The following is a 115,343-nucleotide window of genomic DNA, read 5'->3' as shown; positions in this document are numbered from 1 at the left end:
CGCCGACCCCGTGGAACTGTTATGCGCGACCGCGATCACGCTGCGCGCGTTGAAGTCCGGTGGTCGCGGTCAGTGGGGCCTGGTCGACCCGGTAGCCGATCAGGCCAGACGCGCCCAGCTGCGGCTCGCGGCCTCGGTGCCCGGCGCGTGGGGGAGCGGGCAGATCCAGGTGTGCTACCGGCCGATCATCGCCTTGGCCGACAACCGGACCGTCGCCATCCAGGCGTCGCTGCGGTGGCGGCATCCCGAAGTGGGCCTGCTCGACCACCGCGCGTGTCTGCGGGCCATCGCCGACACCGGGTTCGGCCCGCGGATCGGCCGCTGGCTGCTCGAAGAGGGCGCCCAGCAGGTCGCCGGTCACGACGCGGTACGGCTGTACCTGGAGCTGACCAAGGAAGAGGCGGTCGACCCCGATCTCGTCGCCTCGGTCCGCGGCGCGCTCGACGAGGCCGGGTTGGCGCCGTCGCGTCTGGATCTCGGGTTCCCGGTGCCTGCCCTGCACGCGCCGGACCGGCCCGCTGAGGACAACCTCGAAGTACTCGCGGGCCTCGGCGTGGGCATCATCCTCTACGGCTATGGCGCCGCGAGCCGCGATCTGACCTATTTGGACTCTATGCCGCTGCGCGCGGTGCGACTGGTCGGATCGGTGGCGACCTGGGTGTCGGAGAACGCCAAGTCCGGCCTGCCCGGGGTGCTGGCCGCCCGAGGGCTGGTGCCGCTCGTGCGCTCGTCCGGTCTGTCGATGATCGTCGGCGGGCTTAAGACGGCTCGGGAGGCGGCCTGGTGGGCCGAGGTCGGGGTGGACCTCGGCGAAGGCCCGCTGTTCGGTGAACCAACGACGCTGGACGAGATCACCCGCAGGTGACCCCGTCCAGCGTCGAAATGGTCTAGTTGATCAGGTACTCGATCGCTCGATCCATCACCTCGTTCAGCGAGACTCGGGCGAACGCGTCTAGTTGATCAGGTACTCGATGGCGCGGTCCATCACCTCGTTCCGCACGGCGGCGCCGCTGATGCCCTCGAAGCCGAATCCGAAGTAGAGGGTGTCGGCGGTGGCCACGACGGCGCCCTCGGGGAAGCCCGCGGCGGTGGCTCGGATGAAGTTGTTCGGGTTGGGGGCGCTGCCCGCGGCCGGGCCGGTCGCCGCCCAGCCGTCCAGGCCGGTCTCGAAGGAGGTCGTTCCCTCGCCGGTCGTCATGACGATGTCGTCGATGAAGGCGCCGAGGCCCTGGATCGACCAGTCACTGGCGTAGGCGATCGAGATCTCCACCGACTGACCCGCGTAGGCGGCCAGGTCGACATTCCACTGCTGCCAGCCGTGCGAACTGCCGGAGGACGAGTTCCACACGCCGCCCGCGCCGGTCGGCGAACAGGTGCCGTCCGGGTTGAGGGTCTGGTAGCGGTCGAGGTGCGGGTGCAGGTCGCGCCACCCGGCCAGGCAGCTCTCGCCCGGGTCCGCGGTGGTGTGGCCGTTGAGGTCGGGCAGCGTGGTCCAGTTGTCGCCGCCCGCCGTTCGGGCCTCGACGAACAGGTGGTCCCACGCGGGTTCGGTGTCGTACGACGTCCAGAACGAGAGTTGGGCGCCGCCCGCCGGGACGGCCAGGGTTCGGGTCAGCCGCTTGTAGGAGATGTCACCGATCTGGGAATAGACGTAGAAGTCGCCGGTGTGCGGGGCGAACGGACCGCCGGGGCGGTCCCAGCCCGCGGCCACGGTGCTCGCGAACTGCGGGTACTGGCCGACCGGGAGCAGGCCACTGGTGGTCAGGAACGACGCGGTGTGGTTCTGGTTCTGCGCGCTGTCGGCGCCGTTGAGGCTCAACGCGAGCCCGGTGTACGGGTCGGAGACGCCCTTGACGTCGAACGGATCGCCGGTGTCCGGATCGGTTCCGGCGTCCTCGTTGATCGTCGACGCGCCGAACCAGTACTCGATGACGTCGTTGATGTTGTCGCCCGCGCCGCTGAGCGGGCGGCAGCGGGCCTGGATCGCCGGGTCGGCGCGGCACTGGGCGTTCTCGAACGGGTCGTAGAGCATGGTGCCGTGGCCGGTGGCGTACTGGTGCCCGGCGAACTTGCCGGTGTAGAGCACCTTCCCGCCCTCGTTGAGGTAGTCGCGGATCTCGAACAGCTCGGTCTGGGCCAGGCTCGACGCGTTGCCCGGGCCCCATCCGAGTTCTCGGGTGATGACGTCGTTGCCGGTGTACCAGACGACGGCGTCGTAGTGGCTGAGCACGCCGAGCGCGTCCGGCGCGACGCGGCCGTTGGCGTCGACGTCGTACACGTCGTGGCTGATCCCCGAAGCGGTCAGCGCGTCGGTGTAGTACGACAGGAACTGCGGGCTCGTCACCCCGGGCATGGGCGGGGACGCGCCGGTGTAGTCCTCGGCCGCGAGCACGAGCACGCGGTCGCCGGTCTCGGCGACGGCCTGGTACTCGAACGACGGGCTGGTCGCGCCGCCGCCCTCGAACCACACCTTCACCTTGTCACCCGGACTCGTCCCGGTGACCTCGCCGCTGACCACGTGGTAGTAGTTCGCGTTGCCGACGCCGTAGCGCTCGCCGCCGGTCCACTCGGTCGTCGGCGCGCTGTGCGTGACGCCGTCGATCTCCCACTTCGCCGTGACGGCGCCGAGGGACTTCTTCGCCAGGACCCGCACCTGCTGCGGGTCGCCATAGGAGACGTCGAAGGTAAAGTCCATCATGGACAGTGGGCCGTTCTCCGGGTCGATGTCGGCCTGGTCGAGGTAGAACGGCGCGGCGGTGATGCCGACCGCGGACTTCGGGTTGGCCGGGTCGGGCGCCGAGCGGGCCAGCGACAGCGCGAACGGCAGTGTCCGCTGGAACTGGGCCTCCACGAGTGCCGGGTCGTCGGGGAACACGAAGCCGCAACCCTCGCAGCCCTCGCTGAGTTCCGGGGTGAACGCGACGGTTCCGGCGCTGGTGTCGGCGTAGTCGGTGGTCTCGCCGTTGGTCACGTACAGCTCGTCGGAGCTGATGCCGGGGTCGAACCCGGCGATCGCGGGGTTGGCGTCGGTGCCCGCCAGCGCCACGTAGATCGGGTTGTCCGCCTCGGGGGTGCCGGTCTGCCAGCCCTGCGGGTAGAGGATCCACTCGCCCGCCGAGTGCCAGTTGGACTGGAACTTCGGCTTGATCCGGTCCAGCAGCCCGGCCATGGCCCGGGTCTCGGGCTCGGAGGCCGCGTTCGCCCCGCGGTAGGTCTCACTGGACGTGGCCGACGACGACCCTTCGGCGTCGTAGTTCCAGTGCTCGTTGAAGTTGCGGTTCGGGTCGACGCCGTCACCGACGGTCGTCACGCCGTTGTTGTCGTTGTCCCTGAGGTTCTTGCGCCACAGCCGCTCGGCGTCGAACGAGTACTGGTAGCCGTCGGGGTTGGCCACCAGGATGAACCAGAGCTCGGTGTCCTTGAGCAGCCGCTTGATCTCGGGATCGTTGGCCTTGAATCGGTCGACGTAGTGGTTGAGCAGCCTGCGGTTGACCTCGGTGCTGATCCACTCCCGCGCGTGCTGTGTGGACGAATACAGCACCGCGGGCCGACTCCCGTCGGCGATTCCCGGCGCACCTTGGGTGACCTTGACCGCGATGATCTCGCGGCCCTGCCCGGTGTGCCCCAGCACTTCCAGCTTGACCAGGTTCCTATTGGCCCGCGCCAGCGCGTAGATCTGGTCGCGGATCCCGCCGGGCTCGTCGTAGGACCGCCACACGGTGAACCCGTTCGCCGCCTGCTCGGCGGCCAACTGCCGGGTGGACTTGCCGTCCTTGGTGCGCTTCACCTTGACGTCGAGCCCCCGCCCGACCAGCCGGTCACGCTCGCTGTCGGCCAGCACGACCTCGACTTCGACCTGGTCGCCCACTGTCCGCGCGGCCACCACGTCGAGGCCATCCCTGGCTAGCTCGCCCGCCGTCTCGGGGGACGTCAGGACGTTGTAGACCTCCAGCGATTCCGACGTGGGAGCGGCTTGGGCGGGCGGCATCACCACACCGGAGAACACCAGGGCGAGAGTGGACAGGATGACCGCGGTCCGCTTCATGGCGTCACCTTTCGACCGTGCGTGCTTAGCGCAAGTCCACGGCGGAGGCTACGCCCGCAGGCGGCCAGGTTTATGGGCCTTTGGACCCCATCTGGGTGCGGATTGAGTCACCGATTGACCAACACTGACGACATCACGTTTGCGCCATCTGGCGTATTTGCGACATCAGAGTGCGTCGTCAGAATGTGTCGCGTCGCGGGCGCGGGTGTGCTCGCTCTGGGGTTTGGAGAATCATGGGGGCTTCTTCGCGCGCGTCCTCGCGCGAGCGGATGCTGGTCGTCGTCCTCGCTGTCGCGTTGAGCGTCACCGGCTTGCCCGTGTTCGCGTCCTCGGCTGCGGCGCAGCGTGGGCTTCCGGCCGGCGCGAGCACCGACCGGCCGAGCCAGGTGGCGGGCCACGGCGCGGGCCGCGGCCACGAGGTCACCGGCGGCGAGCCGCAGACCAGCGAACCCGCGCCCAACACCCGCCCGGAGGTGGTCGGGGCGCGGGTTCCGGCCGCCGACCCCGCCATTCCCGGGGCCGATGTGCGCGCGACGGTCAGCGAGGTGCCGAAGCGGTTCGGCGGGTTCGACCCGAACCGCTCCACTGAGGACACCGCCAAGCGCACCACGACCACCACCGAGTTCGCCAACCCCGACGGGACCCGCACGCGCCGGGTGTACGCCGGTGAGCGGTACAAGAAGGGCGCCGACGGCAAGCTCGCGCCGATCGACACCGCCCTCGTGCGGGGCGCCGACGGTCGGGCCCGGCCCAAGCACGGGTCCAAAGTCGACATCGCGGGCCGGGGTTCGGACGCCGCCCTGGTGGCGATGGACCTGGCGTCGGGCCGGGTCGAACTCGGCCTGGAGCAGTCCGCCGACGTGGCCGTCGACGCGGGTGGGCACGGGCAGGGCAAGGCGAAGTTCCGCGGCATCCGGCCCGGCGCCGACCTGGAGTTCACCACGGCAGGCTGGGGCGTCAAGGAGGACATCGTCCTGCACTCGGCGAACGCGCCGACGGTGTGGGACTTCACGCTGAAGCTGACCGGCGGACTGCGCGCCGAGGTGGACCCGAAGACCGGCGCGGTGCGGTTCGTGTCGCCGAAAGGCGTGGTCGAGGGGCTGATCCCGCCCGGGTTCATGACCGACTCGGCGATCGACCCGCGCTCTGGCGAGGGTGCCCGGTCCAACGGCGTGCGGTACAGCGTGACCAAGGAGCAGGGCCGCACCCGGCTGCGGGTGGAGATCGACGCGGCGTGGCTGGCCGACAAGGCGCGCGTGTTCCCGGTCTATGTCGACCCGACCCTGCGCGACAACGTCGACGCCGACGACACGTATGTCATGTCGAACGCCACCCCGGGCGTGAGCGCGTGGGAGACCGAGCTGAAGGCGGGCACCTGGGACGGCGGCGGCCACGTCGCGGCGTCCTACCTGCACTTCAACGAGGCATTCAACAGTCTGCGCAACCACCAGATCCTCGGCGCCTCGCTGAACGTGCACGAGATCTACTCGTATTGCTGCCCGCCCAGCGCGCGCGACCTGTACGTGTTCCGAGTGACCCAGCCGTGGGGCACCGAGGTCGACCGCTGGCCGGGCCCGGCGTTCGACTGGTCGTCCGTCGGCGTGATCAACGCCTCCTACGGCACCACGGCGGCCTGGCTGACCATCCCGCTGCTCACCGAGCCCATGACCCGCTGGGTGCACGGCGTGGAAGCGTTCCACGGCTTCCGCCTCGGCGCGTCGTACTCCGACTCCTACGGCTGGAAGCGATTCTCCTCGGCGCAGTCGCCGCAGGCGGGCAACGTGCCTTTCCTCGACATCAGCTACTCGGTGGAGGGCGCGTCCTACGCGCTGGCGACCGGCGGGTTCACCACGCAGGTGACCGGGACGACCGACGGCGTGCTGCCGGTCAACGCCACCAACTGGGGCGTGAGCACCTGGCCGACCGCGAGCAGCGGCGCGAGCACCTACGTGCTGCGGCAGTCGATCTACAACGGCGCGGGCGAGGAGATGATCTCCAAGCTCGGTTCGTCCGGCCTGGTGAACTACAGCCAGTTCAACGTGCCGTCGGCGACCGGCCCGCACCAGACGGTCAAGATCGATGTGAAGGTGCCGATGCTGCCGCCGGGCACCTACCGGACGGTGCTGGGCATGGCGCAGTCGGGGGCGCTGTGCTCCAGTGGGTGCGCGTACGCCCCGTTCGGGGATGTGCCGCGGTTCGAGGCGACGTTCACCGTGCCGAACACACCGCCGACGATCACCGCACACCACCCGGCGAACAACGCCACCGTCGACTCGCTGCGCCCGACGCTGTGGGCGGCCTACAGCGACCCGGACAACTGGCCGAACACGGGGAAGAAGTACTGGTTCGAGGCGTGCGGCGGGCCGTCGAACGCGCCGGTGCGCTGCGCGAACTCCGGTTGGCAGGACCAGCCCAACTGGACTGTCGCGAATGGACCATTCCGGTGGAGCGACGGCGGCCACTGGTACGTCAAGCTCTCGGACAACAACAGCGAGAGCGACAAACTCGGCCCCTTCCACCTTACCCCGGTGGTGCCGCAGCCGCAGATCACCTCGCGACTGGTGGGCACCGCCGACGGCGGCGACCTGGCCGGGGTGAACCCACAGGCGGGCAACTTCGGCGCCGGGGTGCTCGACGCGCAGGTGTCGGTGCCTGGCCCGCCGCTGTCGGTGCGCCGCACCTACAACTCGCAGGACCCGCGCGTCACCGGCGCCTTCGGCGCGGGCTGGACGACCTCGCTCGACCAGCGCCTGGTCGACGACGGTGACGGCTCGGGCAACGTGGTAGCCACCCTGGCCACGGGGCTGCAGTTGCGGTTCGGCCGCAACGCCGACGGCACCTTCGCCCCTCCGCCCGGGGTGAACCTGACCCTGGTGCGCACCGCGACCGACTCGACCGTGCGCGACGCGACCGGCACCCGCCGGGTGTTCGACACCGTGGGCAGGCTCACCAAGGTCGTCGACGCCTCGGGAAACACCCAGTCGCTGGTCTACGACGGCACCTCGACCCAGGTGTCGACGATCAAGGATGACATCACCGGCCGGGCGCTGCGCCTGACCTGGGCAGGCGGGCACGTCACCGCGATCGCGGCCGACCCGCCCGCCGTCGGGGCCGCCGCGCCGACCTGGGCCTACACCTACGCCGGGGACCGGCTGACCAGCGCGTGTCTGCCGCACGACCCGAACGGGTGCACCGCCTACGACTACACCGAGTCCGCGCACTACCGCTCGGCGGTGTTGGACGACAACCCGGCCGCCTACTGGACGCTGGGTGAGGCGAGCGGCTCCACGGCCAACAACCAGGCCGCCCGCACCACCGGCGAGGGCAACGGCACTTACCAGAACGTCGCCCAGGGGCAGCCGGGCGCGATCGGCGGGTCGACCGACTTCGGCGCCACGTTCGACGCCGCCAGTGGCTCGACCGTCTCCGCGCCGTCCGAGCTGCTCAGCAAGTCCATGGCCTTCGGCGTGGAGATGTGGTTCAAGGCCGAGCCCGGCAAGGCGGGCGTGCTCGCCACCGAGCAGAACACCGACATGGGCACGCCGCCGACGATGTACACGCCGCTGCTCTACGTCGCCAACGGCGGCAAGCTGCGCGGTAACCTCTGGACGACCACCGGCAGCGCGCAGATGGTGTCCGCGGGCCGGGTCGATGACGGCCAGTGGCACCACGTGGTGTTGTCGGCGGCCGTGGACACCCACACCCTGTGGCTCGACGGGCAGCAGATCGGCCAGATCACCGGGCGTCCCGTGCACCACGACTTCATGCCGAAGGTGTTGGTGGGCAACGGTTGGACGAACGTGTGGCCCGACGCGCCCGCCGGGTACTTCCCGTTCACCGGGTCGATCGACGAGGTCGCGTTCTACCAGCACGCCCTCGGCGCCAACGCGGTGCGGGCCCACCACCGGCTGCGTGCGCCGACCCACCGGCTGAGCAAGGTCACCGAGCCCGGTGGCTTCGTGGCCACCCAGGTCGGCTACGACGGGCAGGGCGGGCGCGTGACCTCGCTGACCGACCGCGCGAGCGCGACCTGGAATCTTGACCTGCCGGTCGTCGGCGACAAGGTCCGCTCGGTCACGCTGCGGTCGAGCGTGCGCAGCGACATCACCTATACCTACGACACCGAGAACGGCAACCGGATCAAGGAGCGCCGCGACGCGCTCGGCTCGACCAAGTGGGAGTACAACGCCAACGGATTCGTCCACAAGACGATCGATCCGCTGGGCTGGACGACCTACACCGACACCGACGCGCGCGGCAACATCATCCGCACCGCGCGGTGGCTGGGCCGGTGGAGCTACCGCGGCTACGCCTACTACCTCAACGCCGCCGACCCGCTCGACCCGCGCAACGACACCCTGCTCTGGCAGACCAACGGCCAGGGCTGGGGGCATGAGGAAGCGCACAAGACCAGCTACGAGGTCGACGCCGCGGGCCGTGTGGTGAAGGTGACCTACCCGAAGCCCTCGGGCGTGACGACCAGCCCGGTCGAGACGCACGCCTACGCCAACGGCACCGAGACATCGGTCGACGGCGGCAAGGTCCCGGCGGGCAAGCTGCTGCGCCACACCGACACCCGCGGCGGGATCACCCAGTACTACTACTGGAAGACCGGCGACTTTGGCAGCGTGGTCGACCCGGTCAACCTGCGCCACGAGCACGGCTACGACGCGCTCGGCCGGGTCACCCAGCGGACCGCGTCGATGAAGGTCGACGGCGCGTGGGTCTACACGGGAACGACAAGCTACGAGTACAACGCGCTCTCCCAGGTCACCAAGACCACCGAGCCGTCGGTCACCAACACCGTCACCGGCGTGGCCCACCAGCGCGTGTCGACGGTCAAGTACGACGCCGCGGCCAGGCGCGCCGAGGAGACGGTGTCCGACGCCGTCGGCGGCGACGCGCCCCGCACCACCAAGTACGGCTATGACCCGGCGGGCCGCCTCACCTCGGTCACCGGGCCGGACAACACCGTCACCCGCCAGGAATGGGACGCCGCGGGCGACCGCGTCAAGACCATCGACGCGGGCGGCCGTGTCCTCGAACACCGCTACGACGACCGCCACCTGCTGACCGAGACCACCGCCGTGGGTGCCGGGGTCGACCCGCTCGACGCCGCCAGCACCAGGCTGGTCGTGGAATCGCGCGCCTACGACGTGCTCGGCCGCGTCGCCTCGGTCGTGGACGCCCAGGGCCGCGAGCGGAAACTGACCTACCACGGCAACGGGCCGCTCAACCGCGAGATCCTGGTCAAGCGGAACGCCCAGGGCGTGGCCACGGAGGAAACCCTCGCGTGGCGCAACTACGACCACGCGGGCAACGTCGCGGACTTCTGGAGCCGGTTCGCCAGCTCGCACACCTTCGTCTACGACGACGCCAACCTGCTGCAGGCCGAGGTCGACGACAGCGGCTTCCTGCGCCGGGGCGCGACCTACGTGCGGGACGCGGCGGGCAACGTGATCTCCGAACGCAAGCACACCGGCATCGCGTTCCAGAGCCTGAGCGCGCACGCGAACTCGATGGATCCGGGCCAGCCTGACACCTCACAGATCGATGGGGTGGGCGCGCGGTTCGCCGACAACGACAAGTCCTGGACCTACCGGTTCCAGCTCCCGACGCCGTCCAACTCGCTCAGCGGCGCCACTCGGTCGTACACATCGATGAAGGTCGCGCTGCGGCTGTCGAACCAGTACCTGGTCGAGGGCAGCGCCGATGGGGTGACCTGGACCGAGTTGGCCCGCGAGACCAGGCCGATCACCGACACCTCCAACCTGGCCGAGCACGTGTTCGACCTGGCCCCGTTCATGGCGAACAAGCTGCCCCGAGTCCGGGTGCGGGACGCCAAGCCCGCCGACGGCTGGGGCGGCCGGGTGTCGTCGGTGCGCCTGGAGGCCGCCGAGGCCGCGGCCCCGACCAACTCCACCCGCTACGAATACGACGCGGCGAACCGCCAGACGGCCATCGTCGTCGAGAACCCGGGCGCCACACCGGCCGAGCTGCGTTCGGTGATCACCCGGGACCCGCGCGGCAAGATCGTCGCAGGCACCGATCCGGCGGGCGCCACCACCGACTACACCTACGACGCCGTCGGCAGGATGGTCAGCACCACGCAACCCGCCGTCGACACCTGGGTGGCCGGTGTGCGCACGCCGGGGACCCGGGCCGCGAACACGGTCGGCTACAACGCCTACGGCGACGTGACCGAACAGCGCGATCCGCTGGGCTCGGTCACCCGGACCCAGGTCGACGCCCTTGGCCGCCCGACCTCGGTGACCTCACCGGACTACACCCAGCCGGGCGGCGCGACGCTGACCGCGACCGCGACGACCCGCTATGACGAGCGGGGGCTGCCGGTCGAGGCGATCGACCCGCGCGGCGGGGTGTCGACGGTGGCCTACGACTACTTCGGCAGGCCCACCAGCCGCACCCAGCCCGACCCGGACGGCACCGGTCCCGCGCAGGCCCCAGTGTCCACTTTGGCCTATGACAGGGTCGGCCAGGTGCTGCGCGTCACCGACGCGACCGGCGCCGTCGTCGAGTCGACCTACGACGCGTTGGGCAACCCGCTCACCAACACCCGCGCCGAGCGCGTGGACGGCCAGACCGTCTACTTCACCACCAACCACGAGCGCAACAGCAAGGGCTGGCTGACCAAGACCACCACACCCACGGGCGTGCAGACCAGGTTCGGCTACAACCAGGTCGGCGAGCTCAGCGACGTGACCGGCCCGGACGGCGTGGTGACGTGGATGCAGTACGACCACGCGGGCAGGCTGCTCGACCGGATGGTCGGCGACCGCCAGGGCATCAGCCTGCGCTACGACGCGGCGGGCCGCCTGGTCAAGGAGACCGACCACACCGCGACCGGCTGGGCCGGGTTCTCCGCGCCGCTGCGCACCCGCACCTACGGCTACGACGCCGCGAGCAGGCGCACCGAGACCCTCAGCGCCGAGGGCAGGCGCACGCAGTGGGGCTACGACGCCGCGGGCCGCACCACCGCCATCACCCAGTTCGCCACGGCGAACGACCCGGTGACGGTGCAGCTCGGCTATGACGCGGCGGGGCACCGCACGCGCATGGTCGACGGCAACGGCAAAGCGACCGACTACACCTACACCCGGTGGGGTGCGCTCGAATCGATCATCGAGCCCGCCACCGCCGCGCACACCGCGGCCTCGAACCGGACCTGGACCACGACCTACGACGTCGCGGGCCGCCCGGTCAAGGACGCGCTGCCCGGCGGGGTCACCGTCGAGCGCGCCTTCGACGGACTTGGCAGACTCACCGGCGAGACCGGCGCGGGCACTGTCGCCGCGACCGCGCCGAAATCGCTGTCGTACGACGCCGCGGGCCGGATCACCCGGTTCTCGGGGCCGGGCGGGGACACCACCGTCACCTGGAACGACCGCGGCCTGCTCACCGGCACCTCGGGCGGGTCGGGCACGGCGTCGTTCGCCTACGACGGCGACGGGAGGATGGTCAACCGGACCGACAAGACGGGCACCACGACCTTCGGCTATGACACGGCGGGTCGGCTCGCGAGCACGGCCGACCCGCTGACCGGCCGCACCCTGTCCTACGGCTATGACTCGCTCAGCCGGATCACCTCGGTCGGCTACGGCGCCGGGGCGGCCACCCGCGGCTTCGAGTACGACGACCTGAGCCGCGTCACCGGGGAGAAGCTGGCCAAGCCGGACGGCACGGTTACCACGTCGACCGCCTATGCCTACGACCGCGACGACCTGATGACCGGCAAGACCGTCGCGGGCCTGACCGGAGCCGGTGGCAACACCTACGCCTACGACGGCCTCGGCAGGCTCGCATCGTGGCTCGGCCCGGACGGCGACCAGCGGACCTACGGCTGGGACAAGGCGTCCAACCGCACCACGGTGACCTCGGCGAGCGGGACCGTGACGTCGACCTTCGACGCGCGCAACCGGCTGCTGTCGACCTCGGGGCCGTCGGTGCCGACGGTCACCAACACCTACAAGGCCCGCGGCGTGCTGGCCTCGACCGAGACCCCCGCGGGCCTGGCCGAGTACCAGTTCGACGCGTTCGAGCGGCTGACCAGCGCCACCAAGGGCGGCGCGTCGGCGGCCTACGCCTACGACGCGCTTGACCGCCTGGTAACCCGAAACGGCGCCGCGTTCAGCTACGCAGGCCTCGCCAACGACCCGGTGGCCATGCCTTCGGGCGGCGGGGAGTCGCTGATCTCCCGCGACGCAGGGGGAGCCCCCGTGTCCGACCGGACCTCCGGCGGTACGACCCGATCCGTGCTGACCGAGGCGGGCCACGGCGACGTCACCGGCGCGTTCGACCCGGCCACCGGGCTGCCGGTCGCCTCGACGGCGTTCACCCCGTTCGGTGACCCGGCCTCGGTGTCGGGGGAGCGGCCCGCGCTGGGCTACCAGGCCGGGTACACCGACCCGCTGACCGGGCACGTCAACGCGCACGCGCGCTGGTACGACCCGAGCCAGTCGGTGTTCGTCTCGCGGGACACCTGGACGCTCGAACCCAGTCCGGTGGCGCAGGCGAACCGCTACACCTACGGCAACGGCAGCCCGATGAGCCACAGTGACCCCTCGGGTCATCTCGTCTGGTTCGTCCCCGTCATCCTTGTCGTCATCGGCACTGGTGCCGCGGTGGGGACCGGGGCGGTCATCGCCAACCAGATGAAGCCGTCGCAGTCGACGGTCTATGTCCCGTGGTGCACCTACGCGGGCGGGTGTGGCAACAACCGCACGCAGGCCGACAACGACTTCCGACAGAGTGAACGGAACTCGCTCACTCCACCGACTCCCAACCCTGGCACGAAGCCGACCGGAACCAAACCGAACGGAACCAAACCCGGCGGCACCAAGGGCGGCAACAACGGCAGTGGCAAGCCCAGCGGGACCCCAGGCAAGGCCGCCCCGCCGCCGCCGCCTCCGCCTCCGCCGGTCGCGGTGGTGAACAACAACAAGCAGACGCCACGTCCGTCCACGACGCAGACGCTGCCCAACACCAACCGGCCCAACCCGTCGGCGCCGCCGACCGGCACGCCCGTGGTCGTCACCGGCCTTGCCGGGCAACCGGTGGTGGGCTACCTGGTCACCGACGCCAACGGCAGCGAGGCCGCGGACTGCGGTGCGCGGTGCCAGATCGCCAATGGCATCTTCAGCCTTGGCGAATACGCGTTCAACGCGGGCGCGGACGTCGTCGGGGTCGGGGTCAACGCGCTGGAGTGCACCGTCGGCCTGCTGGAGAACAGCCAGCCGTGCAAGGACAACATCAACAGCGTCGTCGGCACGGTTGACTACGCGCTGAGCGACCCACTCGGATACGGCGGCAGCGTCCTCGACGGGGCGACCAAGGACGTTCGCGACAAGTGGAACAGCGGCAACTACGGCGGCGCCGTCGGCGCGTCGCTGGGCATGTTGGGCGATCTGCTGCTCGGCAGCCACGGCGCGGGCAACGCGCGGCACCTCGACGCGCCGAGTTGCAAGCCGGGCAAGAGCTTCATCCCGGGCACCGGGGTCCTCATGGCCGACGGCACCACCAAGCGCATCGAGGACATTCGGCCCGGCGACAAGGTGGCCGCCGCCGACCCGGAGACCGGTGAACGCGGCGCCCGGGAGGTCACCGCGACCCGGGTCGACAGCGACCTGAAGCGGCTCGTGCGGATCACCGTCGACGGCGGCGCGGTCGTCACCGCAACCGACGGCCACCCGTTCTGGTCACCCGGCCGGAGCGAGTGGGTCCGCGCCGACGAGTTGCGTCCGGGCGACGACCTGTTGACGTCGGATGGGCGCCAGGTGCTGGTCTTCGGCACCCAGTTGAGGTACCAGAACGCCACGGTGCACAACTTCACCGTCGCCGACCTGCACACCTACCACGTGCTCGCGGGCGACACCCCGGTCCTCGTGCACAACTCCGGGTGCGAGGAACTCGACGGCCAACGAGAATACGATGTGTTCGACCCGGACACCGGCAACAAGATCACCGACATCGATCACTTCGACGGCGGTGTCCTTTGGGAGGAGAAGAGCGCGTTCTACGCCGACGATTCCTGGATGGTGAAGCAGGTCGACGTGAAGCTCGCCAACTACCTCAAGGCCCGCGAGCACGTGCCCGGATACGAGAACGCGCCCATCGGGTTCCGGTTCACCAGCTCGCAGATGGACCCGAGGTTCCGTTCGGCGCTGGAGGCACACTTCGACGCGCTGCGGACGGCCTACCCGGATCTGGACCTCAGATTGGAGTTCACCGGGTGAGTTACACGTTCGAGGTGGGGCGGGAGACCGTGTGGGATCCCGCCCTGCGGATCGGGCAGCTGTACCTGTCCCTCGCCGACGCGGCGGGGGAGCGGTTCGGGGTGCCCTCCGGGCTGACCCCGCGGGCGGACGGCACCTGCGCGGTGGACGTGCCGGTGTTCCGGCGGTTCGTCGAGGCGATGATCGAGGTGCACGCGTCGACCCGGCATCCTGTGATGCACGGTCTGTTCCGGGGCGTGTTGCTCGCCTCTCTGGTCATGCTGGAGCGCGCTGACGGGGAGCTCGTCGCCAAGTCGGAGCAGGAACAGGCGCTGCTGGTCGAGGCACGTGAGTTCGGGCGCTCGATGTAGCCATGGAAGAGACGACGGTGAGGGCTCGCGCGATGGTCAAGGCTGGTCGTCCGCTGTCTGAGATCATCGCCGACTTGCGAAGCGACGAGACCTTCAACCTCACCCCGTTCAATTTCATTCACCTGATGGTCAAGGGAGTGGGCATGAGCCTCGCCGACGCGCGGGCGCTCCTGGACGACTTCGCCCCTGAGCTTGAGCCGTTGATCCCGGTGGAGGAGACGGAACGGCACGCCGAAACGATCTTCGCGCGTTACCGGTAGACGTCGCGGCCGGGGTTGACCGGCCTCAGGCAGGTCTCGCCTGGTGCGTCGCATTTGGACCCGACCAAGCTCACAGCTGGACGGTCATCGACCCGTATCTGCTCAGTGCGATTCGGTTCGGTTCGCCGGTCTTGGCGATCAGGCTGGAGACGTGCTTCTCGACCGTGCGCGGGGACAGGTGCAGTTGGTCGGCGATCTCGCGGTTGCCGAGTCGTTCGACCAGGAGGCGTAGGACTTCGAACTCGCGGACCGTGACGCCTGCCGTGCGTAGCGCCGGGGGGACCTCGTCGGTGCCCTCGCGGCGTTGGCCGACGATCGCGCCGCCCTTGCGCAATAGGGCGCGGCAGGTGCCCGCGACGACGGGGAGGTCGGTGCGGTGGAAGTGCTCCTCGGCCACGCGTAGCCAGTCCAGTGGGGTGCCCCAACCCATTTCCAGGGCGGCGGGGGCGATCAGGCGTAGGCCGAGGTGGCGGGCCATCGCGTACGGGGCGCCCATGGACATCGCCTTTGCCGCCGCCTCGGTGGCCTCGTCGGCATGACCCGACCGTCCCAAAAGGACAGATCGGGCGTACTCGGCGAACATCCGGTCCCAGCGGAGCCTGCTGGCCGGAGCCGCGGTGACGATCTCGAACTCCGCTGGGTCGAGGTCGCCGGAGATGGCTCGTAGCAACAGGTCCAGGCCGTAGCGGCCGGCGAAGTGGAACGTCGTGGGGTTCTGCTTCTCGGCGTGCAGCGCCGCCGCGCATTCCGCGCGGGCGCGGGCGTGGTCTTCCTCCATCAACGCGCAGAAAGCGCCCGCGAGGCCGTGGATGCGGGGGGCGTGCTGGGCGTTGTCACCGCCCCAGCGCCGCAGTTCTGCCAGCGCGGTGTCCATGTCGGCGCGGCGGCCGCGGTGGCCGCCGAGCACGGCGCGGTGCAGGAGCATGTACTGGGTGGTCTCCACCAGCTTGAGCCGGGTCGTCGCATCGAGCACCTGGGCGGTCAGCCGGTCGGCCTCGGCGAAGTCGCCGCGCAGGATCAGCTGCATGGCGATGTTGACCTCGGCCTGGTAGCGGGCGGTCACCGCGCCGATCCGTGAGGCCTGGTCGCGGGCCAGCTCCAGCCGGTCGATGGCCCCGTCGCGCAGCGCGTCGTCGTGGCCGAGGCGGACCAGGGCGTGCACCTCCCAGATCGGCAGGTTGTGGTCGACGGCGATGGCCCGGCTGCGTTCCAGCAGCGCGGTCGCCTCCGTCGGGTCGTGTCTGCGGGTGAGGGCGCCGAGCAGCTGCCATGCCTGGCACGCGACCGCGGGAAGATCTGTGGACTCGGCCACGAGCGCGGCCCGGCGGGCCATCTCCTCGGCTTTGCCGAGCTGGTCGGGACCCGGCACGTCGAGTTCCAAGTGTGCGGCCACGACATCGATCGGCGCGGTGTCCACCGGCGCGGCGTCGGGGCCCAGCAGCGAGCGCGCGGCGGCGACCAGGCGCAGGCCCGCGTCGCAGCGGCCCGCGTGCACCGCCACCCAGGCCAGGCGGGTGTGCAGCCGCGCGCGGCGGCGCGGGTCGAGGCCCTCGACCTCTTCGAACATGTCGACCATCGCCAGCGCGCGGTCGACCCCGCCCACCTCGGCCAGCGCGTAGAGCTGGGTCTCCATCGCGTCGGCGCGGTCGCCGGTGTCGGGGGCGAGCAGCTCACACGCCTTGGCCAGCAGCGCGACCGCCGACTGGGCCGCGCCCTGGCTCAGCGCCCGCTTGCCAGCCACCGTCCACAGCCTGCCCGCCTCCAACGGCCTGCCCGCGTCCAGCTTCAGCGCGGCGGAGAACTGGCACCACTCGCCAGGCAGCCCCGGATAGACCGCCTCGACCGCGTCGGCGACCCGCCCGGCCAGCTGCGCCCGCTCCCGCGGCGACAGCAAGGTCAGCAGCGCGTCGACGATCAGGGCGTGCTGGAAGGCGTACCAGTCGGGGACCTGGTCGTCCGGCGCGACCAGATGCGCGGCCTGGTCGCCGTGCAGGTGGCTCAGCAGGTCGCGATAGGTCAGCCTGGTCACCGCCTGCAGCACCGCCAGCGGGAAGCGGCGGCCGAGGATCGCGCTGGTCAGCAGCACCTCGCGGGCGGCGGGCTCCAGTGCCTCGACCCTGGCCGCGACGGTGCGCAGCAGCGTGGTGGGCGGGTTGGGGCGTTGTGACTCGGTGACCTGCCAGCCGCCCGCGCCGCGCACCAGCAGTCCGTTGTCGATCATCCCGTTGAGCATCTCCTCGACGCGGAACGGGTTGCCGCCGCTGCCCGCCCACAGCAGGCCCTCGACCGAGTCGGGCACCTCGTCGGCGGCCACGCCCAGCCGGGAGCCCGCCATCCGCCGCAGGTCCGCGCGGTCCAGGCGGCCCAGTTCCAGCATCGTGGCCGTGCCGCGGGCGTTGGCCGCCCTGGCCAGGCTGAGCGCTTGGCCCTGGTCGGCGCGGATGGTGCCCAGCAGCAGCGTCCGCTGGTCGGCCAGGTTGTCGATGAGGTAGTCGACGACGGCCAGTGTCTCCAGGTCCGCGTCCTGCAGGTCGTCGAGGATCATCAGGCAGCCGCGGCCGCCGGAGGCCAGCGCGGTCAGCCGCAGCACGGCCTCGGCCAGGATGACCAGCGAACCGGTCTCCCGGTCGGCGGTCGCTGGGCCGAGGTCGGGGATGAGTCCCGCAAGGATCGGGCGGTACGGGCCGAGGGCGTCGAAGTCGATGGTGTCGCCCGCCCGCAGCAGCGAGAGCAGCGCCTCGGTCAGCGACCGGTACGGCACCATCGGGCCCAGCGCGCTGCCGCGGCCGCGCAGCAGCCGCATATCCGTGCCGAACCCGAGATCGGCCGCCGCCGCGGCCAGCCGGGTCTTGCCGATGCCGCTCTCGCCGACGAGGAACAAAGCGCCGCCGCGGCCGTCACGGGCCGCGGTGAGAGCGCTCTCGATCGCCTGGAGTTCATCGTCGCGACCCACGATGCGAGACGACCGATTCACCACGAGCGGTGACAGTAGCCAAGACACGTTTGCCGGTCTAGCCACCAAACGGCAGGCTGGATGGGGCGTGATGGACCCGGATTACCGCCGAATCCATCACGCATCCGGTCTAGGGGGAGTCCCCTAGGCTGAGCCAATCGAGTGACCGACTACTTAGGGTCCTCGGGGCAGCACGTGGTGCTCGTCGGCCAGATGCCCGACAGCGTCGCCGGGTCGTCGAACGCTCCCGCCAGCGCTCCCGCCGCCGACGCGCCCGCGGTGATCACCAGACCCGCCAGTGCCGCCGCCCGCACGCCGAAGGTCACCGCGGGCAACAGCCGAAGGTAGGCCGCCCGAGCCTCCTCGCCGAGGTTGCGATCGCTGTCACCCATGTGTTCTCTCCCTTTGATCAACTGACACTTCTTCCTTGTCAACCGCGGACTGGAGCAGCAGGACCGAGGGAACCCGGTCCGCGAAGCCCAGCCGCAGCAGGCCGTATCCGATCCCGGAGACGCCGCTGAGCAGGCCGGGCGTGCTCACCCCGCCCGGCGTTCCGCTCAGCGGGCCGTACCGGGCGAGCGCGTCGAGCAAGATGGCGGTGCGGGAGCGCAGGACGGGCACGGGACAGTGGCCCGCGGCGACCAGCACGGTCAGCGCCTCGGCGATGCCGAACTCGCCGTGGCACAGGCTAAGGTCCCGCACCACCGGCCGTCCGGCGCCTGCCACCAGCGGGACCGCGGCGTCGGGCAGACCAATGGGGCCTGCTCGAAGGCCGCCTGACCCGGTCCGGTGTCCATGCTGATCTCGGTGCCGCGCGGCGTCGGTTCGATCAAGGAGCCGGTCGCCCGCGAGCGCGCCGACGGCGATCCCGGCCGCACCGGAGCACCAGCCCAGCCGCCACGCCTTGTCGCCGGGTTCCGCCGCCACCCGCGCCGCCGCCCGTGCGGCCGCGACGAACCGGGAGGTCGTGGGGTCGGTGATGTTGGCCCCGTCGGCGGCGGCAGTGCGCTTGGTCTCGACATACCGCGACAGCGCCCACGCCATTCCCGCCGCGCCGTCGGCGAAGCCGGGCGCCAGGGTGTCCTCGGCCTGCTCGACGTGGCTCGCGACGATCTCCGCGGCGGCGTCAGCGGCCCGGCCCGCGCGCCCGCAGCCGAGTTCGGCGTCGGCGGCGAGAAGCGCCGCCAGGCAGCCCGCGGTGCCGGTGTCCCAGCCGTGGGGGCCGGTGGGCGCGACCGTCAGCGCGGTCAGGTCCACCGCCTGCTCCGCCCACCGGCGGACCTCGGCATCGTCGAGCAGGTTCGACAGACGGGCCAGGGCGTAGGCGATGCCGCCGAGACCGTGTTGGCCGCCGCCACCGATGGCATGCACGAGCTGGGGGGCGCTCATGATCGTGGCGAACAGGTGGGGGACGGCGCCGATCGCGTCCCTGGCGGCCTCGCGGTAGCGGGTGATGCCGCTGGTGTCGGCCAGCTGCGCCAGGAACAGCGCCACGCCCAGATAGCCGTTGGCCAGTCCCGCGCCCATCGGCAGGACGAGCCACTGGCGGTCGTCAACGAGTTCGAGGTTGAGCCAGTTCACCCGGCCGCGGCCCGCGTGGCTCGCGGCCACGAGTTGGTCGCCGAGGCCGCAGGCGGCCACGAGCAGCCGCTCGGGATCGGCCGCGGTGCCCAGCAAAGGGCCTGCGACCGGGGCCTGGCTGTGGTGTTCGAGCACCGGACGGCGGGTGGCCAGGGTCGCCGAGACGATCCAGGCCTGGTCTCGGCGGTCGGCCTCGGCCATGACGGCGATCTTGTCCAGCGCGCAGTCCAGACCTGGGCGATCAATCTGTCCGGCCAGCGCGGTGCCGTCCGCGCTCACGACGATGGTCGAGTCCGGACGCGCGGCGAAGATCGGGACGTCACCCGCCCACAGGTCCGCGCGTTCGCGGGCGGCCACGTCCGGCCGGTCGGCGAGCGTGTCGAGCATCCGGTCCCGGTCGCGCGCGTCGCGCAGCATCGCGGGGTCGGTCGACGCGGTGAGCAGCGCGGCGTAGCCGCGGGTCGGCCGGATCACCACCCGGATCTCCAGGTCGGCGCACGCGCGCAGCAGGCCGGTGTACTCGTCGCGGTGGCGCAGGACGGCGTCGTAGGCGGTGCGGAAACCCGCGAGCAGCGCGGCTTCGTGGTCGACCGGGTCGAGTTCGCGGCCCGCGTACCGGGGGCGGTTGGACCCGCCGGTGAACTCGGGCGGGCGGCGCACCGGGCGCATCCGGTCGGTGCCCGGGTCCGCCCAGCCGACCGACGTGCCCGACCACACCGCGCCGCGGTCGCCGCCGAGGCCCGAGATGTCCACCGCGCCGTGCTCGCCGATCGCGATCACCGGCAGCAGCGCGGTCCGGTACACCGAGTCGGAAAGGGTGGCCGCCGCCGGGTCGTCGGTGCCGACCGGCGCGGGCAGCCGCGGGTGCAGCAGGGTTTCGACGTCCACCAGAACCGGCTGGTCGCCGCACGCGATCACGTTCTCGTAGTGCATGTCCGAGGCGTGCAGCAGGTGCAGCAGCATCAGCAGGGCGCCTTGCCTGCGGTAGAAGCGCTCGGCGGCGGCGATGTCGGCCAGCGGCTCGGCGGCGATGTGCTCGATCCAGCCGTGATCCGCCCCCGCCACGACCGCCGCCGCACGCAGGTCCAGGTCGGGCACGTGCCGGTTCATCCGCGCGATGAACGTGCCCAGCGCGACGTGGGTGCCCACGTCGCGGGGTCGGTAGACCACCTCGCGGCCGTCGGCGAAGACCAGCGCCGCGACCGCGCGGCCGCGGCGGTGCGGGTCGCCGAGCCGGGGGCGCAGGCCGGTGACCGGGCCGGGATCGACCCCGCCGAGCAGGTCCCGCACGATCCGGGCCCGGTCCTGGGCGAAGTGGCCGAGCAGCTCGGCGCACGCGTCGGCCGAGGTGGCGCACGCCTGCGCGAGCACTCGGGCGAGCACGGGGAACTCGGTGAACAGCGCCGCCCGGCCCGCGGGAGTGTCGATCTGCCTTACGAAGTCGGCGAACCGCTGGCCGCCGTCGGCCCCGGTGAGCAGGCCCTTCTCGGCGTGGCGGTTCAGCGTCGCGACCAGGGCCCGGCTCGCCAGGTTGACGAGATGGCTGTCGAGCCAGTCGACGTAGGACTGCCCGACCGCGTCGAGATCGACGTCCGGCGTGGCTCGGGCTGTGGCTCGGGCACACGCGGCGGTGACCAGCGGGCGGAACGGGAGCGCGAAGGCCGACTTCCACTGCTCGGGCACAGGTTGGCCGCCGCCCGCCTGGCACACGGCGCGTTCGACCGAGTCCACCCAGTCGGGGCGGGGTTCCGCGCGCTCGCCGCGGGCGAGCGCGGGCAGCCACCAGTTCGGGTCAAGGAGGTCGGCCGACCCCGGCGCGCACGGTCCGGCCGCCTGTCTGATCACAGGTGGGACCCTGGCACGGATGGGTCGTGGGGTGATAGGTAGAAGTTACCTATTTTCTGCTCTGGCGCTCTGACCTGGGGCGATCAGGGAGTGGTCTCCCATTCGGCGCCGCTGTCGGTCTCGGCGGGGTCGTCGAAGTCCTCGAACTCGTCGAGCTGCTGCTTGGTGAGTTCCGGCAGCAGCTCGCCGGTCGGCGCGGTCACCTCGACGGCCCGCTCGGACAGCGCGGCCACGGTCTGCAGGTCGAAGATGTCCCGCACGGTCAGCGCCAGCCCGGCCTCGTGCGCGCGGGCGACGACCTGGAGCGCGAGGACGCTGTCGCCACCCGCGTCGAAGAAGCCCTCGTGCGGATCGACCTGATCGCGGCCCAACGTCGCGGCGACGATGTCGGCCAGCCTGCGCTCCCGCTCCGCCCGCACCGTCTCGTCCGCGGAGATCCCTGCCGTGGCCATCGCCACCCCTTTCACTCGCGCACAACAGTGGCAGTGGTCTCTGACCGCGCGCTGACGAGTATCTGATCTTCGGGCGTCAGCGATATGCAGGCGAATTGTCAGAGCGACCTGGCAAAGTTGTCCTTGCAAGCGGGCCGGAGGTTCCCGGAAGGGGACGGAAAAGCCCAGGGAGAGGTGCCCGGAGTGGTTTATCGGGGCCGGTTTCGGCCGGCGGGTTAACGCCTACGCAGGTTCAAATCCTGCCCTCTCCGCGCAGGACAACTGATTGCTCGACCCAGGAGAGGTGCCCGGAGCGGTTTATCGGGGCCGGTTTCGATCGGCGGGTTAACGCCTACGCAGGTTCAAATCCTGCCCTCTCCGCGTGACAACTGAATAGCTCGGTCTAGGAGAGGTGCCCGGAGTGGCTTATCGGGGCCGGTTTCGATCGGCGGGTTAACGCCTACGCAGGTTCAAATCCTGCCCTCTCCGCTTCGCGACTGTTGTGAACGGACGGGATTCGATGACTGAGACAGACCAAGTGAAATCCGCCCTTCTGCGCTTTCCCGGCGTCGCACGCGCGCGTGTCGACCGATCCGAAACGGGTCGGCTGATCGCGCGCGTCTTGCCGTGGGGCAGGCCCTCCGGCAACGCCGAGACCGGCGCGCTGAGCGAGTTGGCCGAGATCTCCCCGACCGAGACGCGCTTCCTGCACGACGAGATCTTCGTCGCCGAGTCCTACCTGCAGGGCGGCGTCGTCCTGCGGGAGGACGCGATCGTGTTCGACGTCGGGGCCAACATCGGCATGTTCACCCTCTTCGTCGCCGCGCGCTGCCCGTCGGCGAAGGTGTTCGCCTTCGAGCCGGTCCCCGAGGTGTTCGAGCGGCTGCGGACCAATGTCGAGGGACGCGGCATCCCGGCGCGGCTCTTCGAGATCGGACTGTCCGAACAGGACGAGCGGATCCGCTTCAACTTCTACCCCGAGATCTCGATCATGTCGTGCCGCGCGGACTACGCCGCGTTCGACAACGAGCGCCATCTCATCCAGACCTATGTCGACCACGAGCGGGCCGCGGGCCCCCAGGGTCGCGAGACCCACCTCGACGCGGTCGAGGCGATCCTCGCCAAGGACTTCGAGTACGACGAGCGCAAGTGCGTGCTGCGCCGGACCTCCGCGGTGATCGACGAGGTCGCCGTGCCGGTGATCGACCTGCTCAAGATCGACGTCCAGCGGGCCGAACTCGACGTCCTGCGCGGCATCGACGCCGCCCACTGGCCGCTGGTCCAGCAGGTGACCATGGAGGTCCACGACGAGCCGGGCCTGCCCACCGCGGGCCGGGTCGACACCGTGCGCGGGATCCTGGCCGAGCTGGGCTTCGACGTCCAGGTGACCGAGCCGAAGATGCTCGCGGGCAACGGCCGGTTCTCCGTGCAGGCCATCCGCCCCGGCTACGCCGACGACCCGCGCCCGGTCGTCGCCGCGGTGGGCAACGGTCGCCCGCTCGACGGCGCCGAGCTGCGGACCTGGCTGGCCGAACGGCTGCCAGCGGACCTGGTGCCCGACGAGGTCGAGGTCGTCTCCACGCTGGTCTGAGCCACAAAGCGAAACACCCCCTGCCGCGCGCGGCAGGGGGTGTTTCAGTTGGTACTCAGTGGCGGGCGTCGTCGCTGACCTTGGCCAGGAAGCGCGCGACCTCGGCGTAGGACTGCCACACCGAGACCTCGACGTAGGGGATGTCGTTGCGCTGGCAGTACTCCATGACCAGCGGGCGCACCCGACGCAGGTTCACCCGCGGCATGCTGGGGAACAAGTGGTGCTCGACCTGGTAGTTCAGGCCGCCGTAGACGAAGTCGGTGAAGCGGCTCGACCGGATGTTGCGGGAGGTCAGGACCTGCCGGTGCAGCCAGTCCAGCTCGACGTCGTCGCGGTAGACCACCATTCCCTTGTGGTTGGGCGCGAACACCATCCCGAGATACACGCCGAACACCGCCTTGTTGACCAGGATGAACACCACCGCCGTCACCGGCGACAGCACCGTGAACACGGCGGTGAGGTAGAGCGCGGCGTGCAGGAAGATCAGGCCCAGCTCCAGGCGGACCTGGCGCAGGATGCCCGCCTTGGCCGCGCGGAACCCCGACATGTGCAGCCGCCACGCCTCGTGTCCAAGTAGGACGAAGAACATCACCGACTGGAACCGGATGATGAACCGGCCGAACGCGGTGGTGGACTTGGCGGGCAGCTCGTCGACATCGAAGATCACCGGGCGGCGGATCGTGTCCGGGTCCTTGTCGAGGTTGTTCGGGTTGTTGTGGTGGCGGTTGTGGTGGTTCACCCACCACCCGTAGGACACCCCGAGCAGCACGTTCATGTGCAGCATGCCGAGGAACTCCGACCGCCGCTTCGACGTGGTCACCTGCTTGTGCCCGACGTCGTGGGCCATGAATCCGGTCTGCACCAGCGCGATCGCCAGGGCCACGGCGGTGAGCAGCTGCCACCACGAGTCGCCGATCAGGAAGAACGCCACCTCGCAGCCCGCCAGCAGCGCGAAGGTGGCGATCGACTTGGCCACGTAGTAGCCGGGCCGAGGGGCGGTCAGGCCCGCCTGTTTCGCCAGCCGCGACAGCTCATCGAAGCTGCCGGTAGGGGAGAGGGTCAGGGAACCCGGTTGGGCGGGCATGAGGTCTCCTCGAAGGTGTGGGTCAGGCGCCGGCCAGGACAAGAACCGCGTTCTGGCCGCCGAAACCGAAGGAATTGCTGATCGCGACCCGCATCGGCAGCGTGCGGGGAGCGCCCGCGACCACGTCGACGTCCACGCCGGGGTCGATGTCGACCAGGTTGGCGGTGGGCGGCACCACGCCGTGCTGCAAGGCCAGCGCGGTGAAGCACGCCTCGATCGCCCCGGCCGCGCCGAGGGTGTGGCCGGTGACGCCCTTGGTCGAGGTGACCACGGGGCGGGCGCCGAGCACCTTGCGCAGCGTGGCCGCCTCGGTCACGTCGCCGACCGGGGTGGACGTGGCGTGGGCGTTGACGTGGTCGACCTCGTCGGGCAGCACACCCGCGTCGGCCAGGGCCGCCCCGATGGCCAGCGTCGCGCCGACGCCGTCGGGGTGCGGGCTGGTGGCGTGGAACGCGTCGGCCGACGCGCCGTAGCCGAGCAGCCGGGCGCGGACGCGGGCGCCGCGGGCAACCGCGTCGGCGGCCCGCTCCAAGACCAGCACGCCCGCGCCCTCGGCGATGACGAACCCGTCCCGCGCGGTGTCGAACGGCCGCGACGCACGCGCCGGGTCCTCGTTGCGGGACAAGGCTTTCATCTTGGCGAAGGACGACACGATCGTCGGCGTCGAGCTCGACTCGGCGCCGCCGGTGATCACCACGTCGCAGGCCCCGGACCGCAGCAGGCCCATCGCGGTGCCGATGGCGGTTGCCCCCGACGCGCACGCGGTCGCGGTGGCGAAGTTGGGGCCACGCGCGCCGTGGTCGATGGCGATGTACCCGGCGGCCATGTTGACCCCGAGCATCGGGATCAGCATCGACGAGACCTCGACCGGCCCGCGCTCGCGCAGGTTGGTGTGCTCCCGCTCGAACGTGCCGATCCCGCCGATGGCGGTGCCCAGCACCACCCCGACCCTGGCCCCGTCCCACGTGCGCGGGTCGAGGCCGGAGTCGGCGATGGCCTGCCGCGCGGCGGCCATGGCCAGCTGCTCATAGCGGTCCAGCCGCCAGGCCAAACGCTTGCCCACCTGCTCGTCCGGGTCGAACCCCGGCACTCGGCAGCCGAAGTCCACCGGCAGCCCGGCCAGGCCGGGGTCGGCCGCCGCGGCGGGTTCCGCGCGCAGCAGCCTGGCCCAGTTCTCCTCGATCCCGATGCCCGCCGGGGTCAGCAGGCCGATCCCGGTGACGGCGATGTCGGCCGCCATCAGACGAGGGCTTTCTTCCGCTCGATCAGGGTGACGACGTCGGCCATGGTGAAGTCCTTGCTGATCTCCTCCTCGTCGATGGCCACGCCGAACTCCTTCTCGGCCATCAGCGCGAACTCGACCAACGCCAGCGAGTCGACATCGAGTTCGGCGAGGGTGACCTCGGCGCCGACCTCCTCGGCGCCGACGCCGAAGCTGGCCACGAGCAGCGTCCTGACCTGGTCGAGGGTGACGTCCATGATGATCTCCTTCTGTCCACAGTGGAATAGCGAGGGGTTCAGACCGCGGTGATGGCGGGCCAGCGCAGGGCGGTGGAGCCCCAGGCGAGCCCGCCGCCGAACGAGGTGAGCAGGACCCGGTCGCCCGGCCGGATCCGGGGGGCGGCGTCGGACATGGCCAGCGGGATCGACGCGGCGGCGGTGTTGCCGACCCGGTCGATGTTGCTGACCAGGCGTTCGGCGGGCACGTCGAGCGCGGCGCCGAGCGCGTCGATGATGCGCTGGTTGGCCTGGTGGCCGATGACCCAGTCGACGTCCTCGGTGCGCCAGCCCGCCTCGGCGAGCACAGCGCGCGCGGAGGACGACATGCGTTGCACGGCGTGCTTGAAGGTCGCTTTGCCCTGCATGGTGAAGAAGAGGTCGCGCGGGTCGTCGGCCAGGCGCTGCCGGGACCCGCCCGCCGGGATCATGACCAGGTCGGCATGGTCGCCGTCGCTGCCGAGGTCGAACGGCCCCAACGCGCCCGGTTCGTCTGGCTCGCCCGCGCGCAGCACGACCGCGCCCGCCCCGTCACCGAAGATCATCGCGGTGCCGCGGTCGGTCGGATCGAGGATCGTGGAGAACGCGTCGGCGCCGATCACCAGCACGTCACCGGCCACGCCCGCGCTGATCAGGCCTGCGCCCGCGGCGAGCGCGTAGACGAATCCGGCGCACACCGCGCCGATGTCGAAAGCGGCCACGCACGGCAGGCCCAGCCGCGCGGCGACCTCCGGCGCCGACGCCGGACACGGCCGGTCCGGGGTCGTCGTGGCGAGCACGACGGCGCCCACCTCGGTCAGGCCCGCCGACTTCAGTGCCCGCGCGCCCGCCTCCGTGGCCAGGCCGACCGTCGACATCCCCTGGTCGATCCAGTGCCGCCCGGAGATGCCGGTCCTGGTCTGGATCCACTCGGCGCTGGTGCCCAGCCGCGGCGCGATCTCGGCGTTGCCGACCACCCTGGGCGGCAGCCAGCCGCCGAGACCCGCCAAAACCGCGGCGGCGCCATGATTGCCTGCCCTCATGACACTGACCCTGACCAGTCGCGCCAAGCCCGCGGCCCGATGCCCGCGGCAGGCTGAGCCTCAACGGCCAGGTGCATGCCGCCGCCCCAGTCGCCGCTGATTCGCCCGAGCGACGGGAAGCGGGCTACGTGGCCGTCCGGCCCGACGCCTGCCGCGTTCACCCCCGCGCCGCACATCTCGCGGCCCCTTGTCGGCAAGCCGCTCGCGGTCACCTCGCGGCCTCTTCCAGGCCCATGTCGGTGAGGCGCTTGCGCTTCATGTCCGTCGACCAGCGGTCGGCGGTCTCCAGCCGCTCTTCCGGCGTGGTGTCGATCAAGCGCCTGCCCGGCCAGATCTCGTAGTCGCCCACGACGGCGGCGTGCTCACGCAGCCCCTCCTGGAACAGCTTCTCCCGCCGCAGCACCATCTCGTGGGTCGGCAGCTCGCTCCACAGCTTCATGCCGCGCTGGATCAGCTCCAGCACCCTGGCCCGGTCGCCGGGATGGTCGATGAGGTGCTGCTTGGCGATGGCCGCGCCGACGGTCAGGTGCCGGATCTCGTCGATGCCCGCGCCCTTGTCGATGTCGGCGGCGGCCGGGTCCAGCGGGCGCCACTTGCGCTCGCTCAGCTCGGCGGCGGGCGCCAGCGCCCCTTCGAGGATGATCGTCATCATCACGACGCCGCCGATGAAGTCGCGGTCGTCGCGCATGATCTCCAGCGCCATCTGCTCCAGCGGTTCCAGCACCGAGTCCAAATAGGACCCGGCGAACGCGGGGATGGCCTCGGCGAGGCGGTCGGCCGGGGTGCCCAGAGCGACCAGGTGGTTGCGGAACACCATCGCGTGCCTGCACTCGTCGAACACCTGGGTCGTGTAGAACTCCATCGTGTCGGTGTCCGGCGCGATGGGGATCAGGTACGCCAAGCCGCGCGTCGCCTTCTCCTCGGCCACCGAGCGGAAGGCGTACTCCTGGGTGATCGCCGCGTACAGCGGGCCCGACTTCATGTGCTCCGGCACGACCAGGTCCGGGTCGTGGCCGTCGGGCCTGCCGCGCAGCGTGCCCTCGGGAACGGCGTTGAGCCAGTACCGCAGGTTGCAGTCCTGGGCGGTCATCTCCAGGTCCATCGCGCCGTCGATCAGGCTCGGCGCGGTGTCCCAATCGGCCTCTCGCGGGACCTGGATCGGGATCTGGGTCGGGATGTGCGCGGTCATGTGTCCTCGCTCTCGATGGCTCCCCGGTGCAGCGCGCCGGCGAAATACAGCAGCGGTGTGCGGCCCGGCCCGTCGCCGAGCCCGGCCACGGTGGCCACCACCAGTTCGTGGTCACCCGCGGCGATGACCTCGTGCGGCCTGCAGTGCAGCCAGCACACGGTGTCCGACAGCCGGGGCACGCCCGCCTCGCCCGCGGTCCAGCCGACACCGTCGAACTGGTCGGCGCCGCGAGCGCGGCTGGCGAAGCGGCGGGCCACCGATTCCTGGTCGCTGGCCAGCACGTTGACAGTGAACGCGCCATGGTCACGGATCAGGCCGAGCACCCAGCTGCCGCGGCGCAGGCAGATGGACACCAGCGCCGGTTCTCTTGACAGGAAACAGAAAGTGCTCACGGTGGCGCCGCGGGCGGTCGCACCCGCGCCCGCGGTCACCACCGAGACGCCGGTGGGGAACCGCTGCGCCACGGTCCACACGGCCTCGGCAACGGAACTGGTCACCCCGTCAGCACCTGTTCCGCCACGGCCGACGGCGCGGGCGCGCTCGCGCTGGCCGGGGACTCCACCTTCTCCCGCAGCTGCGCGAACGCGGGGTGCACGACCGGCTCGAAGGTCACCGAGAACGGCTTGAGGAAGTTGCCGAACAGCGCCCGGTCGCCGCACAGGTGGATCGGCAGCGCGAGCAGCGCCCACTCCGGCCCGAAGGCCAGCGACCACACCAGGGCGACCGCGGCCTGGGTGACCAGGCTGTGCATCGTGTTGTAGAGGACGTAGTAGACCTTGGAGATCTGCTTGGTCGTGCTGCGGTGGAAGGCGATCGCGCCCGGGATGTAGCCGATCAGGTCGATGTAGAGGAACAGCCCGGCGAAGACGAACCAGTTGATCTCGCCGATGTGGTCGACGAACAGGTACATCGACAGGGCGAGCGCGGCCAGGTACTCCAGCCGGATCAGCCGGTAGGTGGTCTTGGAGTCGAACAGGTTCGCGGCGTCCATCAGGGGTCTCCTTAAACGGTGCCCGGTAACGCCGGGACGGTGGCGGTGGCGTCGGAGTAGCCTGCGGCGCCGGTGGCCGCGGCTTGGGCGGCGATCGCGGTCGGGACAGTGTCGAGATCGGTGAGCGCCTCGGCGCCTTCGAGCACGTCGATCGGGCCGAACAGCCCGCCGAGCACCTGCACCGCGGCGCGCTTGATCACCCGCTCGGCGATGGGGTCCATGAGCCCGGACAGGCTCTCGATGCCGAAGTCGTAGGTGACCTCGAACCGCACGTCGGACCCGCCATCGGCCACGGTCACTTGCCAGGCGCCGCGGAAGTCGTCGAAGTCGCCGTCGCTCTGCTCGAAGTCGATGCGCAGCCGCTCGGCGTCGAACACCTCGGTCTCGTGCCAGCGCATGATCCCGCGGCGGAAGTTGACCTCCCAGTACGTCTCCTGACGGGTCCCGGGCGGCCCGGTACGGGCCTGCCGGACGTCGTCGGCGAGTTCGGGGTAGCGGGCGAAGTCGGACACCGCGGTGTAGGCGGTGGCCGGGTCGGCGGGCACCCGGACCAGCAAGTGGATGGATCTCATCGCAAGTCTCCTTTTAGGGCGTGTCCTGTGGATCACGGTGGGCGGGATCCGTGATCCGCGTGGTTCCTGGCCGCGCCGCAGGGGCGGTCGCGTACTGGTTGTCCGTGGCCGTTCCTGCGGTGCGGTCAGGGGCCGCGCGGGCGCGGATAGCGCCCGCCGTGATCCGCAGGACACGCCCTAGGACACGACCGCGCGGGCGGCCCGGTCGAAGGCGTCCAGCAGCATGTTGACTTCGCTGTCGTCGAGAATCGCGGGGGGAGTCAGCCGCAGCACCGCGGGCGAGTTGAGCGAGTGGTTGGCCACCACGCCCGCCGACAGCAGCTCGATCAGCAGGTCGCCCGCGAGCCCGTCGACGGTGAACTCGATCCCGATCAGCAGGCCGGCACCGCGCACCTCGCGGACCCGGTGGCCCAACACGGACTCGGCGATCTCGGCCAGCCTCGGCCGCAGCCGCGCGCCGAGGTCGGCGGCCTTCTCGACCAGGCCGTCCTCCTTGATCGCCGCGATGGCGCCTTGGGCGGCGGCCATCGCCAGCGGGTTGCCGGAGAACGTCGAGGTGTGGATGAACGGGTCCTTGTCGAACGGCCGGAACGCCGCCGCCGTGGCGACCATCGCCGACACCGGCACCACGCCGCCGGACAGGCCCTTGCCCACCAGGAGCACGTCCGGGGTCACCCCGGCGGCGTCGGCGCCCCACCAGCGGCCGACTCGGCCGAGCCCGGTCTGGATCTCGTCCAGTACGAACAGCGCGCCGTGCACCCGGCACAGCCGCTCGACGTCGCGCAGGTAGCCGTCGGGCGGGAGGATCACCCCGGCCTCACCCTGGATCGGCTCCACGATCACGCAGGCCGAACCCGGGTGGGCCCGCAGCACCTGTTCGAGTGCCTCCGCGTCGCCGAACGGGACGTGCGAGACCTCGGGCAGCAGCGGCCGGAACGGGGCCTGGAAGACCTCCCGCGCGGTGACGCTCAACGCGCCGAGCGTCTTGCCGTGGTAGCCGGACTCCATGGACACCAGATGCCGCTTGCCTTGTGCCCGCGCGAGTTTGATGGCGGCCTCGACCGCCTCCGCGCCGGACCCGGCGAAGTACACCCGCTCCAGACCCGCGGGCGCCACGCCGACCAGCGCCTCCGCGGCGTTGGCCAACTCGGGTTCGAGCAGCAGCCGTGAGGCGATCGGGTTGGTGTTGATCTGGCGGATCACCTCGGTGACCACGCGCGGGTGGCGGGCCCCCATCAGGAACACCCCGTACCCGCCGCAGTTGAGCAGGCTGCGCCCGGCGGCGGTGTGCAGCCACGCGCCCTCGGCGGCGACCTCGACGTCACCGCCGAACATCTCGCCGAGGGCGGCGCGGCCCTTGCTCACGAACGTCCGGTACTTCTCGGCGACGTCCCCCGGCGCGATCTCGATCACGTCACTGGACGGCCTGGTGGGCTCAGTGGTTGGTGGGACTGTGGTGGGTTTCGGCGCCGGAGGAACCGTGGTCGGCTCCATGCCGGGGGACGCGGTGGTCGTGGCGGTCACTCGACCACCAGCGGCTCGCCGCCGTAGTAGCCGAGCATCCCGTCGATCATGCTGGTGCGTGACGGCGGGTGGAACGCGATGGCCTGCGCGGCGGCCGACAGGTAGGCCACGTCGGAGGAGGACACGAACGCCATGCCGCCCAACAGCTCCACGGCCTGCCCGACGATGTCGCGGATGAGGTCCTGCACGGTGAACCGGCTGGCCAGCGCCTGCGCCAGGCAGTCGTTGTCCATCTCGCCGTCCATCAGCCTGCGGGCCAGGCCCTCGACCAGCGCGGCGGCGGACTCGACGCGCACGACCAGGGCCGCCCGGTCGGACGCGGTGCCGCGCTTGGCGGCCAGCACGCGGTCGACCAGCGCGCTGGCGATGCCGGTGTAGGTGGCGCAGACGGTCATCTCGAACCAGATCAGGCCGACCTGCTGCAGTTCGCTCAGCTCGTCGAGCAGATCGGCGGGCGGCTGCAGGATCTGGGCGTCGGTGACCTTGACGTCGGTCAGCCTGACCTCGTCGCTCTGCGCGCCCGCCAGCGCGAAACTGCCCCAGAACGGGACCACGCTGATGCCGGGAGTGTCGGCGGGCAGCATCAGGAAGCCCATCTCCACGGTGCCGTCCTCGCGGCGCATGCCGACGCTGCCGGTGAACAGGTCCATCGACCGCGACAGGCTGCACGGCTTCTTCGACCCGGAGATCAGGTAGCCGCCGTCGACCGGCCGGGCCTCCATCGTGGGGGCCAGGATGCCCTGCTGGGTGCGGCCCTCGGCGAAGCCGGAGGCGACCAGCCAGCGCTTCTCGGCGATCTGCTTGAGCATCATGTCGTCGAGGTCGGTGCCCTGGCCGAAGGACTCGGCCACCCCGAACAGGGTGCCGACGGAGAAGTGGTGCATGGCGGTGGCCACCGCCATCGACGGCGCCGCCGCGGCCAGCGCGCGCACCACCCTGGCGGCCTGCAGCGCCGAGGCGTCCAGGCCCCCGTAGGCCGCGGGGACGACCAGGTTCGTCCCGCCGTGCGCGCGGAACAGCTCGATCGCCGGGTTCTTCTCGCTCTCCAGCTCGGCGAGCGGGACCTCGGCGATGGCGCTGAGCAGCCCGGGCAGCAGCTCGTCACACGTGAGCCGGTCAGCCTCCATGAACCGCATTGGCTTGCCTTCCTGTCAGGAATTGGGTGTACGCGTCGAACACCGCGGCCCGGGGACGGATCCCCGCCGCGACGCTGATGCCTTGCAGGCGGGAGGTGCGCAGCATCGGGTAGTTCGCCTCGCCGAACGCGCCGCCGGTGCGGCCGGGGCCGCCATGGGTCGGCAGGAACGGCAGGAAGCCGATATGGGAGTCGTTGACCTTGAGCAGCCCGCAGTTGGTGATCCGGTTCACGAACTGTTCGACCACGGATTCGTCGGTGGCCCACAATGAATTGCGCAGGCCGTAGGGATTGGCGAGCACGTGCGCCAGCATCGCGTCCAAAATGGACTCGTCAGATCCTGGTTCGCACACGATGATCGGCAGCAGTGGGAAGAACGTCTCGAACCGAACGGCGTCGATCTCCCGGCCGCGTTCGATCCCGTCGACCCGCAGCACCGTGGGTTCGAGGAACATGCCCGTGTCGGACGGGGAGCCGTCGGTCTCCAGCCGCCTGCCGCCGTGCACGATCTCGGCGCCTTTGCCGAGCGCGTCGCGGATGAAGGCGAAGAACTTCTCGCTGCGCAGCACCGGGGACAGCAGGACACCGGGCTCCTCCGGCGGTCCCGGCCGGATCTGGCCCGCTGCCACCTGTAGCCGGTCGAGCAGCTCGTCGGCGACGGCGGGGTGGACGAGGACCTGGTTGGGCACCATGCAGATCTGGCCGGAGCCGAAGAAGCACTCGGTCAGCGCCTCGGTGGCCAGGTCCAGGTCGGCGTCGCGCCAGACCACGACGCAGTCGTTGCCCGCCAGCTCAAGGATCACCTTGGTGCCGTGCTTGGCCGCGTCCTGCTCCAGTTTGAAGCCGGTCTCCACGCTGCCGGTGTAGAAGACGGAGTTGACCAGCGGGCTTTCCAGCCAGTTGCGGATCGCCGGGCTCGGCCGCGAGCACAGCACGTTGAGCGTGCCGGGAGGCGCGCCCAACTCGTCGAGCGCGGGCGCGACCAGTTCGCGCATCGCGTACATCACCCCGAGGGGCGCGCTGCGCGGGGCCCGCACCACGACCGCGTTCCCGGCCAGCAGCGCGGTGATCCCGAACAGCGCGCTGGCCGCGGGCGCGTTCTGCGGCGGGTTGATCGCCACCACGCCGTCGGGCACCCGGCGCAGGCGCAGGATCCGCGAGCCGAGTCGGATCTGGTGTTCCATCTGGGTGGCGCACCAGCCGATGGTCGTCTCGCCGAAGGTCTCCAGCAGGCCCGCGACCTGCCACTCCGCCAGCGCGCGCGGCGTTCCCTCGGCGATGAGCACGTCGACGAACTCCGCGTGCTTCTCCTCCAGCCGCTTGCGGATGCCCGCGGCCAGCGACAGCCGCACCGCCAGCGGGGTGGCCGCCCAGCCCGGCGCCGCCGCCGCAGCGGCCTCGGTCGCCGCGGCGATGATGTCCTCGTCGGCCATCGCGCAGCGCCCGACGACGAAGTCGGCCGCGTCGGCCGGATCGACCGCGCCCTGTTCCAACCGCCGCTTGAGGGTCAGCGCCTCGAAGACGTCGGCCAGCACCGCCGACGTCGTGACCGTGTAGACGTATCGGCTCGACGGCACCTGTGCGCCCCCGACATACGAGTCGTATGTCGTCACCGATCGCATCAATTCAGTTCCCCTTTTCTTGGACGCGGAGAACCAGTCCGCGGCGCCGAAGCTAACAGCACGATCGGATAAGCCGCTGACGCTGCGCTGATTGCTGACGCGGTGCTGACACTGCGCTATTCGCCGGTTTCCTCCCGGCGCCGCGGCTGCTTAGCATGTGCCACGTCCGATGCCGCGTTAATAGCCGGACAATTCCCGAAACCCTGACGTGGAGGCACTCGGTCATGACGCCCGACCTGACGATCGCGGAGTTGGTCGACCTGCCCGTGGTCGAGCGCAGGGAAGCGCTGGAGGCCGCGCTCGAGCCGGAGTTCCGGCACGCGCTGCTGATGACCGAGGACGACGACCTGCCGCACGACCAGAGCTTCTTCGACCTCGGGCTGACCTCGCTCGGGCTCACCGACCTCAAGCAGCGGCTCGAACGGCTCCTCGGCTGCGAGATCGACGCGAACGTGCTGTTCAACAGCCCGACGCTGGAAAGCCTGCTGACCTACCTCGTCGACCTCGTCGATCAGAACTAGGGGAGATATGTCCACGGAGTCCTTGGCCGAAACGCCGCCTGGAGGAGGCGTGTCCACCGAATCCTCGGCCGAGTTGGCCGCGGCCCGCGCCACCATTCGCGAGCAGGACGAGGTCATCGGCAGGCTGCTGCGGGAGAAACACGAGCCGATCGCCATCGTCGGGCTCGGCCTGCGCTTTCCGGGCGACAACGACACCCCGGCCGCGCTCGCCGAATTCCTGGACCAGGGCGGAGTCGGCACCGGGCCATTTCCGGCGGACCGGTGGGACGTTTCCGCATTCGCCGCCGAAACCGCGGAAAAGGGTCGGATCAACTCGTCCGGCGGCGGTTTCCTGACCGGGATCGATGAATTCGACGGACCGTTCTTCACCATCTCGCCCAAGGAGGCGCGCTGCCTGGACCCGCAGCAGCGCCTGGTCCTGGAGACCACCTGGGCGGCCCTGGAGCACGCCAACATCGACCCCACCCGGCTGCGCCACGGCACCGGCGGGGTCTACTTCGGCGCGAGCTCGATGGACTACGCCCTCGAACTCGGCGCGCTGGCCGACGAGGACCTTGACGGCTACCTTGCCGCGGGCATCCTGCACGCGGGCGTGTCCGGCCGGATGTCCTACTTCCTCGGGCTGCGCGGCCCGTCGATCACCCTCGACACGGCTTGCTCGGCCTCGCTGGTCGCGCTGCACCTCGCGGTGCAGGGCCTGCGCGGCGGCGAGTGCGAGATCGCGCTGTGCGGCGGCGTCAACGCGATCCACCACCCGCTGAGCACCGCCTTGCTGTCGGACATGCGGGCGCTGGCCGCGGACGGGCGGTGCAAGACCTTCGACGAGTCCGCTGACGGCTACGCCCGCAGCGAGGGCTGCGGAGTGCTTGTGCTCAAACGGCTTTCCGACGCCGAACGTGACGGCGACACCGTGCTCGCGCTCATCCGCGGTTCCGCGGTCCGGCAGGACGGCGAGAGCGCGGGGCTGACCGCGCCCAACGGAACCGCGCAGGTCGCGCTGATGCGCGCCGCGCTCGCCAACGCCACGCTGACGCCCGCCGACATCTCCTACGTCGAGGCGCACGGCACCGGGACCCCGCTGGGCGACCCGATCGAGATGGCCGCGCTCGACGAGGTGTTCCGGGACTCGCACACCGCCGACGACCCGCTGTTGGTGGCTTCGCTGAAGACCAACATCGGCCACATGGAGGCCGCCGCGGGTGTCGGCGGCGTGATCAAGACCGTGCTGCAGCTCCAGCGCGCCACGGTCTACCCGCACCTCAACATCGACACACCTTCCGGGCGAATCCCGTGGGACACCTACCCGGTGCGGGTGCCAGACAAGTCCGAGCCGTGGCGGGCACCGGTCCGCCGGGCCATGGTCAACTCCTTCGGCTTCGCGGGCACCATCGCCTCCGTCGTGCTCGAACAGGCCACGGTGTCCCCTCGGCAGGCCGCGCCCGCCGACGCCGGGGGAGTGTTCACCGTGTCGGCCAAGTCGGCCCCGGCGCTGGCCGACCAGCTCCGCGGCTACCAGCGCCTGCTGGCAGACGAGCCGGACCTGGCCGTCGCCGACCTCTGCTACACCGCCAACGTCGGCCGGGCGCACTTCCGGCACCGGATCGCCGGGGTGGTTCGCGACCGCGACGACCTCGCCGCGCTGCTGGCGCGTTCGGCGGAGACGGAGTCGACCGCGACGGCCGCGCGCAAGGTCGCGTTCCTGTTCACCGGACAGGGCGCGCAGTACGCGGGCATGGGCGCCGGGGCCTACCGGCGATACCCGGCCTTCGCCGCCGCGCTCGACGAGTGTGACCGGCTGCTGACCCCGCTGGTCGGCCGGTCGGTCAAGGACCTGGTGCTCGACCCGGCCGCGCCCGACCTGGACGAGACCCGATACACCCAGCCCGCGCTGTTCGCCGTGGAGTACGCCACCGCCAAGCTCTGGCTCTCCTGGGGCGTACGCCCGACTGTCCTGATAGGACACAGCATCGGCGAGGTGGTCGCGGCGACGATCGCCGGTCTGTTCAGCCTGGCCGACGCCGCACGGCTCGTCGCGGCGCGCGGCAGGCTGATGGGTTCGGTGCGGTCGCCGGGCGGGATGGTCTCCGTGCCTGCGGCCGCCGAAGACCTGGCCGACCTGGTCGACGCGTACCCCGATGTCGCCGTCGCGGCGGTCAACGCACCCGGGCAGACCGTGTTGTCCGGCGGCGAGGCGTCGCTCACCGAGATCATGGCTGCCTTGGCGGACCGTGAAGTGACGGCGAAACGGCTGACCGTGTCGCACGCGTTCCACTCGCCGCTCATGGCCGAGGTGGTCGACGAGTTCCGCGCCGCGATCGCCGACGTCGACTTCCGGCAGCCCGAGGTCACCCTGGTCTCCACGGTCACCGGCCAGGTCGCCCGGTGGCGCGAACTGGCCGACGTCGACTACTGGGTCCGCCAGATCGTCGCCCCGGTCGACTTCCTCGGCGCGGCGCGGGCGGCACAGAAGCGCGGCAAGCACGTCTTCATCGAGGTCGGCCCCGGCTCTACGCTGACCTCGCTGGCCAAGCGGTGCGTCACCGCGACCGACCACGCCTGGCTCACGAGCCTGCGCCGGTCCGATGTGGACGCCGAGTCGCTGCCCGCCGCGGTCGCCAAGGCCTACGCGGCGGGCTTGGCGGTGTCGTGGCCCGACTTCCACGCCGGGGCCGTCCACCGCAAGGTCGACTTGCCGACGTATCCGTTCGAGCGCAAGAAGTACTGGCTCGCCACTCCCGCGGACACACAGTCCGAGCGCACGCCCGCGGCGTCGGCGCCCAAGGCCGAGCCCGCTCGGCTCGACCCGGAGGTGCTCGCCGACCCGTTCCGCCGCCGCCCGGCCGTCGAAGACCTCATTCAGCGGATCCTGGCCGCGGCCATGGACTTCGCCCACCCCGGCGAGGTCGGCCTCGACGCCGAGTTCGGGGACCTGGGCATGGACTCGCTGGTCGCCACCGAGCTGCGCAACGCGCTGATCGCCGCGCTTCCCGTGCCCTGTCCGGCTTCGGCGGTGTTCGACCATCCGTCGGTGCGCAAGCTCGCGGGTTTCCTGGAAGACCAGTTCGTCTCAGAGAGGATCGGATAGCGCGATGGTGCAACCGGAGCTGATCACCGAGATCACCGGCTTCCAGGCCGCCGCTCGACCCCGGCATGTGGCGATCACGTGCGAGGGCAGAGAGGTCACCTACGAGCAGCTGCACCTGGGCAGCAACCGCACCGCGAACGCGCTGCGGGCCTGTGCGCTCGCGCCGGGGGCGCGGGTGGCGTACCTGGGCAAGGAATCCGAGCGGTACTACGACATCGCCTTCGGCTGCGCCAAGAGCGAGACCGTGCTGGTGCCGGTCAACTGGCGGCTCACCGCCCCCGAGGTCGAACACATCCTGCGCGACTCGCGGGCCGAGTTGCTGTTCGTCGAGCGGGAGTTCCTCGGCGTGGTCGACCGGGTCAAGCCGTCGCTGCCGAATCTGCGACTGGTGGTCGAGTTGGACACCGAGGACCGGCGCGGCGGCGGGTTCGAGGAGTGGTGCTCCGGCCAACCGACTCTCATTTCGCTTCCGCGCATCACCCCCGACGCGCCGTTCGCGCAGCTCTACACCAGCGGCACCACCGGCCTGCCCAAAGGCGTGGTGTTGCCGCACCGCAGCTTCTTCACCCTTCGCGACACCATGGCCGCCCACCAGCTCGACTGGTTCGACCTGCGCCCGGAGGACCGCAGCCTGATCGGGCTGCCCGGCCTCAACACCGCGGGCCTGTCCTGGGCTATGCAGGGCTTCACCGCGGGGGTCACCAACGTCGTCATGCGGATGTTCGTGAGCCAAGAGGCCGTGGAGCTGATCCGCACGCTTGGCGTCACCACGACCTTCGTCGCGCCGACCATGCTGGCGATGATGTTCGCCGAGCCCAACGCGTCCAGGGAAGCGTTCGTGTCGATGCGGCGGATCGTCTACGGCGGCTCCCCGATCTCGCAGACCCTGCTGCGCCAGTGCTTCGAGATGATCGACGGCGAGTTCCTGCAGGCCTACTCGGCCACCGAGGCGGGTAACGCGGTGACGCTGCTGCCCGCGGTCGACCATGTGGTCGGCAGCAAGCTGCTGGCCTCGGCGGGCAAGCCGTGCCCGGACGTCGAGCTGAAGATCATCGACAGCGCGGGCGACCCGGTGCCAGACGGCGAGGCGGGCCAGGTGTGCGTGCGCACCCCCGCGGTCATGCTCGGCTACTGGAACCAGCCCGAGGCCACCGGCCGCGCCATGGTCGACGGGTGGCTGCGGATGGGCGACACCGGCTATCTCGACGACGGCTACCTGTTCCTGCTCGACCGGCTCGACGACACGATCATCGTGGCCGGTCAGAACGTGTACCCGGTCGAGGTGGAGAACGCGCTGGCCTGTCACCCGGCGGTGGCCGACGTCGCCGTCGTCGGGATGGAACACGAGCGCTGGGGCGAGGCGGTGCACGCGTTCGTGGTGCTGCGACCCGGAGCGAAGGCCACCGCGCGGGAACTGATGCTCTCGGTGCGCGGCGGCCTGGCGGACTACAAGGTGCCCACCCACTACGAGTTCGTCGACGCGCTGCCGCGCAACCCCATGGGCAAGGTTCTGCGACGTTCACTGCGCTCAGCGGCCACTTCAACCTGACGGAGAAACTCCATGACGAAAACCGCGGAACCCCTGGCGCTGGACGCGATCCAGCGGCACACCCAGGCGGAGAACCCGAGCGCGTTCCTCGCGTGCAACGACGGCACGACCTACTTCACCGCCGCCGGGCTCGACGGCGTGGTCGCCTACCGCCCCGTCGGCCGCTACTTCGTGCAGTTCGGCGGCCCGTTCGCCGCGGCGGCGGACTATCCGGAGCTGCTGCGCGCTTTCCGCGCGTCGGCCCACGAACAAGGCTGCAAAGTCGTCGCGGTGCAGTTGCAGCGCCACGACGCCGAGCTTTACGCCGAAGCGCGTTTCACCGTCAACCAGGTCGGCGCCTCCTACGCCATCGAGCTGGCCGAGTTCTCGATGGACGGCACCCGGTTCATGCGGCTGCGCAACAAGATCGCGCGCGCGGGCAAGGCCGGCTTGCAGGTGCGCGAGGTCGACTTCGACGAGTGGTCGTCGGCGATCGACGAGCTGGACCGGACGTGGCTGCGCAGCAAGGGCGAGGACACCAAGGAACTGGGCTTCCTGGTCGGCCAGCGCGGCGGGGACCTGCAGCCGCACCGGCGCCTGTTCGTCGGCCTGCTCGACGGCAAGCTCGCGGGCTACATCTCGTACTCCCCGGTCTACGGCACCCGCGCGGGCTGGATGCACGACCTGAGCCGCCGGATCCCCGGCAAGCTGCCGGGGATCATGGAGGCGATCAACTCCGCCGCGATCACCCAGTTCACCGCCGAGGGGATCGGCTGGCTGCACTTCGGCTTCACCCCGTTCACCGGCTTGGACGACTCGGTGCAGGTTCCCGGGTTCCACCACGGGTTCAATCAGATGACCAAGCTGCTCTGGGAGTACGGCGAGGCGCTCTACCCGGCCAAGACCCAGCTGGCCTACAAGCAGAAGTGGTTCCCCCACCTCGTGCTTCCCGAGTACCTGGCCTTCGACGGCGAGGCCGACATCGCCGCCTTCGCCCACGTGTTCCGGGCCGCGGGCGCGTTCTGACCACCAGGGAGTCACCGGTGCCGTTTGCCTGAGCGTCGTGGGGATGTTCATGGCTGTCTGCGGCGCGTCCCGATGACCCTGTCGCGTTCTGACCACCAAGGAGCCACCGGTGCCGTTTGCCTGAGCGTCATGGGGATGTTCATGGCCGTCTGCGGCGAGCCCCGATGACCCTGTCGCGTTCTGACCACCAAGGAGCCACACATGTCCGAAGCCGAGATCATGGAGCGGATCGGCGCCGCCTGCCAGAACGTCATGGGGATGTTCATGGCCGTCTGCGGCGCCCCCGACGACCCCGCCGTGGCCGAGCAGGCCAACGGCGCCCTGCGCGAACTGGACGCGCTCATGCGGGCGGTGGCCGGTGCCTGAGCCACGCTGGTTCACCCCCGACCGGCCCGACGCCGAGATCCGGGTGTTCCTGCTGGCCCACGCGGGCAGCGGCGCGGTGGCCTACCGGGGCTGGGACCAGCTGCTGCCCGCCGCCGTCGCCGTGCAGGCGGTCACCCTGCCCGGCAGGCAGGGCCGCCGCGGCGAGCCGCTGCCGACCGACTGGGAGGCGACGGTGTCGGAGCTGCACTCGGCGTTCGTCGCCGAGCTGGACGAGCGACCGTACGCGGTGTTCGGGCACTGTCTCGGCGCGCAGCTGGCCTACCGGCTGGCGGTGCGGATGGAAGCCGACGGCGACCCGGCGCCCTGCCTGCTGGGCATGTCCGGCTGGGCGCCGACCGGCTTCTTCCGCGCGCCCGCCGACCACGAGGACATCCCGATGGCGGACGTGGTCACCTGGATCAGGGACCTGGGCGCCATCCCGGACGTGGTGGCCGCCGACCCGGACATGCTCGACCTGGTGCTGCCGCCGGTGGTCGCCGACTTCCGGCTCGCGGCCGACCACACCGACGACGCGGCCGTGGTCGACTGTCCATTGGTGACCTACGTCGGCCGCGAGGACCCGCTGATGCTGGAGCCCGCGGCGATGCGGTCGTGGTCGGACCGGAGTCGGCGCTACCTGGGCCACCGGGAGTACAGCGGGACCCACTTCTACCTCGACGAGCACAAGGCCGCCGTGATGTCCGACTTCGCGGGCCACCTGACCAGGCTCGTCCCCGTCGGCTAGGGCCTCTTCAAACCCATGACCATCCTGAGTGGATCGGCCGCACTTTGGTCGACCTCTGGCACGGTGATGGCGATCGTGGCGGGTTGGATCGCGGTGGCGCGGCTTCGGTGTTGAGTCGGTATGGGTTGGCTACTCGCGAAGCGTGGTGTGGTTGGCGCGGGTGTGCAGGGCGGGGTGGTGCACGAGGATGGCCTTCTCGTGGTTGCGCAGCGTCCTGGTCGGCTGCACGCCGAGTTCGTCGTCGAGGCGGTGGCGCATCCGCCGGTAGGTGGCCAGGGCCTCGGCCTGGCGGCCCGACCGGTACAGCGCCACCATCAGCTGCTCGCAGAACCGCTCGTTCAGCCCCGACGACTCCACCAACTCCCGCAGCCTGGGGATGATGTCGACGTGCCTACCGGTCTGCAGCTCGGTGTCGAACAGGGTCTCCAGCGCCATCGTCCTGGCCGCCTCGTAGCGGTGGGCGGCGGCCCGGCACAGCGGTCCGCCCGCGACCATCGCGAACGCGGGACCACGCCACAGCGACAGCGCCGACCGCAGCACGTCGGCGGCCTCGGTGGGGTCGGCCGCGGCGATGGCGCGGGCGTGGGCGACCTGGCGGGTGAACGTCGTGGCGTCGAGGTCGGTCTCGGCGACCACGAGGCGGTAGCCGGTGGCCAGGCCGATCAGGCGGGCCGGGTGCTCGTCGGCGATCGAGGTGAGTCTTCTGCGCAGCCTGCTCACGTGCGCCTGCAGTGCGTTCTCCCACTGATCCGGTGGCGTGTCGCCCCACAGTTCGGTCACCAGGGACTCGACCGACACCGGTCGCGACTCGGTGGCCAGCAGGGCGGCGAGCAGGCTGCGTTGCAACGGTCCGCGGATATCGATCTGACGGTGCCCTGACCAGCATTCCAGCGGTCCGAGTACGGCGAATCTTGTCATGGCTTCTTCCTTGTCAGCGGTTTGTCCGTGCCCCTAAAGGTTTAGTCGCGTCGGGCCGTGGCCGTATGCGTGCCGGATACCCGACTTCGTTCCGGATACGACCGGAGCCGGGTGGGGCCGGGGACCTGCCACTACCCCGCCCGACACCCTCACCCACCGTCGATTCACGGCCTCTACCAGGGGTATCGGCGCAACCGTGGGGGCCTCCGATCGGGTGGGTGCCCAGTGGGTGGCGGGGCCGGGAGCGGAAACTGGGTAGAAACTACCGTTGTCAGAAATCAATGCGATTTATGCGCGCCTGCATTAGTTCAGTTGGCGGCCGGGTCGATCAGAATGCCGTCAGCGGCGAGTCAGTCGCCCCTGCGAGGATCGCCTCGGACTTGGGCGCCGACTTTCTGGAGTTGAATTCGTGACGAATCCATTTGAGAACGAGGACGCGGACTACGTCGTCCTGGTCAACGACGAGGGCCAGCACTCGCTGTGGCCCGGCGGGTTCGATGTGCCCGCGGGCTGGTCGGCGGTCTTCGGCCCGGACCGGCGCGCGGCCTGCCTCGACCACGTCGAGGCGACCTGGACCGACCTGCGCCCCAAGAGCCTGGCCTAACCCTCTCCGTGCCTGGGAGCAACCGCGACATGACCCGCACCACGACCGTCGAAGACGTCCTTCCGCTGACGCCACTGCAAGAGGGCCTGTTGTTCCACGCCCGGTTCGACGAGAGCGGACCGGACGTCTACACGATGCAGTTCTCCGCGCTGCTGGAGGGACCGCTCGACGTGGTCGCCCTGCGCGCGTCCTGTGCCGAACTGCTGGCCAGGCACCAGAGCCTGCGCGCCTGCTTCCGGCAGGACCGCGAGGACCGCACCGTGCAGGTGGTCCGCCGCGAGGTCGCGCTGCCGTGGCGTCAGGTCGACCTGGCCGGCCACACCGGCACCGAGCAGGCGGAGCGGCTGGCCGAACTGACCCGGTCGGCGCAGGGGGACCGGTTCGACCTGTCCCGGCCGCCGCTGCTGCGGTTCCTGCTGGTGCGATTGGGGCCCGACCGGCACCGGTTCATCGTCACCAACCACCACATCGTGGTCGACGGCTGGTCAACGTCGGTGCTGATCAACGAGTTGTTCCAGCTCTACGCGCGCGGCGGCGACGGCACGGGGCTGCCCGCGCCGACCCCGTACCGCGAGTTCTATTCCTGGCTGGCCCGACAGGACAAGCCCGCCGCCGAGCGGGCGTGGGGTGCCGCGCTGCGGGACCTGGCCGGGCCGACCCTGCTGGCCCCGGCCGACCCGACCCGCCAGCCGCTGGTGGCCGACGAGATCTCCATCGAGCTGCCCGAGGACCTGTGCGCGCGGCTGCGCGGTTTCGCACTGAGCCGCGGCCTGACCCTGAACACGGTGTTCCAGGGCGCGCTGGGACTGGTGCTGGGCGGGGTCACCGGTCGCGACGACGCCGTCTTCGGCGCCACGGTGTCCGGCCGTCCCGCCGAGCTGCCCGGCATGGAGTCCATGGTCGGCCTGTTCATCAACACCGTCCCGGTGCGGGTGCGCCCCGGCCACCGTGAGACCGCTGCCGAACTGCTGGCGCGCGTGCAGGCCGAGCAGGCCGCGCTGGTGGCCCATCAGCACCTCGGGCTGGTCGACATCCAGCGCGCGGCGGGCGTCACCGAGCTGTTCGACACCCACTTCGTGTTCCAGAACGTCCCAGTCGGCTCCGCTCTCGGCGACAGTCCTTTCCAGATGTCCGATGTGGACATCCAGGGCGGCACGAACTTCTCGTTGAGCGTCACGGTCCGCGCTGTCGGCGCGGCGCTCGGGCTCGACGTGGAGTACCGCGCCGACCTGCTCGACCGCGCCTTCGCCGAGGGCGTCGCCGCGCGCCTGGTCCAGGTGCTGGAGTCGATCACCGACGACCCCGACCAGCCCGCGCGGCGGATCGATCTCCTGCTGCCGAACGAGAGCGCGCTGGTGGCGCGGTGGCACGGGCCGACGGCCGCGCCCGCCGAACTCCCGCCCGCGGTGTTCGCCGCCCAGGTCGCCGCCACCCCCGACGCGGTGGCGGTGGTGTGTGACGGCGTCAAGGTGACCTTCGCCGAACTGGACCGCCGGGCCAACCGGCTGGCCCGGCTGCTGATCGCCCGCGGTGTCGGCCCCGAGAGTCTGGTCGCCCTGGTGCTGCCGCGCTCGGTTGACCTGGTCGTCGGGCTGCTGGCCGCGTGGAAGGCGGGCGGCGCCTACGTCCCGGTCGACCCGGCCTACCCCGACGACCGGGTGGCCATGATGCTCGCCGACGCCGATGCGGCCGCCGTGGTGACGCTGGCCGAACACCGCTCGCGGGTGGCGGGCACCTCGGTGGTCGTGCTCGACTCGCCGGACACCGCCGCCGTGCTCGCGGGCTTCGACCCGCGCCCGCTGAGCGCCGTGGAGCGGCCAGGGGCGACCGAGGCCTGCCACCCGGCGTACGTGATCTACACCTCCGGTTCGACCGGGCGACCCAAGGGCGTGGTGGTCAGCCACGGCGGCCTGGGCAACCTGATCGCCCACCACCGCGCCGAGGTGATCACGGCCGACCGGCCCAAGCGGGTCGGCCTGATCCAGTCGCTGTCGTTCGACGCGTCCTGGAACCTGTTGGCCTGGCTGCTCACCGGGCACGAGCTGCACGTGTTCGACGACGAGCTCCGCCGCGACGTCACCGGGTTGGTCGCCTACGCTCGCGAGCACGCGATCGACGTGCTGGAGGCCACGCCCACCTACGCCGAGGAACTGCTCGCGCAAGGTCTGCTCGACGGCGACGTCCGCCCGTCGGTGCTCTTCCTCGGCGGCGAGCCCGCGGGCGCGCGGCTGTGGCACCGCCTGCGTTCAATGAGCTCGAACAGCACTATCGGCACGACTGACCTGCGAACAGCCGCGGCTGCGGTTGTCTCCGTCGACGGTGTCGCCACGTTCAACATGTACGGCCCGACCGAGTGCACGGTGGTCACCGCGATCGGCAGGCCCGCCCACAGCGAGCGCCCGGTGATCGGCAGGCCGGTGCGCAACACTCGCGCCTACGTCCTGGATCCCGCGCTGCGCTTCGTGCCGCCCGGCACCACCGGTGAGCTGTACCTGGCAGGCGATCCGCTCGCCCGCGGCTACCACCGCAGGCCTGCGCTGACCGCCGAGCGCTTCGTCGCCGACCCCTACGGTCCACTTGGGACCAGGATGTACCGGACCGGCGACCTGGTCCGCTGGACCGCCGACGGGCAACTGGAGTATTTGGGCCGAGCCGACCACCAGGTCAAGATCCGCGGGTTCCGGGTCGAGCCGGGCGAGGTCGAGGCCACCCTGCTCGGCCACCCGTCGGTGGCCAGGGCGGCGGTGGTAGCCCGCGCCGACGGCGACACCGGGCCGCGCCTGGTCGCCTACGTCGTCTCCGCCGGCGGCGAGCTGGACTCGCTGCGGTCCTTCGCCGAGGCGCGGCTGCCGGACTATCTCGTCCCGGCCGCGTTCGTCGAACTCGACCAGCTTCCCTTGGGGGCCAACGGCAAGCTGGACCGAGCGGCGTTGCCGGAGCCGGATTCGCGCGGCTCGGCCGCCCGTGGGCCGCGCTCGGCCCGCCAGGAGATCCTTTGTGGACTCTTCGCCGAGGTGCTCGGCGTCGACTCCGTGGGGGTGGACGACGACTTCTTCGCCGTCGGCGGGCATTCGCTGCTGGCCACCCGGTTCGTCAGCCGCACGCGCGGTGTCTTCGGCGTGGAACTCTCTTTGCGCACCCTGTTCGGTGCGCCGACCGTGCGCGAACTCGACCGCTACCTGGACCTGGCCTCCGGCGCCCGTCCGGCGCTGACCAGGCGGGAGCGGCCCGAACAGGTGCCGCTGTCGTTCGCCCAGCGGCGGATGTGGTTCCTGAACCGGCTGGAGGGCCCGAGCGCCACCTACAACATCTCCGGGGCACTGCGGCTGCGCGGACCGCTGGACCGCGACGCCCTGGCCGCCGCGCTGACCGACGTCGTCGGCCGACACGAGGCGCTGCGCACCGTGTTCACCGACGTGGAAGGTGAGCCCTACCAGCGAATTCTTGGTGCGGACCAGGTCGGGCTCACCCTCGCGGTGGTCGACTGCGACGCCGCCGGGCTCAAGCCCGCCCTGCACGCCGCGGCCGTGCGCCCGTTCGACGTGGCCGCCGGTGAGGTTCCGATCCGCGTCGAGCTGTTCGCCGCGGGTCCCGAGGAGCACGCGCTGCTCGTGGTGGTGCACCACATCGCCTCCGACGGCTGGTCGATCGCTCCGCTGCTGCGCGACCTGGGCACCGCCTACACCGCGCGCCGCGCCGGACACGGCCCCGACTGGGAACCGCTGCCGGTGCAGTACATGGACTACAGCCTCTGGCAGGCCGAGCTGTTCGGCGCCGCCGACGATCCCGAGAGCCTGGTCGCCAAGCAGCTCGACTACTGGGGCACCCAGCTCGCGGGCACGCCGGAGTGCCTCGCGCTGCCGACCGACCGACCTCGACCCGCCGCCGCGAGCCATCGCGGTGACACCGTCCGGTTCCGGGTCGACGCCGACCTGCACGCCCGGATCGCCGACCTGGCCCGCGCGGGCGGGGTCACCCTCTACATGGTCCTGCACGCGGCGCTGTCGGCGATGCTGACCAGGATCGGCGCGGGCACCGACATCGCGGTCGGCTCGCCGATCGCCGGCCGCACCGACGAGGCCCTCGACGACCTGGTGGGCTTCTTCGTCAACACCCTCGTCCTGCGGGTCGACACCGCGGGCGACCCCACCTTCCGGGAACTGCTCGCCAGGGTCCGCGAGACCGACCTGGCCGCGTACGCCAACCAGGACGTGTCGTTCGAGCGGGTGGTCGAGCACGTCAACCCGACGCGCTCGCTCTCGCACAATCCGCTGTTCCAGATCCTGCTCATGCTGTCGAACACGCCACCCGCCGCGGGACTGCTGCCCGGCCTGACGATCGACATCGAGCCAGTGGACACGGCCACGTCGAAGTTCGACCTGACCTTCCGCGTCAACGAGTCCCACCGGCCGGACGGCACCCCGGACGGGCTCGACTGGGACCTCGAGTATGCCGTGGACCTGTTCGAGCGCGACACCGTGCTGGCCATCGCCGACCGGCTGGTCCAGGTGCTCGACGCGGTCACCATGGCCCCGGAGGCGGCGCTCAGCGCCATCGACGTCGTGCTGCCGCGCGAGCGGCGGCGCGTGCTGGAGCAGTGGCACGGCCGGACCGAGGCGCCGGGCCCGCTGCCCGTCGAGGTGTTCGGCAGGCAGGCCGCCGCTACCCCGAACGCGGTCGCGGTGGTGTGCGCCGACGAGTCGGTGACCTTCGCCGAACTGGACCGCAGGGCCAACCGGCTGGCCCGCCTGCTGGTCGCCCGCGGCGTCGGCCCGGAGCGCCTGGTCGGGCTGATGCTGCCCCGCTCGGCCGAGGCGCTGGTCGCCTTGCTGGCGGTGTGGAAGACCGGCGGCGGCTATGTGCCGATCGACCCGTCCTACCCGGCCGACCGGGTGCGGTTCATGCTCGACGACGCCCGCCCGACCGTGGTGCTCACCGCGGGCACGCCGGTCGAGGGAGTGGCGTCGGTGGTGCTCGACGCGCCCGAGACCCGCGCGGAGCTGGCAGGCCTGGCCGACGGCCCGCTCGATGTGGTGGTGGAGCGGCGGCACCCGGCGTACGTGATCTACACCTCCGGCTCGACCGGCAGGCCCAAGGGCGTGGTGGTGTGCCACGAGAGTCTGGCCGGGCTGTTCGACTTCCACCGCCGCGAGGTGATGGCCCCCGCGGCCACCGCCGCGGGCCGGGCGCTGCGGGTGGCGCTGATCGCGTCGCTGTCCTTCGACGCCTCGTGGAACCTGGTGTTCTGGATGCTGGCGGGCCACGAGCTGCACGTGCTCGACGACGACGTGCGCCGCGACGTCACCGCGCTGATCGACTACGTGCGGGGCCGTGGGATCGACGTCCTGGAGGCCACGCCCAGCCACGCGGAGGAACTGCTGGAGCAGGGTCTGCTCGACGGCGGCACCCGACCTTCGGTGGTGTTCCTCGGCGGCGAGGCGAGTGGCCCCCGGCTGTGGGAGCGGGTGCGGGCGGCCACCGGTGTCACCGCGTACAACCTCTACGGGCCGACCGAGTGCACGGTGGTGACCGCGGTCGGCAGGCTCGCCGACAGCGAGCGCCCGGTGATCGGCCACCCGATGTGGAACACCCGCGCCTACGTGCTCGACGGCTCGCTGCGCCCGACCCCGCCGGGAACCCCCGGTGAGCTGTACCTGGCGGGCACCCCGCTGGCCCGCGGCTACCACGGCAGGACGGCACTGACGGCGGAGCGCTTCGTCGCCGATCCGTTCGGGCCCAACGGGTCGCGGATGTACCGCACGGGCGACCTGGTCCGCTGGACGGCCGCGGGCGTGCTGGAGTTCCTCGGCCGGGCCGACGACCAGGTCAAGATCCGGGGCTTCCGGATCGAGCCCGGCGAGGTCGCCGCCGTGCTGGCCGACCACCCGTCGGTCACCCGGGCCGTGGTGGTCGACCGCGAGGACACCCCAGGTGCCCGGCGCCTGGTGGCCTATGTCATCGGCACGGCCGACGAGGCGGAGCTGCGCGCGCACGCCGAGGATCGGCTGCCCGAGTACATGGTGCCGTCGGCGTTCGTCGCGATCGAGGAGGTTCCGCTCACCCCGAACGGCAAGCTGGACCGCCGCGCCCTGCCCGAGCCGGGCACCAAGGCGGCGCCGACCTCGCGCGGTCCGCAGTCTCCTCGCCAAGAGAAGCTGTGCGAGCTGGTGGCCGAGATCCTGGGCCTGGAGTCGGTCGGCATCGACGACAACTTCTTCACCCTGGGCGGGCACTCGCTGCTGGCCACCCGGTTCGTCAGCAGGGCACGCGCCGCGCTCGGCGTCGAGCTGTCGCTGCGCACGCTGTTCCAGGCGCCGACGGTGGCCGGGCTGGACGAGCTGCTCGACCAGGCAAAGCCCGCCCGCGCCGCCCTGCGGGCGCGGCCGCGTCCGACCACTGAGGACACTCGATGATCCCGCTGTCGTTCGCGCAGCAGAGGCTTTGGTTCCTCAACCGGCTGGAGGGCCCGAGCGCGACCTACAACATCAGCGGGGCGCTACGGCTGCGCGGACCGCTGGACCACGTGGCGCTGGCCGCGGCGTTCGGCGACGTCGTGGTCCGGCACGAGGCGCTGCGCACTGTGTTCGGCGAGGTCGACGGCGAGCCCTACCAGCGGGTCCTGCCCGAGGCCGACTCGCGGCCGGACTTCTCGATCGTCGGGTGCGCCCCCGACGAGGTCGCCGAATCGGTGCGCGCCGCGGCGGGGTACGTCTTCGACCTCGCCGCGCCGACACCGCCGATCCGGGCCACCGTCTTCGCGATCGGGGCCGAGGAACACTCCCACATGAGTGCCGCGGTGGGGGACCGGGCGCATGTGAGTTGCCCACCGCCCGATCCGGTCGCCGAACACGTCCTGCTGCTGACGGTGCACCACATCGCCGCCGACGGCTGGTCGATCGCGCCGCTGCTGCGCGACCTCGGCGTGGCGTTCGGCGCGCGGCGCTCTGGCGCGGCCCCGGACTGGGAGCCGCTGCCGGTGCAGTACGTGGACTACACGCTGTGGCAGCGCGAACTGCTCGGCGACGCGAGCGACCCGGACAGCCTGCTGGCCGAACAGCTGGCGTATTGGGGCAAGGAGTTGGCAGGCCTGCCCGAGTGCCTGACGCTGCCCACCGATCGCCCGCGCCCGCCCGCGTCGAGCTACCGCGGCGGCAACGTGTCGCTGGTGATCGAACCCGAGACGCACGCCAGGATCGCGGAACTGGCACAGGCGAACGGCGCCACGGTGTTCATGGTCCTGCACGCGGCGGTGGCCGCGCTGCTGTGCGGGCTCGGCGCCGGGACCGACATCCCGATCGGGTCGCCGATCGCGGGCCGCACCGACGAGGCCCTGGACGACCTGGTCGGGTTCTTCATCAACACACTGGTCCTGCGCGCCGATGTCAGCGGCGACCCGACGTTCCTGGACCTGCTGGCCAGGGTGCGCGACACCGACCTGGCCGCCTACGCCAACCAGGACGTCCCGTTCGAGCGGGTGGTGGAGTTGCTCAGCCCGCCGCGGTCGAGCGCGTACAACCCGCTGTTCCAGGTCATGCTGGCGCTGCAGAACAACCAGCGGGCGGCGAATCTGCTGCCCGGCCTTGAGGTCGAGGTCGAGCCTGTCGGCGTGGCGACTGCCAAGGTGGACCTGACGTTCGCACTCGCGGAGTCCTTCGATCAGGGCAGGCCGGACGGGATCCGGTGCGACATCCAGTTCGCCGTCGACCTGTTCGACCGGGCCACGGTCGAGGACTTGGCCGAGCGGCTGGTCCGGGTACTGACCGCGGTCACCGTCGACCCGACTGTCGCAGTGTCCGAAGTGGACATCATGGGTGCCGCCGAACGCCACCGGGTGCTGTCCTGGAGCAGGCCCGCGTTCGCCGACCCGATGCTGACGGGTAACGGTAGTCCCGCGAGCCGCCCGGCGGGATCAGATGCGTCGGGTAGCCGTCGTGCTCGGGCGCGACGATCCGCGTCGTCGCTGGCCGAGTCGTTCGCCAGGCAGGCCGCCGTTTCCCCGGACGCCGTCGCGGTCGCCTGCGACCGCGAGGAGCTGACCTACGCCGAGCTCGCGAGTCGGGCGAACCGGCTCGCTCGGCGCCTGATCGCCGACGGAGTCGGACCCGAGGATCGGGTCGCGCTGCTGCTGCCCCGTTCTGTCGAACAGGTGGTCGCGGTGGTGGCAGTGGCGACCACGGGGGCGGCATACGTCCCGGTCGACCTCGCCTACCCGAGGGAGCGGGTGGAGTACGTGCTCGCCGACGCCGCGCCGAAGTGCCTGATCACCACGTCCGAGTTGGCCGATGGCGGCTGGGCGTGCCCGGTGCTCACCACGGACGCAGGTAAGTTCTCCGACGCCCCGGTGACCGACGCCGACCGCGTCCGGCCGCTGGTCGACGCGCACGCGGCCTACGTCATCTACACCTCCGGCTCCACCGGCAAGCCCAAGGGCGCGGTCATCACCAACCGCAACGTCCTGCGGCTCTTCGACTCCACTGAGGCCTGGTTCGGGTTCGGCCCGGATGACGTGTGGACGATGTTCCACTCGTACGCCTTCGACTTCTCCGTCTGGGAGATGTGGGGCGCGCTGCTCTACGGCGGCAAGCTCGTGGTGGTGCCGTTCGAGGTGAGCCGCAGCCCGCAGGACTTCCGGCGGCTGCTCTCCGACGAGGGTGTCACCGTCCTCAACCAGACCCCGTCGGCCTTCTACCAGCTGATTGAGGCCGACCGCGACACCGACCTGCCGCTGGCGCTGCGCTGGGTGGTCTTTGGCGGCGAGGCCTTGGAGCCCGCGAAGCTGCGCGACTGGTACGCCAAGCACACCGACCCGGTGCTGATCAACATGTACGGGATCACCGAGACCACCGTGCACGTCAGCTACCTGGCGCTCACCGGGCCCGACCACGCGGGCATCGGCGTGCCGATCCCCGATCTGCGCATCTATGTCCTGGACGAGCGGCTACGCCCGGTGCCGCCCGGGGTGGTCGGCGAGATGTATGTGGCGGGCGAGGGGCTGGCCAGGGGATACCTGGGGAGGCCGACGCTGACTGCCGAACGATTCGTCGCGTGCCCGTTCGAGACGGGCCAGCGGATGTATCGCACGGGTGACGCGGCTCGGTGGACTCGTGGCGGTGAACTCGTGTACGTGGGTCGGGTCGACCAGCAGGTCAAGATCCGGGGATTCCGGATCGAGTTGGGCGAGATCGAGGCCGCCGTGGCCACGCATCCGTCGGTGGGCCAGGTCGCCGTGATCGCCCGGGAGGACACTCCTGGCGATCAGCGGCTTGTCGCCTATGTGGTGCCCGAGGCGGACGGGGCACTTCACGGGCACGTGGCGGCGATGCTGCCGGACTACATGGTGCCCTCGGCGTTCGTCGGGCTGGATCGCCTTCCCTTGACCACCAACGGGAAGCTCGACCGCCGTGCCCTGCCTGCCCCTGAGCGCACGGCTACCGGCCGCGCGCCGCGCACCGGCCGTGAGGAGATCCTTTGTGGACTCTTCGCGCGCACCCTCGGGGTCGACGCGGTCGGCGTGGACGACAGCTTCTTCGCCTTGGGCGGCCACTCGCTGCTCGCCACCCAGCTGATCAGCCGCGTCCGCGCCGCGTTCGGCGCCGAATTGTCGGTGCGCTCGCTGTTCCAGACGCCCACGGTCGCGGGCTTGGCCGCTGTCCTCGACAACGGGGAGACCGCGCGGCGCGCGGTGCGGCCGGAACCCCGGCCGGACCGAGTCCCGCTCTCGTTCGCCCAGCAACGGCTTTGGTTCCTCAACCGGTTGGAGGGCCCCAGCGCCACCTACAACATCCCAGGCGCGCTGCGGTTGCGCGGGCCGGTGGATCTTGCCGCGCTGGAGGCCGCGCTCGGCGACGTCGTGACCCGTCACGAAGCGCTGCGCACCGTGTTCGCCGACGTGGCGGGGGAGCCCTGCCAGGTCGTGCTCGCCGACCATCGGCCCGAGCTCGCGGTGGTCGAGTGCGCCGAAGCCGAGGTGTCCGAGCTGGTGCGCGCGGCGGCGGGCGCCGTGTTCGATCTCGCCGCGCCGCAGTTGCGGGTGACGTTGTTCGCGACGGCGCCGCAGGAGCACGTGCTTCTCGTGGTGGTGCACCACATCGCCGCCGACGGCTGGTCGATGGGTCCGCTGTTGCGCGACCTCGGCACCGCCTACCAGGCCCGAGTCGCGGGCCATGGGCCCGGCTGGGCGCCGCTGCCGGTGCAGTACGCGGACTACACGCTGTGGCAGCGTCGACTGCTTGGCGACGCGAACGACCCGCGGAGTCTGCTGTCCGAGCAGCTGGCCTTCTGGGGGGCGAACCTCGCGGGCTTGCCCGAGTGCCTCGCCCTGCCCACCGACCGGCCCCGGCCCGCCGTCTCGAGCTATCGCGGTGGCACCGTCTCGGCGCTGATCGACGGGCACCTGCACGCAGGCATCACGGACTTGGCCCGGTCGAACGGCGTCACAGTGTTCATGGTGCTGCACGCGGCGCTGGCGGCACTGCTGACGCGGCTGGGTGTGGGCGGCGACGTCCCGATCGGGACCCCGGTCGCGGGCCGCGTCGACGAGGCGCTCGATGACCTGGTCGGCTTCTTCGTGAACACCCTGGTCCTGCGCACGGACACCACGGGTGACCCGACGTTCGCCGAGTTGCTGGATCGGGTGCGCGACACCGACCTGACCGCGTTCGCCCACCAGGACGTGCCGTTCGAGCGGGTGGTCGAGCACCTGAACCCGCCGCGGTCGCTGTCCTACAACCCGCTGTTCCAGGTCATGCTGGTCCTGCAGAACACCCCAGGGGCGGCGGGCGTCCTGCCCGGCGTCGAGATCGCGCCCGAGCCGGTCGGCGCGGCCACCGCCAAGGTCGACCTGACCTTCGCGCTGGCGGAGACGTTCGACGACGACGGCGGGCCGACCGGGATCCGGTGCGACGTCCAGTTCGCCGTCGACCTGTTCTACCGGGCCACGATCGAGGATCTTGCCGAGCGGCTGGTCCGGGTGCTCACGGCGGTCACCGCCGACCCGGCTGTCGCTGTGTCCGAAGTGGACATCATGGGCGCGGCGGAACGCCATCTGGTGCTCACCGAGTGGAATCCGGCGGCGTCGTTTGAACTGGGCACCGGCACCCTGCCTGAGCTGTTCGCCCAGCGGGCGGCGGCCATGCCGGACGCGGTGGCGGTGTCCTGTGGCGCCGAGTCGCTGACCTACGCCGAGCTGGCCGCGGCCGCCAACGGTGTCGCGCGTGAGCTGATCGCCGCGGGCGTCGGCGCGGAGGACCGGGTGGCGCTGCTGCTGCCGCGGTCGATCGGGCAGGTGGTCGCGCTGCTGGGCGTGGTGACGGCTGGGGCCGCCTATGTCCCGGTCGATCCGACCTATCCGGCCGACCGCGTGCGCTACGTGCTCGATGACGCGCGTCCCGCGCTGCTCATCACGATCGAACCGGACGCGCCATGGTCAGGCCCGGTCATCACGCTGGACTCGATCGACGCCGACCCGAATCCGGTCACCGACGACGATCGGCGTTCGCCGCTGCGGCTGGAACATCCGGCCTATGTGATCTACACCTCGGGCTCGACCGGCAAGCCGAAGGGCGCGGTGATCACCCACCGCAACGTGGTCCGGCTGTTCGAGTCGACCGAGCCCTGGTTCGGCTTCGGCGCCGACGACGTGTGGACGATGTTCCATTCCTACGCCTTCGACTTCTCGGTGTGGGAGATGTGGGGCGCGCTGCTGTACGGCGGCAGGCTCGTGGTCGTCCCGTTCGACATCAGCCGGAGCCCGAGCGAGTTCTTCCAGTTGCTCGCCGATGAGCGGGTCACGATGCTCAGCCAGACCCCGTCGGCCTTCTACCAGCTGATCGAGGCCGACACCGGGGCCGAGCTGAGCCTGCGGCACGTGGTGTTCGGCGGCGAGGCACTCGAACCCGGCCTGCTCGGCGACTGGTACGGCCGCCGCCCGGACGCGCCGGAGCTGGTGAACATGTATGGGATCACCGAGACCACCGTGCACGTCAGCTATCTGCCGCTGACCGCGGGCACTGGTGGCGAGCGCGCGGGCAGCCCGATCGGCCGCCCGATCCCCGACCTGCGCACCTACGTCCTCGACGCGCGGCTCCAGCCGGTGCCGCCCGGGGTGGTCGGCGAGCTGTATGTAGCCGGCGAGGGCCTGGCCAGGGGGTACCTGGGGAGGCCGACGCTGACTGCCGAGCGGTTTGTCGCGTGTCCGTTCGAGACGGGCGAACGGATGTATCGCACGGGTGACGCGGCTCGGTGGACTCGTGATGGCGAACTCGTGTACGTGGGTCGGGTCGACCAGCAGGTCAAGATCCGGGGTTTCCGGATCGAGTTGGGCGAGATCGAGGCCGCTGTGGCCTCGCATCCGTCGGTGGGCCAGGTCGCCGTGATCGCCCGCGAGGACACTCCTGGTGACCAGCGGCTCGTGGCCTATGTGGTGCCCGAGGCGGACGCGGCACTTCACGGGCACGTGGCGGCGATGCTGCCGGACTACATGGTGCCCTCGGCATTCGTCGGACTCGATCGTCTTCCCTTGACCACCAACGGGAAGCTCGACCGCCGTGCCCTGCCCGCCCCCGAGCGCACGGCCACCGGCCGCGCGCCGCGCACCGGCCGCGAAGAGATCCTTTGTGGACTCTTCGGCGAGGTGCTCGGACTGGACTCGGTGGGCGTCGACGACAACTTCTTCGCCATGGGCGGCCATTCGCTGCTGGCGGCCCGCCTGGTCGGCCGCGTCCGGGAGAGCCTGGGCGTGGACCTGCCGGTCCGCGCCCTGTTCCAGGCGCCGACCGTGCTCGGCCTGGCCGACGCCATCTCCTCGGGAACACCCGCGCGGATCGATCCGGTCGTGCCCATCCGCCCCCACGGCGACCAGCCTCCGCTGTTCTGCGTCCACCCGGTGTCGGGGGTGGCGTGGTGCTATTCGGTGCTACAGCGCCATGTTCCTGATGGCCTGCCATTGCACGGCCTGCAGATCGATCTCGACACCTGGCCGCTCGACCTCGACGAGCTGACCGCGGGCTACGCGCGCCGGATCAGGGAGGTCCAGCCCGAGGGACCGTACCGGCTGCTGGGCTGGTCGCTGGGCGGGAACATCGCCCACGCCGTCACCGCCAGACTTCAGCGCGAGGGCGCCGAGGTGGAACTGCTGGCCCTGCTCGACTCGTTCCCGCCCGACGGGCAGTCGACCCTGCCGGACTGGGGCGACCAGATCGAGCGCGCTCTGCTGACCACGATGGCCCAGGACCTCGGGTTGGCCGTGGACGACGACACCGACCGGCTGCGGTCGGCGGTGGCGGCCGGATTCGGCCTGCCAGAAGACATGCTGACCCGCCTGGCCGACGCGTCGGGCAACCTCATCCGGGTCCTGGTGGGCGCCCCGACCGACGTGGTCGACGGCGACATCCTCTACGTGACCGCCGAACGCAGCGCCCGCACCCGCGGCGGCGGTGCGGACCTCTGGCGGGACTTCGCCACTGGGCGGATCGACGACCACGGTGTCGACTGTGGACATTTCGACATGATGAAGCCTGCGCCGATCGCGTGTGTTGGTCAGTTGGTGACGGCGTGGTTGGGGGAGCGGTGAAGATGGCCGCGCGGCCAAGTGCGTTGGGTGAGAGTCAGTTGGTCACGATGTGGTTGGGGGAGCGATGACGCAGGTGGCCGCGCGGCCCAGTGTGCTGGGTGAGCGGAACTTCATGCTGTTCTGGGCCGGGCAAGCCGTCAGCAAGACCGGCGGCGCGGTGACCACCGTCGCCCTTCCGCTGGTCATGATCCAGGTCCTGAGCGCGGACGCGTTCACGATGGGCGTGCTCAACGCCGCGATCTGGTTGCCCTGGTTGGTGATCGGCCTGCAGGCAGGCGCCTGGGCCGACCGGGTGCGCAAACGCCCGCTCATGATCGCCTGTGACATCGCGTCGGCGGTGCTGTTGGCCAGTGTGCCGGTCGCGGCCTGGCTCGGGGTGCTGACGCTGGCACACATCCTGTTTGTTGCGTTCGCCGTCGGCTGCGCGACCGTGCTCTTCACCGCCGCCTACAGTGCCTACGTCCCCTTCCTCGTCGGCCGGGACAACCTGCTGGGGGCCAACTCCCGCCTGCACATGACCGAGCAGGCGGCCAAGGTCGCCGGGCCAGGCATCGGCGGTGTCCTCGCGACCGTGACCGGCGCGGTGGCGGGTCTGATGGTGGACGCGGCGAGCTTCGTGGTGTCGGCGCTGTGCCTGCGGTCGATCCGGGCCGTCGAGCCCGCCACCGAACCCAAGCCGCGGCGCGGCATCCTCGCCGAGGTGGCGGAGGCCCTCAAAGTCGTGGTCCGCGACCCCTACCTGAGCGTGCTCACCCTGCACTCCGGCGCGGTGAACTTCTGCATGGCGGGGCTGCAGGCGCTGTGGGTGCTGTTCCTGGTGCGTACCGCGGGTCTCGGCGGCTGGGTGGTCGGCGCGCTCACCGCGGCCATCGCCATCGGCGGCGTGCTCGGCGCCACCCTGGCCCCCTGGTATAGCCGCCGTGTCGGGTCGGCCAGGGCGCTGCGGCTGGGCAGTCCGGTGACCGCGCTGTTCGGGCTGCTGTTCCCGCTGGCCGATCCCGGCATCGGCATCGTGCTCGCCCTGGTCGGGGTGATGGGGTCGAGCATGGGGACCGCGGCCAACAGTGTGATCGCGGTGAGCTTCCGCCAGGCGTACTGCCCGCGCGAGATGCTCGGCCGGGTCGCCATGAGCATCCGGTTCGTGATCTTCGGCGTCAACCCGATCGGCAGCCTCCTCGGCGGCGTGCTCGGCACCGTCCTCGACCTGCGCACCGCGATCTGGATCCTCGTGATCGCCAACATCGCCGCGGGTTTCACGTTGTACATCGGCCCGATCCGCACGGGCCGCGACCTGCCTGTTCCCACACCTGAGGAGAAAGCATGACCGTCCCCAAGCAAAGCGATCCACCCAAACAGGCACCGTCCAGCGGAGCCCAGCAGGTCGGCAGGCAAGATCCCTCCAGTATCCGCGACACCGCGGCCGACAGCCTCGATGTCCGCACGGACGCGGGCAAGCCACCCATCGCGACCATCGCGGACATCCCGGACATGGTCGCCGCGGCGGAGTGGCTGACCACGAACCTGCCCAGGATCCGGGCCACCGTCCAGCGGCTCGGCTGCGTGCTGGTCCGGGGTCTGCCGGTGGTGACCACAGCGGACTTCGCGGTGGTCAAGGACCTGCTGCTGCCCAGCCCGGCTGGCTACCGGGAGAAGGCGACGCCGCGATCCGACTACGGCCACGGGGTGTTCTCGTCGACCGACCTGCCCGCGGTCCAGCCCATCCGCCTGCACAACGAGAACAGTTACACCCTGGAGTTCCCGGGCTTCCTGCTGTTCGGCTGCCTTATCGCCCCCCACGAGGGCGGCGCCACCACCGTCGGCGACATGCGCGAGGTGCTGCGCCTGCTCCCGGACGACCTGCGGGCACGGTTCGCGGAGAAGGGGTGGCTGCTGGTCCGCAACTACTCCGATCTCGCGGGCCTGCCGTGGCGCACCAGCTTCGCCACCACCGACAAGGCCGAGGTCGAACGCTACTGCGCGGAGAACACCGTCGGCTACGAGTGGACCGAGGACGACTCGCTGCGCACCCGCCAGCGCCGCTCCGCGATCATCACCCACCCCGTGACCGGCGAGCAGGTCTGGTTCAACCACACCGCTTTCTGGAACCACTGGACCCTTGACGACGAGGTGCGTGAGGTCCTGATCGAGGCCTTCGGCGCGAACGGCATGCCCTTCTGCACCTTCTTCGGCGACGGCACCCCCCTCACCCAGGACGAGGCCGACGCCCTCAACAAGGCCTACGACCAGGTGACCATGCGCGAGTCCTGGCAACCGGGCGACGTGATGCTGGTCGACAACATCCTGTGCGCCCACGGCCGCGAGTCCTACAAGGGCGACCGCAAGATCGTCGTCAGCATGGGCGACCCGATCGCGCTGTCCGACTGCGCCCCGACCACCGAACCGGCGGCCGTGACCGCGTGAGTATTCAGGGTCGAGTGGGGCGGTGGCGCCCCACTCGACCCTGAACCGCTTACGGGTACCGGGTTTCGATCGCCTCGATGATCCGCGGCCGCAGCTCGGCGGCCCGGATCACGGCGTCGACCGAGCCGACTTCGACCGCGCGTTCGATGTTGTGGACGCGGTCGAACTCGACCGCGACCTCGCCGAGTTTCTCGGTCCGGACCGCAGCGCGCAGCTCGTCCAGCTCGGCGGTCAGCGCGGCCCGGTCCGTACCGACGGCCGCCGCGCTCCGGGTCTCCAGGTCCCGCACCCGCGGGTCGGCCGCGGTCCGGGCCGCGACCTCGCGGGTGAACACCACCGCCGCGGCGGGGGCACCGCCGAGCACGGAGGCGAACGAGCCCTCCAGCGCGAGCACCGTCATGTTCGGGTTCAGCGCCTTGGAGAACACCACGAACGCGCCGCCGTGGTACCTGGAGATCACGCAGAACACGATCGGTCCGCGGAAGTTCACGATCGCCCGCCCGATCTCCGCGCCGTACTCGAGCTGGAGTTTGCGCATCGACTCGGGTGAACCGTCGAACCCGGACAGGTTCGCCAGCACCACCAGCGGCCGGTTGCCGCTCGCCGCGGTGATCGCCCTGGCCACCTTCTTCGACGACTTCGGGAACAGGGTGCCCGCGGTGTAGGTGTCCGGGCCGTCGGTGGGCGGGAAGCCGCGCCGCTGCACCGACTGGGACTCGATTCCCACCAGGCAGACCGGGATACCGCCCAGGTGCGCGTCCTGCACCACGGCCGTCTCGGCGTCGGCCATGCCCGCCCAGCGTTCCAGCACCGGGCGGTCCTGATCGGACAGTGCCCTCATCACGACCCGGATGTCGAAGGGCTTCTTCCGGTCCGGGTTCGTCGCGGCGGAGAAGATCTGCCCGACGCTGGTGAAGTCACTGTCCGGCACCTCGTGCGGGTAGCCGGTGACGTCGCGGTCGCGCGGGTCGGTGGTCTCCACCCGGCGAGGCCCGGCCTCCCCAGGAGCGACATAGGTGTGGTCGTAGTACGTCATCAGCAGTTCCCGGGCCGCGGCCAGGTCCGGTGCCCAGTACTGCGCCTGCCCGTTGGGACCCATGACGCGGTCGTAGCCGCCGATCCCGAAGTTGTCCTCGGCGGAGACGCCGCCGGAGAAGTCCAGCGACTGCTTGCCGGTGAGCACCATGGCCGAGTCGGGCGTCATCACCAGGATGCCCTTGGTGTGCATGAGCATCGTGGCCTCGGCGTTCCAGTACGGCTGGGCGCCGACATTGATGCCCGCCACCACGATGTTGATCTCACCGCCGTCCTGGGTGAACGTGACGATCCGCTTGAGCGCGGCGGCCACCCAGTCCATGTTCTCGGTGCCCGACTCCATGGAGATGCGGGCACCGGAGGACAACGCGTACCACTCCACCGGCACCTGGAGCCGTTCGGCCAGGTCGAGCCCGGCGATCACCCGGCGGCACTCCGGTTCGGACAGCGCCCCGAGCGAGGTGGTCGGGTCGCCGAGCAGCACGACCCGGGTGACGCCCTGCGGGTGCCGCGCGGTCGGGGTGCTGACGACGCCCGCGACGATGGCGGCGGAGTTGCTTCCCCGTGGCCGGTCCACCGGCACCAGCGTGTGGTCCGCGTCCAGGTCGTACTCGGTGAACTCGCCAATCACGCTGGTGATCTCGTAGGGGTACACGGTGTTCCGGCTGCTCGCCCGCAGCACCTTCTGGCGGTAGCCGTCCAGCGGCGCGATAGGCGCGTCGGACGGCTCGCCGATGGTGAGAGCCGGGTTGCCCGCCGCGTCGAAGGTGATCCGCAGCGCGATCCGCACCAGCTCACCGGTCTTCGGGTTCCGCTGCCGGAGGATGAACTCGATCTCCTCAAGGCAGGCCCCCGCGGTGGTCGGCAGGATCCGCTTGGCCAGCTGCTCCAGTTCGGCGGGGGTGATGTCGCTGGCAGGCCAGACGTAGACCACGACGCGGTTGGTGTTGAACCGCGTCGCCGACGACCGCCGGGACTGGGCGCGGCGGATCGAGTCCAGGCAGGTCGCCAGGGTGTTCTCCGCGGTCGGCAGGGCCACCAGGCGGCCGTCGTGGTCGCGCAACCCCACCAGGTCCCTGATCTGGGTGAAGGCGACCAACCGCTCGTCGGCGCGGTTCCCTCGGGCGACGCAGTGGAACAGGTACACGTCCTCGTCGGCGGAGGGCAGGCGCGTGAGGTCGAACTCGCGCAGCCGCTCCAGCCGCATCCGCTGGGCGATGTACGGGTGCAGGCCGCGGATCAGCCGGTCCTCGGCCATGCCCGAGTCCGACGGGCGGAAGGTGACGTGCTGGTGCATCACCTCGTCGCCGCGGCCCGCGACGGCGATGGTGAGCCTGCGGACCTGTGCGGGCAGCGGGTGCGCGTTGACCACGGCGGCCAGTTCGGTGGCCAGCTCGGCGGCGTCCTCCGGCTGGTCCCGCCACGCCAGGTAGATGTCGGCTTCCAGCGGGCCCGCGCCCGCGGCCAGCGCGCCGAGGCCCCGCAGCGCCTCGTCCAGGGCGTCGTGGCGAGCCGCGGTGGACACCACGGTGAAGTCGGTGCGCTCGGCGGTCACGAAGGTCCGACCGCCGATCTCGCTGGTTTGGATGTCCACGAGGCGCTGGTTGCCGTAGTACCGCCGGGTCAGCACCTCCAGCATGATCGCGTTGTCGCGCGTGTTCCGCTCCAGGTACTGGCTGAGCAGCCGCACCAGGGGTTCGGTGGTCCGCACCATCTGGGCGATCCGCTCACCGCGGTCCGCGGCGTCCGGGTCGGCGGCCAGGTGCCGAACGTGCCTGCGGACGTCGGCGTACACCCTGGCCCGGTTGCGGCGCAGCAGCGGCTGGCCGAGCCAGGCGAACACGACGCCGCGAGCGAGGTCGGCGACCACCGGGAACCGGACCTGGGTCGCGGACACCAGGTGTTCCATGGCGAGCCCGACCGGTTCGCGCAGCGCGTCGTCCGGCGGCGGCTCCCGCAGCCAGGCGCGCAGCAGCGTGGCGACGACACCCGCGTCGGCGGACGCGCGCTGCTGGGCGAGGAAGATCCGGAACACGGCTGATTCCAGCTCCGGGGTGCGTTCCAGGTCGGTGACGCCGTAGTGGCTCAGCGCCTTGGCGAGCCTGACCCGGAACTTCTCCGGCAGCCCGGCCCGGTCAACGTCGAGGCTCTGCAGGTAGGTGTGGAAGTACTCCCGCGCGCTGTGCAGGTGGCCTTCGCCCGCGACGTCCTCGCCCGCGGGCCGGTTGCGGCTCAGCTCGGCCAAGTCGGCGAACGCGGTCATCAGGCCTACTTCGGCCGCGAGCGGCCGGTGGCCCGTCTCGATCGCGGTCCGCCTGGCGGCGAGGTAGTCCTGCAGCACCCTGCCCTCGTCGTGCGGGTCCACGTCGAAGCCGAGCAGCTGTCCGCTCAGCTCCTGCACGAGGCGCTCGACGCGCTCGGTGGCCGAGACCCGCGGGAGGGCCGCGGCCAGATCCAGTTCCACCGGTTCTGCTGCCTCGGCGTCCGCCGCGCCGGTCTCGGCGAGCGGTTCCAGCCGCAGCAGCGGGGCGCCGGTCTCCACCTGGCTGCCCACGGCCACCGCGCACTCCTTGATCCGGGCGGCGAACGGCGCCCGGATCACCGTCTCCATCTTCATGCTCTCGAGCACGAGCACCGGCGCCCCGGCCGCCACCTCGGCCCCGGCCGCGACCGGGGTGGCCACGACCAGCGCGGGAGCGGGGGAGCGCACGACGCCACCCTCGTCGCGGCTGACCCGGTGCGCGACCCCGTCGACCTCGACCAGGACCACCGGGCCCGCGGTGCCCAGGAGCAGGCGGTGCCGGGTGCCGTTGACGCAGATCCGGCCGGAGTGCTGGTCGAACCGGTCGAGTTCGACGTCGGCGGTGCGGACGTCGCCGCCCGCCTCGATGCCGACCCGGAACCGGATCGCCCCGACCCTGGCGACCCGCACCCGGTACGTGGCGCCGCGCAGCTTGAGGTCGAGCTTGCGGCCGCTCTCGTGCCGCACCTGCGGGCGGCCGCCGAACGCGGTGGACAGCAGCCGCTGCCGTTCGGCGCTCTCCTCTTCCTCGTAGGCCTGGATGGCGGCCGCGGCGATGGCCACGGCGGAGTGACGCCGCGCGACGAGCCTGCCTTCGCCGCGGACCCGGTCGATCCAGCCGGTGTCGGCGCTGGCGTCGACCACCTCCGGCTGGTCGAGCAGGTCGAGCACGAAGCTCTTGTTGGTCGCGCCGCCGTCGATGATCACCGTGGTGTCGGCCATGGCCCGGCGCAGCCTGCTCAGCGCCTCGGCCCGGTCGCGGCCCTGGGCGATGATCTTCGCGATCATCGAGTCGAAGTCGGCGGGGATGGTGTCGCCCTCGCTGAACCCGGTGTCCACCCGGATACCGGGGCCGGAGGGCAGGTCCAGCCTGGCGATGCGGCCGGGGGACGGCGCGAAGTCCCGGTCCGGGTCCTCGGCGTTGAGCCGGGCCTCGACGGCGTGTCCCCGCTCGACCGGCGGCTCCCCCTCCAGGCGGTTCCCGGCCGCCACCCACAGCTGGGCCTTGACCAGGTCGAACCCGGTGGTGGCCTCGGTGATCGGGTGCTCCACCTGTAGGCGGGTGTTGACCTCCAGGAAGGCGAACATCTCGGTCCCGGGGTGGTACAGGAACTCCACGGTGGCGGCGCCGCGGTAGCCGACCGCGACGGCCAGCCGCTCGGCGGAGGACTTGAGCTCGGCGGTCTGCGCGGCGCTGAGCACCGGGGACGCCGACTCCTCGATGATCTTCTGGTTGCGCCGCTGGATCGAGCAGTCCCGCACGCCCAGCGCCCACGCGGTGCCCTGCCCGTCCGCGATCACCTGCACCTCGACGTGCCGGGCGCCGGTGACGAGGCGCTCCAGGAACACGACCCCGCTGCCGAAGGCCCGCGCGGCCTCCTGACTGGTGCGCTCGTAGGCGTCGGTCAGGTCGGCCGCGCCGGTGATCACGCGGATGCCCCGCCCGCCGCCGCCCGCGGTGGCCTTCAACATCAGCGGGTAGCCGATCCCGGCCGCGGCCGCCAGGGCGGCGTCCAGCGACTCCACCGGTCCGCGGCTCCACGGCGCGACGGGCACGCCGACCTCTTCGGCGATCAGCTTGGACCCGATCTTGTCCCCGAGCTTGCGCATCGCCTCGGCGCTCGGGCCGACGAAGGTGACGCCGACCTCCTCGCAGAGCGAGGCGAACGCCGGGTCCTCGGCGACGAAACCCCAACCCACCCAGGCGGCGTCGGCCCGGGTCTCGACCAGCGCCTTCTTGAGCACCTTCAGGTCGAGGTAGGGGCGGGCCGACGCGGGCCCCAGGTCGTAGGCGACGTCGGCCTCACGGACGAACGTGGCGCCGCGGTCGACGTCGGTGTGCAAGGCGATCGTCTCGACCGCCGTCCCGGTCTCCGCGGTCAGTTCCCGGGCGGCGTGGATGAGCCGCATCGCGGCCTCTCCACGGTTGACGATCGCGATACGGCGGAACACCCGACCGACCTTCCCTCTGCGTTATGTGTGGCGGACACCGAGCCGCCGACCAGCAGACTACGCGCGCCGAACCTGGGCACTAGGCCGCGGACCGATCCTGTCCGCAAGTGATGTCAGGGTGGTTCCATCGACACCGACGCCCTCGAACGGAGCCACCCCGATGAGCCGCCACCTCCAGGTCACTTTCGACGCCCAGGACCCACGAGCCCTGTCGACCTTTTGGCGTGAGGTGCTGGGCTACGTCCACCCCGGCCCGCCCGGCGTCGACCTGCCCGAGGGCGCCGACCCACTGGCCGCGTGGGACGACTTCCTGGCGCGCGTCGGCGTGCCGGAGGACCAGCGCAACACGAGGTCGGCCATCGAGGACCCGGATGGGGAGGGGCCGCGGCTGTTCTTCCAGCGAGTGCCGGGGGACAAGGTCGCCAAGAATCGGGTTCACCTGGACGTCCGCGCCGCGCCCGGCCTACAGGGAGAGGAGCGGATGGCGGCGTTGGAGGCCGAGTGCGCCCGGCTCGTCACCCTGGGCGCGACTCGGGTGGAACGCCACGAGCCCGCAACCCCGATGAGCGCGGGCCACATCGTGATGACCGACCCCGAGGGCAACGAGTTCTGCCTGGACTGACACGGCCCACGTACGTCAGGGCCGCACCGCGGGCCCGAACCCCGTCCACCGCAGGTCGCCGTCCAGGTGACCCATGTCGTTGTGCACCAGCAGGGTCGGCGCGACGCCGTCCCGGTACTCGATCGCGGTCAGCGCGGTGTTGCCCACGGGCAGGCCGAGCCAGGACACGGGCGGCGCCGCCAACGCGTCCCGGACCAGCCACGCCACCGGGTAGGCGTGCGTCACCAGCACCTCGTGGACCTCGGTCTCGGCGGGCCGCGCGAACCGCGCGACGAGCGCCTCGGCGATGCGGGTGCCCGAGGCGGCCTCGGCGCTGTCGTAGCCGTCGAAGAACCCCGCCCAGGCGGGCGGCACCGGGTCCGGGACGTACGGCACGTGGTCCACCAGTTCCGCGGCCTCGGCCACGGACGCGGCGGGCAGGTACGCCTGCAGGATCCGCGCCGTGGCCACCGCCCTCGGCAGCGGCGAGTGCCATACCGCGGTCACCGGGAGGTCCGCGAGCCGCTCCCCGAGCAGTGCCACCTGTCGGCGCCCGACGTCGGTCAGCTCGCCGAACGTGTCCGCGGCGCCGTGCCGCACCACGTACACATGCCTGGTCGCCATGATGGTCATCCTTTCGCGGCGAACCGCAAAACATTCATTGGGATGAGGGTGAACCGCAGGTTCGAATGAGTGGCGAGCCGGAGAATGATTCCTCAGTGCGTCCGGGGAATGCCGAGCGTCACGAGCAGGTCTTCGTGCAGCTGGAACCAAACCGTGTGATAGGAGTTGGTGTTGTCGGTGACGTAGTCGATGTCGCCGCCCTTGGCCCGGTCGAGCGCGTCGGTGAGCCTGCGGTGGTAGTGGTCGAACCGAGGCAGGGCGGCGGACAGCTCGGCGCACACGGTGGCCGCGCGCTCGTGGAAGTCCGCGAACAGACCCATGACGCGCGCGTCGTAGTCGGCGGCGGAGTGGTCGTTGGGCAGCATGGTCCCGTCGACAGAGCGCATCTGCCACGCGGAGCAGAGATCGAGCGCCTCCGGGTTGAGGACCATGAACGCGGCGAAGGTCGCCGTCACCGCCTCCCGCGCGCCCGCCCGGTCGAGTTCGTCGGCGATCAGCCGGGCGTCCTCGGCGGTACCCGCCGGGGTGAGTCCCCAGCCGCCGAACTCGCCGGGGGTCTTGGTGACGAACCCGGCCACCCCGAGATCGATCAGCGTGGACTCGACGGTCGACTCGGTGAGGCCGGTCGCCTGGGTAATGCGAAGTGGGATGGTGAAACCCGCGCACCGCAGGAAATGCAGTACCGACAGCGTGGTTCGGTCGGGAAATTGTTCAGACACCGCGCCATGCTATCCGGATAGCGGCAGGTAGCATTCGACGGACGGGCCGATGTGAAAGAACAGGGGGCGAACGTGGGCGCAGCCCCGTTCGGGAAGTGGGTTCACCCGGTCTCCGCCGAGGCGGAGGAAGACGTCAGCGCGCTTGGCGGCAAGGGCAGCGGTCTGGTCCTGTTGCGTCGCCTCGGGTTGCCGGTGCCGCCCGCGTTCGTCGTCGGCACCGAGGCGTGTCGGATCTTCCTTCGCGACGGGCGGTTCCCCGACGGCCTCGACGACGAGCTCGACGCCGCGATCGCGGTCCTGGAGGCCGACACCGGCAGGCGATTCGGCGGGACCGATCGGCCGCTGGTCGTGTCGGTCCGCTCCGGCGGCAGCGTGTCGATGCCGGGCATGATGAGCACAGTGCTCGACCTCGGGCTCACCGACGCCACCACCGCGGCGCTGGCCGCCGAGACCGGTGACCGCCGCTTCGCCCTCGACTCCCGCCAGCGGTTGCTGACCAGCTTCGCCTCGGCCGTGCACGGGCTCGGCGCCGAGGAACTGGCCGCCGCCGCGCGCCGGGGCGCCAGGGCGCCGGAGAGCCCGGAGGCCAACGCCGCCGCCGCGTTGGCCGACGTCGAGGCGTTCCTGCTCGAACGGACCGGCGACCGGGTCCCTGATGACGCCCGAGATCAGTTGGACGTGGCCGTGCGGTCGGTGTTCCGGTCGTGGAACACGCCGCGCGCCCGGACGTACCGCACCCTGCACGGCATCCCGGACGACCTCGGCACGGCCGTGGTGGTGCAGGCGATGGTGTTCGGCAACCGCGACGACCGCAGCGGCAGCGGCGTCGCGTTCAGCCGCGACCCCAACACCGGCGCGCGCACCCCGTTCGGCGAGGTGCTGTTCGCGCGCCAGGGCGAGGATGTCGTGTCCGGGACGTCGGCGACCGAACCGCTCGGCGAGCTCGCCGAACGGGAGCCGGAGGTCTGGGCCGGGCTCCTGGACGCGATGGGCCGCATCGAGGAGCACTACCGCGACTCGTGCTACGTGGAGTTCACCTTCGAGAGCGGCCGACTGTGGCTGCTGCAGGTCCGGCGCGGCCGCTTCACCGGGGGCGCCGCGACGCGGGTCGCGGTGGACCTGGTCGACGAGTCGGTCATCACCCGCGACGAGGCGCTGCTGCGGGTCTCGCCGCAAGACCTGCGCGCCCTCCACACTCCGCGCGTGGACACCGCGGCCGGGGCCGTCGTGCTCACCCGAGGCCTGGGTGCCTGCCCGGGCGTCGCGGTCGGGCGCCTGGCCACCACCGCGGACAAGGCCGTACGCATGGCGGCGGACGGCCCGGTCGTGCTGGTGCGTCCGCACACCTCGCCCGCGGACATCCATGGCCTCGCCGCGGCCGCTGGCGTGGTCACCGCCCACGGCGGCCCGGCCAGCCACGCCGCGGTCGTCGCGCGTTCCATGGCCAAACCCGCGGTCGTGGGCGCCGCCGACCTCACGGTGGACGCCGCCGAGGGCCAGGTCCGCGTCGGCGCCCGCACCCTCACTGACGGCGACACCATCACCATCGACGGCGGCAGCGGCGAGGTCGTCCTCGGTGAGTCTCCGGTCACCACCGCGACCGCCGACCCCCGGCTGCACCGCCTGCTCGACTGGGCCGACGAGGTGTCCGGCCGCACGGCGGGCACCGAACAGGACCGCCTGGAAGCCGCCCACGCCGTGCTGCGCCCCGACGCCTGACCACTGTTGACATCAGCCCACTGCCCGCCGGGCAGCGGGCTGATACGCGTTGGAACGAAGCTCAGGCACCGTCGCGCCTGCGCCTTCACCGAGCCATTATCCGCGGATGAAATAGCCTATCGACATATTGTCACATCTACATGTCGCGCTTTTATAATATGGCATTCGGAGCAATTTGTGCCACGCAATCGGTGGTCGTGCTAGATTCGCGAACGACTCCATGGCGGGTGCCTTCGGCCGTCGCCGATGTCCTCTGTCCTGCAGTGGTGGAAACGCGAATTGGGGGAACTTTGTCCACGGAACTCCAGTTACGTCCGCGTATGGGCGAATCCATGCGGGAAATAGTGCAGGAGTCAAGCACCCTGTTCACCATGGTGCGAGCGCTGGGCTCTCCGCTCAACGTCGTGCTGCCGCGCCAGATAGTCGACAACGTGGCCGAATATCGCCGCGTCTACGCCAAGCACCACCTCTCCGGGGGTGTCTACTTCGCGCACAAGGCGAATCGGTCGAGTGCTTTTATCAGGGCGTTGTCGGCCGAGGGGACCGGCGTCGACGTCGCCTCCCTCGCCGAACTCCAGCATGTTCTCGCCTCCGGGATCCCCGGCGAGCGGATCATCGCCACCGGGCCCAAGAGCGCCGAGTTCCTCTGGCTCGCCGCGCGCGTCGGGGCGTTGATCAGCGCCGACTCGCGCGAGGAACTGATCGAACTCGGCGCGCTGGCGGTCCGGGCCAGGGTCACGCTGCGGTTGTCGGCCTTCGAGTCGACCGGTGTCACCGTGCTGAGCAGGCCGAGCCGGTTCGGCGCGCACGTGCGGGAACTGCCCGGCCTGCTCGACGTGCTCGACAAGCACCGCGACACCCTCGACCTGGTCGGGGTGGCCTACCACCTCGACACCAACGGCCTGCCGGAGAAGGCGCTGGCGCTGGAGGGCTGCCTGCACGCGATGCGGGAGTGCGCGCGGCGCGGGTTCCAGCCGACGGCCGTCGACATCGGCGGCGGGTACGGCGTCAGCTATCTCGACGACCTCGCCGAGTGGGAGAACTACACCACCGAGCTCAACAACGCCGTGCTCGGCAAGCGGCCCGCCCTGACCTGGCAGAACCACGGCTACGGCCTGCGCGCCGAGGCCGGGACGCTGCGCGGGGCGCTGGGCCTGTACCCGGGGTTCCGGCCGGTCGCGGGCGCGCGCTATCTCGATGAGCTGCTGTCGCGGGACGCGCCGTCGCTGCGCAGGCCGCTGGCCACGCTGCTGCTGGAGAACCTCTACGACCTGCAGATCGAGCCCGGCCGCGCGCTGCTCGACCAGTGCGGACTGACCCTGGCCAGGGTCGAGGAGGTGCGCCGGATGAATTCCGGCGACACCCTGGTCCGAATCGCCGCGAATTCACGCGACATCAGCATGGAAGACCACGCGGTCATGATGGACCCGCTGCTGGTCAAGCCGCCCGGCGCCGACCCCGGCCCGCCCACCGGGGTTTATCTGTCCGGGAACCTCTGTCTCGAAGACGATCTCATCACCCGCCGCAAGGTGTTTCTCCCCGCCGCGCCCACGCCCGGTGATCTGCTGGTGTTCGCGAACACCGCGGGCTATTTCATGGATTTCGCGGCAGATCACGCGCTGATGCAGCCGATCGCCCGCAAGGTGGCGATGTTCCGCGCCGGGGAACAGTGGCAGTGGTGTCTCGACGAAGAATACTGGCCGACGAAGGACGAACGAGCATGAAATACGACAGCATCACCGACGTCATCGGCGACACGCCATTGGTCCGGATCGCACCCGAGGTGCACGGACTGCGCAACATCGATCTCTACGCGAAGATGGAGATGCTCAACCCGTTCGGCTCGGTCAAGGACCGGCCGGCGTGGAACATGGCCCGCGCGGGGCTGGCCGAAGCCGTCGAGCGGGGCGACTCGATCGTGGAGCTGTCCAGCGGCAACACGGCCAAGGCGCTGGCCGTCATCGCCGCCATGCACGGCCTGCCGTTCAAGAGCGTCACCAACCGGATGAAGGTCCCCGAGATCAAGGACCTGCTGCTGCTGTTGGGCGCGCAGATCGAGGAACTGCCCGGACAGACCGAGTGCCTCGACCCGACCGACACCGAGGACCCGCTGACCCGGATGTACCGGATGCTCTCCGAGGAGGGCAACGGCTACCTGCACACCGACCAGTACTTCAACCCGCTCAACCTCGACGCGCACCGCTCTGGCACCGGCCCGGAGATCATCAAGGATCTCGGCGGCCGCACCCCGGACCACTTCATCGCCTGCGTGGGCACCGCCGGGTCGTCCTCCGGGGTCACCGCGGCGCTGCGCGACCACAACCCGGAGGTCGACATCATCGGCCTCGTGGCGAACAAGTCCGACTTCATCCCGGGCATCCGCAACATCGACGAGGTCAACGAGGTCGGCCTGTTCGACCCCGGCACCTACGACACGATCGAGTCGGTCACCGCGCAGCAGGCCATCGACGGGATGCTCACGCTGAACCGCCGCTGCGGGATGCTCGGCGGGCCGACCGGCGGCGCGGCGTACTTCGGCGCCGTGCGCTACCTGGCGATGCTGGACGAGTCGCTGACCGAGCGGCACACCGCGGTGTTCATCGTGTGTGACCGGGTCGAGAGCTACATGAGCTATGTCCGCGAGCGCAGGCCGGAACTGCTCAACCAGCCCCCGCGCGCCAACTCGGTGGCCTCGCTGACCGCGGCCGAGATCGACGCCGCCGACGCGGTCGACGTCGACCACGCACGCCAGTGGATCGCCGAGGCGAAGCCGCTGGTGGTGGATCTGCGCGGGTCGTTCGCCTACTCGGCGCTGCACATCGAGGACTCGGTCAACATCGTCGACGAGCTGTTCGAGGAAGTGCTGCACGGCGGGCTGCCATTCGGGGCGGGCAAGCCGGTGCTGCTGGTCTGCCCGGTCGGGGAGAAGTCGGCGCGGTACGCGGCGCTGCTGACCAGGATGGGCCACCGGGACGCGCGCAGCCTGCGCGGCGGCGTGGTGGCGTGGCGGGACGCGGGCGCTCCGCTGGTTCGGGACTGACATGACCACCCTCACCTCGCCGCTGGAGCGGCTGCACGACTGGCAGTGCGATCTGCGCGCGCAGTTCCCCATCCTGACCGCGAATCCCGCCGTGGCCTATCTCGACAGCGCGGCCACGGGCCAGAAACCGCGCGCGGTGCTCGACGCCGTCGCCGAGTTCCTGACGACGACCAACGCCAACATCGGCCGCGGCTCCTACCCGTGGGCCAACACCGCTACCGAGCGCGTCGCCCAGGTCCGGCAGCGGGTCCGGCTGGCGCTGGGCGACACCGCGGGCGACACAGCGTCCACAGTGGAGTTCGTCAGCGGCACGAGTCACGGCCTGCGCGCGGTCGCGAACGACTGGCTGGCCGACATCCTGGCCGACGGGGACGAGATCATCGTCCCGTTCGGCGACCACCAGGCCAACCTGCGGCCGTGGCTGGACCTGCGGGACACGCTGGCCTTGCGCGGCGTGCGGATCGGGGTCGTGCCCATGCCGGTCGACCCGACGTCCGGCGACTACGACCACCGCGCGCTGCCCGCGCTGGTCACCCCGCGGACCCGGTTCGTCGCGGCCACCCACGTGCACCACGTCTACGGCGCGAACATGAACGTGCACCGTATCCGCGAGGCGGTCGGACCGGACGTGCCGATCTGCCTCGACGCGGCGCAGAGCGTCGGCCACGGCCCGGTGTCGGTCGCCGACCTCGACGTCGACTTCATCGTGTTCTCCGGGCACAAGATGCTCGCGCTGACCGGGGTCGGCGCGGTGTGGGCGCGCAACCGGCGCGGCCCCCATTTCGCGCTGCGCGGCTGGGAGGGCACGCCGAACACGGCCGGGATCGTCAGCCTGGGCGCGGCGTTCGACTGGCTCGACGCCGCGGGCCTCGACCGCGTCCGGGAGTGGTCCACGGCGCTGGGCGTGCTGCTCACCGACAGCCTGAGCCGGATGGCCGACGTCGAGGTGCTGGGCTGCCAGCGCAGTCTCACCGCCGACTCGGACGTGCAGCGCCGCGAGGGGATCGTCACGTTCCGGCACCGCAAAGTCCGCTCCGACGACCTCGGCTTCGTGCTGGCCGACGAGGGGATCATGGTCCGCGCCGACAGCCACTGCCAGGCCGGACGCGACAGCGCCGACCGCGCGGTCCGGGTGAGCCCGCACGTCTACAACACCCCCGACGAGATCGACCGCCTGCTGTCGGTCGTGCGTCGCTGCGAAGGGATCTGAGATGGGCAAGACCGTGGTGATGGTGGACGTCTACGCGCCGACCCTGGCGCTGGCCGTGGCGTTCCTCGACACGGGCGCCTCGGTCGTGCGGGTGCAGAGCACGGTGGACGCGCTCCCGTTCTACCGCAGCCATCCCGACCTGAGTTGGTTCGCCGACAACATCGTCCACTTCGGTGACGTCGACGCGACCAGGGACGCGGTGGCCAAGCACCAGCCCGACCTTGTGATCACCGCAGGTGAGCCTGGTGTCGAACTGGCCGACCAGCTCAGCGAGGCGCTGGGGCTGCCCACCAACGGCACCCACCACAGCGCGGCGCGGCGCAACAAGTTCGCCCAGAACGAGACGCTGCGCGCGGCGGGCCTGCGGGCCACCCGGCAGCTGCTGGTCACCGGGGAGGACGAACTGCGGGCGTGGCACGCGGGTATCGGCGGCCGGGTCGTGGTCAAACCGATCCGCAGCGCGGGCAACGACGGGGTGACCTTCTGCGCGACGCCGGAGGAGTCGGTGGCGGCGTACCAGGCGATCCTGGGCAGCACCAACATCTTCGCCGAGCGCAACGACGGCGTGGTCGCGCAGGAGTACCTGGTGGGCGCCGAGTACGCGGTGAACACGGTCAGCAGCGGGGGAAGGCACCGGGTCACCGACATCTGGCGTTACGCGAAGATGACCGTCAACGGCGTGGTCGACCGCCACGCGGGGGTGTTCTCGGTGCCGGTCGCCGACGTTCCCGATCTCGTCGGCTACGCGGCGGCGGCGCTCGACGCGCTCGGTGTCGGACACGGGCCCGCGCACCTGGAGATCATGCGCACTCCCGACGGGCCGTGCCTGGTCGAGGCGGGCATCCGGCTGTGCGGCGGCGGCGCCGCGCACTACGCGACGCTCGCGGGTGGGGAGTCCCAACTGGAGTGGACGGTCGACGCATACCTCGCGCCGGAAAGGTTCGCCGAGCGGTACCAGCGTCCGCACACGGTCGAGCGGCACGTCGTCATGGCCTATCTGACGTCCCCGGTGGAGGGAACGCTGGTGGGATATCCGCTGCTGGACCAGGTCCGCGACCTGCCGAGCTTCCACAAGGCACACGTGGGCGTGAATCCGGGGGAGTGGCTGCCGCGCACGGTCGACGACTCGACCGAGCCGCTGATGATCGGGCTGGCGCACCCGCTGGCCGAGGTCGTCGCCGACGACTTCCGCGCCGTCAACTACCTGGACGGACACGGCTTCTACCAGATCGCCGAGTCGTGACACCTCCTGGTTCGACGGATCCGGCGCCAGGACTGGTGCGGGCGGGGCAGGCGGTGGAACCGGTGGGGGGCGGGTGGGACCGGAGCCGGGGCAGGTGCGGGTGACACCACATATCGTCGTGCCGCACCGCTGGCGCGACCGGTACGCCGAGTACGCCCGCCACCTCGACCACGACCGGCACGCGGTCACCTATGTGACGACCGACGTCGGCGTCGACTCGGTGCCGCCGAACGCCGCCGAGGTCGTCGTCGTGCCCGCCACCGACGACCTGCCCGCCGTACTGGCCGAGGTGCGGGCGTTGGCGACCCGCTGGGACCCGCCGACCGGGGTCGTCGCGCTCAAGGAGGACGACCTGATGGTCGCGGCCCGGCTGCGCGCGGAGTGGGGTTGCGCCGGGCCGACCGAGGCCGAGGTGGCGCTGTTCCGGGACAAGCCGGCGATGTGCCGGACGGTGGCGGCGGCGGGCGTGGACGTGCCCGCGTTCGCCCCTGCCGAGTCCGCGGCCGACGTTGTCGGGTTCGCCGGGGAACACGGCTGGCCCGTCGTGCTCAAGCCGCGCTCGGGCAGTTCTAATGCTGTGTCCATGAGCGTTGTCGGGCTATCGGCGGATCCAGGTTTCCGCTGGGCGTGCCGCCGGAATGCCGCTCGTACTGGGTGTACTTGGGCGTTTCGGCGGTGCGGCCTGCGGGAAGCTGGGCCGTCGAGAGCCTGGCAACGTTCGTGGACACAGCGTCGTGCAGTTGCGCGAACACAGACCGAGCGCGCGCTCGTCGGTCCGCTTCGCCGGGCTTGACCGGGTACGCGGTGGTACGCCATCCGCTCGCCTGCCTGCCGGTCGGCGCCATGCAGCTGCGCGAACACAGCCGGCGGAAGCGGAACGCGCATCCGTCGGTCCGCTCCGCCGGGGCTCAGCCGGGTAGGTGGTGGCACGCCACCCGCTGCCCGCCTACCGGTAGCAGCTGCGGCGCCACCCGCTCGCACCGCCTCCGGTCAGCCCCGCACAGCTCCGCGAACACCGGACAGCGGAAGCGGAACGCGCACCCCTCGATTCGCTCGGCCGGGTTCGGGATCTCCCCGCGCAGCGTGTGCCGCGTCCTGGCCCGCTCGGCGCGTACGTCGAGCAGCGGCGTCGCCGCCACGAGCGCCCGTGTGTACGGGTGCAGCGCGGCGTCGAGGAGGGGCGCCGGTCCGGTCTCCACGATCCGCCCCAGGTACATCACCGCGACCCGTTCCACCGTGCGGCGGGTGGTGGCGATGTCGTGGGACACCATCAGGAACGCCAGGTCGAGCCGGTCGCGCAGGTCATTGAGCAGGTCCATGATCCCGGCCCGCAGCGCGGTGTCCAACGCGGACACCGGCTCGTCGAGCAGCACGAGACGCGGGGCCGGGGCCAGGGCGCGGGCGATCGCGACCCGCTGGCGCTGGCCGCCGGACAGCTCCGTTGGCCCGCGGTGCGCGCTGTCGGCCGGAAGGTCCACCAGGCCCAACAGCTCCTCGACCCTGGCCCGGCACGCGGCCCGGGACTCGCCGTGCACGCGCAGCGGCTCCGCTATCAGGTCGGCGACGGTCATGCGCGGGTTCAGCGATCCCGCCGGGTCCTGCGGCACCGTCTGGACCTGCCTGCGCAGCGCGGCGCGGTCGGCACGGCTCAGCGCGGCGAGGTCGTGGCCGAGCACCTCCACCGAGCCCGCCATCGGCTCCCGCAGCCGCAGGACTTCGCGCAACACCGTCGTCTTGCCGCAGCCCGACTCGCCGACCACCGCCACGGCCTGACCCGCCGCCAGCTCCAGGTCGACCCCGTCGACCGCGCGGAGCACGCGGCCGCGGCGCAGCGGGAAGTGCCTGCGCAGCCCGGTGATCCGCAGCACCGTCGCACCGCCCGCGCGCCGCGGCTGGGTCGGCAGGGACCGCGCGGTCAGCAGCTCCCGCAGGTGGGCGCTGCGGGGCCGGTCGAACAGCGGCTCGACGTCGCCGTGTTCGACCAGGCGGCCATGGTGCAGCACCGCGATCCGGTCGCACGCGCGGGCGACCACCCCGAGATCGTGGGTGATCAGCAGCAGCGCGGCGCCCGTGCGCCGCCGGACGTCGTCGAGCAGGTCGAGGATCTGGGCCTGGATGGTGACGTCCAGCGCGCTGGTCGGCTCGTCGGCGATGATCAGGTCAGGGTCGTTGGCCAGCGCCATCGCGATCGCCGCCCGCTGGCGCATCCCGCCGGAGAACTCGTGCGGCAGGGCGCCTGCCTGGCGGCCGGGGTCGGCGATGCCCACCAGCTCCAGCAACTCGACGGCCCGCTCGCGCGCGGCCCGCCGGGACAGGCCGCGCTGGTGGACCGTGACGGCCTCGGCGATCTGCGCGCCGACGGGGATCACGGGTGTGAGCGCGGCCAGTGGATCCTGATACACCATCGCGATCCGCCTGCCCCGGATCGCCGACAGTTCCCGGTCCCGCAGGCCCAGCAACTCGCGGCCGTCCAGGCGCACCGACCCGGACACCGCCGCCGCCGCGGGCAGCAGCCCGAGCACGGCGTTCGCGGTGACCGACTTGCCCGACCCGGACGCGCCGACCAGCGCGATTGACTCACCCCGGTCGATCGCCAGGTCGAGGCCTTCCACCACGCGGCGCGCGCCGAACGTCACGGCCAGGTCGCTGATCTCCACCAGAGCGGTCATCCCGTCCCCTCCTCGCCGCGCAGACTCTCGCCGACTAGGGCGGTGGATTCACCGCTGTCGACCGTCAGGTCGAGGCCTTCCACCACGCGGCGCGCGCCGAAAGCCACCGCTAGGTCCCCGATCGTCAGCAGAGCGGTCATGTCGTCCCCTCTTCGCCGCGCAGCCCCTCGCCGACCAACCCGACACCGATCACGGTGACGACCAGAAATCCCACGGGGGCGAGGAAGACCCAGGGGAATGTGAGCGCCGAGCCGGTGCCCGCCGCCACCAGCGAGCCGAGCGAGACGTCCGGCGGCTGCACCCCGAACCCGAAGTAGCTCAGCCCCGCCTCGGCGAGGATCGCGGTCGCGACGTTCATCGTGCAGTCGATGGCCAGCAGCGGCAGCATCTGCGGCAGCAGGTGGCGGACCACCACCCTCGGCACGGACGCGCCCATGTTCTCGGCGGCCACGACGAACCCCGACGACCGCAGCGCCCGCGCCCTGGCTCGCAGGGCGCGCGCCGTCAGCATCCATTGGAACGCCGCGATCGGCACGACCAGGACCAGCCAGGACTGCCCGCGCAGCGTGGGCGAGACGACCGCCACGATGAGGATCGACGGCAGGACGAGCAGAACGTCCACCACCGTCATCAGCACCCGGTCGGCCAGGCCGCCCAGGTACCCCGCGAGTGTGCCCACCACCGCCGAGAGCACGGTCGTGACCACGGCCGCGAGCAGCCCGAGCACGAGCGACTTCTGCAGGCCGCGCAGGCACTGGATGAGCACGTCCTCGCCCAGCCGGGCCGTGCCGAGCGGGTGGGCGAGCGATGGCGGGGCGAAGATCGCGTCGAGGTTCTGTTGGGCGTAGTCGTATGGCGACAGGGCGGGCCCGATGACGGCCGCCGCGGCCAAGGCGAGCAGCAGGCCCACGCCCACCGCGAGAGTGCGGCGCTGGGTGGTCGTCATGTGCGAGTCCTGGGGTCGAGCAGGGTCAGGGCGATGTCGGCCAGCCAGCCGACCACGGCCACCAGCACCGCCAGCAGCAGTGTCGTAGTGGCCACCACCATCGCGTCCTGTTCGCTGATGCTCGACAGCATCCAGTCGCCCAGGCCGTGCCAGCCGAAGACACGTTCGGTGAACACGCCGCCCGCCAGGTGCAGGCCGAAGCTGAACGCGACCAGGGCGGTCATCGGGATCAGGGTCATCCGCAGCCCGTGCCCGCGCACCGCCTGGCCGCGTCGCAGGCCCTTCGCCCTTGCGGCGCGCAGGAAGTCGCTGTTGAGCACCTCAAGCATGGCGGCGCGCTGGTAGCGGCTGTAGAAGGCGATCTGGGGCAGGGCGATGGTGATCGTCGGCAGCACCAGGTGCCGGACCCGGTCGCCGATGTCGGCCCAGCCCGTCAGCGCCGAGCCGGGCGTGGTCTCGCCGGAGAACGGAAGCAGGTCGGTGCCCGCGGCCTGGTTCATCGGCAGCCACAGCATCTTCAGCAGCGTCCCGAGCACGAACACGGGGATCGCCAGCAGCACCAGCGCCCCGAACATCGACAGCTGGTCCGACAGCCGCCGCGCGCGCAGCGCGCCCCACACGCCGAGCGCGATGCCCAGCACCACCGCCAGCACGCTGCCCGGGGCGAACAAACGCAGGCTGGTACCGGCCCGCCGCCACACCTCGTCGGCGATGTCGGCGCCGCCGACGGTGAGGCCGAAGTCGCCCGCCGGGACGCCCGCCAGCCAGTGCAGGAACCGCAGCGGGATCGGCTCGTCGAGACCCAACGCGGCCGACCGCGCGTCCAACACCTCCTGCGGGGTGGGCGGCTGGGTGGCGCGCAGCTCGGCGAGCGGGTCGAAACTGAGCGAGGCCAACAGGAACGTGAGGAACGTCGTGGCCAGGCACAGCGCGACCCGCCCGCCGAGTCTGCCGATGAGCCGCGGCGTCACTTCATGAACCCGGCCACGGCGAACCCGTAGACCCCCAGCCCGCGGGCGCCGTAGTTGGCCAGGTCCTTGCGCACCGCGTACGCGCCCGACTCCGGGTACAGCGGCAGGTGGTGGGCGTGCTTCCAGGCCAGCACGTCGATCCGGTCGGCCAGCTCGGCGCGCTTGGCTGGGTCGAACTCGGCGATCGCGCTGTCGTAGAGCCCGTCGATCTCGGCGATGTGGATCCGACCGAAGTTGTTGCCCGCCTTGTCTCCCACCGGCTTCTGGAACACCGGCCGGTCATGCGAGATCGGATACGGCGACTTCGTCCACTCGAACGCGATGATGTCGAAGTTGCCCGGCAGCAGGTAGGTGTCCTGGAACCGTTCTGTCGGCACCGACTCGACCTTCGCCAGCACGCCGATCGCGGCGAGCTGCTCGGTGATCACGCCGGACACCGTCCGCCCGGTCGGCGTCGCCTGCACCACGAATCGCAGGCTCAGCGGCTTGCCGTCCTTGACCCGCACACTTCCGTCCAGCTTCCAGCCGAGCGAGTCGAGCGCGCCCCGCGCGGCGGCCGCGTCGAAGGGCAGCACCCCAGAGTTGTCCTTGTGGCCCGCGTATCCGGGCGGGACGATGTGGTTGCCGACCGCCTTCGCGCCCGGCGCCATCGGGCCGACCAGCACCTTCGTGACGGCCTGCGGGTCGACGCCCTGGGCGATCGCGGTGCGCAGCTTCTCGTCTGCCAGCAGCGCGCCGTCGGCGCCGTTGAACGTCAGCTGGCCCGCGCGCCGTTCGGTGGCCTGCCGGATCTCCACGTCCGGCATGGCCTTGGCGCGGGTGAAGAGATCGATGTCACCGCCGATCGGATACAGGTCGATGCCGTGGTTGGCCAGTTCGTCGGCCCGCGCGGACGGGGCGAGCACGCGGAAGATGATCCGGTCCAGCGGCGGCTTCTCCTGCCACCACTGGGCGTTGCGACGCAGGGTGACCGTCTTGGCCGTGGTGTCAACGGTCGCCACCTCGAACGGCCCAGCCGTCACCGTAGGCCCGGTGAGCCACGACTTGTTGAACGCCTCCGGGCTCGCGGTCAGCTCCGCGGGCACCAGCGGGCGGAACAAGCCGGGCCAGTCGGCGAACGGGCGGGCGAAGGTGAGCACCGCCTCCCGGTCCGACCCGCCGCGCTCGACGCTCGCGACGTCGCGGTAGCCGACGTGGTTGTTCACCTCGAACCGCTTGTCCTCTCCGCGCAGCGCAAGCCAATGGCCGTGCAGGTCCGTCCAGGTGAGCGGCCTTCCGTTGCTCCATTTGGCGGCGGGCGCGATGGTGTAGCGCACGACCTGCGGCGCGGTGGACACCAGTTCGATCTTGTCGAAGAACGCCTTGTTGAGCAAAGGAATGCCGTCGGCGCCGTCGAGGAACGCGCTGGGCAGGATCGCCTCGGCCAGCTGATAGTTGACCACCCTGGCGCCGTTGACCTGCTTGGGGTTGAAATTGGCAGGCAGCGCGTCGATCGGCACCCGCAGGTCGCCGCCCTCGCGCAGCGCGGACCTGGGCTGGGCGTTGACATCCGGCTTCCCGCCCGCCGCCGGACCGGGCGCGGCGGGTGCCGATCCGGTCGCCGCGCATCCCGACACCGCCAGCACCGCGGCGAGCACAGCGCCGCCCAGCGCGACGGCCTTGCGCCGAAACTCCATGTGTCCGTACTCCTCGTTGTTTCGGCAATGCCTTGGCCTGCCTTGCGAACCTCTGAGCGCCGCGACCGTAACGCAAAGGGTAATCGTTTTCAATAAGGTTCGGATGTGAGAACGGTTTTCATTGTCTGTGCTAGCCTGCGCGAGTTCGTCGACTCGCCCTGAGGGGGGCCCGATGCATCGAGGTGCGCGTGACTGAAGTTCGTGACCCGGAGGCCCTCCACCCGCAAACCCTGTGGCGGAACCGGAACTTCAGCCGGTTCTGGTTCGGCGAGACGGTCTCGCTGTTCGGCGTGCAGGTCACCAACCTGGCCCTGCCGCTGACCGCGGTACTCGTCCTGCAGGTCACCCCCGAGCAGCTGGGTCTGCTGCGCTCGTTCGCGTTCCTGCCGTTCCTGTTCTTAGCCCTGCCGTTCGGCGTGCTCGCCGACCGCAAGGCCAAGCGGCCGCTGATGATCTACGCGAACCTGGTCCGCGCCGTACTCGTCGGCCTGGTCCCGATCCTGGCCGCGCTGGACGCGCTGACCCTGCCCGCGCTGGCCGCGATCGTGCTGGTCATCGGCGTGTGCACGGTGCTGTTCGAGGTGTGCTGGCTGTCGTACGTGCCGGTCATCGTCAGCCAGGAGCACTTGGTCGCGGCCAACGGCCGGGTCTCGGCCTCGTCGTCGGCCGCCGAGTTCGCGGGGCCCGGCCTGGGCGGCCTGCTCGTGCAGTGGCTCACCGCGCCCCTCGCGCTCGTCGCGAACGCGGGGTCGTACCTGGTGTCGGTGGTGTCGCTGTGGTTCATCCGGGTGCCGGAGGTCGTAACGCCGTCACCCAAACGGCACATCGGCAAGGAGATCGCCGAAGGCGTCAAGTTCATCGTCGGCCAGCCCTACCTGCGCGTGCTGGCCGTGGCGGGCGCGGCGTTCAACTTCTGCTACATGTTCGTGGAGGCCCTGTTCGTCATCTACGCCGTCCGCGAACTGCACTTCAGCCCCGGCCTGATCGGCCTGATCGTCGCGATGAGTGCCATCGGCGGCGTGCTCGGCGCCGCCGTCGCGTCCACTTTGGTCAGACGGTTCCCGTTCGGCAAGGTGTACGTCGGCGCTGTGGCCGTCGGGTACGCGGGCCCGCTGCTCATCCCGGCGGCGGCCGGGTCGACCCTCACCATCGTCATCGGCGTCACCGCGGGCTTCTTCCTCATGCGCGCGGGGCTGGCGGTGTCGAACGTCGCGGGGACAAGCCTGCGCCAGGCGGTGACGCCACAGGCGCTCATGGGCCGGATGACCGCGGGGATGCGCACCATCATGTGGGGGATCGGCACGACGGGCGCCATCGCGGGCGGTGTCGTCGGCGGCTACCTCGGCCTGCGCGCGGGCCTGTGGGTGGCGGCGGTCGGCTTCCTGCTCGCCGCGCTGCCGATCGTGCTCTCCGCCATCCCCCGCCTCAAGGACATGCCCACCCGCGAGCAGGCGTCGTAGGCGGGACGACCGGTTCAGGCGATGAGCAGACGCACGCCAAGCTCCGCCGCGTCGAGATCGACGGAGTCGCGGTTGCTTTCGGCCCACCGGCCGGATGCGAGGTCCTCACGGAGGCAGCGCACTGCCCGCTGTTCGGCGACCGGCCCGACTCTGGCCCAGACCGACATTCCGCGGCGGATATCCTCATCCAGGTACGCTTCGGGCCTGCGCCAGTAGGCTTCGTAGAAGCCGTCCGCGCAGTCCCACGGAATGAGCACCGGTTCCACCCGGGCTCCGATCGAGCGGGCCAACTCGGCCAGCGGCGGCCTGCCGACGAGAAGGCCTGCGCGCTCGGGCAGATAATCGCGATCCAGCCAAAACAGATCGAGGGCACTGAAGTCCTTCGTGAACACCACCACGCGGCGAGCGACACGCCGCATCTCGCGCAGACCCGCCATCGGGTCCTGCCAGTGATCGATGGTGGCGAAAGCCATCGCGGCGTCGAAGGACTGGTCGTCGAACGGAAGGCTCTCCGCGAAGGCGGCCACGCACGGCGCCGCGCCCGCGGAGCGCTGCGCCCGCATGATCGCCGACGGCTCCACCGCGGTGACGTCACGGTCGGGCGGCTCGTAAGAGCCGGTTCCCGCCCCGACATTCAGCACGGTCCGCGCATCGCCGAGCGCGGCCCAGACCTGGGACGCGATCCGCGGCTCGGTACGCCGCGTCACGGCGTAAGCGGCTCCGATGGTGTCATACAACGACATGACACTGCCCTCCTGACTCTGGCGCCTGCTTCGGAATGAACGGGCCGGGGCACACGACGGACAAGAACCACCTCGCCAGTCTCCCCCAGCCTGCAGTGATCACCTATCCGGCGTGGGACGCGCGGAGGTGGGTGAGGACGGCGAGGACACGGCGGTGGCCGTCGTCGGACTCGGCCAGGTCCAGCTTGAGGAGCACATGTCGGACGTGTCCTTCGACTGTTCGCTCGCTGAGAACCAGGCGCCGGGCGATCGCGGGATTGTTGAGTCCTTGCGCCATCAGTGCCAGGACTTCACGCTCGCGGTCGGACAGCGCCGAAAGCGGGTCGTCGGTGGGACGCGGCCGCATGAGAGCCCCGACGACCTGTGGATCGAGCGCTGACCCACCGTCGGCGACCCGCCGAGCGGCATCGAGGAACTCGTGGACGGCGAGCACGCGGTCCTTGAGGAGGTAGCCGAATCCGCTGAGGTTCACGAGGGTCATCGCCTGTGTGGTGTTGATGTGCTGGGACAGCACCAGGACTCCGATCTCCGGGTGCGTCTGCTTGATCTCGCGTGCGGCTTGGGTGCCTTCGTCGGTGAAGGTGGGCGGCATTCGTACGTCCACCACGACCAGGTCGGGACGGTGTTCAGTCGTGATGTCCAGCAGCCGCGTGGCGTTCCCGACCGCGGCCACGATCTGGTGGCCGCGATCCTGGAACAGCCGTGCCATGCCCTCGCGAAGGAGAACCTGGTCCTCGGCGATCACAACACGCATGGCAGCTCCGCGATCACAGTGGTGCCGGATCCGTTCTCGCTCTCGACGCGGATCCGCCCGCCCTGGGCCGCGACCCGGTCGGACAGTCCGCGCAGGCCGGTTCCGCCGGATGGCAGTGCGCCGCCGACACCGTTGTCGCGGACGGTCATGACGAGGTGATCGTCGAGTCGCTGGGCGCGCAGCTCGACGCCTGTCGCGGCGGAGTGTTTGACGGCGTTGGTCAACGCCTCACAGGCGACGAAGTAGGCGGTCGCCTCGATGTCGGTGGGGTACCGCTCGGCGCCGACATACACGTCGATGGGCAGCGGCGTCCGGCCTGCCAGCTCCCGAAGCGCCATGTCGAGCCCGTTGTCCAAGTACGCGGGTCGGACACCGTTGGCCAGCTCACGAAGATCGGCGATGGCGACGGTGAGCTGCTCGACGGCCGCGTCGATGGTCCGCGCGATGGGGGAGTCCCCGAGCTCGAACTGGGCGTTGCGCAGCACCAGTCCGATGCTGACCAGCCGCTGCTGCGCACCGTCATGCAGGTCGCGTTCGAGCCTGCGTCGCTCCTCGTAGCCCGCGGCGACGATGCGGGCCCGCGAGGCTTCGACCTCGGTGAGCTGGTGACGCACCTCGGCCCGCAGCCTGGCGACCTCGATCGCCAGGCTGGCACGGGTCAGCACCTCGTCGAGCAGACCGGGGGAGTCCTCGGTGGCCCCGGTGTGCACGACAGCCAGGGGCGTGCCCGCCCGTTCGACCAGCCGCTCCGCGCGGCGTCCCGCGACGCTGACCTCGACGTCGCGCCCGGCGCCATCGATTTGGTGCGTGGTATGTGGAAGCAGGTAGCACACCTCGAGGTCCGGTTCGGACATGATCTCGCGCAACAGTTGTTGGAGTGTCTCGGGATCCGCACGCCCGGCGCGCACGTCCTCGAGGAACGCGTCGACCCGGGCGAGGGCGTCGTAACGGGCGCGGCGGAATCGCCGGTCCACGGCGTCCTGGATCCGCGCCCGCAGCGGACGGAACGCCCCGGCGACAGCCAGCGTGGCCCCCGCGGTCACCCAAGGCGAGTCGCGCCCGCCCAGGGCGGCACCCAGCACCAGCGCGGTCGCCAGGTACGCGGCGGTGAGCAGGACGGTCAGCGCACCGTAGACGAGCGTGCGGTTGATGACGACGTCGATGTCGTTGAGCCGGTAGCGCAGGATCGCCACACAGATCGCGATCGGTAGCGCGGTGACGACAACGGCGATGGCGATGCGAACCAAGGCGCTGTCGTTGTAGGCGAAGCCCGCCAACGGGCCGACCACCGCCAGCACGCTGACCACGTAGACGATCCATTTCAGCTGCTGACGCTCGACGCCGGTCGACCGGTGGAACCGGTGGACCAGCGATCCGATCGCGGCCAGCAGAGTGACGTTGAACAGCACCTGCCCGGCGACGTATACCGGCTCTAGCCCGCCGATCGCGTACGGATTCGTACCGGAACCGAACGCCGGGTCGGACGAGTGCCCGAACGCCGCGCCGACCGCCATCAGTGCCGTCGCGACGGCACCGGTCCACACCAGCGCGCGCCTGCCTTGGGACAATGCGCGCCCGGAGGGGAACAGCGTCAGGAGCACCGACGTCGCCCCGATGCCGAGCATGTTCGCCCAGTTCGTGAACCACTCGATCGGCACCGCCCATGGCCACCCCGAGTGGTTTCCGTACCCCTCGGTGAACTCGACCCACGCCGCGTCGAGGCCGATGCCGATGAGCACCCAACCGATGGGATTGTCCCGCTGGTGCGAGGCAATCAGGGCACCGGCCAAGGCCAGCGCCACCGCGTGCAGGGCATACAGGACGGTGTCGTAGCTGGGTTCCAGCCCGACCGAGATGGGCACGGACGCGACCGAGACAAGGCTGGTGACCACGAGGAACGCCGCGGGCAGCGGCCTCATCCCCATCCTCAGCATTCATGGATGATCGCAACGCCCTCGTCCGCGGACAAGAGTGCAGGCACCTGCCCGCGAACGAGTGCCCGCCCGGATGACCCACCACGATGCCCTGAGCCACCGTGACGACGTCCGACAAACGACGTCACGTGGAACCCGTCATGACCTCACCACGCACCACCGCCCTGGTCGCTCTGCTGATCACAGCCTGCGCCGTGCTCTACACCGCGAGCGCGGCCCTCACTGGTTGGAATCCCCCACTCGGCTGGCTGATCCAGTCCGTCATCCACATCGGGGAACTGCTGGCAGTGCTCGCCTTGATCCGCTCACCCGCCCGCCCCGGAGTCATCGCCCGCACCGGCCTGGGCGCCGCGATACTCGGCCAGGCAACCCTCGCGGGCGCCGAAGTGATCTGGCCAAGGAGCCCCGACCTCGCCGATGCGCTGTTCGCCATCGGCCCGACACTCACCGGTGTCGGTCTCGTGGTCGTGGGAATCCCCATACTGCGCGGCAGGCGATGGACAGGCTGGCGGCGGTTCACGCCTATCGCGGTCGGAGCCTACGTCTTCATCGTCCTCACGCCCACAATGATCGGCTCAGGTGGCCCACCGGCCCGCGCCGCGCTTTGGTCTATCGCGGGGTGGGACGTCCTCTGGGCACTCATGGCCATCGCGGTACTGACCATGGCACCCACCACCGGCAGCGCCAGCCATCCCGTCAAGACAAGAGCCAGCTGAACCGGGCCGATCTTTCCCGATCGGTTGCTCCCGAATTACTCCCAGAAACGCCGAACGGCCCGTCGGTGAAGATCACCGACGGGCCGTCTGACCAGCGTAAACGCTCGGTGGGCGATACTGGGATTGAACCAGTGACCCGTTCCGTGTCAACGTAGATCAAAAAGGGTCCTGACCTGCGGAAACCTGCCTTCTGCAGGTGGTGTGGGTGCCGGTGTGCACGGTTGGGAGCCGTTGGGTGCGGTTGAACGCGTCCGGCGGCTCCCAATTTGCTCCCATGCGGTGCTCCCAGCGGCGGGTCAATGTGCGTTTGTGCTCCTGGTGTGATCCGGCTGGGATCGCACCGGTCGGGGTGCCGGGCCGGCCGCTTGATCGGGTGGTTGTGCCGATTCGGCGCCGAGGACGCGACGGTTTCGCCATCACCCGCACGAACTCGCACAGGTCGAGCACGACATATCCGCAGGTCACCTGTGCGAGTTCGTGCGGGTGATGGCGGAAGTCTCGTTTCGCCGGACGGGAACCTCTTCGATGGGCACATCACGACAAGTGCGCGTGCCGAGTGCAAGGGGTGGGACTTCTTATGATCAGGAAACCGTTGGACGCTGACCGTGTCGCGGGCGGCGAAGCGGACACCATTGGCAAGGGAATGGGGGCGCGGTTCCTGCGGACGGTGTTGGCCGCGCTCGTCTTGGCGTTCGGCTTCTTGATCCCAGCCGCTGGAACCGCCACTGCCGCGCCTGCCTGTTATGGGCAGAGCTGTTACGGCCAGGATCCCAATGCCATGGGCTGCACAGGGATCGAGACTCTCGACTCGTTCGAACATCCGTCCCGACTCGTCAAGGTCGAGCTCCGCCGGTCCTATGGGTGTAACGCCGCCTGGGTTCGCTACACCAACCCCCACGGACACACCGGAGCCGTGTACACGAAATCGCTGAGCACCGCGGGAATGGCGACGCGTAAGAACTTGGCCGCATATCCGAACGAATCAGGCCGGACCGCCATGGTGTCGTTCAGCGAGACCGTCATCGGCTGCTACGCGTTCTACATCGATTCCGTCGGATGGAACACGACCTGCACGAAGTCGTTCTGAACCCCTGACGAGGGCCCCCGCGGGCGGGGCCCTCGCTTTCACCGATCTTGACCGAGATGAGCACAGATGCCCAATCCGAGATTCAGCCGCAGACATCGAGGGGTCACGTGGCCGCGGCCGGTCGTCGTCGCGATGGCGGCGACGATGATGTTCACCGCGACCGCGGGTCAACCGGCCGTAGCCGCACCCACGCCACAACCGCCGCAGGTAGCCGAGGCGCCCCCAGCGGAGCTCAATCGGTCCACGGTGGACCCCAAGCTGCGCGATGCGGTCCTGCCGAAGGGCTGGGCCCGCTCCGAGGACAGGGCGTGGACCTCCTCCGGGGATCCTGCAGGCCTGCACCTGCTTGTCGCCGAGGCGAAGACGGGATACTCATGGCGGACCGTGGCTACGCTGGTCGAGCCAGGATTCGACACGGATCTCTGGATCGGCAACGTGTGTTTCACCGGTTCCGGCAGGCGTGCCGTGGTCGTCTACGGTCCGCGCCAGTTCGTCAATCGCGAGGAGACCTTCCAGCGCGGTGGGTTCGCGGCCGTGGTCGATGTGGTCGACGGCACGGTGACCAAGCTGGGCACCACGGTGAGCCTCGCCTATCACAACCCTGGCTGTGGAGCGGGTGAAACCGCGGTGTTGGCCCAGAACGGTGGCGCCAAGCTCGGCAAGACCCGGCTCCACGTAGTGGACACCACGACCGCCAAGGACATCCGCACCCACGACCTCGCCGGGCAGGTCACCTCGGCGATTCCGGTAGGAGACACGGTCGTTGCCGCAGGCGGGGCGGGCATCGTCGAGATCGATACCGCGGGTCGGAGCAGGAAGCTGACCGCCACCACGGGCGTGCCGTCCTCCCTGCGCGCCGACGCCGACGGTGGCGTTGCGTTCCTGGAGGCGGCGAGTGACACCATCGCCGTGGCGAAGCACCTGCCCGCCAAGGCGGGCTCGGCCCGGGAAGTCGCGCGTGGTCCGTTAGGGCTGGCCGCGGGCAGTGGCGGCCGGGTCTTCCTCACCGGCACCCCGGTCGGCGCGACCGCGCTGCCCCGGACGATGACCAAGGTCGACGCCGCGCCTGGATCGGATCTCTCGAGCCTCGGCCAGGTCGAGATCACCCGCGGTCAGGCGTCGCGCAGCGCCGCGGACGGAATCACGCAGCCGGTCTCGCTCACAGCGAAGATGACCGGATCAGGCAAGACCGTGGACTTCGGGTTCGCCCCAGCCAGTACGTCGAACGACGCCGCGCGCGCGACGCAGGAGTCCGCGACCGCGCAGGCGGGGTCACCCACGAACCCGGTCGACGAGGATCGCACCTGCGCCGTGCAGCGCAACGACCCGAAGACCCAGGTCTTCCAGCCGCACTGGAAGCAGGTGGAGTGGGCGGTGAACCTGGCGGTGCAGAACGCGCTGACGGTGCCACGGCCCGCCAACTGGAACCAGTCGGGGCTGCCTGCCTGGAGTCCGCAGGCGATCTTGCCGTCGCTCCCGCTGGAAGGTGGCGGCCGGGTTCCGGCCCAGGTGCTGTTGGGCATCCTCGCTCAGGAATCGAACCTGTGGCAGGCGTCCAGCCACGCACTGGAGGGGATGACCGGCAATCCGCTCGTCGGCGACTTCTACGGCAGGCGCGCGTCGACCTCCGACGAATGGTCGGTCGACTGGGCGCACGCCGACTGCGGCTACGGCGTCGCGCAGGTCACCGACGGCATGCGGGTGGGGCAGCAGGCCGAGTTCACCCAGCGGGCGATCGCGGTGGACTACGCCACCAACATCGCGGCGGGTCTGCGCATCCTGCAGGACAAGTGGAACCAGACCTACCGGGCAGGCATCAAGATCAATAACGCGGACCCGGCCAAGATCGAGAACTGGTTCGCGGCGCTGTGGGCCTACAACTCCGGCATCAACCCGCAAGCGCACACCGGAAACACAAGCGGATGCACTCCGGGTCCGACGTGCACCGATTCCAGGGGGAACTGGGGTCTGGGCTGGTCCAACAATCCGGCCAACCCCGACTACCCGGTCTTCCGAAAGCCGTTCGGGGCCGACCCGATGGACGCCAAGAACCCGCAGCGGTGGCCGTATCCGGAGAAGGTGATCGGCTGGGCCGCGTACCCCATCACAAAGTACGACTTCCGCAAGACTGGAACCGCCGGATGGTCCGCGGGCTACAACCAGGCGTGGTGGAACGGCGCCGTGCTGCGGGATACGGCCAGGCCGCCGATCGCCGCGTTCTGCGACAACGGCGCGGACGGAAACCGATGCGACATCAACCAGTCTCAGCCATGCCTGGAGAGCGACTACCACTGCTGGTGGCACAAGCCGGTGACCTGGAAGGTGGACTGCGCGCACTCGTGCGGCAACGAGAACATCCGCTTCCCAACGGACTACCCCGAACCGGTGTTCGCGCTCAAGGCTGAGGAAGAGACCGCCAGGAAGATGCCCGTCGAGCACTACCGGCCCAACTGCGATCCCTTCGATACCGACGAGGGCGGGGTGAACAAGATCCTGGACAACTCGCTGATCATCGACAACGTCGCGGACTCGGTGAACTCGGTCCGACCGGGTTGCCTGCGCAATTGGGTGAACAAGGGCACCTTCGGCTTCACCTTCGCCGAGGACCACACCGGGCACTACCGGTCGAAGATCGATCTGCACCAGCTCGGGGGCGGTCTCGGCGGGCACTTCTGGTTCGGCCACACCAGGAAACCGGGCAGCGCCATGGACATCACCGGAACCTGGAAGCTGAACCAGCCGCTCAACTCCTGGGCGCGGGTCATGGTCCACCTGCCCAGTCACAGCGCTCACACCCAGCAGGCCGTCTACAAGATCGATCTCGGGGACGGCAGCAAGCCACGCGAGCGCATCATCCCGCAGCGAGTCCTCGAACACCGCTGGGTGTCACTTGGTGTGTTCAAGTTCGCCGGGACGCCGAAGGTGTCGCTGGCGAACGTGACCGGCGACGGTGACGGCAACGAGAAGATCGCGTGGGACGCGATCGCCTTCCAGCCGCTGCCGGGCAAGCCGAGGAACATGGTGGTGTCACTCGGCGACTCCTTCGCCTCCGGCGAAGGCGCGTCATCCGATGCCAAGGCTCACTACTACCGAGAGACGGACAACACCGGTGGCGACATTGAGGGTTCCTACAAGGATCCCGGTTACAAATGGCTGTACGGCAATGCCTGTCACCGATCCAAGTACGCCTGGTCTCGGCTGGCGAGCCTAGGCGACGGCAGCACCCCGATCGGTCAGCGGGCCGATGCCTGGGACCCGAACGTGGATCACCAGCTTCTCGCGTGCTCGGGGGCGCGGGCGCAGAATCTGTTGCCCAGCAAGGCATTGGAGTCGAAGCCCGACGAGCAGATCACCGATGCTTGGGGTGACGGCGCCGCGGTGCGGTTCCACGAGGTCTCCCAACTGGACAGGGGCTTCCTCGACGAGAACACCACGGTGGTGACGTTGTCGATTGGCGGCAACGACGCGGGATTCACCGACGTCCTCAAGGCGTGCGTCTTGTCGATCGGCCCTGGCAACTGCCAGGACGAACCGCTGAAGGCTTCGAAGGACCCGCGTCCGCTCAGCGTCACCGGTCCCGAGCTGGTGCGAGACAAGGTGATTCCGTCGGTGGACACGGTGTTGCGGGCGATCCGCAATCGGGCACCGAACGCCACGATCGTGCTGATGACGTACCCAAGACTCATGTCCCGAAGCGGGGTCTGCCTCGGCACGAGCTTCGTGGTGAAGGGCGTGCGGGTGGACGTCGGCCTCAACCCCAGCGAGGCGGCTTGGATCAACGACAGCACCGACTACCTCGACAACCAGTTGAGCAACAAGGTGTCCGCCCTGGCGCTGGAGCTGAACGCGCCGATCACCATCGCCGATCCACGTCAGGAGTTCGAGGGCAAGGCGGTGTGCGGCGATCCGGAGAGCCTGCATAGCTTCGTGGTGACCAGGACCGAAGGGGAGTCTCCCTTGCGGGACGACATACCCGAACCGTTCGACACGATCCGCGCGTCCCAGCAGACCTTCCACCCGAACCTGGCAGGCACCCCGCTGTTCGCGACGGTGCTGAACCGCACCTTCGCCACGATGGGAATCTGACCGTTGAGAAGGACAGGAGTCTCGATGAGATCAAAGAAATTCGCCGCCGCCGCAGCCACCGTGGGGACAGCGATCGCACTGACGCTGTCAGGGGCCGCGCAGGCGAGCGCCGCGGCGGAGAAGCCGGGGGAGGAGATCTGCACCTACGAGGTGACCGTTGCTGGTGGGCTGAACTTCCGAAAAGGCTATGGCACCGGGTTCGACGTCGCCTACCGGCTCAGTCAGGGCACCCGTTTCGAAGCCTACAAGTCCGAAATCTGGTATCAACACGCCGGGTACGGGCGCTGGCGCATGGTCGAGTGGCACCCGGAATGGCTATCGAATGGGATCTTCTACTCGCTCGATGGCCCGTACGCCGCGCAGGTCAACAGCATTCCCTGCTACTACACCTGATCGGGCACGCGCGGCCGCGGTGAAGCACACCGCGGCCGCGTGGCCTGTCAGCATGGTGGTTGATAGGGAACGTCCTGGGCGTACTTGGTCCACTCCGACTCGGTGATGCGGTCTCCCGTGGTGCCGCACACGGTGTCGATGACCTTGTCCACCTCGGTGTCGACCAGGTAGATGTCGCCGGGGGCGCTGGTGAGGACATCGCCACGGGGGTGGAAGGCCACGTGCCAGTTGGCCGACCCGCCGGTGTCCAGGACCGCTTTCACCTGAGGGCGGGATCGGTCGCCGGCGTCCCAGAGCCAGACCTGGCCCGCGCCTGTTCCGGCGGCCAGCGTCCGGCCGTCCGGGTGGAACGCGAGCCCGTGGATCCGACCGTCCGGTCCGGTGATCGGTTCACCGGTCCGGATCGGACGGTCGTGGCCCACATCCCAGAGCTGGACGGTTCCATCGGCGGTTCCGGCAGCGAGCGTGGTCCCGCTGAACGCGACCGAGTACACATCGGTCCGGGACACCACCAGGGGATCGCCCACGAGCTTCGGCCGATCCGGATCGCGCATGTCCCACAGTGGCACCTGGCCGTGCGCGGTGGCCGCCGCGAGCAGCTTGCCGTCCGGGCTGAACGCCACCATGAAGATGATGCCCAGTTTGGGCTCCAGTGTCGGCAGCGGCTTGGCGTGAGCCGGGTCCGCGATGTCCCACAGCCGCACCGTCTCGTCGTCGCCCGCCGCGGCCAGCACTGTCCCACTAGGACTGAACTGCACCTGCTCGATGAACCCGGTCGCCCCGGTCAATGGTGGACCCACCGGCTTGGGATCGCGCGGGTCGCCGATGTCCCACAGCAGTACCGCGTTCCCGCTGCGCGTTCCCGCCGCCAGCAGCCTGCCGTCCGGGCTGATCGCGACATTGCCGCCGATACGGTCGAAGGGTTCCGGCGCACGCAAGACCGCGGGCAGTTGCGTGGGCCGACCCGGGTCCGTGGTGTCCCACAGCCGGATGTCGCCGGCGGACGTGGCCATGAGACCGCCGTCGGATCGGAAGGCGACGGTGGTGGTCGGGTGTTCGGTGGTCGCGAGCACCGGGCCGGGCAGCGTCCACAACCGGGCGACACCGTCGGCCGCGTTGGTCACCAGCCGCCGGTCGCCGTGCCGGAAGGCGACCGTGGTGACCGGATCCGGGTGCGGCAGCGTCGACACCACGGTCCGCTTCGACATGTCCCAGATGCGGACCACGCTGTCCGCGCCCCCGGCCGCGATCGTGCGGTCGTCGGCGCTGAAGGCCAGGGCGTTCACCCAGGCACTGGCCTGCCCGACCATGGGTTTCCCGGCGGTAGGCCGGGCCGGGTCGCGTACGTCCCACAGCTGGACCGCGCCGTCGTTGCTGCCCGCGGCCAGCAGCGTGCCGTCGTGGTTGAACGTGACCGCGTTGACCCGGCTCGCGCCGACCAGCGGCTCGCCGACCGGCACCGCACGCCCCGTGGAGACATCCCACAGCCGCACCGCGCCCGCCGAATCACCGGCCGCCAGCATCCCGCCGCCCGGTGCGAACGCCACGGCGTTGACGCTCTTCGCCGGCCCCTCGGCGACGCCGATCGCCACCGGGCGCTCGGCGACGCCGACGTTCCACAGGTGGACCTTGTTGTCCCTGGAGCCCGCGGCCAGCAGAACGCCGTCCGCGCTGAATTCCAGTGCTTGCACCGCGTCGGCGGGTCCGGTGAGCGGCAGGCCGATCGGCACCGGATGCTCCCGATCTCGCAGCGACCACAGCGAAACGACCTTGTCCGCTCCCGCCGTGGCCAAGATCTGGCCGTCCGGGCTGAACGCCGCCGCGTACACCATGCCGGTTGTGGGCAGCGCCGGGCCGACCCGGCGCGGTCCCGCGTGGTCGGTCGTGGCCCACAGCAGGATTTCGTGGTCGGTCTCCATGGCGCCCGCACCGGCGAGCAGCGTGCCGTCCTTGGACACGGCGAGCGCCTGCCGCGCGCGGCTCGGCCGCACGATCCGGGTCACCTCGGGGCTGGTGGAACCCGCCAGCAGGGCCGACCGCGCCTCGGTGGTCGCCGCCACCCGGTAGGCGACTAGCGCGAGCTGGTTGGCCAGCGCCGGGTCGGATTCCCGCAGCCGGGCAGCCGTGACCGCCAGCTGGCGCGACACCGCGATGTCATGCCTGGTATTGGCCTCCGAGCGCTGCCACAGCGAGTACCCGGTCAGCCCCGACGCCACGACCAGCAGCACCACCAGCGCCGCCACCAGCCGCTGCAGCCCGCGGGTCCGGCGGCGGGCGGCGGCCGCGTCGGCGCGTTCGGACTCGACGCAGGCGTCGAGGAACTCGGTTTCGAGTGGGTTGAGATCGGCCTGGTGGGCCTGATCGACGGCCCACTCGCGGGCGATGGCCAGCCTGCCGGTGCGCAGCAGCCCACCGGGGTCGCGGTCACCCTCGTCCCACGCGCGGGCGGCCTCGGTGAGATGCCGGTGGATGCGCAGCCCGGCGCGGTCCGCGTCGAGCCACTCGCCCAGTCGGGGCCACGCGGTGAGCAGTGCCTCGTGGCTGATCTCGACCGCGTCGGCGTAGGCGGTGAGCAGCCTGGCTTCGACGAACCGGTACAGCACGTCCTCGGTGTCGTCGGCGAGTTCGGAGTGCTCGACTCGCCTTCGGGTGTCGGCGACGCCATCGCCGATGTGGACCAGGCGCAGCAGCAGCCTGCGGGCGCGTTCACGGTCGGCGTGGTCGAGCTCGGCGTAGACGGTTTCCGCGGTGCGGGCTACGGCCCCGTCGAGCCCACCCGCCTGTCGATAGGCCTCGGCCGACATCCGCGCGTCGCCGCCGCGGTGTTCCCATGTCGTGAGCAATGCGTGGGACAACAGTGGAAGGGCGCCGGCGTTGTGGGCGCGATCCACGCTCGCCGGACCGATCTCCCGTAGGACGAGGTCGACAAGCGCGTTGTCCACATCGCAGTGAGCCTTGCGCGCGGGTTCGATCACCGCCCTTCGCAGGTCGGCGGCGCACATCGGGCCGACCACGACCTGGTTGGCCTGCAGGGCTTCGGCGAGCCTCGGGTCGCGCAGCGCGTCCGGGTAGAAGTCGGCGCGCAGGCCGATCACCACGGTCGCGCGCAGCGCGAACACGGCGTCGAGGAACCGCGAGCGCTCCGACTCGTCGGCGCAGGAGGTGAAGACTTCCTCGAACTGGTCGATCACCACGACCGAGCCAGGCGAGTCGGGTAGGCGGCTCATCGGATGGGCGCCCGGCGTGCACAAGGACCACGTTGTTCCCCGGCTGGTCAGTTCGGCGAGCACCCCGGCGCGCAGCGCGGACGACTTGCCGGAGCCGGACGGCCCGACGACCACGACCGGTGTGCGCGCTTGGTCCAGTCGAGCCAGCAGGTGTTCGGTGAGTTCTTCGCGGCCGAAGAACCAGCCCGCGTGCTCGACCTGGAAGGCCTCCAGCCCCCGGTACGGGGTCGCGCCGTCCAACGCCCGCCGCACCGGCAACCGGCGAACCCTTGTCAGGGCTGACAGCCACAGCTCCCGCTCGGCGGCATCCAGGACGCCGCACTCCGCCAGCACGCTCTCGAACGCGTCGACCTGTGCGGGCTGCGGCAGGCTCGCTCCCCGGAACCAGCCGCCAAGGGTGCCGAACGGAACGTTCGCGGCCTTGCCCAGATCACGCAGACTCCGGCGGGCCAGATGCCGCAATGTGGTCAGCTCACGGGCCAAATCGTCTCTGGTCGAGACCTCCGTCGGGTCCGGTTTGGCCGACAGGTGTGGAGAATTTTCCGCGCGCGAACCCACCATTGCTACCCCCCAGCGCATGGCCGACGTCCGTCGGCGCGCTGGAGCATAATGCTTCGCTCGCGGCTACGACGGCGGCGTGGCCACGGTGCGCACACCGTGGCCACGCCGCTGGTCATTCTTGGATCCGGGTGAACCTCGTCCCGCTAGTAGGTCGATCCGCACGTGTAGTCGTCATTGGGCATTCCCGGCACGAAGGCCATCGCGTCGAAGGCGATGTTCACGGTGCCGCTGGGCACGGCGTAATCGGTCTCCATGTTGTTCAGCAGCACCCTGACACCCCGACTCAGGTCGTAGTTGCCGATCGAGACCCACTTGTCCGAGCCGAGGGCACCCGGGACCGGGCTGGTGTCCTGGTCGATCTGGCAGGGCTTGCCGTCGTTCTTGTACGGGAACAGCTGTTTGTTGGCCTCGTTCAGCACCACGTACTCCGCGTGGTCGGTCTCGCCGCCATGGCTCGGCAGGTGGACCCAGATGTGGTACGGGTATGCGCCGGTGTCGCCTGGGTAGATGTCCAGGTCCGGGGCCCATGCCGCGGTGATCTTGTTCCGGGCGCTGGTCCCATTGAGGGTGTCCGGCCGGTAGGTGTGGGTGAACCACATGTGCCCGTTGTAGCCCGCGCCCGCCTGGTGCAGGTCGACCTGCGCGTACCGCGCCAGCGGATCATCGCCCGACGGATCGCCGAGCCGGAGGGTGAACTTGCCACCAGAGGCGGGCACAACACAGCCCAGGGCGTACTGCGACGTGTCGTTCAGGTTGAACACGATCCTGGACTTGGGAACGGACAGTTCCGGGAAGGTCGAGCAGTTCCGCGGATAGATCCGTTTCACCCCCGGCTCCGGAGTGCCCGCGGCGTAGGTCAACCTCTCCTTGGCGCACTGACCGCCGGGGCAGTCGGCGAAGCCGACCTGGCCGTGCCACCAGCAGGACTTGTTGAAGGCGGCGCACGGGCTTTGCTGTTGCGCCTTGGGTAGCGGCTTGTTCATGTCCACTACCGCCGGGTCGCAGTTGTTCCGGGCGTCGCAGAAGGTCTTGGGGGTGGCGAAGGTCAGCACCCCGCTCGCGCTCGCGCCGAAGTTCGGCTTGGCGTAGGCCTCACTGGACGGCATTCCCTTCAACTGTGGGGTCTCCACCCAGCCCATCACTCGTTCCGGGTATGACCATTCGTTCGGCCGTTCGGCGTCGGCGTAGGTGGCCCGCAGGAATGGCTGCCGGTTCGCCGGGTAGCTCGGGTTGGCCGGATTGTTCAGGTAGCCGACCCCGTAGTACCCCTGGTTCTGGGGCGCGCTGGTGCTCGGGTAGTAACCGCTGTTGTAGGCCCAGACCGCCAGCCACCAGTTCTCGATCCAGGTCGGGTCGCCGTTGTTGACATAGCTGCGCCCGGCCGGGTCGGTGTAGAGCTGGTTCCACTTGTCGATCAGGATGTTCATCCCCGCCGCGATGTTGGCCGCGTAGTCGGTGGCGATCGCGATCTGCTGTGGTCGGCTGTAGACGGTCGTCCCGTCGGCCACCCGCATGCCGGTGGTTACCTGGCCGATCCCGTATCCGCAGTCGGTCTGCGAGTAGTTGATGTTCTTCCCGTCGCCGTGGTTGCCGTAGTAGTCGGCCACCAACGGGTTGCCCGTGTCACCCGGCACGACATGCCACGACCCCTGGGAGAGATTCGTCTCCTGGGCGAGGATGCCGAGCATCAACTGCGCGGGCACTGTGCCGCCGCCTGCCAGTGCCTTGCGCGGGAACATCCCCTGGGGGGTGTACGCGTTCTGCCCGGTCTTGAGGTAGTTGGCGGGTCGCTGCACGTTCAGGTTGCCGTGCACCGCTTGGTCGACCGCCCACTCCACCATGTCCGCGCTCGGCTGGAACGCCTGGATCTTGGGGTCGTTGCGGCCGACCGCGCAGGTCGGTGTCGTCAAGTTCGGATCAGTCTCGGCCGCGGCGATGTCCGCACGCTCGATGACGTCCAGCGTCGGCGCGGACTTCGCGTCGACCGTGCCCGCGGAGACCTTTCCGGTTCTGGTCGCGCGCACGGTGACCCGGATCGTGCCCGCGTCGGCGGTGTCCAGAGCGGTCAGCGGCTGGGCGGCCTTGCGTTCGCCTTGCCGCGACAGCACCTCCGTCGCGAGCAGGTGGCCTTGGGCGGACACTCCGCGCACCTGCCGGTCACTGGCCAGCGGAACCAGGCCCGGCGTGCCAGACGACACGTCGCGGGTGTCTCCGACCACCGCGGTCCGCCCGCCGGTAAGGGCGAACACCTGCAGGCGGTCCCACGGTCCCGAGGCGAGTTGGGTCAGGCCGCCGCCCGCGTATCGCCGTACGACCGCCTTGTCGCCGTCCACCGACGCGATGTCGATGCCGTCGCGCGCGGTCGCGTTGACCGCGAAGGTCCGGCCTTGCGGCCGAGCGACCGGGGTCAGCCCACCGTCCGCGCCGATCCGGACCAGGTTGCCGTGGGCCATGCCGTAGTCCCCGTCAGGGGCAGCGGCCGGGGTGGTGAGCTGTGCGTCGACCCGCCGCGTGCTGATCACCTTGGCCGAGGCCGCGTCGACGGCGAGCAGATCGGTGCGCTGGCCGTCCGCGCCGACGCCGCGGGTCAGCAGGACCCGGTCGCCGGGCCCGCAGGCCGGATTGAAGTAGGCGGTCGACAGGCCGCTGACGACGTGCCGGGCTTGGCCGGTTTCGACATCCACCACCGCCGCGATCGCTCCGGCGTTCACCAGCTTCGGCTTGTTCACCGCCATCTTCGGGGCGAACACCGCGACCGCGTACTTCCCGGAGCCGGTGAGGCAGACCTGGCCGAACCAAGAACCTTCCGGCAGGGCGGACGCCTTCAGCGTGGCCAGCTTGTGCCAGCCGAACGCGTCCTTCTCCCGCGCGACGTACACGTGGAATCCGTCGGTGTCCCCGCTTCCGGTGACAAGGACGTCAGCGGACGTGCGCCAGTCCTTGCCCAGCGCGACGTCAGGGCCGCCGATCGCGGCCTGCCCGGCCGGTGCCGGGTCCGGTGCGGCCTTGGCATCGGCGGCCCCGGATCCCATTGTCAGCGCGACCACGACGGCCATTCCGGCGACCGGCAGTCTTGATCTCTTCATGGAAGTTCTCCTTGGCATCAACGCCACCTGGTGCAAACGTTCAGCCCGTCGTATTTGGTCGACTTGTCGATGTCGGGGTCGATCCCGAATGAGGTCGCACAGAACTTCACCGAGTTGTTCCACGAGGCCATCGCGGTCTGCCAGTGGCCGGCTCCGGTAACCACCTTGGTCACCGGGCGCTCGACGCCCCCGTACTCGGGCTGGACAAAGAGGACGATGTAGTGGCGGTCGGCGGCGTTCGTGGTCTGGTACTCACCCCAGACGGCCTTGCACGCGGCCGAGTAGTTGAGGTCGCCGAGCGGCTTGGTTCCCGTGCCGTCGATGACATCGAAACCCGTGATGGCGCGGGCGTCCGCGACGCACCCCATCTCCACCGCGTCCCGGCCTTCACACGTGACCCCACTGCAGTAGACCGGTCCCGCCGCGGCGCCGACCAAGATCTCCGGTGCGGCGGCGCCGGACGTGGTGCTGCCTGACGCGATGGTCGCGCTGGTCGCGGTGAATCCCAACGTGGCCATCACCGACAATCCGGATAAGTTTACCGCGATTCTTCTTCGCATCGATTCCCTCTCGGCGCTAGTCGGCATAGCAGGGGTAGCGGGTATCGCGAGACATCCAACTGACGCCGTTGGCGCCGGTCGCCGCGTAAATCCCGTAGGAAACCCATTCCGGGTGCGACTCCACCAACCTCCAGTCATAGTCCCGCCACACGATCAGATCGCGGTACGCCTCAAAGCGATCACCTTTGTTGAGATGTTTGGCGATGGGGAATCCCGTGCTGTAGCCCGTCCGGAGATTCAGGCCATCGGGGTTGGTGACGATGTAGGTGCAGATGATCTCGCCTGTAGGGTCGGAGATGCTGGCCTGAGCCAGACCCGCGGGCCCAAAGACCGTCACCGCGCCCGCGCCGAAGACCACGGCGACGGCCCCGGCGAAGAACTTTCCCCTCGACTTCGCGGCGAATCGGACCCGCCGCCACACCTTCTTGCGCATATTCCCCAGTGCTCCCTCTCGTCGGTGACCACCGGTCGCGATCACCTGCCCATCAAAGGAGGAGCGGCGAGGGCGAAGCGAGACTTCGACGATCATCCGCACGAACTCGCACAACCTTGGGACACCGCATCGCCGCCGGATGGGCGGCAGACCTGCGAGAACAGCGCGGTGCGCGGATACCGGAACCGGCTGGAACCTTCGCGGGGTGTCCCAGCGCTCACACTGGACGGAGCGCAGTGGCAGCCGTGTCCGACAATGCGCCACTCATGTAGTGGACGGAGTTAGTTCTCGGTTGACCCAGTTGCCCTTTGCGGCGATTCCTTCCAGGATGTGGAGGGCGTGGCCGAAGCCGGAGGCGTCGAGGTTGATCTCGGAGAGCGTGGTTGGATTCTCTTCGCTCGTGGATTTGAAGTCGTTTTGGTCGACGATTCGGAAGCTGTTCGTTGGGCCGTTCATCAGGGTGATATCGAGGGTGTAGGCGAGTTCGCTGGTCTCGTTTACCTGGATCGATGACACGGCATCGAATCGGTAGTTGTTGCGTGCCAGCCCGTCGCGTGAACTGGTGGCGAAGTCGAGTTCGGTGTCGACTTCGCGGACACCGTCCTGGGTGATCAGGAACAGTCGCAGGCTGTAGCGGGAGTACCGCCATGGGCCGCCGGGCACCCGTGCCCGACTGTAGTTGTCGGCGGGAGTCTGGAGGAATGCGTAGGCGATGATGTCGTGCCAGGCGAGGCGGTACCGGCGTAAGACCTCGTCGAGGAAAATTGTCTTGTCGCAGTTCAGCCAGGTTTCCATTTCGCGTTCGGATGGCCGTCGCGAGTCGAGTTTGTCCTTCCATTTCAGGTACGCCTGGCGTCGCTGGGCCAGCAGACGATCGGACTCCGCTTCCTCGTCGGCGAGCCGCCGTTGCTCACTCTTGATCCGCAACCAGCGGGAGTCCAGGTGCCCGACCTATCACTCTGAGTAACGATCGGTTGATCGGTTCGATAGACACTTTCAGGATGACGTGGAGATTGCTCGAACTGTGAGGGGTCTCAAAACGTGCAGGCGGGACTCCGACGGCTTGGGGGTGATCGAGTTGACCGCCGTCGTGACCCGGTTGGCGAACCGGGATGCATTTCTGCGCCGGTCGAATCGGTGGTGGCGCCAACTGCTTCGAATGCCGGTGCCACCGTGGACGCCCCAGAGTTCCAGGCCGGCTGCTCCTCGGGGACGTACACGGGATTTGCATGACCGACGAGGGCTGCGATGGCGGTCGAGGTGTCCGACGTCGAGCGCACCAAAGCAGCCTGGATGGCGACCACTGGGATCGCTACGACCTGTTTTCGGTTGCGTTGGACGTCATTGACCAGGTGGCGCTCGCGATGGGCATTCGCGGCAGGACGGACCTGGGAGGAGACCCTCGACTACGCGGCAGTCCAGGCCGCGCATAGGCTGACCCGGTTGTGGGGTCGGGTGTCTGTGGGGCGGCGGAGTGCGGCGGTGCGTTGCCAGCGGCTTTCGAGTGCGATGCGTGTGATCGGGGCAGGTGGACCCAAATCGACAGGGTGACGCGGCCCGCCGGTGAGACTCACCGGCGGGCCGCGCTGACTGCTAGAACTCGATTTCAGGTGGCCAGGTTGATGCCGCGGTGGCGACCGCATCCGCGATTGCGGAGTGGTAACTTGCGTTGGGCTGGTTGTTGGTCAGGTAGTTCGGTCTGACCGCCCCCTGGTTATTGGGATCACTCACTGCGTTGGTGATATCGACTTTGCCATGTGCGTTGAAGCCTCCGAAGTCGGTGTTGATGTCGGCGTTGACCGCGAGGCGCACGGCCTCTCTTGGGTCGTTGCTGGCCAAGCCGAGCGGGGCGATGGTCGTGAGAAGGACCTTGAGTTCGGAACCATCCGTCCGCTTGTACTTGCGGATTTCATCGGCGAGCGCGGCGATGTCTTGCCTGACCTGGAAGTGGCTCTGCCCGGCGAGGATGTCATTGGCTCCCAGGGAGATCATGACGGTTCGGACGGCCGGGTTGGCCAGCACGGTTTGCTGGATGGTCTTGCTGGAGTTGGCCGCACTGAGGGCGCCGAGCCCAGGTTCTGCGCCGGTGATGGGTCCTCCCTTGTGGAAGACCTTGACCTCGTCAGCGGTGGCGGCGCGTGGAAAGACCCGAACGTCAGAGATCATGCCGTTGAACTGGTTGGCGAGGGTTCCGCCGGTCAGTTTGGTGCCGCCGATGGCGAGGGGACCGGATGCGGCCCACGCGCTGGTGTAGGAAGCGGTACCGAAGTGCGATCCGTCGACGTAGAGGGCGATGGTCTTGGTTTCGGCGTCGTAGGTCGCGGTGAGATGGGTCCAGGTGTTGAGCGCCGCGGCGGTGCCGTCGATCTTGGTGATGGTGGGGTTGGCTTGGTCGGTGTGAGTGGCGACGTACGTCCACTTGCCGGTGTCTTGGCGGTATTGCAGGGCGATGCCGGGGGTGTTGGTCCCGCTCTGGCTGATGACGGTGCGGTAGCTGTTCGTGGTCGTCAGCTTCACCCAGGCCGACAGGGTGTAGCCGCGTCGGGTGTCGATGACGGGGCCGCTGGTGGCCAGGACGCCGGTGGTGAAGGTGGCTGAGCCGCCGCGTTCGGTGCTCCAGGCCACGCTTCCGCCCGTGATGCTGGCGTTGGCGCCGCCCGCGGTGTCGGCTGCTGTGCCACCGCTGGTTTCGTTGAGCCGCCAGCGCCCTGACTCGGATGCTCCGGCAAGGGTGCCGTTGACCAGGCCGCCAGGCAGCGGCGGGTCGACGCGGCCGGGCAGGAGGTCGACCCAGTTCTGCTCGAAGCCAGGAGCATTCGCGCTGAGCTGGTCGCCGAGCACCACGACGGTGCCGTCGACCGACTCTGAGGAGTTGGTGTCGACGCCGACGAGGTAGCGGCTGCCGTTGAGCGCTGTCGTGAAGCCGCTGTCGGAGGTGCTGGTGGTCTGGTTGCCCGCAGCGGACCAGGTTTGGGTACCTGGTGAGTAGTGGGTGGGTGCCAGGGCCACCGCGGTGGGGATGTGCAGGCTGACCATCAGGTTCCCGCTGCCAGAAATCGTGGCCGGGTAGGTGAGTTCGTCGCTGAGCATTTCGCTGCCTGCGGGCAGGGTCACCTGGGTGGATCCGCCGAAGCGGACCTGCGTCGGTGTGGCGAGGGTCGCCGCTCCGGTGCCGGTTTGGGCGGCGATGCTGGCCGCTCCGATGGTAACCGCGGTGCTGGTGTCCGGGTTGGCCACGCGGATGCGGACTTTGGTGCCGGTGACGCTGGGGCGGACCACGGTGCGCAAGGTCTGGTTAGCGAAGCCGGTTCCGCCGGGCGGTGCGATGGCGACGTCCGCGGGCGCAGCCCAAGTGCCCACCCAGCCGGTGTCAGCGGTTCGGGGTGCGATCGCCAACACGTGCAGGGCTGGCTTGCATACCCCCGGCAGCAGGCTGCTCCCGTAATTGGGCAGCGTCACGTTCTTGATCGTCTTGGTGGGGTTCGTGGCCATGAAGACGGAGAACAGCTTCACCGTTGGTGAGGTGAGTTCGGGGTTAACACCGCTGTTGCGGTAGGGCAAGGTGACGGCCGCTCCGGCGGCCGATCCGGTGATCCAGTCGGGAACGGCGGGTACATCGAGACGGTCGACTGTGCCATCGGTGTAGCCGACGGAGCCTCGCGTCACCGGCGTGGCGCCGCAGGTGCTGGCAACGAGCAGTCCTAACGCGCTGGCCTTGACCTGCTGGGCCGCGGAAAGGGGGATGGTCTGGCCCAGGGCGATCACGTTGTCGGTGCCGTCCGCGCGTGGCGCGGGCATGGTGTACTCGGCGCCGTTGACTCGGACCTTCGACTGCGGGGCGAACCCGGCGGCGGCGAGGGTTTGCGCGGAGATGGCCGACTGCGTGGTCAGGTCGATGTTCGCCGCCACGGTGTTGTCCGAGCCGATTCCGTCGTTGTTCATGGCCGCGGTGAAGTCGGTGGTGGTCATGTTGTTGAGGCGGGTGACGGTGAAGAAGTCGACGCCGATCTGGAACTTGTTGTCGGCGTTGGTGTCGACAGTGGTGGCGGTGAGCGTGTAGGTGCCCGCCGATAGGTGCGCTCCGCCGAGCGGGACGAACTTGGTGCCCAGGACGCCCGCGTTGGTGTTGACCGGCGTGGTGTCGGTGTTATTCAAGGGCGCTTTCTCGTCGCCTGCCCTGTTCAGGTCGAATCGGACCTCACCTTGCTGTGGCCCGGTGGTCAGGGCGACGCCGAGAGCGTGGTCGGCTTCGATCGGCACGGTGAAGGTCATCGACAGTGATTTGCCCGCGCTGGTCGCCGGGAAATTGATCTGTCCAGTGTTGGACCACGCTGGCATCGGCCGGAAGGTGATGTGGTCGACGCCGATGATGTAGCGAGCGCCCTGCGTCGCTGGGTTGGTTCCGGTCGATTTCGCGGTAATGGTGTGGGTTCCCGCGGTGAGCCGGACGATTCCAAGGCTGTGTGGTGTGGTGGTGCCGTAGGCGTAGTAGCTGTCGAACTCGGCGCCGACCGGCTGTCCGTCTACGGAGAATCCAACCTTGCCGTAGTGGGGAGACTGGGTCATCTGCATGAGGATCTCGTAGTCGCCGGTGGTCGGGACCGATGTGGACATGGAGAATTCACGTCCCTGGGTGTCGTTCCACAGGACGACTTGGGATCCCCCGGAGAAGGCGCAGCAGGCATAAGTGGTCGGCTGCAACGACTGCCCGCTCGGCACTGAGCGCGTCGTTGCCTCAGCCTCCACTGTGAACGCCGAGCAGCAGTTGGCCTGTGTGGACACTGGTACTGACTGACCTGCGGGCTGGCTCAAGGCGACCTGCGTGCTGTCCTCAGCCTCGTACTCGGTGAGCCCGCGCAGGATGATCACGTCGACCCCGGTGATGTACCGGTAGCCTTGGCTGGCCGGGTTGGTGCCAGTGACCGTGATTGTGAAGTCATGGGCCCCGGCGGTGAGCCGCACGCGACCGAGGTTGTGCGCTGCCGTGGGCAGTACTTGTGAGGAGTACGCGTCGAATTCGGTCCCCACGGATTGTCCGTCGATCTTGAACGCTACGCGCCCATAGTGGGAAGACTTGGTCATCTGGAAGGCGACTTCGTAGTCGGTGGTCGCCGCCACGTTCGTCCGCATGGTGAACGACTGGCCGACGGCGGTTCCCCACAGGACGGCCTGGCTGCCACCGGAGAAGTCGCAGCAGGCGTACGTGCCGGGCTGAACGCTCTGCCCGGATGGAGCGCTCAGTGCGGTGGACTCGGCTTCGATGCGCTGGTACGCGCCTCCCGAGGAGGGGCCGACGTAGATGGTGTATGCGGTCTCGGGGGACAGTTTGTGGGCGGCGTCGAAGCTGCGGACGTACAGCGTGTGGCGGCCTGGGGCGAGTCCTTGCGGGAGCGGGAGGACACCGTTGCCGTTGTTGTTGGACACCCAGCCCTGGGCGCCGGTGGAGCCGAAGGTGCGGTTGTAGAAGCAGTCCGTGGCGCTGGGTACGACCTGACTGCCCGACCCCGTGAAGGAGTAGGTGAACCCGGCGATGTGCTCACCGCCGTTTGCGTTGAACGTGATCGCCCCTGGCACGTCTGTAGGTGCGCCCCAGTAGTTATTCGGGTAGTCGAATGAGTTCACTGTCGGTGCTTGACGGATCGGCTTGGACAGAGTTGTGAAGTGGTACCACGGGCTGTAGCCGGCGTTGAGGTTCTGCGTGCTGCCGGGGTTGTTGTCGACGTAGACCCGGAACTTCCAGTTGTCGTTGCCCAAATCGTCGGGTTCGGGCCAGCTGCCGCGGGTGCCTGAGGCGATGCGGACGCCGCCGCCTCCGCTGGCCTGGCGGGAGTCGTCAGCCGCCCACACGTGGAACCACAACGCCGGGTTCAGTGGTGGATTGTTGTTGTCGGTTGCGATGGCCGACAGAGTCGGTTTGGCGTCCGGGGTGACGACCTTGCCGTCGCACTTGATCTCGTTGGACACTGCGAGGTCGGTGGCCGGGTTGGGCGGGAAGCTGAAGTCGACCTCGAATAGCGGGTCGTTGAGGAACTTCTTCCACTGCATTCGATCGTTCTCGTTCTGCGCGAGCAGACCGAAGCCGACGGTGCCCCACCCGAAGTTCGCCGCTCGCTGCGCGGTGTACTTGACGTCGAACATGACGTCGCTTGAGGGGCAAGGGCCGCCCGCGTTGGAGTACCGGGTGTCCACGCCGACGCTCGCGGGTCCCGGCCAGCGGGTGTTCGCGTCGATGAGCCCGGATTCCCAGATGACGGTGGGCTGACCGCCTTGACAGTTGTGGTCGGCACTCCAGATCTGGTGGACGAAGAAGTTCGCCCGCCATACGGTGGCGGTCTTGCCGTTGCGGGGCAGCAGTGGGCTGGAGTCCAGGTTGAAGTAGGAGCGGGCCCGCCACGCGGGTGATCCACAGCCGATCCAGCCCGAGCAGTAGCCGACCTGGGCGTGCTGGTTCGGGTCGTCGTAGTAGTGCCAGCCGTTGTCGGTGACGTTGGTCCAGTGCTGTTTGCGCACCGACAGCGACGGGTCCAAGTAGACCGGGTAGACCACGTCGGCGCCGGTGAGCCTGGCCTGGTCCACTCGCAGTGTCAGGTCGGTAATTGTGGTCGTGCCGCCGTCGCTGACTGCGTCGGCGGACACGGCCAGCGACGAGACCCGCCCGCTGCCGCGTTCGGTCGCGGTCGGAGTGGGTCCGACCTGGGCATCGACTCGCGAGTCCCACATGACCGCTCGCGGGCCGCGGAACACCTCCGCACCAGCCGCGTCAGTGGCGCTCAAGCGCCCATCCGCCAGCGTGGTCACCTTGACGCCGGTGCCGGTGGCACGCAGCGTGACTGAGCGCAGCGCCGGGTTCGACGCGGCTGCGGCGTCCTTGACGATCAACACCTGCGAGTAGCTGTCGGCGTTGGCCGCGACCTGCAGGTCGGCCCCTGGAAAGACCTCGGGGTAGGTCGCGGTGTTCCCAGTGACAACCGGCTTGGGCAGCGGTGTCGACCACGAGAACGCGACAGCCTTGTCACCATTGCGGACTGTGATCAGCGGCTGGTTACCGCCTCCGGAAAACGACACCGCCTGTGCGCTCGCGGTGGGCGTGAGCGAGCCGTCGGGGTTGGCCCGCAGCGTCGTGTCGACCGCGTGCCACGCGCCGCTCTTCTTCACCCGCACCGGCTTGGCGTGGGACTTGAGGGTGAATGTGCCGGTCGGGTTGGCCAGCACCTGCTGGGTCTCGGTGGTCTGAGAAGGGATCTCCACCGGCTTGCCGGTTTCTTTGGCCGCCCGCAGCGCATCGGTCTCGGTGACCACTGGGCCGCCAGTCGCAGGCTGCGCGGACGCCGACGTCGCGGCCCCTACCGCGACTAGCCCGGCGGTCAGCGTCAGCACCGAGACCCCGGTGACGAGCGTGCGCACGTGTATTTGGGTCGCCGTGCCGAGGGCGCGCGACAACAATCCCCTACGTTTCATGATCACCCCAGTGTCCCCTGCTGCGGTCGTCGCAGACGTGGCCGCACGGTAGCGGCAGGTTCGTACCAGCGCTAGATGCGCTGAGGCGAATACAGATCACACTGATTCGCCCGTAACGCGCTCACCCGATCGGCGGGTATTTCGGTACGAGGCGCGACGAACTACAGTTGCCGCCGCGGAGGCCGCGGTGCCTCCTGGAACTGGGGTGTGGGGGATATGCCTGAGATTGTGCTGCCCGCTGCTGCCGTGCGTCCGCGCTGGCGACTGCGACTGTGGGTGATCGTCGTGGTCTTGGCGCTGGCGGCCACCACCGTCACCGCGCTGTCGCTGCCGTCATCGCCGGAGCCCGAGCTGGCCCGCAGTGCCCCCGTGGACAAGCTGATCCCCCATGACGACGTCCACCCCAACCCGGTGCCACTGGCACACCGGGAACCGTCGGGCATTCGGAAAGAGTCCGCCCTGCCGGGCGGTGGTAGCGCGACCGTTCGGATCACCGCCGCTGGTGAGTCGGCGACGGCACGTGCGAGCGCGCTACCGGTGTCGCTGGCGGCCGTGGAGGAGCGGTCGGCGGGCGAGTACGAGGTGCGGATGCAGGAACCCGCCGCTGCCCAGCGTGCGGGCGTGCACGGCGCCCTTCTAGCGGTCACGCCGCGTTCTGAGAACGCGCGATCGGTGAAGGTCACGGTCCACTACGCAGACTTCCGCTACGCCGCGGGCGGCGACTTCGGGGCGCGTCTGCGCCTGGTCCAGCTGCCTGCGTGTGCGATGAGCACCCCGGAAGCCCCCAACTGCCAGGAGCAGCGACCGCTCGAGTACGCCAACGACCCCGGCACGGAGACCGTCACCACTAAGGTCGACTTCACCGACGCCCAACCCATGGTGATGGCAGCGGTCGGTAGCACATCAGGAGCGAACGGCACCTACGAAGCCAGCTCCCTGTCCCCCTCGGGCACCTGGTCAGTCGGTGGGAACACCGGGTCGTTCTCGTGGTCGTACCCGATCTCGATGCCGCCGGTCGCCGCCGGATCGGCCCCGTCGATCAAGCTCAGCTACGACTCATCCAAGGTTGACGGCCTGACTTCGGGAACGAACAACCAGTCATCCTGGATAGGCCAGGGCTGGGAGTATTCGCCCGGCTTCATCGAGCGCACCTACCGCGCGTGCAAGGACGACACCGCGCTGCCCGCGGCCCAGAAGACACCGGACCTGTGTTGGGCGGGCCACCTCCTCACATTGAGCCTCAACGGCAAGTCCACGCAGCTGGTATTCGACGACGCCACACAGACCTGGCGCCCAGCCAGTGACGACGGCGCTCGAGTCGAACAGCTCACCGGCGCGGTGAACGGTGCCCACAACGGTGAGTACTGGAAGATCACCACCACGGACGGCGTCCAGTACTTCTTCGGCCGCAACAGCGGTCCAGGGCACACCAGCCAGGAGACCACTAACTCAGCGTGGACCGTGCCGATCCACGGTGCCAACGGCGGTGCGGTCAAGGCGTGGCGGTGGAACCTGGACTTCATCCGCGACCCCGACAGCAACACCACTGCGTACTACTACGCACCTGAGACGAACTACTACGGTGCCGCCAACGCCACCACCGGCGTGCAGTACGTCCGTGGCGGAACCCTCAAGCGCATCGATTACGGCATGCGGGAGGCCAACGGCTCGATCTACACCGAGACCGTGCCCGGCCAGGTGGTCTTCGAGACCGCCGAGCGCTGCATCCCGTCCGGTTCGATCACCTGCGACCCATCGCAGTTCACCACCGCGAACGCCGCGTACTGGCCCGACACTCCGGTCGACCAGCAGTGTCTCGCAGCCGCGGTCTGCAACAACCACGCGCCCACGTTCTGGTCCACCAAACGACTCACCGCGATCAAAACGCAGTACAACGTAGGCAACGGCCCCATCGTGGTTGACCGCTACCAACTCACCCACAGTGTCCCGGCCGCGATTCCGGCGGTCGTGCTGGACTCGATCGTCCGCACCGGGTACGACGCGACCGGCGCCTCGGTGACCACACCGCCGGTCAGCTTCACCAGCCAAGCACACGACAACCGAGTCGTCGGTTACCACAACGCCGCCGCCATGCCGTTCTGGCGGATGAGCAACATTCGCACCGAGACCGGCTCGGACATCAAGATCACCTACAGTCCCACCGAGTGCACCAGCACCAATGTGCCTGGCGACCCGGCCAACGTGGACAAGCGGTGCTTCCCGGTCTTCCGGTACCTGCCGTACGAGGAAGAACCGATCCTCGACTACTACCACAAGTACGTCGTCATCCGTGTCGAGGTGCAGGACACGGTCTTCAGCGGGACGGTCGCGCAGTCACCGACACAGCGCACCGACTACACCTACCTGGGCGCGCCCGCGTTCCACTTCGACGACAACGAACTGGTCAAACCTCATCACCGCACCTACGGCCAGTTCCGCGGCTACGCGAAGGTCGAGACGCGCACCGGTGTCCTGCCGGAGCGGCAGACGTTGACGCGCAGCACCTACTTCCGCGGCATGCACGACGACACTCTGCCCGGTGGCGGGAAACGGTCGGTCGCGGTAGCCAACTCACTCGGTGAGTCGGTGACCGACACCGATCAGTTCGCGGGCACCCCCTTCGAAACCCAAACATTCGATGGCGACGGCGGTACCCAGATCAGCACCTCGGTCAACAACCCGAGCCTGATCACCACCACCGCCTCGCGGTCACGCGCCGGCCTGCCTGCCCAAACAGCGGCAGTGGTCGCCACCACCCGCTCGCGCGCGGTCACCAACCTCGCCTCCGGCGGCGTGCGCACCACGAGCACGGTTAACCAGGTCGACGATCTGGGCCGCGTCGTCTCGATCACCGAGTCCGCCGACGGACTGCCCGACCTGTGTACGACCAACGCGTTCGCCGAGAATCTCACTTCGTGGATCCGTGATCGGCTCAAGCAGACCACCACGTCGCAGCAGGCGTGCCCGACCGGCGGCACGCCTCAAGCGAACATCCTCAGCGCGTCCAAGACGTACTACGACAACGCCGCCCACGGGGTGGTCACCGGTGCCGGACACGCCACACGGACCGAAACGGCGACGGCGAACAGCTCGGGCACCCTTACCTTCGAGCAGACATCGTCCACCGTCTACGACGGCGCGGGCCGGCCGACGTCGCTGACCAACGCCTTGGGCAAGGTGTCCACGATCGCCTACACCCCCGCCGCAGGCGGGATCCTGTCCCAGATCCGCAACACCAACCCGAAGAACCAGAGCGCCACCGTCCACCTGGAACCCTCGCGCGGATTGACCGTCGCCACCATCGACCTCAGCAGCCGCCGAACCGATGTCGACTACGACGCGCTCGGCAGGCTTACCGCGGTGTGGATGCCCGGCCGCGCCAAGGCGCCCACCACAGACCCGAACGTGCGCTACGAGTACCTCCTTCGTAACGACGGCCACTCGGCGGTGACAACGAAGAAGTTGGTCGACTACAACACCGGCACCAACTACGTCACGTCGATCAAGCTGTTCGACTCGATCGGACAACCCCGGCAGATCCAAACCGACGACGTCTCCGACCCCAACGGTGTGAGCAACCGTGTGGCAGCGACCATGTTCTACGACTCGCACGGCTGGGTCGTCTCGTCCAACAACCGATTCGCCACCACCGGCACACCGAGCACCACACTGGCGTCGGTCCCCGACGCGAGCGTCGATGACCGCACCAGCACCACATACGACGGCACGGGCCGCCCTGTCGCCGTCACCGCCCTGCGTGGCCTGACCGCTGTAACCACCACGAACACCGTCCACGGTGGTGACCGCATCACCACCATCCCGCCGCAGGGCGGCGTGACCACGACCGCGGTCACGGACGCTCGCGGCCGCAACACCGCACTGCTGCACTACACCGCCGCCCCAACCGTGAACGGCAACTCCGTCACCGGCGGAGCAGCCCAAACCACCGGCTACCATTTCTCCGCGCTCGGGTGGCTGGAGAAGATGACCGACCATGCGGGCAACGAATGGCGCTACGAGTACGACTTCCTCGGCCGCCAAACCGCACGCGTCGACCCCGACGCAGGACGCACCACCACCGCTTATGACCTCGGTGGCCGCATCACCAGCACCACCGACGGCCGCGGCCAGGCCCTGTCCTTCACCTACGACGACCTCGACCGCAAGACCGTCGAGTACTCCGGGATCGACCTCGCGACCCGGGTCAAGCTCGCCTCCTGGAACTACGACACAGCGCAATACGGCGTCGGCAAGCTCGCCTACAGCACCCGACACACCCCCACCGGCGACTACAGGGTCGGCGTCACTGGATACAACCCCGCAGGCCTGCCATGGGACCAGGTGATCGGCGTACCAACGAGCGAAACCGGCCTCAGTGGCAACCACAAGACGACGTTCGCCTTCACCAGCACCGGCCTACCCAGGCGAATCACCCCGCCCACCAAGGGCGGTCTGCTTGGCGAGGACCTCAACACCACCTACGACCGCCACGGCAACCCTCGCACCATGACGAGCCCGAGTTGGGACTACGTCTCTGGCAGCACCGTCAATGCGTTCAGTGAGCCCGTCGCCCTGGAACTCGCCGGAGGCGGTTACGGCGGAACGCTGAGCATTGAGCGCGATTCGCACACCCATCGGCTTACCCGCTCCACCCTCAGCTCCAGGGGAGCCTGGCCACAGGTCGACGACCTCGCCTACACCTTCGACCCGTTCGGCAACGTCAAGCGGATCGTCAACGTTCAGGGTCACCCGCAGAACAACGCTCCGGTCCGTACCCAGTGTTTCGACTACGACGCCTTGGCGCGCCTGTCCAAAGCCTGGACGGCGACCGACAACTGTGCCGCCGCTGCCGGCGCGACCACGGTGGGTGGGCCAACTCCGTATTGGCGTTCGTGGGAGTTCGACGCTCTCGGTTTGCGGACCCGCGAGGTCCAGCATGCGTTGCCTGGTTCGCCGGGTGGGGACACCAGCACGATGTACACGTACCCGGCGCCGGGTGGTGTCCGCCCGCATGCGGTGTCGGCGACCTCCACTGCTACGCCCGGGGGCACCACGGGCACCAGCTACACCTACGACGCCGCGGGCAACACGCTGACCCGTGTGCTGCCCGCGGGTAGCCAGACGTTGACGTGGAATGAGAACAACCGTCTCGCCAAGATCGCCACACCCGCGGGTGACACCACCTACGTCTACGACGCCGACGGCAACCAGCTGATTCGTCGCGAACCGGGTACGACGACTCTCTATCTGCCTGGTCAGGAATGGGCTCGTAACACATCGACAGGGGCGATCACCGGTACGCGCTACTACAGCCACGCGGGTCAGGTCATCGCGATGCGGGTGGCCGGCGGAAACGTCCAATACCTGCACGCCGACCACCACGGCACCGCGCAGGTCGCGATGAATGCGGTCGGGTTCGCGGTGACTCGTCGTGAGCTCGATCCGTATGGCAATGCGCTGGGTGCGGCGCAGGGCGGGCCCTGGCCAGACAACCACGGGTTCTTGGGCAAGCCGACGAACCCGACGACCGGGTTATCCGATATAGGCGCCCGCAAGTACGACCCCACGCTGGGCCGCTTCATCAGCGTCGACCCGCTGCTGATCCCCGCCGATCCACAGAGTTGGGCCGGTTATACCTACGCCAACAACAATCCCACCACCGCATCGGACCCCACGGGCCTTTTCTGCGACGGCTGCGAGTCCAGGGGGAGCGGCGACAACCACGGCGTGGGTTGCTCGATGGACACTAGCGGCGGATGTGACTCCCAGGAAGACGTGCAGTATCAGCACCAGGTTGAGACCGGGACCGGAGACGGTCTCAACCAGCCGGTTATCCACGGGCATCGGTTGCCCACCCGCCAGGATATGCAACGGGGAGTCCCGGGCCGGCCGACCATGATGAAACCGGGTGAAACCTACGAACAGGCGATCGTCCATTGGGCCACCTACTTCTGCAACAGCGGAAAAGCGGCACCCGGATTTTGTGAGTGGTCCTACACAATTGGCAACCGGCCTGCGAACGAATGGGACGCCTTACTGCTCGGCCTGAACCTACTGCCACTGGGCAAGGGCGCTAACCTCGCCATCAGCCAGGCCGTCCGCGCTGGTGTCCGGAGCGTCGGAACCGCAGTCCGCAACGGAATCCGTCGCGCCTTGCACAATGTCAACAAGGTCCGTGGCACACAGAACTGTTCGTCTTGTGTCGTTGCTGGTGACGCGACATTGGCCGGGCATCCTGCTTCAGCGATCAAGCTGGACCCCGACGTACCCATTCCGTACGGGATGGACCAGATCGAAGCCCGTGCGGGGTCTCAATGGCGCTGGATGCCTAGTCGGGCTACCATTGAGTACGACCTTATTTCGGCCGGGAACGGCGCCCGTGGCATTGTCTATGGAGCGCGCGCGGACGGAACTGCCCATACGTGGAACGCGGTTGTAAAGAACGGTCGGGTAAAGTTTATTGACTACCAAATAGGTAGAGGTCGAGCGGCTTCCTTTGATGGATACACTGAGTTCGCCTTCATTAGGACAGGATGATGAATCGGATGGTCTTGCAGGACGCCTACGAGATCGCGCAGGGAATTTTGGATTCCCAAGTGCGGCCCGCGCACGGTGTGGATATTGTCATCTGTTCTTGCGTGGAATATCCCACGGCTTGGGTGTTTGGATATAACACCCGTCAATTCTTGGTTGGCAAGGAAATTAGGGCGTCCCTGGTGGGCAACGGGCCAGTGGTGGTGCCGAAGTCTGGAAAGGAGGCGTTCCTCGGATCATCCGGTAGCCCCATAGAACGACAGATCGGACACTTGTGAACCTTGACAGGTTGGAGGAGATCCCGTGGTGTGAGCTAACCGCCGAGGCGTGAACCCTGCCTTCAGATGGCAACAAGTTGGTGTTACGGAGAGGGTGCCACTACGGGCGCAGGTGGAACGACGGGGCGCGCTCGCAGTTCCAGGACTTCCTCAAGGGGCATGGTGTTGATTTTGACCACAAACCGTGTGGATGATGTCGGACGCTGGATTCCGATACTTTACCGTGGCGACGGCGCATGGCTGGGTTCGATGCCGTCCGGAGTGCTTGGTATTGGGATTGAATCCGAAGGCCGAGCAACATTAGTAGATGCTGACTTCGTTCCGATGTGGCCGTTTATGGAGCGGCCATTCGTGGATGTCCTCACAGAGCTGATTTCATGCCGAGAAGCGATCGAGCGAAACGGTGATCTAGCGATCGATGAACTCTTGGAGTCGACAGTTCTTACGGCCTGGCGTTCCGGTCGCAAATATTGGATGGACCTCGCCGCGCGCTGGGTTGAGGAAATGAAAGAGGAATCGCGAATTTCGAAGGATGTAGTGATACGTCTACGGAGCGAGCTCAGGGCGATGTAGGTGAATCGCTCGGCCGGTGCGCGATATGACGGGCAGATGAGGTGGAGGAGATCCCGCAGCGTGGGCTTAACGCCGAGGCATGAACACCTACGACCCGTTCGGCAACGTCAAGCGGATCGTCAACGTTCAGGGTCACCCGCAGAACAACGCTCCGGTCCGTACCCAGTGTTTCGACTACGACGCCTTGGCGCGCCTGTCCAAAGCCTGGACGGCGACCGACAACTGTGCCGCCGCTGCCGGCGCGACCACGGTGGGTGGGCCAACTCCGTATTGGCGTTCGTGGGAGTTCGACGCTCTCGGTTTGCGGACCCGCGAGGTCCAGCATGCGTTGCCTGGTTCGCCGGGTGGGGACACCAGCACGATGTACACGTACCCGGCGCCGGGTGGTGTCCGCCCGCATGCGGTGTCGGCGACCTCCACTGCTACGCCCGGGGGCACCACGGGCACCACCAGCTACACCTACGACGCCGCGGGCAACACGCTGACCCGTGTGCTGCCCGCGGGTAGCCAGACGTGCTGTCCAAACGACCGTGCCGCGCCGGCGACAGCTGCTACATCTCGTACCAGTCCTACTTCCTCAACCCGGCCGACCCGCTCGATCCCCGCAACAACCGGGTCACCGAACATCGTGACGGACGCTCGGCGAACGAGACCGACAACACCTACCTGACGACCTATACCTACGCGACGACCGGGAACCTGCTCAGCACGGCGACCCCCGGCGCCGACGCCGCCACCAAGCGCACGACGTCGTACACCTACACCACCGGCACCGAGGCCGCGGTCGACGGCGGAACCATGCCACCGGGCCTGCACCTGACCGCGACCAAACCCGGCGGCGGCGTGACCAGATTCGCCTACGTCGCCAACGGTGACCTCCGCCAGGTCACCGACCCGGCGGGCATGGTGACCACCTCCACCTACGACGGACTCGGCCGTGCGGTGGAACAGATCGCTGTGTCCGACGCGGTCCCCGCCGGAGCCAAGACCACCTACGTCTACGACGGCATGTCGAGGGTGACCGAGCAGGTCGACCCCGCCGTCACCAACGAGGTCACCGGCGTCGCCCACCAGCAGCGGATCAAGCACACCTACAACCCGTCCGGCACACCCGCGACCTCCGTCGTCGAGGATGTCGCGGGCAACGACCCCGCCCGCACCGTCGGGTTCACCTATGACGCTTTCGGGCGAACCGCGACGGTCACCGATCCCATGGGCGGTGTCACCAGGACCGAGTACGACACGACCGGGGCCCGCTCGAAGCTCGTCGACGCGGGCGGCACCGAATACACCTACACCTACGAACCCTTGCGGCACCTGCCCGCCACCACGACGGTCAAGGGATTCACCGGTGACGGGACCGCGGCCCACGACGTGGTCACCGAGTCCAACGCCTACGACCCGGCCGGTCGGCTGGCCGGCCGCACCGACGCCATGGGCCGCACCATCGAGTTCCGCTACTACGCCGACAACCTGCTCTTCACCGACATCCTCAAGGACTACACCGACCCGATCACCGGCACCAAGCACCCGCAAAGCCTGCGCGACCACTACTACACCGGCGGGTTCCTCTGGCAGACCGAGACCTGGGGCGGTCTGGCCATGCCGATGTCGCCCTCGACCGTGCGGCGGTCGGCGGGCAGCGCGACCGTCGCCGCGCGTTCACCGTCCACAGTGGATACAGCGGAGTAGACGTCGGTGGTGGCGCCGCCGACGTCCACGACGAGCACCGCGCCTTCTTCTTCGTCCCGCGCCAAGACGCCCGCCAGCCTGGACACGCCCGTCAGCACCGCGTCCGGGGTGA

67 protein-coding genes, 3 tRNA genes and 1 pseudogene (2 of these 71 cut by a window edge) are annotated in these 115,343 nt (G+C 69.8%); 36 read left to right on the top strand and 35 right to left on the bottom strand.

Features of this window, described 5'->3' with window-relative positions; all coding sequences use genetic code 11:
• A protein-coding gene (locus BN1701_RS15225) for an EAL domain-containing protein (RefSeq protein ID WP_157368001.1) crosses the window boundary here: on the top strand, positions 1 to 865 show its 3' end. 1,100 nt of this gene lie to the left of the window's left edge; the window shows 865 of its 1,965 coding nt (coding positions 1,101–1,965); the start codon falls outside the window, past its left edge; it ends in the stop codon at positions 863 to 865.
• A gap of 87 nt (positions 866 to 952) precedes the next feature.
• On the opposite strand, the gene BN1701_RS15220 is transcribed toward BN1701_RS15225, so the two are convergent.
• Complete coding sequence (locus tag BN1701_RS15220) at positions 953 to 4,045, bottom strand: M14 family metallopeptidase (RefSeq protein WP_054049421.1); 3,093 nt, start codon at positions 4,043 to 4,045, stop codon at positions 953 to 955.
• Between the two features lie 233 nt (positions 4,046 to 4,278).
• Here BN1701_RS15220 and BN1701_RS15215 point away from each other — a divergent pair, with 233 nt between their 5' ends.
• From BN1701_RS15215 to BN1701_RS15205, 3 genes are read left to right on the top strand one after another with little or no spacing between them, the layout of a single operon-like run.
• A complete protein-coding gene (locus tag BN1701_RS15215; protein WP_082859864.1) occupies positions 4,279 to 14,298 on the top strand; it encodes a polymorphic toxin-type HINT domain-containing protein in 10,020 nt (3,339 codons plus the stop codon).
• Positions 14,295 to 14,648, top strand: coding sequence for a DUF6086 family protein (locus BN1701_RS15210; protein WP_054049417.1), 354 nt, complete (start codon positions 14,295 to 14,297; stop codon positions 14,646 to 14,648). Before BN1701_RS15215 ends, BN1701_RS15210 begins: the two co-directional genes overlap by 4 nt.
• A gap of 2 nt (positions 14,649 to 14,650) precedes the next feature.
• Positions 14,651 to 14,908 (top strand): hypothetical protein, encoded by a 258-nt coding sequence (locus BN1701_RS15205; RefSeq protein ID WP_054049414.1) that lies wholly within the window; start codon positions 14,651 to 14,653, stop codon positions 14,906 to 14,908.
• A 70-nt stretch (positions 14,909 to 14,978) separates the two neighbouring features.
• On the opposite strand, the gene BN1701_RS15200 is transcribed toward BN1701_RS15205, so the two are convergent.
• The 4 genes from BN1701_RS15200 to BN1701_RS15185 form a co-directional block, all read right to left on the bottom strand.
• Positions 14,979 to 17,861: a helix-turn-helix transcriptional regulator gene (locus BN1701_RS15200; protein WP_197672099.1), complete on the bottom strand. Its 2,883-nt coding sequence runs from the start codon at positions 17,859 to 17,861 to the stop codon at positions 14,979 to 14,981.
• 170 nt (positions 17,862 to 18,031) lie between these two features.
• Positions 18,032 to 18,253 carry a hypothetical protein gene (locus BN1701_RS15195; protein WP_054049410.1) on the bottom strand — a complete coding sequence of 74 codons (222 nt, stop codon included), beginning with the start codon at positions 18,251 to 18,253 and terminating at the stop codon, positions 18,032 to 18,034.
• A complete protein-coding gene (locus BN1701_RS15190) occupies positions 18,246 to 21,287 on the bottom strand; it encodes a type 2 lanthipeptide synthetase LanM family protein (RefSeq protein WP_054049407.1) in 3,042 nt (1,013 codons plus the stop codon). The genes BN1701_RS15195 and BN1701_RS15190 overlap by 8 nt, the downstream gene beginning before the upstream one ends.
• Before the next feature lie 83 nt (positions 21,288 to 21,370).
• A complete protein-coding gene (locus BN1701_RS15185) occupies positions 21,371 to 21,739 on the bottom strand; it encodes a phosphopantetheine-binding protein (protein WP_157368000.1) in 369 nt (122 codons plus the stop codon).
• A gap of 168 nt (positions 21,740 to 21,907) precedes the next feature.
• Between BN1701_RS15185 and BN1701_RS15180 the strand changes: the two genes are divergently transcribed.
• The 4 genes from BN1701_RS15180 (at position 21,908) to BN1701_RS15165 (ending at position 23,309) form a co-directional block, all read left to right on the top strand.
• Positions 21,908 to 21,990: transfer RNA gene (locus BN1701_RS15180), tRNA-OTHER, on the top strand.
• Positions 21,991 to 22,016: 26 nt separating this feature from the next.
• Positions 22,017 to 22,099, top strand: a tRNA-OTHER gene (locus BN1701_RS15175).
• 25 nt (positions 22,100 to 22,124) lie between these two features.
• A tRNA-OTHER gene (locus BN1701_RS15170) sits at positions 22,125 to 22,207 on the top strand.
• Positions 22,208 to 22,238: 31 nt separating this feature from the next.
• Positions 22,239 to 23,309, top strand: a complete 1,071-nt coding sequence (locus tag BN1701_RS15165) for an FkbM family methyltransferase (RefSeq protein ID WP_054055872.1) — start codon at positions 22,239 to 22,241, stop codon at positions 23,307 to 23,309.
• A 55-nt stretch (positions 23,310 to 23,364) separates the two neighbouring features.
• On the opposite strand, the gene BN1701_RS15160 is transcribed toward BN1701_RS15165, so the two are convergent.
• The 11 genes from BN1701_RS15160 to BN1701_RS15110 all read right to left on the bottom strand — a co-directional run bounded on the left by BN1701_RS15160 (position 23,365) and on the right by BN1701_RS15110 (position 33,936).
• Positions 23,365 to 24,393 carry an acyl-CoA desaturase gene (locus BN1701_RS15160; RefSeq protein WP_054049405.1) on the bottom strand — a complete coding sequence of 343 codons (1,029 nt, stop codon included), beginning with the start codon at positions 24,391 to 24,393 and terminating at the stop codon, positions 23,365 to 23,367.
• 22 nt (positions 24,394 to 24,415) lie between these two features.
• Positions 24,416 to 25,633 (bottom strand): beta-ketoacyl synthase, encoded by a 1,218-nt coding sequence (locus BN1701_RS15155; RefSeq protein ID WP_054049403.1) that lies wholly within the window; start codon positions 25,631 to 25,633, stop codon positions 24,416 to 24,418.
• Positions 25,633 to 25,872, bottom strand: a complete 240-nt coding sequence (locus BN1701_RS15150) for an acyl carrier protein (protein WP_054049402.1) — start codon at positions 25,870 to 25,872, stop codon at positions 25,633 to 25,635. Before BN1701_RS15150 ends, BN1701_RS15155 begins: the two co-directional genes overlap by 1 nt.
• 38 nt (positions 25,873 to 25,910) lie before the next feature.
• Positions 25,911 to 26,912, bottom strand: coding sequence for a beta-ketoacyl-ACP synthase III (locus BN1701_RS15145; protein WP_054049400.1), 1,002 nt, complete (start codon positions 26,910 to 26,912; stop codon positions 25,911 to 25,913).
• 208 nt (positions 26,913 to 27,120) lie between these two features.
• Positions 27,121 to 28,101 carry a hypothetical protein gene (locus tag BN1701_RS15140; protein ID WP_054049398.1) on the bottom strand — a complete coding sequence of 327 codons (981 nt, stop codon included), beginning with the start codon at positions 28,099 to 28,101 and terminating at the stop codon, positions 27,121 to 27,123.
• Positions 28,098 to 28,598 (bottom strand): flavin reductase family protein, encoded by a 501-nt coding sequence (locus tag BN1701_RS15135; RefSeq protein ID WP_054049396.1) that lies wholly within the window; start codon positions 28,596 to 28,598, stop codon positions 28,098 to 28,100. Before BN1701_RS15135 ends, BN1701_RS15140 begins: the two co-directional genes overlap by 4 nt.
• Positions 28,595 to 29,092 carry a hypothetical protein gene (locus BN1701_RS15130; RefSeq protein ID WP_054049394.1) on the bottom strand — a complete coding sequence of 166 codons (498 nt, stop codon included), beginning with the start codon at positions 29,090 to 29,092 and terminating at the stop codon, positions 28,595 to 28,597. The genes BN1701_RS15135 and BN1701_RS15130 overlap by 4 nt, the downstream gene beginning before the upstream one ends.
• A gap of 11 nt (positions 29,093 to 29,103) precedes the next feature.
• A complete protein-coding gene (locus BN1701_RS15125) occupies positions 29,104 to 29,664 on the bottom strand; it encodes a type II toxin-antitoxin system RatA family toxin (protein WP_067520736.1) in 561 nt (186 codons plus the stop codon).
• 177 nt (positions 29,665 to 29,841) lie between these two features.
• The gene (locus BN1701_RS15120; protein WP_231949604.1) at positions 29,842 to 31,188 is read right to left on the bottom strand and encodes an aspartate aminotransferase family protein; all 1,347 of its coding nucleotides are present in this window, start codon (positions 31,186 to 31,188) and stop codon (positions 29,842 to 29,844) included.
• Positions 31,185 to 32,324 (bottom strand): acyl-CoA dehydrogenase family protein, encoded by a 1,140-nt coding sequence (locus BN1701_RS15115; RefSeq protein WP_054049392.1) that lies wholly within the window; start codon positions 32,322 to 32,324, stop codon positions 31,185 to 31,187. Before BN1701_RS15115 ends, BN1701_RS15120 begins: the two co-directional genes overlap by 4 nt.
• Positions 32,305 to 33,936: an aldehyde dehydrogenase gene (locus BN1701_RS15110; protein ID WP_197672098.1), complete on the bottom strand. Its 1,632-nt coding sequence runs from the start codon at positions 33,934 to 33,936 to the stop codon at positions 32,305 to 32,307. The genes BN1701_RS15115 and BN1701_RS15110 overlap by 20 nt, the downstream gene beginning before the upstream one ends.
• Positions 33,937 to 34,169: 233 nt before the next feature.
• Between BN1701_RS15110 and BN1701_RS15105 the strand changes: the two genes are divergently transcribed.
• From BN1701_RS15105 to BN1701_RS15085, 6 genes are all read left to right on the top strand, one after another.
• Complete coding sequence (locus BN1701_RS15105) at positions 34,170 to 34,466, top strand: acyl carrier protein (protein WP_054049388.1); 297 nt, start codon at positions 34,170 to 34,172, stop codon at positions 34,464 to 34,466.
• A gap of 49 nt (positions 34,467 to 34,515) precedes the next feature.
• Positions 34,516 to 37,551: a type I polyketide synthase gene (locus tag BN1701_RS15100; RefSeq protein WP_054049386.1), complete on the top strand. Its 3,036-nt coding sequence runs from the start codon at positions 34,516 to 34,518 to the stop codon at positions 37,549 to 37,551.
• 4 nt (positions 37,552 to 37,555) lie between these two features.
• Positions 37,556 to 39,100, top strand: coding sequence for a long-chain-fatty-acid--CoA ligase (locus tag BN1701_RS15095; protein WP_054049384.1), 1,545 nt, complete (start codon positions 37,556 to 37,558; stop codon positions 39,098 to 39,100).
• Between the two features lie 12 nt (positions 39,101 to 39,112).
• On the top strand, positions 39,113 to 40,105 hold the full coding sequence (locus tag BN1701_RS15090; protein ID WP_054049381.1) for a bifunctional lysylphosphatidylglycerol flippase/synthetase MprF: 993 nt from the start codon (positions 39,113 to 39,115) through the stop codon (positions 40,103 to 40,105).
• 201 nt (positions 40,106 to 40,306) lie between these two features.
• The gene (locus BN1701_RS35580; protein ID WP_157367998.1) at positions 40,307 to 40,471 is read left to right on the top strand and encodes a hypothetical protein; all 165 of its coding nucleotides are present in this window, start codon (positions 40,307 to 40,309) and stop codon (positions 40,469 to 40,471) included.
• Positions 40,464 to 41,216 (top strand): thioesterase II family protein, encoded by a 753-nt coding sequence (locus BN1701_RS15085; protein ID WP_054049379.1) that lies wholly within the window; start codon positions 40,464 to 40,466, stop codon positions 41,214 to 41,216. The genes BN1701_RS35580 and BN1701_RS15085 overlap by 8 nt, the downstream gene beginning before the upstream one ends.
• A 129-nt stretch (positions 41,217 to 41,345) precedes the next feature.
• Here BN1701_RS15085 and BN1701_RS15080 read toward each other — a convergent pair whose 3' ends face one another.
• Positions 41,346 to 42,134, bottom strand: a complete 789-nt coding sequence (locus tag BN1701_RS15080; protein WP_054049378.1) for an AfsR/SARP family transcriptional regulator — start codon at positions 42,132 to 42,134, stop codon at positions 41,346 to 41,348.
• A 409-nt stretch (positions 42,135 to 42,543) separates the two neighbouring features.
• On the opposite strand from BN1701_RS15080, the gene BN1701_RS15075 reads away from it, so the two are divergent.
• From BN1701_RS15075 to BN1701_RS15055, 5 genes are all read left to right on the top strand, one after another.
• Positions 42,544 to 42,738, top strand: coding sequence for an MbtH family protein (locus BN1701_RS15075; RefSeq protein WP_054049375.1), 195 nt, complete (start codon positions 42,544 to 42,546; stop codon positions 42,736 to 42,738).
• Positions 42,739 to 42,767: 29 nt separating this feature from the next.
• The gene (locus tag BN1701_RS15070) at positions 42,768 to 49,151 is read left to right on the top strand and encodes a non-ribosomal peptide synthetase (protein WP_157367997.1); all 6,384 of its coding nucleotides are present in this window, start codon (positions 42,768 to 42,770) and stop codon (positions 49,149 to 49,151) included.
• Positions 49,148 to 56,308, top strand: a complete 7,161-nt coding sequence (locus BN1701_RS15065; RefSeq protein WP_054049372.1) for a non-ribosomal peptide synthetase — start codon at positions 49,148 to 49,150, stop codon at positions 56,306 to 56,308. Before BN1701_RS15070 ends, BN1701_RS15065 begins: the two co-directional genes overlap by 4 nt.
• 64 nt (positions 56,309 to 56,372) lie before the next feature.
• Positions 56,373 to 57,632, top strand: coding sequence for an MFS transporter (locus BN1701_RS15060; RefSeq protein ID WP_054049370.1), 1,260 nt, complete (start codon positions 56,373 to 56,375; stop codon positions 57,630 to 57,632).
• Entirely contained in the window at positions 57,629 to 58,729 is a 1,101-nt protein-coding gene (locus BN1701_RS15055; RefSeq protein WP_197672097.1) for a TauD/TfdA family dioxygenase, read from the top strand. Before BN1701_RS15060 ends, BN1701_RS15055 begins: the two co-directional genes overlap by 4 nt.
• Before the next feature lie 49 nt (positions 58,730 to 58,778).
• Here BN1701_RS15055 and BN1701_RS15050 read toward each other — a convergent pair whose 3' ends face one another.
• Entirely contained in the window at positions 58,779 to 64,238 is a 5,460-nt protein-coding gene (locus tag BN1701_RS15050; protein ID WP_054049368.1) for a carboxyl transferase domain-containing protein, read from the bottom strand.
• Between the two features lie 160 nt (positions 64,239 to 64,398).
• On the opposite strand from BN1701_RS15050, the gene BN1701_RS15045 reads away from it, so the two are divergent.
• Positions 64,399 to 64,860 (top strand): VOC family protein, encoded by a 462-nt coding sequence (locus tag BN1701_RS15045; protein ID WP_054049366.1) that lies wholly within the window; start codon positions 64,399 to 64,401, stop codon positions 64,858 to 64,860.
• A gap of 15 nt (positions 64,861 to 64,875) precedes the next feature.
• Here BN1701_RS15045 and BN1701_RS15040 read toward each other — a convergent pair whose 3' ends face one another.
• Positions 64,876 to 65,463, bottom strand: coding sequence for a histidine phosphatase family protein (locus BN1701_RS15040; protein WP_054055869.1), 588 nt, complete (start codon positions 65,461 to 65,463; stop codon positions 64,876 to 64,878).
• Between the two features lie 92 nt (positions 65,464 to 65,555).
• Positions 65,556 to 66,182, bottom strand: a complete 627-nt coding sequence (locus BN1701_RS15035) for a hypothetical protein (protein ID WP_054049364.1) — start codon at positions 66,180 to 66,182, stop codon at positions 65,556 to 65,558.
• A 72-nt stretch (positions 66,183 to 66,254) separates the two neighbouring features.
• On the opposite strand from BN1701_RS15035, the gene BN1701_RS15030 reads away from it, so the two are divergent.
• From BN1701_RS15030 to BN1701_RS15005, 6 genes are all read left to right on the top strand, one after another.
• Positions 66,255 to 67,901 carry a pyruvate, phosphate dikinase gene (locus tag BN1701_RS15030; RefSeq protein ID WP_172803258.1) on the top strand — a complete coding sequence of 549 codons (1,647 nt, stop codon included), beginning with the start codon at positions 66,255 to 66,257 and terminating at the stop codon, positions 67,899 to 67,901.
• A gap of 371 nt (positions 67,902 to 68,272) precedes the next feature.
• On the top strand, positions 68,273 to 69,625 hold the full coding sequence (locus BN1701_RS15025; protein WP_197672096.1) for a hypothetical protein: 1,353 nt from the start codon (positions 68,273 to 68,275) through the stop codon (positions 69,623 to 69,625).
• Entirely contained in the window at positions 69,622 to 70,941 is a 1,320-nt protein-coding gene (locus BN1701_RS15020) for a pyridoxal-phosphate dependent enzyme (protein ID WP_054049356.1), read from the top strand. Before BN1701_RS15025 ends, BN1701_RS15020 begins: the two co-directional genes overlap by 4 nt.
• Before the next feature lies 1 nt (position 70,942).
• On the top strand, positions 70,943 to 72,151 hold the full coding sequence (locus BN1701_RS15015) for an aminotransferase class V-fold PLP-dependent enzyme (RefSeq protein ID WP_054049355.1): 1,209 nt from the start codon (positions 70,943 to 70,945) through the stop codon (positions 72,149 to 72,151).
• A gap of 1 nt (position 72,152) precedes the next feature.
• Entirely contained in the window at positions 72,153 to 73,394 is a 1,242-nt protein-coding gene (locus BN1701_RS15010; protein ID WP_197672095.1) for an ATP-grasp domain-containing protein, read from the top strand.
• Between the two features lie 100 nt (positions 73,395 to 73,494).
• Positions 73,495 to 74,187 carry an acetyl-CoA carboxylase biotin carboxylase subunit family protein gene (locus BN1701_RS15005; RefSeq protein ID WP_157367996.1) on the top strand — a complete coding sequence of 231 codons (693 nt, stop codon included), beginning with the start codon at positions 73,495 to 73,497 and terminating at the stop codon, positions 74,185 to 74,187.
• A gap of 115 nt (positions 74,188 to 74,302) precedes the next feature.
• Here the strand turns inward: BN1701_RS15005 and BN1701_RS15000 are convergent, their stop codons facing one another.
• From BN1701_RS15000 to BN1701_RS14985, 5 genes are read right to left on the bottom strand one after another with little or no spacing between them, the layout of a single operon-like run.
• The gene (locus BN1701_RS15000) at positions 74,303 to 76,063 is read right to left on the bottom strand and encodes an ABC transporter ATP-binding protein (RefSeq protein WP_054049351.1); all 1,761 of its coding nucleotides are present in this window, start codon (positions 76,061 to 76,063) and stop codon (positions 74,303 to 74,305) included.
• On the bottom strand, positions 76,060 to 76,203 hold the full coding sequence (locus tag BN1701_RS35575) for a hypothetical protein (protein ID WP_157367995.1): 144 nt from the start codon (positions 76,201 to 76,203) through the stop codon (positions 76,060 to 76,062). The genes BN1701_RS15000 and BN1701_RS35575 overlap by 4 nt, the downstream gene beginning before the upstream one ends.
• Entirely contained in the window at positions 76,200 to 77,009 is an 810-nt protein-coding gene (locus BN1701_RS14995; protein WP_054049349.1) for an ABC transporter permease, read from the bottom strand. The genes BN1701_RS35575 and BN1701_RS14995 overlap by 4 nt, the downstream gene beginning before the upstream one ends.
• A complete protein-coding gene (locus tag BN1701_RS14990; protein ID WP_054049347.1) occupies positions 77,006 to 77,980 on the bottom strand; it encodes an ABC transporter permease in 975 nt (324 codons plus the stop codon). The genes BN1701_RS14995 and BN1701_RS14990 overlap by 4 nt, the downstream gene beginning before the upstream one ends.
• Positions 77,977 to 79,656 (bottom strand): ABC transporter family substrate-binding protein, encoded by a 1,680-nt coding sequence (locus tag BN1701_RS14985; protein WP_054049345.1) that lies wholly within the window; start codon positions 79,654 to 79,656, stop codon positions 77,977 to 77,979. Before BN1701_RS14985 ends, BN1701_RS14990 begins: the two co-directional genes overlap by 4 nt.
• A 188-nt stretch (positions 79,657 to 79,844) precedes the next feature.
• Here BN1701_RS14985 and BN1701_RS14980 point away from each other — a divergent pair, with 188 nt between their 5' ends.
• The gene (locus BN1701_RS14980) at positions 79,845 to 81,116 is read left to right on the top strand and encodes an MFS transporter (protein ID WP_067520733.1); all 1,272 of its coding nucleotides are present in this window, start codon (positions 79,845 to 79,847) and stop codon (positions 81,114 to 81,116) included.
• Between the two features lie 14 nt (positions 81,117 to 81,130).
• On the opposite strand, the gene BN1701_RS14975 is transcribed toward BN1701_RS14980, so the two are convergent.
• The 3 genes from BN1701_RS14975 to BN1701_RS14965 form a co-directional block, all read right to left on the bottom strand.
• On the bottom strand, positions 81,131 to 81,859 hold the full coding sequence (locus tag BN1701_RS14975) for a class I SAM-dependent methyltransferase (RefSeq protein ID WP_082859861.1): 729 nt from the start codon (positions 81,857 to 81,859) through the stop codon (positions 81,131 to 81,133).
• Positions 81,860 to 81,962: 103 nt separating this feature from the next.
• Positions 81,963 to 82,613, bottom strand: a complete 651-nt coding sequence (locus BN1701_RS14970) for a response regulator transcription factor (RefSeq protein ID WP_054049341.1) — start codon at positions 82,611 to 82,613, stop codon at positions 81,963 to 81,965.
• Positions 82,601 to 84,532 (bottom strand): sensor histidine kinase, encoded by a 1,932-nt coding sequence (locus tag BN1701_RS14965; RefSeq protein ID WP_054049340.1) that lies wholly within the window; start codon positions 84,530 to 84,532, stop codon positions 82,601 to 82,603. Before BN1701_RS14965 ends, BN1701_RS14970 begins: the two co-directional genes overlap by 13 nt.
• 155 nt (positions 84,533 to 84,687) lie before the next feature.
• Here BN1701_RS14965 and BN1701_RS14960 point away from each other — a divergent pair, with 155 nt between their 5' ends.
• The 4 genes from BN1701_RS14960 to BN1701_RS14945 all read left to right on the top strand — a co-directional run bounded on the left by BN1701_RS14960 (position 84,688) and on the right by BN1701_RS14945 (position 90,829).
• A complete protein-coding gene (locus BN1701_RS14960) occupies positions 84,688 to 85,263 on the top strand; it encodes a hypothetical protein (RefSeq protein WP_157367994.1) in 576 nt (191 codons plus the stop codon).
• 592 nt (positions 85,264 to 85,855) lie between these two features.
• Positions 85,856 to 86,350 (top strand): DUF2690 domain-containing protein, encoded by a 495-nt coding sequence (locus tag BN1701_RS14955; protein WP_172803257.1) that lies wholly within the window; start codon positions 85,856 to 85,858, stop codon positions 86,348 to 86,350.
• Positions 86,351 to 86,416: 66 nt separating this feature from the next.
• On the top strand, positions 86,417 to 90,436 hold the full coding sequence (locus BN1701_RS14950; RefSeq protein ID WP_157367993.1) for a GDSL-type esterase/lipase family protein: 4,020 nt from the start codon (positions 86,417 to 86,419) through the stop codon (positions 90,434 to 90,436).
• A gap of 24 nt (positions 90,437 to 90,460) precedes the next feature.
• Entirely contained in the window at positions 90,461 to 90,829 is a 369-nt protein-coding gene (locus BN1701_RS14945; protein ID WP_054049330.1) for a hypothetical protein, read from the top strand.
• Positions 90,830 to 90,876: 47 nt separating this feature from the next.
• Here the strand turns inward: BN1701_RS14945 and BN1701_RS14940 are convergent, their stop codons facing one another.
• From BN1701_RS14940 to BN1701_RS14915, 6 genes are all read right to left on the bottom strand, one after another.
• Entirely contained in the window at positions 90,877 to 94,614 is a 3,738-nt protein-coding gene (locus BN1701_RS14940) for a WD40 repeat domain-containing protein (protein ID WP_157367992.1), read from the bottom strand.
• Between the two features lie 146 nt (positions 94,615 to 94,760).
• Positions 94,761 to 97,703: a hypothetical protein gene (locus tag BN1701_RS14935; protein ID WP_054049326.1), complete on the bottom strand. Its 2,943-nt coding sequence runs from the start codon at positions 97,701 to 97,703 to the stop codon at positions 94,761 to 94,763.
• A 17-nt stretch (positions 97,704 to 97,720) separates the two neighbouring features.
• Positions 97,721 to 98,221 (bottom strand): DUF2690 domain-containing protein, encoded by a 501-nt coding sequence (locus tag BN1701_RS14930; RefSeq protein ID WP_054049324.1) that lies wholly within the window; start codon positions 98,219 to 98,221, stop codon positions 97,721 to 97,723.
• A 58-nt stretch (positions 98,222 to 98,279) separates the two neighbouring features.
• On the bottom strand, positions 98,280 to 98,798 hold the full coding sequence (locus tag BN1701_RS14925) for a hypothetical protein (RefSeq protein WP_157367991.1): 519 nt from the start codon (positions 98,796 to 98,798) through the stop codon (positions 98,280 to 98,282).
• A gap of 162 nt (positions 98,799 to 98,960) precedes the next feature.
• Positions 98,961 to 99,623 (bottom strand): hypothetical protein, encoded by a 663-nt coding sequence (locus BN1701_RS14920; RefSeq protein ID WP_054049321.1) that lies wholly within the window; start codon positions 99,621 to 99,623, stop codon positions 98,961 to 98,963.
• A gap of 666 nt (positions 99,624 to 100,289) precedes the next feature.
• Positions 100,290 to 106,154, bottom strand: a complete 5,865-nt coding sequence (locus BN1701_RS14915; RefSeq protein WP_157367990.1) for a LamG-like jellyroll fold domain-containing protein — start codon at positions 106,152 to 106,154, stop codon at positions 100,290 to 100,292.
• A 216-nt stretch (positions 106,155 to 106,370) separates the two neighbouring features.
• Between BN1701_RS14915 and BN1701_RS14910 the strand changes: the two genes are divergently transcribed.
• The 5 genes and pseudogenes from BN1701_RS14910 to BN1701_RS37850 all read left to right on the top strand — a co-directional run.
• A complete protein-coding gene (locus BN1701_RS14910; RefSeq protein WP_082859859.1) occupies positions 106,371 to 112,691 on the top strand; it encodes an RHS repeat-associated core domain-containing protein in 6,321 nt (2,106 codons plus the stop codon).
• Positions 112,692 to 112,699: 8 nt separating this feature from the next.
• The gene (locus tag BN1701_RS34300; protein ID WP_172803256.1) at positions 112,700 to 112,966 is read left to right on the top strand and encodes a YrhB domain-containing protein; all 267 of its coding nucleotides are present in this window, start codon (positions 112,700 to 112,702) and stop codon (positions 112,964 to 112,966) included.
• Positions 112,967 to 113,128: 162 nt separating this feature from the next.
• Positions 113,129 to 113,539 carry a hypothetical protein gene (locus BN1701_RS35570; RefSeq protein WP_157367989.1) on the top strand — a complete coding sequence of 137 codons (411 nt, stop codon included), beginning with the start codon at positions 113,129 to 113,131 and terminating at the stop codon, positions 113,537 to 113,539.
• A 79-nt stretch (positions 113,540 to 113,618) separates the two neighbouring features.
• A complete protein-coding gene (locus BN1701_RS38210; protein ID WP_157367988.1) occupies positions 113,619 to 114,209 on the top strand; it encodes a hypothetical protein in 591 nt (196 codons plus the stop codon).
• A gap of 128 nt (positions 114,210 to 114,337) precedes the next feature.
• A pseudogene (locus BN1701_RS37850) lies at positions 114,338 to 114,811 on the top strand (hypothetical protein); the annotation flags it as partial.
• A gap of 281 nt (positions 114,812 to 115,092) precedes the next feature.
• On the opposite strand, the gene BN1701_RS34295 reads toward BN1701_RS37850, so the two are convergent.
• A protein-coding gene (locus tag BN1701_RS34295) for a glutamate mutase L (RefSeq protein WP_231949855.1) crosses the window boundary here: on the bottom strand, positions 115,093 to 115,343 show its 3' portion. It continues 58 nt past the right edge of the window; the window shows 251 of its 309 coding nt (coding positions 59–309); its start codon lies beyond the right edge, outside the window; its stop codon occupies positions 115,093 to 115,095.

The organism is Alloactinosynnema sp. L-07 (genome assembly GCF_900070365.1).
In the GTDB taxonomy this organism is placed as follows: Bacteria; Actinomycetota; Actinomycetes; order Mycobacteriales; family Pseudonocardiaceae; genus Actinokineospora.
The sequence above is the reverse complement of the archived record's forward strand: the minus strand, read 5'-3'. Positions and strand labels throughout refer to the sequence as shown.

Bases quoted from the DNA above. Each gene is read 5' to 3' on its own strand.
- BN1701_RS15160 (WP_054049405.1), bottom strand. From the start codon at position 24,393: ATGCCCGCCCAACCGGGTTCCCTGACCCTCTCCCCTACCGGCAGCTTC.
- BN1701_RS14995 (WP_054049349.1), bottom strand. From the start codon at position 77,009: ATGACGACCACCCAGCGCCGCACTCTCGCGGTGGGCGTGGGCCTGCTG.
- BN1701_RS14915 (WP_157367990.1), bottom strand. From the start codon at position 106,154: ATGAAACGTAGGGGATTGTTGTCGCGCGCCCTCGGCACGGCGACCCAA.
- BN1701_RS15070 (WP_157367997.1), top strand. From the start codon at position 42,768: ATGACCCGCACCACGACCGTCGAAGACGTCCTTCCGCTGACGCCACTG.
- BN1701_RS15220 (WP_054049421.1), bottom strand. From the start codon at position 4,045: ATGAAGCGGACCGCGGTCATCCTGTCCACTCTCGCCCTGGTGTTCTCC.
- BN1701_RS15145 (WP_054049400.1), bottom strand. From the start codon at position 26,912: ATGAGGGCAGGCAATCATGGCGCCGCCGCGGTTTTGGCGGGTCTCGGC.
- BN1701_RS15205 (WP_054049414.1), top strand. From the start codon at position 14,651: ATGGAAGAGACGACGGTGAGGGCTCGCGCGATGGTCAAGGCTGGTCGT.
- BN1701_RS15080 (WP_054049378.1), bottom strand. From the start codon at position 42,134: ATGACAAGATTCGCCGTACTCGGACCGCTGGAATGCTGGTCAGGGCAC.
- BN1701_RS15215 (WP_082859864.1), top strand. From the start codon at position 4,279: ATGGGGGCTTCTTCGCGCGCGTCCTCGCGCGAGCGGATGCTGGTCGTC.
- BN1701_RS15150 (WP_054049402.1), bottom strand. From the start codon at position 25,872: ATGGACGTCACCCTCGACCAGGTCAGGACGCTGCTCGTGGCCAGCTTC.
- BN1701_RS14960 (WP_157367994.1), top strand. From the start codon at position 84,688: ATGACCTCACCACGCACCACCGCCCTGGTCGCTCTGCTGATCACAGCC.
- BN1701_RS14935 (WP_054049326.1), bottom strand. From the start codon at position 97,703: ATGAAGAGATCAAGACTGCCGGTCGCCGGAATGGCCGTCGTGGTCGCG.
- BN1701_RS14975 (WP_082859861.1), bottom strand. From the start codon at position 81,859: ATGTCGTTGTATGACACCATCGGAGCCGCTTACGCCGTGACGCGGCGT.
- BN1701_RS15115 (WP_054049392.1), bottom strand. From the start codon at position 32,324: ATGCGGTTCATGGAGGCTGACCGGCTCACGTGTGACGAGCTGCTGCCC.
- BN1701_RS15040 (WP_054055869.1), bottom strand. From the start codon at position 65,463: ATGGCGACCAGGCATGTGTACGTGGTGCGGCACGGCGCCGCGGACACG.
- BN1701_RS14945 (WP_054049330.1), top strand. From the start codon at position 90,461: ATGAGATCAAAGAAATTCGCCGCCGCCGCAGCCACCGTGGGGACAGCG.
- BN1701_RS15055 (WP_197672097.1), top strand. From the start codon at position 57,629: ATGACCGTCCCCAAGCAAAGCGATCCACCCAAACAGGCACCGTCCAGC.
- BN1701_RS15090 (WP_054049381.1), top strand. From the start codon at position 39,113: ATGACGAAAACCGCGGAACCCCTGGCGCTGGACGCGATCCAGCGGCAC.
- BN1701_RS15195 (WP_054049410.1), bottom strand. From the start codon at position 18,253: ATGGGTGACAGCGATCGCAACCTCGGCGAGGAGGCTCGGGCGGCCTAC.
- BN1701_RS15060 (WP_054049370.1), top strand. From the start codon at position 56,373: ATGACGCAGGTGGCCGCGCGGCCCAGTGTGCTGGGTGAGCGGAACTTC.
- BN1701_RS15125 (WP_067520736.1), bottom strand. From the start codon at position 29,664: ATGAGATCCATCCACTTGCTGGTCCGGGTGCCCGCCGACCCGGCCACC.
- BN1701_RS14910 (WP_082859859.1), top strand. From the start codon at position 106,371: ATGCCTGAGATTGTGCTGCCCGCTGCTGCCGTGCGTCCGCGCTGGCGA.
- BN1701_RS15020 (WP_054049356.1), top strand. From the start codon at position 69,622: ATGAAATACGACAGCATCACCGACGTCATCGGCGACACGCCATTGGTC.
- BN1701_RS38210 (WP_157367988.1), top strand. From the start codon at position 113,619: ATGAACACCTACGACCCGTTCGGCAACGTCAAGCGGATCGTCAACGTT.
- BN1701_RS15185 (WP_157368000.1), bottom strand. From the start codon at position 21,739: ATGGCCACGGCAGGGATCTCCGCGGACGAGACGGTGCGGGCGGAGCGG.
- BN1701_RS14985 (WP_054049345.1), bottom strand. From the start codon at position 79,656: ATGGAGTTTCGGCGCAAGGCCGTCGCGCTGGGCGGCGCTGTGCTCGCC.
- BN1701_RS14930 (WP_054049324.1), bottom strand. From the start codon at position 98,221: ATGGCCACGTTGGGATTCACCGCGACCAGCGCGACCATCGCGTCAGGC.
- BN1701_RS15095 (WP_054049384.1), top strand. From the start codon at position 37,556: ATGGTGCAACCGGAGCTGATCACCGAGATCACCGGCTTCCAGGCCGCC.
- BN1701_RS15045 (WP_054049366.1), top strand. From the start codon at position 64,399: ATGAGCCGCCACCTCCAGGTCACTTTCGACGCCCAGGACCCACGAGCC.
- BN1701_RS15105 (WP_054049388.1), top strand. From the start codon at position 34,170: ATGACGCCCGACCTGACGATCGCGGAGTTGGTCGACCTGCCCGTGGTC.
- BN1701_RS15165 (WP_054055872.1), top strand. From the start codon at position 22,239: ATGACTGAGACAGACCAAGTGAAATCCGCCCTTCTGCGCTTTCCCGGC.
- BN1701_RS15000 (WP_054049351.1), bottom strand. From the start codon at position 76,063: ATGACCGCTCTGGTGGAGATCAGCGACCTGGCCGTGACGTTCGGCGCG.
- BN1701_RS15065 (WP_054049372.1), top strand. From the start codon at position 49,148: ATGATCCCGCTGTCGTTCGCGCAGCAGAGGCTTTGGTTCCTCAACCGG.
- BN1701_RS15015 (WP_054049355.1), top strand. From the start codon at position 70,943: ATGACCACCCTCACCTCGCCGCTGGAGCGGCTGCACGACTGGCAGTGC.
- BN1701_RS15155 (WP_054049403.1), bottom strand. From the start codon at position 25,633: ATGGCGGCCGACATCGCCGTCACCGGGATCGGCCTGCTGACCCCGGCG.
- BN1701_RS15010 (WP_197672095.1), top strand. From the start codon at position 72,153: ATGGGCAAGACCGTGGTGATGGTGGACGTCTACGCGCCGACCCTGGCG.
- BN1701_RS35575 (WP_157367995.1), bottom strand. From the start codon at position 76,203: ATGACCGCTCTGCTGACGATCGGGGACCTAGCGGTGGCTTTCGGCGCG.
- BN1701_RS15130 (WP_054049394.1), bottom strand. From the start codon at position 29,092: ATGGACGCCGCGAACCTGTTCGACTCCAAGACCACCTACCGGCTGATC.
- BN1701_RS15140 (WP_054049398.1), bottom strand. From the start codon at position 28,101: ATGACCGCGCACATCCCGACCCAGATCCCGATCCAGGTCCCGCGAGAG.
- BN1701_RS15025 (WP_197672096.1), top strand. From the start codon at position 68,273: ATGGTGCGAGCGCTGGGCTCTCCGCTCAACGTCGTGCTGCCGCGCCAG.
- BN1701_RS34300 (WP_172803256.1), top strand. From the start codon at position 112,700: ATGGTCTTGCAGGACGCCTACGAGATCGCGCAGGGAATTTTGGATTCC.
- BN1701_RS35580 (WP_157367998.1), top strand. From the start codon at position 40,307: ATGTCCGAAGCCGAGATCATGGAGCGGATCGGCGCCGCCTGCCAGAAC.
- BN1701_RS14965 (WP_054049340.1), bottom strand. From the start codon at position 84,532: ATGAGGCCGCTGCCCGCGGCGTTCCTCGTGGTCACCAGCCTTGTCTCG.
- BN1701_RS14950 (WP_157367993.1), top strand. From the start codon at position 86,417: ATGCCCAATCCGAGATTCAGCCGCAGACATCGAGGGGTCACGTGGCCG.
- BN1701_RS14970 (WP_054049341.1), bottom strand. From the start codon at position 82,613: ATGCGTGTTGTGATCGCCGAGGACCAGGTTCTCCTTCGCGAGGGCATG.